Genomic DNA, 111,031 nt, shown 5'->3' on the forward strand with positions numbered 1-111,031 from the left:
CGCCCGTGGCCAGCATCGGCACGAACGCAGCGGTCAGCACCCCGACTTGTACGCGGGTCAGCTTCGCGCCGGTCATCGGGCACCCCCGGCGGTGAGCAGGGCGCCGCCGGTCATGGTCAGGTCGGTGGCGCTCACGCGGCACCTCCGGACAGGCTCGCGCCGGCGGTGCGGTTGACCAGCGCGACCCGCGCGGCGAGCGCCCGGCGGCGGGCCCGGCGGATACGCCGCTCGTCCAGCTCGGACGGGACGCGGTCCAGGGTCATGATGTGTGCGTCGAGCAGGTCGACGTCCGCCAGGATGACGGGCATCTCCCGCTCGATCGCGTCCAGCTCCGCAGCCGTCGGCTCCATGAAGTCGGCGAACGCGGTAACAGCGTCCTGAACAGTGACAATGTGCTCCATTGGGTCGTGTTCCTCTCGAAGGGTGAACGGCCCGAACGCGGCTCCCGGGGTGCCACCCCGGAGCCGCTCGCCGTCGGAGTCGATTCCGGCTCCCCTCGGCGCTGCTCGTGCGAGACGAGCAGCGGAGGCAACCGGCCGCAGCAGGTGAGCTGCGGAGAGGTTGAAGAGCGCACGGGCGCCGTAGCCCCGTGCCGACCGCCTTATCGGAGGAGGCGGCGACCTCATCACGCTGTTGAGTTATCAACCAACCGGCGCTTCCTTCGTAGTCACCCCTGCGGGCTTTCCTCCGGGCGCTTTCGCGCAGCTCAAAGAACCGCGATCCGCTCGCTGTCCTAGGACTGCGGAGCACTTGAGAAGACAATGGCGCACAGTCCCAGGACTGTCAACAGTCCTGGGACTGTGTTTCACTGGTCGATGTCGACGGGAGGTCTTGCATGGCGCCGAAGTGGCGGGAGCTTGCGGATCGGATCGCTGAGAAGATCCGGTCCGGCGAATACGCCCCGGGCGAGCAATTGCCGCAGATCAGGGACTTGGTTGAAGCCGGTGAGGGGTCCAAGTCCACTGTTCACGCGGCCTACAAGGCGCTGGAGGCCGAAGGGCTGGTGACGTCTTCGCGTGGCCACGGCACAGTCGTCCGTGACCGGCCGCCGCTCAAGCGACTCGGTATCGAGCGATACGACAAGGCGAAGTGGAGGGACGGCGACGAAGTCGCGTTCATCGCCGACCGCGTGGCGTCCGGTCGCTCCTACCGGCGTAATGAGCAGACGCAGACGGTCAGCAAGGTCCCGGCACCAGCCGTAGTGGCGGCCGCGCACGGCCTACCCGAAGGTGCTGAGGTCTACGCCCGTGCGCGGCTGGTCAAAGAGGGCACGCAGCCTACGCACACGCTGACCAGCTACTACCGTCCGGAACACGTGGAAGGAACGCGGATTGTCGATCCGTCTCCGGGACCGGCCGGCAGGGGCGGAGGGTTCCGTGTGCTCTACGACGCCGGATACGAGATCGACCACATGCGCGAGACGCTGTTCGCGCGAGTGCCCACCGCAGAAGAGGCACAGCTCCTACAGCTCGCGCCTGGTGAGTGGGTGGTCGAGCTGCACCGTACGACGTTCACGGCTGACGGCACGGTCGTCGAATTCGCCCTCGGTGTGCACGCGGCCACTCGCTTCTCGTGGACGTACGACTTCAAGGTGCCCGACTCGGCAGCGGAAGGCGGAGCGAAGAAGTGATCTCGCAGCAGTCATGGGAGGACGCGCGCCGTCTCTGGGACTTCCAGCAGATGGGGCATCGGGTGCGCCCGTGTTCGGTGGCCATCGGTCTGGGCAGTCACGATCTCGGAGTCGCCGACACTACGGCTTCCCTGTACCACCGGGGCATGGCCCCACTGGTTGTCTTCACCGGGGCCACCAGCAGGACGACCCGTGAGCGGATGCCGCGCGGCGAGGCGGAGCACTACCGAGAGCGGGCCATCGACCTCGGCGTGCCGGCGAACGCCATCCTCGTGGAGCCCAACGCCCGGAACACCGGGGAGAACATCACGTTCTCGCGTGCGCTGCTCGCCGACCGCGGTACCCACGTCACGTCAGCTCTGCTCGTCTGCAAGCCGTATGAGGAGCGGCGGGCGTACGGGACGGCGCGGAAGCTCTGGCCCGACGTGGAATGGGTCTGCGCTTCCGCGCCGATGGCCTTCATGGAGTACATCGATTCCATCGGCGATGCGCGCCTGGTCATTGACATGCTCGTCGGGGCGCAGCAACGGCTGATGGTCTATCCGGAGCAAGGGTTCATGATCCGGCAGGACATCCCGGCTGATGTCGAGGCGGCGTATCACCGGCTCGTCTCCGCTGGCTTCACGAGCCGTCTCGTCCCGGTGCCCGCAGCGCGCGACTGACGGCAGAGTTTGACGGCAACACCGGCGCACGCTGCCGCACCGGGAGAGCCTGCCGCGCACTCCTCCCGGCAGGCTGAGGAATCGAACGGCTGGCCCCTCAGTCGGTGGCCGGAACTTGTAAAGCGAAGGTCGTCGGTTCGAATCCGACAGGGGGCTCTCCCACTGAACAGCGCGAACGCCCCGGCCGGTGATCGGTCCGGGGCGTTCGGCGTCCACGGGTGACATCGGCCCGGGCGGTCGGTCACGGCCGAGGCGGCGCCTGAGCGGGCGGTCCGTGCGGCGGATGGCCGCGCGCCGGGGGTCCGACGCCACGTGCGGGTGGACGTCCGTCGTGATGCTGATCCGGCTGTGCCCCAGGACCTCCAGCACGACGCGGGGGCGCGGCACCGGCCGCGGTCAGGAGCGTGGCGCAGCCGTGCCGGGCGTCGTGCGGACGGATGCGCCGAGGACCGGCGGCGTCGGTGACGCGGAGGAACGACCGGTTGGCGTTCCGCGGGTCGATCGGGCGGCCGGTGCGGGTGGTGAGGACGTACGAGGACGGGGGGAGCGCGACTCCCCTGCGCCGCGCCGCCTCGGCCTGCCGCATCCGGTGCCGGCGGAGCGCCGCGCGGCAGATCAGGGGGAGGGCGCGGGGCGCGCCCGGTGAAGGCCGGCCGGCCGCATGGGGTCGGAACATGTCGTGGCCGGGGTGGTCGGCTCCGCGGCTCGGGGCAGCCGCTTCGGGACGGGCCTCTGAGATCACGGCCCCGACGCCGTGTTCTACCGGGCAGGTCCACGGACTGCCCGACGCGTTGGAGACTTACGGGCCATGATTACTCGCCCCGGAGCGCTTCAGCCCGAAGCCGCTCCGCCGGCCTCGACCTCAGGAGAACGTGTGAGACGCCTGCCCGTGACCGCCGTGACTCTCTTGTCGGCTGCCCTGCTCGCAGCGTGCGCCCAGGGAGAGCCCAAGCCGACACACCCCACGAGGTCGGCGGCGGAGGCAGCTTGGCACACGAGCACCCCGGAGCAACGCCGGGCGTACTGCGATGCCTACAGCAAGCACGACCCGCAGCACCCCATTGAAGTTCCCACGCACCAGTCAGCGGAAACGAACGAGGAGTTCGCCGACGACTTCTACGAAGTGCTGAAGAAGCAGTGCTGAACCCGCGGGAACGGCGCACAGGCGCTGTCTTCGGAAGCGGCGGCGGGCGAGTGCCGGAGCTTTTGCCCGTCCTGGGCGGTCTCCGGGTCGTCCGAGGCGGACCGGCGTTGACGGACGAGGACCACTGGTCACGGCGTTCACGCGGGTCACACGGTCGGCTACGGTGACTGGCCGCACATGAGCGAATCGGGTCACCGTTTCGGAAGAACTGGCAGCAGGCCCGTCGAGAGGGAGCCGGCCGGCTGACACCAACAGGTGCGGGCAGCGCCGGCCACCGCCGAACGGCGACGGGCGATCAGCCGAGAAGGGCTTTCCACCCTCGGTCCGAGCCGGCCAGATCAGGCAGAGGACGGCTTGGGCGAGGCTCGTGACGCGGGTGGTCGAGCACCGCGGTTTGCGGAGCCGCCGGGACTCGAGGGTGGCGACGGCCTGCTCGACGGGGGGCGCGGATCCTCGCGGTGGGGCCGGTTGGCCGCCTGCCGGCCGACGCTCGGGCGCCGCCGGCGGGTACCGAGCTCCCGGCGGTGTCGGCGGAACTCGGCGGACAGGAAACGCAGGGCGGAGCCGGACACGCCGACGCCCGGCGGGTGGACAAGCACACGAAGCTCCGGCGGAGCCGGATTTCCTGGTCGAAAACCCACCCACCAGGGGCCTCACCCGTCTGTCAGCCAACCGTCCGACCCGGCCGGCAGGTCGGGGACCGCTCACTGCGACCGAGTCGGCGGGCCTTTCGCTCGGCCGGCCGGCCGGGCGCCGGCGCCGGTTGAGACGGCCGGGGCTGTTAGTGGCCGGTGGCAGGATCGCCGGCATGAACTCTGTTCGCGCCACTCCGCCGCGGCCGGTCGATGTCGCCGCGGTTTTCCCTGAGTTGGCTCCGTTGGCGCGGGCGGCGATTCGGCTGCATCCCCGTGCCGGGTCGCCTTCGGTGTTCGAGAGTTCGGTTGGGGGGCCGTTGCTGTGGCCCGCTGACGAGCCGTGGCCGCACTGCGACGGCTCGCACCTGGACAGTGGTACATCCACGTCCCTTGCGGCAGTAAGGCTGGAGCGGCGCAGGCGGGCCCGACTGCATCGTGACCCCCATGGTCCTCGGTACACGCCCGAGGAGGAGGCGGTCAGGGAGCGAAACGACGCGGTGTTCATGGAGCGCCTTGACGCCGGCCCCCCGTGGCCCGCGGAGTGCCCCGTCCCCATGCTGCCGGTGGCCCAGCTGTATCTGCGCGACATACCCCTGCTGCGTCCGCCCGGCCGGAGCGATCTGCTCCAGGTTCTCTGGTGCCCCTACGACCACGAACCGGATTGCAAGCCCGCGACCGCGCTGTTCGGGCGGTCCGCCGCCGCGGTCGTCGACGTCCTCGCCGCACCACCGGAACCGTATGAGACGGCCTGCGACGGAGATCGAAGGCGCCGGACCGCCCCTCCGTGCCCCCGTCACCGGGGCCGCGCGCCGTCGCCCGCCCGCGCCCGTGAGGAGGCGAGGGCCAGGCCGGGGCTGGGCCAAGGCGATACGGCCGGGGTCGGAACGGTGCCTCCGGCGGGGGACCGGCCGGCACCGGGATGTGGAGAGCGCCGTTCCCGGCCGCGGGTCCGCTGTGGTGCGCGCGGGGGAGTGCCGGAAGGTCCGCCACCCGGGGCCTGCCCGGGTGGACCGTGATGAGATGGTGCCGTGAGCCGCGCCGTGGAAGAGACCAATCGCCGTATGCTCCGAGCGCGTGACGTGATGGACCGTGACTACGCGCAGCCGCTGGACGTCCCCGCCCTGGCCCGCATCGCACATGTGTCGCCGGCGCATTTCACGCGGACCTTCCGGGCCACGTTCGGCGAGACACCGCACCGCTACCTGCAGCGCCGCCGCGTGGAACGGGCGATGTTCCTGCTGCGGGAGACCGACCACAGCGTGACGGACATCAGCTTCGAGGTCGGTTTCACCAGCCCGGGCACCTTCAGCCGCACGTTCCGCGACATCGTCGGCCGGTCGCCGCGGGCGTACCGCAAGGAAGCGGTCGCCGCGGGCGTACCGACGTGCTTCACGATGGCGTGGGCCCGTCCGCATACCTGACCGGCCGACAGAACGCCCTGGCAACCGAGCAGTTTTGGATAAGTTTCCAACCCGGCCGGTCGTTAGGGTCGGTGTCATGTTCAACGCCATCACGCAGTCACAGATATACGTCCTCGACCAGGACGAGGCCATCGACTTCTACGTCGGCAAGCTCGGCCTGGAGATCACCGCGGACGTCGACATGGGGTTCATGCGCTGGCTGACCGTCAGCGTCCCCGGCCACCCCGAGCGACAGATCCTTCTGGAGAAGCCGGGCGCGCCGGCGATGTCGGAGGAGACAGCGGAGCAGGTGCGCGAACTGGTGACCAAGGGGGCCATGGGCGGCTGGCTCATCTTCACCACGGACGACTGCCGCAAGACCTACGAGACGCTGCTCGGGAAGGGGGTGGAGTTCACCGAGGAACCCACCGAGCGTCCGTACGGGATCGATTGCGGTCTGCGCGACCCCTTCGGCAACCGCATCCGCTTCACCCAGCCGAAGGTCTGAGAACACTCCGGCACTTGACTGCACCCGTTCGAGAACGGACGACAAAGGCGCACGACCTCATGGGCCCACAGCGGCGCACGCCTGCCTGGTCGGCCGTGGTGCCCGCCGTCGCGGCGGCGCAGGGGCCGGCTCCGTCCCCGGGACGAGCCGGCCCGGACAGGCCGAACGCGTAAGGCGAAGGCCGGCGGTTCGCATCCGGCCGGGGGCTCGGCCACGGCCCAGGACGGACCCGCTTGCGGCCTCGGCTCATCTCTGCCGCCGCGGCCACCCTCGGACGTCCGAGGTTCCCGCCCCGGCTCCCGCGCCCTTCACTGGGGGGTGGCAGGTGCGCAGCCCTTCACCGGGAGGGCGGGCGCACACGGAGACGAGCTCACGGGGGCAGAGATGAACCGCGGGAAGAACCTCCTCATGGCCGGGCTGGCGACCGCCGTCTCGGCGCTGTTCCTCACCGTCGGCGGCCCGGCCGGTCCGGCGCAGGCCGCGCCGGCCGGGACGCGGGCGGTCGACTGCGACGGCTGGGTGCACCACAACAACCCGGACCACGGCATCGCGGGCTGCCGGAACAACACCGGCCGCACCATCACCTTCCGCGCCGAGGTGGTCTGCGGCCGGGCCCCGGACGTCTCGGGCCAGTGGGTGACGCTGGCGCCGGGGCGGTACGGGGAGTCCTCCGGGGTCTGCGCGTTCTACAGCTCCGGGGTCGGCCGCGTGGGCTGGACCATCCAGTGAGGTGATCCGGCACGGGGCCGGCGCTCCCGGGGCGCCGGCCCCCGCGCGCGACCTGGCGCGGCTCGACCCGGGCGGGGCGGGGCGCGGGGTGTGCGGCCGCGCGGGGCGCCGGGGCCTCGCGGCCGCCCGGCCTGCGGTCCGGGTGGCCGGGCGGCGCCGAGCGTGCCGGGTCAGGGCTCCAGGACGACCTTGCCGGTGGTGCCCCGGGTCTCCAGCGCGCGGTGGGCGGCGGCGGCCTCGGCGAGCGGGAAGCGCTGCACGGCCGGGGTGAGGCGGCCCTCGGCGGCCTCGGTGAGGGCGCGCAGCTCCAGGGTGCGCATCGGGTCGGGTCCGCCGGCCCTCTCCAGCATCACGGGGCCGAGGACCTGCTGGGAGACGCCCTCGACGAGGTGGGGCCGCCCCTCGTCGCGGATGCCCTGGCTGGACCAGCCGAAGACGAGGTGCCTGCCGGCGGGCCCGAGCAGGGCGACGGCCTCGCGGGCGCTCCGGCCGCCGACGCCGTCGAAGACCACGGTGGCGGCCCGGCCGCCGAGGTGGGCGCGGACCTTGTCCGGCCAGTCCGGGTCCCGGTAGTCGACGGCGAGGTCGGCGCCGTTGGCCCGCACGCGGGCGGTCTTCTCCGGGCCGCCGGCGAGACCGACGACGGTGGCGCCGGCGTTCTTGGCGTACTGCACCAGGAGGGTGCCGAGGCCGCCCGCCGCGGCCAGGACGACGGCGACCGCGTCCGGGCCCAGCTCGGCGAACTGCACGATCCCCATCGCCGTACGGCCCGTGCCGATCATGGCGACGGCGGCGGCGAAGTCCAGGCCGGCCGGGATCTCGTGCAGGCGGCCGGCGTCGGTGACGGCGAGTTCGGCGTAGCCGCCGGGGGCGAGGCCGAGGTGGGCGACGACACGCCGGCCGAGCCAGTGGTCGGCCACGCCCGCGCCGAGGGACTCGACGACGCCCGCCACCTCCCGGCCGGGAACGGTGGGCAGGGCGGGCAGTTCGGGCAGAGGGCCCCGGAAGCCCTGGCGCAGGGCGGTGTCGAGGAGGTGGACGCCGGCCGCGCGGACGGCGACGCGGACCTGGCCGGGGCCCGGCCGCGGGTCCGGCACCTCCTCGTAGGCGAGGTTCTCGGCCGGGCCGAAGGCGTGCAGGCGGATGGCGTGCATGGAGTCCCCCCGGAAGTGCGCCGTGTGCGGTCTGCGTGGTGTGCCTGCGCCATTCTTCTTCCTCAAGTCCGCTTGAGGTCAAGGGCGGTCCGGCCCAGCGCGAGGGACACCGCGGTCAGGGCGCTGTTGAAGGAGACCTCCGACAGCACACCGGGGGCCGCGACCTGGTCGCCGGCGAGGTAGACGCCGTCGCCGCGGTCGACGGCGGGCCGGTCGCGCCAGGTGGCGCCGGGCGGGTCGACGGCGCCGGTGCGGCCGTTCGCGACGGCCTCGCGCCGCCAGGTCACGCGCTCGTGCCAGCCCGGGAAGCCCAGGTCCAGCAGTTGCTCGGCGCGGGCGGTCCCGTCGGCCCCCGACTCGTGCGGGGCGAGCGGGATCTGCCCCTGGACCAGCTGCTCGCCGGCCGGGGCGAGGGTGCGGTCCTGCGCGGTGGACCGCTCCAGCCAGCCCGGCGCGTCCAGGTCGGAGACGACGAAGGCGTCCCCGCGCCGGGTCCGCACGGCGAGGTCGACCAGGGCGGCCCGGCCGCTCGGCCAGGTCAGGGAGGCGTCCTGGAGCAGGCGGCGGGCTGCGTCCAGGGAGGTGGCGACGACGACCGGGGCGCCGGCGGGGAGGGCGTCGACCCGGGACCGGGTCTCGATGCGGACACCCAGGTTCCGGGCGTGGGTGGCCATCCGGTCGACGAGGGCGCCCCAGCCGCCGCGCGGGTAGTGCGCCTCGGGCGGCAGCCTGGTCGCGCGCCGCAGCCGCTCCTGCACGAACGCGGCGGACAGCGACCCGGGGTCGTGGTGGAAGAGGGCGACGGCCGCGTAGTGCGCGGCCGCCCGGGCGCCCTCCTCGCCGGCGACGCCGGCGGCCCAGGTGAGGAAGTCGGCGTCGACGGGGGCGGGTCCGGTCCCGCGGCGCAGCAGCCGGAGCATCGCCAGGGGCGGGGTGCGGCGCAGGACGCCGCGGTGCCGGAGCCGGAACCGGGCCGCCGCCCACGGGGGCAGGGGCGCGAGCGGCCCGATCAGGCCGCGCCGCCTGAGCCAGGTCCAGTGCGGGCCGCCGCTGTAGAGGGCGTGCGGGCCCTCGTTCGTCCGGTATGGGCCCTGGGCGGTGCGCGCCCGTCCGCCCAGGGTGTGGTGGGCCTCGTGGACGGTGACCGCGGCGCCCGCCTCCGCGGCGGCGATGGCGGCGGTGAGCCCGGCGAAACCGCCGCCGACGACGGTGAGGTGAGGCATGGCGGGAATCCCCCTGTCGTGCTGGTCGCCTCGGATTTCCTGCTTCGCCGGGACGACGGTCCGGCCGCGCGGAATGTGACACGGCCGGTGTTCGCGCAGACCGGCGGCGACTGTCGGAGGCGGGGTGCAGCATGGGGCCATGACGAGGAGAGCGACGGCGGGCGGCAGGGGTGCGCGGGCGGCGCGGCGGCCGGAGCTGCGGCTGCCCCCGCTCCGGCCGTACGACGGGGGACTGGAGCCGGACGGGGACTACGACGGGCTGGACTTCCGCCGGGCGGACCTCACCGGGCAGGACGGCGCGGGCGCCCGCTTCCTGGACTGCGCGCTGACGGGGTGCGCGCTGGACGGGACGCGGCTGCCGCACGCCCGCCTGCTGGACTCGGTCCTCACCGGCGTGCGCGGGGTCGGCACCGACCTCGCCGAGGCGACGCTGCGGGACGTCGAACTGGCCGACGCCCGCCTCGGCGGCACCCGGCTGCACGGGGCCGCGCTGGAGCGCGTGCTGATCCGCGGCGGCAGGATCGACTACGTGAACCTGCGCGCGGCCCGTCTGACGGACGTCGTCTTCGAGGACTGCGTCCTGGTGGAGCCGGACTTCGGCGACGCCCGCCTGGAGCGGGTCGGGTTCGCCGGCTGCACGCTCAGGGGCGCCGACTTCCACGCGGCGACCCTGACCGACGTCGACCTGCGCGGCGCCGCCGCGCTGGACCTCGCGCGGGGCGTGGACCGGCTGGCGGGAGCGGTGATCAGCCCGGCCCAGCTGGTGGATCTGGCACCGGTGTTCGCGGCGGCGCTGGGGGTGCGGGTGGAGGGGTGAGGGCGCCGGCGGGCGGGGCGCTCACGGCACGCGCGGGAAGCGGGCCTGGAGGGTCCAGACCGCGGGGTTCTCGCCCAGGTCCTCGTGCAGGTCGATCAGGTCGGCGAGCAGGTCGTGCAGGAAGTCGCGGGCCTCGCGGCGCAGCTCCCCGTGGGAGAACGTCAGGGGCGGTTCGGCCGGCGGCAGCCACTCCGCCTCGATGTCCACCCAGCCGAAGCGGCGCTCGAACAGCAGGCGGTCGGTGGACTCGGTGAAGTCCAGCTCCGCGTGGCGCGGCCGGGCGGCGCGGGAGCCGGCCGGGTCGCGGTCGAGGTGCTCCACGATGTCGCACAGGGCCCAGGCGAAGTCCAGCACCGGCACCCACCCCCAGGCGGTGGAGATCTCCCGGTCCGTCTCGGTGTCGGCGAGGTACACGTCGCCGCAGAACAGGTCGTGGCGCAGGGCGTGGACGTCCGCGCGGCGGTAGTCCGTCTGCGGGGGGTCCGGGAAGCGGGTGGAGAGGGCGTAGCCGATGTCGAGCACGTAGTGATGGTGTCACGCCCGCCTAGGATCGCGACCGTGTCCCGATCCGCGCCCCTCGCCCCGGCCGAGTCCGCCCCCTTCCGGCTCCCGCGCCTGGCCGCCGTCCGCGTCCTGCTGGTGTGCGCGCTGACGGCGTGCGGCGGCGGCGCTGTCGACGGCACCCCCGGCGGCACCGGCGTGCGCGACCCGTACTTCCCGAAGGCGGGCAACGGCGGCTACGACGTCGCCCACTACGCCCTGGACCTCTCCTACACCCCCGGCAGCCGCCGCCTCACCGGCACGGCGACCCTCACCGCCCGCGCCACGCGGGACCTGTCCGCCCTCAGCCTCGACCTGAAGGGCCTGGACGTCGGGCGGGTCACCGTCGACGGCCGGGAGGCCCGGTGGAACCGCGCCGGCCAGGAGCTGACCGTCCGCCCCGCCGACGACCTCGGCGAGGGCCGCACCTTCCGGGTGACCGTCCGCTACTCCGGGGTCCCGGAGACGATCACCGACCCGGACGGCTCCGCGGAGGGCTGGCTGCCCACCGCGGACGGGGCGCTGGCGCTGGGCGAGCCGACGGGCTCGATGGCGTGGTTCCCCGGCAACCACCACCCGTCCGACAAGGCGTCGTACGACATCTCCGTCACCGTGCCGCGGGGCCTGCGGGCCGTGTCCAACGGGGAGCCGCGGGGCGAGACGAGCGCCCGGGGCCGCACCACCTTCCGCTGGCGGGCGGCCGAGCCGATGGCGAGCTACGCCGCCACGGTCGCGATCGGCGACTTCGCCGTCCGCCGCACCACGACCGGCAGGGGGCTGCCCGTGTACGTCGCCGTCGATCCGCGGCAGGCCGCCGCCGCCCGGGCCGTGCTCGCGCGGATCCCGGACGTCGTGGAATGGGCGGAGGACCTCTTCGGCCCCTATCCCTTCTCCGCCACGGGCGCGATCGTCGACCGCGCGGGCGACGCCGGATACGCCCTGGAGACCCGGGACCGGCCCTTCTTCCCCGGCGCGCCCGGCCCGCGGCTCCTGGTCCACGAACTCGCCCATCAGTGGTACGGCAACTCCGTCACCCCCCGGACGTGGCGGGACACCTGGCTCAACGAGGGCTTCGCCACGTACGCGGAGTGGCTGTGGGAGGAGGACCACGGCGGCGACACCGCGCAGGAGACCTTCGACGCGCTGTACGCGGCGCCCGGCGACCGGATCTGGGCGTTCCCGCCCGCGCGCCCGGCCGGCGCCGCGCACCTCTTCGACCCGCCCGTCTACCAGCGCGGCGCGATGGTCCTGCACAAGATCCGCCAGGCGGTCGGCGACGACGCCTTCCGCGCCCTGCTGCGCGGCTGGGCCGCCGAGCACCGCCACGGCAACGCGGACACCGGCGACTTCACGGCCTACGTCGAGAAGAGCGCGCCGGGCGAGGACTTCAGCGCGATCTGGGAGGAGTGGCTGTACGGGGAGGGCAGGCCGAAGCGGCCGTGACGGGCCCGGGCGACCGCGTCCGGCCGGGCCCGCCCGCCGCTGCCGGGACGGCGGACCCGCACCGCCCCGTGCGCGGCCCCGCACGCAGGACGACGAGCCCCCGGCCCGGCCGGCCGGGGGCTCGTCGAGGTGCCGGGGTCCGTCAGACGTTCACGCCGAAGTCCTGGGCGATGCCCGCCAGGCCCGAGGCGTAGCCCTGGCCGACCGCGCGGAACTTCCACTCGGCGCCGTTGCGGTACAGCTCGCCGAAGACCATCGCCGTCTCCGTCGCCGCGTCCTCGGACAGGTCGTAGCGGGCGATCTCGGTGCCGCCCGCCTGGTTGACGATGCGGATGTAGGCGTTGCGGACCTGGCCGAAGTTCTGGCCGCGGTTCTCGGCGTCGTAGATGGAGACCGGGAAGACGACCTTGTCGATGTCGGCGGGCAGCGCGGCGAGGTCGACGTTGATCGCCTCGTCGTCGCCGGAGCCCTCGCCCGTGCGGTTGTCGCCGGTGTGGACGATCGTGTTGTCCGGGCTCTGCTTGTTGTTGAAGAAGACGAAGTGGGCGTCCGAGTAGACCCTGCCCTGGGCGTTGACCGCGATCGCGGAGGCGTCGAGGTCGAAGTCGGTTCCGGTGGTGGTGCGGACGTCCCAGCCGAGGCCCACGGTGACGGCGGTCAGGCCCGGAGCCTCCTTGGTGAGCGAGACGTTGCCACCCTTGGACAGGCTTACAGCCATTGTCGGGAGTCCCTTCCCTCGTGTGCGTATGGCAAGAAGCTACAGCTACCCCTAGGAACGCGCCGGGGGGCGCACGGGGTTCCGGGTCCCTTTACTTTCTTTACCCGGCTTCCCCGGCCCGGGGATAATCGGGGTGACGCGCAGCGGCCGGAGCCGGGAACATGGACCCCATGTCCGGTCCCTACCCCATCCGCGGTTCCGTCGTCCTGCCCGAGGCCGAGCTCAGGTGGCGTTTCTCGCGGTCGTCGGGGCCCGGCGGCCAGCACGTCAACACCAGCGACACCCAGGTGGAGCTGGGCTTCGACCTGGCGCGCACCGAGGCGCTGCCCGAGGCGTGGAAGCGGCGGGCGCTGGAGCGGCTGGCCGGCCGCCTGGTGGACGGGGTCGTCACCGTCCGCGCCTCCGAGCACCGCTCGCAGTGGCGCAACCGCGAGGCCGCCGCCGTCCGGCTCGCCGCGCTCCTCGCCGAGGCCACCGCGCCCCCGCCGAAGCCGCGCAGGCCGACCCGCGTCCCGCGCGGCATCAACGAGCGCCGGCTGCGGGAGAAGAAGCAGCGCGCGGAGACCAAGCGGGGCCGCTCCGGCCGCGACTGGACCCGCCGCGACCCCGGTTAGGGCCGCTCCCCGGCCGGCTCACCCCAGGTGCCGGTACCGCCCCCGGAAGTACGTCAGCGGCCCCGCGTCCGCGCTCGGTGTCCGGGCCGCCAGGACGCGGCCGATCACCAGCGTGTGGTCCCCGGCCGGCACCCGCTGCTCGGTGCGGCACTCCAGGGTCGCCAGGGCGCCGTCCACCAGGGGGGCGCCGGTGTGCCCGCCGCGGACGTACCCGAGGTCCTGGAACAGCAGGCGGTCGCTGACGCGGCCCTTCATGGCGAAGCGGCCGGCGATGTGCCGCTGGCTCTCGGAGAGCACGGAGACCGCCCACAGCGGCTGCTCGGCGAGCAGGTCGTCCATGCGGGAGCCCTCGCGCAGGCTGATCAGCACCAGCGGCGGATCGAGGGACACCGAGACGAACGCCGTCGCCGTCATGCCGACGTCCTCGCCGGCCGGCGCCCGGGGATCGTCCGGGTCGAGCGGCGGCTCCTGCGCGGTCACCAGGACCACGCCCGAGGCCAGCCGGGACATGGCGGCGCGGAACTCGTCGTTGCTCACCCCCTCAGCATGCCCGGGGGCGGACGGGGTGATCACCGGGGACGTGACAGGCGGGATGTTCGACACGCCCGGAACGCTAGTCGCCGCCGCCCGCGTGCCGCATCGGGCCCCGGCCCGATCCCGGACCTAGGTCCTCCGCCCGAGAGCGGGGAGCCGGGGCGCCGGGGCGCCGGGGCGGGGAGGCGGGAGGCGCGTACAGACGGCCTCCACACATGACAAAGCCTGTGTTCGGTAAACGCACGGGGAAAACGCAGAAACACCACGCAATTGTTCACGTTTCCATGTGACTTGAGTCACAAGGGGCGAGAATTGTTGACCCTGTGTACCGAGTGGGCAGCGCGCTGTGATTCAGTGGCGGGGAAGCTGCGACGGCATGAGCCGGAACGAGCGCCGAAGAGAACCCTTGATTCGCTGCGAGGTCTCGGGGGGAGGGCGAGCATGGAGACCGAGTCGGAACCTTACGTCCGCCTTGCGGCCCTGCGGCAACTGCACCAGGTCATGGCCGACATGAACACGGCCCGCAGCCTGGCGGACACCCTGCAGACCGTCGCCAACGGCGTCGTCGCCGCCCTCGGGTACGAACTGGCCTGCGTCAACCTCGTGCGCCCCGACGGCGATCTGGTGGTCGCCGCCTTCGCCGGCAACCCCGCCGCCGAGTCCCTGATCACCGGCCGCGTCGGCTCCCGCGAGTCCTGGGAGCGCCGCCTCCGCATGGGCGAGCGGTGGGGCGACCTGGTGTTCATACCCCACACCGAGGGCTGGGTCCTCGACGACGACGACGTCCCGCAGTGGTACACCGACGGGCCCGCGCCCCGCTTCGAGGACGAGTGGCACCCCGCCGACCGGCTCTTCGCGCCCATGTACGCGCCCGGCCCGCAGGGCGGCGGCTCCTCCGGCGAGCTGATCGGCGTGCTGTCCGTGGACCGGCCCCGCAACGGCCGCCGGCCCGGCGCCTGGGGCCGCGAGGCGCTGCAGATGTACGCCTTCCAGGCCGCCATCGCGATCAGCAACGCCCGGCTGCGCGCCAACATGCAGCGCGCCCTGGTCCGTCTGGAGCGCGAGCAGCAGGCCCTGCGGGCCAGCGAGGAGAGCTTCCGGCAGGCCTTCGAGTACGCCCCCTCCGGCATGGCCATCGCCGAGATGGGCGGCGACCAGCACGGCCGGATCCTGCGCACCAACGACGCCCTGTGCCGGCTGCTCGGCCGCCCCGCCTCCGCGATGCGCCGCTACTCCTTCTCCGACCTCGTCCACCCCGAGGACATCGGCACCCTGCTGCGCACCTCCCCCGAGGGCGGCCGCGCCGAGCTGCGCCTGGGCCGCCGCGACGGCACGTACATCTGGGTGTCCCTGCGCAACTCCGTCGTCGCCGACGCCGCGGACGGGCCCCGCTTCCTGCTCACCCACGTCGAGGACATCGAGGAGCGCAAGCGCCGCGAGCTCCAGCTCGCCCACCGCGCCTCCCACGACTCGCTCACCGGCCTGCCGAACTCCGCCGAACTGCGCGCCCGGCTCTCCGCCCGCCTGTGCCAGCGCCCCCACTCCCCGCACCCGGTCGCGATCGACTCGGTGGACGCGGCCTACGGCCACCCCGCCTTCGACGTGGCCGGCCACGGCTTCGACTTCCCGCCGGGCGCGGAGGCGTACGACGGCTACGACCACCATGTGCACACCGTCGCCCCCGCCGACGACCGCGACGACGGCGCCAAGGGACTCGCGGTGCTCTTCTGCGACCTCGACGGCTTCAAGTCGATCAACGACCGGTTCGGGCACAACGCGGGCGACGCCGTGCTCATCGAGGTCGCCCGGCGCCTGAGCAACGGCGTGCGGGAGGGCGACACGGTGGCCCGGCTCGGCGGCGACGAGTTCGTGATCCTCGCCGACGGGCTCGGCCGGGCCGACGCCCAGGACCTCGCCGCCCGGCTGCGCAACGAGATCATCCAGCCGATCCGCGCCGAGGGGCGGGCCGTCCGGGTCGGGGCCAGCTTCGGCATCGGCTGGGCGCACTGCGGCATGACGGCGGACGAAGTGCTGAAGTCCGCTGACGAGCGGATGTACATCGAGAAACGATCTCGTCCCAAACAGCACCGGCGAGCGGGATGAGCCGCAGGTCAGCGCGTTGATGCGGGATGAGTCACCTTTTCCGGCCGACCGGAGCGGGTAGGCTCGCTTGTCTCACACCCGTATCGCATCCGCACCGCACCGACTGAGGAGACCAAGGGATGACGCCCGGCAACAACGGCGCGAGCACGCCCGAGGACGACGACCCGTTCGGCTACCTGTACGCCGACGGACAGGCCAACGGAGCCCAGCCGCCGTCCGGGGGCTACGGCTACCCGAACTCGGTCAACCGGGTGCGTACGGTCGGCACGCGCCAGTACGGCCAGCAGGCTCCCGCCGCGCCGCAGCAGCACGGCGCGTACGGCAGGCCGAACGCGCACTACGCCGCCCCGGAGACGCTCCCCGGCGGCGCCACCGCCGCCCAGCAGCGCCAGCCGTCGCACGGCGGCGGCCGGGGCCGGGGGCCCAACACCAAGGGGTTGCTGATCGGCGCGGTCGCGGTGGTCGCCGCGGTCGTGATCGGCATCGGCGTGGCGATGGTCAGCGGCGACGACGAGGACAAGGGCGGCGGCAACCAGGCGGACGCGACGCCGACCCAGTCCCAGAGCGGCGAGCCGAGCCCGTCGGCGAGCAGCGGTAAGGCGGAGGAAGAGGCCGAACTGCCGGCGATCGATGCAAAGGCGCTCCGCCTGGAAGGCGGAGCGAGCACGGCCTCGGACATCAAGGGAGCGAAGGCCGACGGCGGGATCTACGTGGCAGGTTTCAACCAGGTGGGTGCGAAGGTCACCTGGACCGTCAACGGCATCGAGGAAGCTGGCACATACCGGCTCTACGTGCGTTACAGCATCCCGGGCGTGGACGCCAACGCGACTCTGGTGGTCAACGGCAAGGCAGATGCCCGCCCGCTGAACATGAAGAACTTCGGCGGCTTGCCCAAGGGCGACTGGGAAAAGGGCTGGCAGACCACCTGGGCCAACGTGAACCTCAACAAGGGCACGAACAGCATCGCGGTCGCCTGCAACGAGGGCAACCAGTGTGACGTGATCCTTGATCAGCTGTCACTTGCTGAGGAAACAGGGAACTAGTTGATGTGCCGGCGGCCCCTACCGCAGGGTAGGGGCCGCCGGCACATGATGTTCAACGCGGCACTCGACGTATGGCCATTCCGGGCAGGAATTGAGAAGGGTGTCTCCCTCGAAATTCCCCGAGCCTTGCCCGGCCGGTCAGGGCGAGCATGGGCATCCGGGCCGGCAGGTCCGGCACGATCTCCAGCCCGATGCTGCTCTGCGCCGTGTCGTATGGGGGAAGGACACGCAGGCCGGTCGGACGCGTGGCCCGGATGCGGTCCTCTGCGCGGGCGATCAGCCGCATGCCTTCGGGCCAGCCTTGCGGACCGTTCAAGCCGTACACGGTGACGCCGCCGGAAGCCCCGGTGGTGTCGCAGGGGGCGTAGAGGTTGTACGCCTGCGCCGGGCCGTCGGTCACAGGCGTAGTGAGCAGAGTGGCAGGTCCCGCCTCAGTCGCAGCAAATCGTTTCTTTGCGGGGATTCCTCGCTCATCGGCCTGTGTGAATAGGTCATGCCCTTATCGCGTGGACGAGGCGGGGGCAGAGGGTCATGTATGTCTTGAAATCGCTGTCCCCGCGTGATCGCGCTGATGCAGCGAGTCAGGCCGCGTTCGCCTCCACCGTCACCGCGATCCGGTCCAGCAGATCCCCGTACGCCGCCCGGTCGAACTCGCCGGCCGCCGGGGACAGCACCGTCGCCGCCGACAGGGCGACCGCGCGGGCCAGCCGGTCCGGCCAGGGCAGGTGCTCGACCAGGCCCGCCAGCAGGCCCGCGACGACCGAGTCGCCGGTGTCCGCCGGGTCGCCGTGCGGCCGGGCCGGCGGGGCGGCGCGCCAGCGGCCCTCGGGGGTCGCCGCCAGCAGTCCCTGGGCGCCGAGCGAGGCGACCACGGCCCGGGCGCCGCGCCGCCGGGCGTCCTGCGTGGCCCGCAGCGGCTCGTGCGAGCCGGTCAGCTCGGCCAGCTCCGCCGCGTTCGGCTTGATCACGTCGGGCCGGGCGGCGACCCCGCGCCGCAGCGGCTCCCCGCCGGTGTCCAGCAGCACCGGCACGCCCGCCGCCCGCGCGGTGCGGACCAGCCCGGCGTACGCGCCCACCGGCACGCCCGGCGGCAAACTGCCGCACAGGGCCACCGCGGCGGCGGCCGGGACCAGATCCGCGTACGCCTCCTGGAAGGCGGACCACTCCGCGGGCGTGATCAGCGGGCCCGGTTCGTCGAACCGGGTGGTGTCGCCGGTGCGCCCGTCCACGACGGCTATGGTGCGGCGGGTCGCGCCGCCGACCGGCACGAACGCGTCGACCACCCCCGGCGTCCCGGTCAGCCGCTCCCGTACGACCCGGCCGGTGGCGCCGCCGGCGAAGCCGGTGACCGTCACCTCGTGTCCGAGGGCCGCGAGTGTCCGGGCCGCGGCCAGCCCCTTGCCGCCGGGGCGCTCCGTCACCTCGGAGACCCGGTGGGAGGCGTGCGGCCGCAGGGCCGGTGTGCGGTAGGTGATGTCGAGAGCGGTGTTCAGCGTGACCGTGAGGATCACCTGGGCCGACCTCCCCCGATGGAATGCTCTCGCTGTGGTTTCCGGAGGCTCGATCATGCCAAAGACACGGCGGTCCGCCCAGTCGTCCGGCCGGCCCGCGGCTCCCTCCCGCCTGACGGATCAGGGCAGTTGGGGATCAACCACCCATTCGCCCCGGCGCATGACGCCCTTGAGGTCGAAGGCGGAGTCCAGCACCACCAGGTCGGCGTCCTTGCCGGGCTCCAGGGAGCCCACCCGGTCGGCCAGGCCGAGCAGCCGGGCCGGATTGGCGGACAGGGCGGCGACCGCGTCCTCGACCGGCAGCCCGTCGACGGTCACCGCCCGTTTGAAGGCGCGGTCCAGGGTGAGGGTGGAGCCCGCGATGGAGCCGCCCTCCACCAGGCGGGCCACCCCGTCGACGACCTCGACCTCCAGCGGCCCGAGCATGTAGCGGCCGTCGCCGAAACCGGCGGCGTCCATGGCGTCCGTGACGAACGCGACGCGCCCGGCGCCCGCGTGGTGGAAGGCCAGCTGGAGGGAGGCGGGGTGCAGATGCGTGCCGTCGTTGATCAGCTCGACGGTGACCCGCTCGTCCTCCAGCAGGGCGGCGACGGGGCCCGGGGCCCGGTGGCCGAGCGCGGGCATCGCGTTGAACAGGTGCGTGGCGACCGTCGCGCCCGCCTCGATGGCCTGGACCGTCTCCTCGTACGTGGCGTCCGTGTGCCCGATCGCCGCGATCACGCCGTGCTCCGCCAGCAGCCGTACGGAGTCCAGGCCGCCCGGCAGCTCGGTGGCGAGGGTGACCATCTTCGCCCGGCCGCGGGCGGCGTCGATCAGCTTGCGGACCTCCGCCGGGTCCGGGTCGCGCAGCAGCCGAGCGGAGTGGGCGCCCTTGCGGCACGGCGAGATGAACGGCCCCTCGAAGTGGATGCCGGCGATCTCGCCCTGCTCGGCGAGCTCGGCCAGCAGCCCGGCGCGCCGGGCGAGGAAGTCCAGGTCGCCGGTGACGGTCGAGGCGACGAGGGTGGTGGTGCCGTGCAGACGGTGGGTGTGGACGCCCCGGAGGACCTCGTCCACCGTCCCGGAGGTGAAGGAGGCGCCGCCGCCGCCGTGGTTGTGCAGGTCGACGAAGCCGGGCACCAGCCAGTGGCCGGTGACGTCGACGACCTGGGCGTCGGCCGGGGCGGGAGCGGCGGCGATCCGCGTGCCCTCGACGATCACGCGGCCGCCGTCCACGATCCCGGTGGGCAGCACCACCCGGGCGCCGGCGAGAACCTTCGTGGGGGCCATCAGGCGGTTACCTCCGAGGGGTCGGTGGGGGCGGCGGGAGCGGCCGCCGAGGGGGCGGCGGGGGAGGACGGGCCGCAGGCCGGGGGACCGGCGGCCAGGAGGTCCCGGGCGAGCAGGCCCGCGCCCAGGCATCCGGCGGTGTCGCCGAGGGCCGCGGGGACCAGGGACGGGACCTTCTGGAAGGTGACGCGCCGCCGCACCGCCTCCCGCAGCGGTGAGAACAAGGTCTCCCCCGCCTCGGCGAGCCCGCCACCGACGATCAGGGTGCGCGGGTCCAGCAGGGTGAGCGCGGTCACCAGCCCGTCGGCGAGCGCGTCCACCGCCTCCCGCCAGACCCGCCGGGCCCGGACGTCCCCGGCCTCGACGGCCCCGGCGCAGTCCGCCGCGTCCGCGTCCGGGTCCCCGCAGGCCGCCGCCCACGCCTCGCCGACCGCCGTCGCGGACGCGTACCGCTCCAGGCAGCCGCGCTGCCCGCACGGGCAGGGCAGGCCCGAGGGGCGTACGACGATGTGGCCGATCTCCCCCGCGAAGCCGTGGGCGCCGGCCTCCACCCGGCCGTCGAGGCCGATCGCGCCCGCGATGCCGGTGCCCAGCGCCACGAACAGGAACCGGTCCGCGCCCCGCCCCGCCCCGACGCGGCCCTCGGCGAGCCCGCCGGTGCGCACGTCGTGGCCGACGGCGACCGGCGCGTCCAGCCGCTCCGTCAGCAGCGCGCGCAGCGGTACGTCCCGCCAGCCGAGGTTGGCCGAGTAGACGGCGACGCCGCGGCCCTCGTCGACGATGCCGGGGACGGCGACCCCGGCGGCGGCCGCGGGCTCGCCGAGACGGTCGGCGCCCCACGCGCGCAGTTCGGCGGCGAAGTCGACGATGCCCGCGACGACCGCCTCGGGCCCTCTGTCGCGCCCGGTGGGCCGGCGGGCCTGGTGGAGCAGCTCGCCGTCCGCTCCGATCAGGGCGGCCTTCATCCCGGTGCCGCCCACGTCGAGGGCGATGACATGTCTCACGGGGACAGTGTGGCCCGATGACCCGGAAGAGGTCTAGTCCACTTACGTGGTGTAGACCTTATGGAGACGTTATGTATGACGTTTCGAAAGCTTTCGCACGACATTTGGGGCAGGATTCGGTGCAGCGGCGTGGAAAAGGAACGATCGCGGTGGTGTCCGCACTGGGCATGGCGGCGGTCCTCGGCGGCTGCGGCCTCACCGGCGACTCCGGCGAGGTGACCCTGGAACTGGTCGCCGCCGACTACGGCGACAGCAAGGCCACCAGCTCCCAGCGCTACTGGGACGACCTGGTCAAGGAGTACGAGGCCGACCACCCGGACGTGCACATCGACGTCACCGTCCACTCCTGGAACGACATCGACCGCGAGGTCAAGGAGATGGTCGCGGCCGGGGACCCGCCGGACCTGGCCCAGATCGGCGCCTACGCCGACTACGCGGCGAAGGACCTGCTCTACAAGGCCGACGACGTGCTCTCCATCCCCGTCCAGGCCGACTTCGTCTCCCAGCTCGCCGCCGCGGGCCAGGTGAACGGGGTGCAGTACGGGATGCCGTTCGCGGCCTCCACGCGCGTGCTCTTCTACAACAAGACCCTCTTCGCCGAGGCCGGTCTCACCCCGCCCAAGACCTGGGACGACCTCGCCGCGGCCGCCGAGGCGCTGAAGGCGCGGGGCGTGAAGTACCCGTACGCGCTGCCCCTCGGCCCCGAGGAGGCGCAGGCCGAGACCATGCAGTGGCTGCTCAGCGGCGGAGGCGGCTACCTCGACACCATCGGCACCTACGACATCGACTCCCCGGAGAACGTCGCCACCTTCACCTGGCTCAAGGAGGAGCTGGTCGGCAAGGACCTCACCGGGCCGGTCGCACCGGGCAAGCTGAACCGGGCGGACGCCTTCGCCGCGTTCGCCGACGGCGACGTCGGCATGCTCAACGGGCACCCCACGCTGATGAAGACGGCCGCCGCGAAGGGCGTGGAGTTCGGCATGGTGCCGACGCCCGGCGTCAACGGCGAGAGCAAGGCCACGCTGGGCGTCACCGACTGGATGACGGCCTTCAAGAAGAACGGCCACCGCGACGAGATCGGCGACTTCCTCGACTTCGTCTACAGCGAGAAGAACGTGCTCGACTTCTCCCGCAGGTACGACCTGCTGCCGGTGACCGGCTCCGCGTCCGAGGCGATGAGCGCGGCCGAGCAGGACAAGGAGCTGAGGCCGTTCCTGGACGAGCTGGTCCTCTCGGAGCTGTACCCGGTCGGCAAGACGTCCTGGGCCGAGGTCAGCGCGGAGATCAAGAAGCGGATCGGCCAGGCGGTGGCCTCCGGGAGCAGCCCGGCGGCGGTGCTGGCGCTGATCCAGTCGGCGGCGACGCGGGCCGAGAGCGCGGAGTAGCCCCGCCGCCCGCCGGCGGTGTCGGTGGGCGGGGTTACCGTGCTGGGCATGGCGGAGGAACAGCAGCAGCTCGGACAGCGGGAGCGGGACATCCTCGCGCTCGAACGCCGGGGGTTCCCCGGGCCCGGCGCGAAGGAGCGGGCGATACGGGAGGAGCTGGGCCTGGCGCCGGTGCGGTACTTCCAGCTGCTCAACGCGTTGCTGGACGACCCCCGGGCGCTGGCGCTGGACCCGGTGACGGTGAACCGGCTGCGCCGGATCCGCCGGGCCCGGCGGGCCGAGCGGTGACGGGCGCCGCGGCCGGCGGGACCCGGGTTCCGCCGGCCCCCCGCTTCCCGCGCGTCGCCGTGCGGACCCCGGGGTCCCGCGGGACCGCCGTGCGGAACCCGGCCCTCCCGCGGATCGCCAGGCGTACGTTCCGCCCCCGTGGATAGGGTCGCCGTATGGGCAGTCACACGGACCCGACCGAACCCCTCGACCCCTCGGCCCCCCTGCCGGCGCCCGTCACCGAAGCCGGACGGGCCGGGCTGGAGGCGATCCTCGCGCGACCCGGGAAGGCGGTGATCGCGCTCGACTTCGACGGGACGCTCGCACCGATCGTGCCGGACCCCGAGCAGGCCCGCGCCCACCCGGACGCGGTGCCCGCGCTGGCGGCGCTGGCCCCGAAGGTGGCCGCCGTCACGGTGGTCACCGGCCGCCCGGCCGAGGTCGCCGTCCGGCACGGCGGCTTCGCGGGCGTCCCCGGGCTGGACCACCTGGTCGTCCTCGGCCACTACGGCGCCGAGCGCTGGGACGCCGGCAGCGGCGAGGTCGGCGCCCCCGCCCCGCACCCCGGCGTCGCCGCGGTCCGCGCCGAGCTGCCCGGACTGCTGGAGCGGGCCGGTGCCGCGCGGGGCGTCCGGGTGGAGGACAAGGGCCGCTCGGTGGCCGTGCACACCCGCCGGGCCGCCGATCCGCAGACCGCCTTCGAGGCGCTGCGCGCCCCCCTCACCGACCTCGCCGCCCGCCACGGCCTGATCGTCGAACCCGGCCGCATGGTCCTCGAACTGCGCCCGCCCGGCATGGACAAGGGCGTCGCCCTCCTCGACCACGTCCGCGCCACCGGCGCCACCGCCGTCCTGTACGCCGGCGACGACCTGGGCGACCTGCCCGCCTTCGCCGCCGTCGACACGCTCCGCGCCGACGGCGTCCCGGGCCTGCTGGTGTGCAGCGGCAGCGACGAGGTGACGGAGCTGAGGGAGCGGGCGGACCTGGTGGTGGACGGCCCGGCGGGGGTGGTGGGGCTGCTGCGGGCCCTGGCGGCACGGCTCGGCTGACGACGGCCGGGGCCGGCCCCCGCCAAGGGGGGACCGGCCCCGGCCGCGACCGGGCCTCAGCCCCGCAGCGCCTCCAGCTGCTCCAGGAACCACCGCCCCGGCGGCAGCGCGGTCGCCGCGGCGGCCAGCCGCTTGGTGCGGTCCGCCCGCTCCGCCGCCCCCATCGACAGCGCCTCGTGCAGCGCCCGCGCCGTCTCCGTCACGTCGTACGGGTTGACCGCGAGCGCGTCCTCGCCCAGCTCCTCGTACGCCCCGGCCTCCCGGGACAGCACCAGCGCGCAGCCCTCGTCCGAGACGACCGGGACCTCCTTCGCGACCAGGTTCATGCCGTCCCGTATCGGGTTCACCAGGGCCACGTCGGCCAGCCGGTATGCCGCCAGGGAGCGGGCGAAGTCGTCCTCGACGTGCAGGACGACCGGCCGCCAGCCCGGCGTGCCGTACTCCGCGTTGATCTCCTCCGCCACCCGCCGCACCGCGTCCGTGTACTCCCGGTACACCGCGAGGTCCTGCCGCGAGGGGTAGGCGAACGCCACGTGCACGACCCGCTCCCGCCACTCCGGGCGGTCGTGCAGCAGCTGCCGGTACGCCAGCAGGCCGCGCACGATGTTCTTGGACAGCTCGGTGCGGTCCACCCGCACGATCGTCCTGCGGCCCGCGCCGATCTCCTCCCGCAGCGCGGCCATCCGCTCGTCCACGTCGGCCTCGCGCGACCGCTTGCGCAGGAACTCCGCGTCGGCCCCCAGCCCGTGCACGCCCACCCGGGTGTTCCCCAGGCCCCCGGCGAACCGCTCGCAGCAGGCGGTGAACGCCTCCGCCCAGCGGTGGGTGAGGAAGCCCAGCCGGTCGGCGCCGAGCATGCCCCGCAGCACCTGCCCGGCCACGTCGTCCGGCAGCATCCGGAAGTACTCCGGCGGCGCCCAGGGCGTGTGCGAGAAGTGGCCGATGCGCACATCCGGGCGCAGCTCGCGCAGCATCCCCGGCACCAGCGTCAGGTGGTAGTCCTGCACCACGACCGCCGCGCCCTCGGCCGCCTCCTCGGCCAGCGCCTCGGCGAAGGCCCGGTTGTAGGTCTCGTACGACGCCCACTGGCGGCGGAACTCCGCGTCGAAGACCGGTTCCAGCGGTGTCTGGTACAGCATGTGGTGCACGAACCACAGCACCGAGTTGGCGATCCCGTTGTACGCGTCGGCGTGCACGCCGGCCGGGATGTCCAGCATCCGCACGCCGTCCTCGCCGACCCCGCGCCGCACCGCCTCCCGGTCGCCGTCGGACAGGGCCGAGCACACCCACAGCGCGCCCGCGTCCGGCCCGATGGCGGACAGTCCGGAGACCAGCCCGCCGCCGCCCCGCCGGGCGTGCAGCGAGCCGTCGTCCCGCACCTCGTAGGAGACCGGGCCACGGTTGGAGGCCACCAGTACCTGAGCAGCACCGTTCGTCGAAGCCATACGCCTCAACCTAGCCCGGCCCCCAACCGCTCAAACGTACGACCCGGCCTCGTATCCGGGCCGTATACGACCCCGGGCCGCCCTCAGGCCGCCCTGCGCGCCGCGTACTCCGCGATCTCCGCCATCGGCGGGCGCTCCTCGGTGTCCACGGAGTACGTGCGCGGCTCGAAGCCGTCCTCGCCCCGCACGAACTGGGTGAGCGACGGGCGGACCAGGTGACCGCGGGCCAGCCTGAGCTGCGCGGTGCGGTAGATCGCGGCGGCCATCCGGCCGAGGGCCTGCCCGTCCTGGTGCCGGTGCCGCCGCACGCCCACGTCCACCTGGGCCAGGGCGTCCAGGCCCACCAGGTGCAGGGCGTCGACCAGCATGCCCAGCTCCACCCCGTACCCGACCGGGAACGGCAGCCGCTCCAGCAGCGAGCGGCGGGCCGCGTACTCGCCGCCGAGCGGCTGCACGAAACCGGCCAGCCGCGGCCAGTGCATGTTCAGCAGCGGGCGGGCCATCAGCTCGGTGACCCGGCCGCCCTGCCCGGCCGCGCCGCCCAGCGGGCGGTCGTACATCGCCTTGACCAGGTCGACGCCCGGCTCGGTCAGCAGCGGGCCGACGATCCCGGTGACGAAGTCCGAGGAGAACTCCCTGAGGTCGGCGTCGACGAAGCAGACGATGTCGCCGCGGGTCACCAGCAGGGAGCGCCACAGCACCTCGCCCTTGCCGGGCACGGCCGGGATGCGCGGCAGGATCTCGTCCCGGTGCACCACGGTCGCGCCCGCGGCGGCGGCCACCTCGGCGGTACGGTCCGTCGACCCGGAGTCGACCACCACGATCTCGTCGACCAGCGGGGCCCGCCGCACCAGGTCGCGGCGGATCACGGCGACGATGTCGCCGACCGTCTCCTGCTCGTTGAGCGCGGGCAGCACGACGCTGACCGACTGGCCCGTGGCGCGTTTGGCGGCCAGGACCTGGTGGAGCGGGCGGTCGCCCACGGACCAGGAGCGGGTCCTCAGCCAGCGCTCGACTTCTTCCAGCACGGTGTCCGGCTCCTCACGGTTGTCTCGCGGTTCGGACGGCTTCTCTCAACTGTCCTGGCCTTCGGTTACAGTCTTGAACAACGCTCGTGACCATCCCATGTCGGGGGTCCGGTGCGTCGACAACCACATACCGCTCATCCAGAGGGGCAGAGGGACACGGCCCGATGAAGCCCCGGCAACCCCCCTGAGCCGAACTCGTCTTCGCGAGGCTCCCGGTCAGGGAAGGTGCCAATTCCGTCTCACGGCGAGGTACGCCGTGGGGAAGATGAGGAGAAAGGGCCTCGCCTCACATGGCTGCGCAGACAGTTGCAAGCACCACCGACTCCACCGTGGACCTCGGCCCCGCCGCGGCGCTCTCCTGCCGCGAATGCGGTCACCGCGTGCCCCTCGGCCCGGTCTTCGCCTGTGAGGAGTGTTTCGGCCCGCTGGAGATCGCCTACGACTTCTCGTCCTACGACGCCGGGGAGCTCCGCAAGCGCATCGAGGCGGGGCCCGCGAACATCTGGCGGTACGCGCCGCTGCTGCCGGTCCCGGCCGACGTGGCCGACAAGCCCAACCTGAACCCGGGCTGGACCAAGCTGGTCAAGGCCGACAACCTGGCGCGCGAACTCGGCGTGACCGGCGGCCTGTACGTGAAGGACGACTCCGGCAACCCGACGCACTCCTTCAAGGACCGCGTCGTCGCCCAGGCCCTGGAGGCCGCCCGCGCCTTCGGCTTCACCACCCTGTCCTGCTCCTCCACCGGCAACCTGGCCGGCGCCGTCGGCGCCGCCGCCGCCCGCGCCGGCCTGCGCTCCTGCGTGTTCATCCCGCACGACCTGGAGCAGGGCAAGGTCGTCATGGCCGCCGTCTACGGCGGCGAGCTCGTCGGCATCGAGGGCACCTACGACGACGTGAACCGCTTCTGCTCCGAGCTGATCGGCGACCCGGCCGGCGAGGGCTGGGGCTTCGTCAACGTCAACCTGCGGCCCTACTACGCGGAGGGCTCCAAGACCCTGGCGTACGAGATCTGCGAGCAGCTCGGCTGGCGGCTGCCCGACCAGATCGTGGTGCCGATCGCCTCCGGCTCGCAGCTCACCAAGATCGACAAGGGGCTGCGCGAGCTGATCGAGCTCGGGCTCGTCGAGGACCGGCCGTACAAGATCTTCGGTGCGCAGGCCGAGGGCTGCTCGCCGGTGTCCGCCGCCTTCAAGGCCGGCCACGACGTCGTCCGCCCGCAGAAGCCGAACACCATCGCCAAGTCCCTGGCGATCGGCAACCCGGCCGACGGCCCCTACGTCCTCGACGTCGCGCGCCGCACCGGCGGCGCGGTGGAGGACGTCACCGACGAGCAGGTCGTCGACGCGATCAAGCTGCTCGCCCGGACCGAGGGCGTCTTCGCCGAGACGGCGGGCGGCGTCACCGTGGGCGTGACGCGCAAGCTGATCGAGAACGGCGTCCTCGACCCGGCGAAGACCACCGTCGTGCTCAACACCGGCGACGGCCTGAAGACCCTCGACGCGGTGGCCGGCACCGGCCCGACCGCCACCATCCGCCCGACCCTGGACTCCTTCCGAGAGGCTGGCCTCGCATGAGCGTGACCGTCCGCATCCCCACCATCCTGCGCACCTACACCGGCGGCCGGGCCGAGGTGAGCGCCGAGGGCACGACCCTCGCCGAGGTCATCGAGGACCTGGAGAAGAACCACAGCGGCATCGCCGCCCGCGTCCTGGACGACCAGGGCAGGCTGCGCCGCTTCGTCAACGTCTACGTCAACGACGACGACGTGCGCTTCGAGCAGGGGCTCCAGACGCCGACCCCCGAGGGCGCGGGCGTGTCCATCATTCCGGCGGTCGCCGGAGGCTGACCGAGATTCGCCGTTACCTTTGGTAATGGCCATCACCGAGCGTTCTGCGCATTGCCCCCTCCGTGAGAGAAACGGAGGGGGCAATTCAGTGTGGTTGAACGCGGTAGAGTTGGGGAACGCGCTGCTGATCCCCGGATCGGTACCCCCGTGTTCCTGTCGCACGCCCGACGAGATGTAGCCAAAGTGTGGGCGTCTTTCACGGCTTATGTGCGCTTTGTGCAGCCCGACTTGCCCTGAATTACGGCGAATTCTCGCCACATTCCAGGCCGGGTGCGTCCAGAATTCTCGTCCGATTGACCTGTTGCGGACGGCAGTTGGGCAGATACATTCGGCCGCGGTCGACGCGTTCCGGCGCACACCCCCAACCGTTGGGGGGTGAGGTATGACCCGGATCCGCGAAGTGTGGATCTGTGCAAGGGCCAGTAATAGGGGAGTTAGGCATGGCTCAGGGCACCGTCAAGTGGTTCAACGCGGAGAAGGGGTACGGCTTCATCGCGGTCGACGGTGGTGCGGATGTTTTCGTCCACTACAGCGCGATCCAGATGGACGGTTACCGCACCCTTGAAGAGGGCCAGCGGGTCGAGTTCGAGATCTCGCAGGGCCAGAAGGGCCCGCAGGCCGACATGGTTCGCGTCACCGCCTGATACGCGCGACCGGCGAACCGTACAGGCGTCGTCTTCCGTCGAAGGGCCCGCACCTCCCGGGGTGCGGGCCCTTCGACGTGCCGCAGGTGTGCCGCAGGTGTGCCGCAGGCGTGCCGCAGACGTGCCGGCGGCGGGGCGCGCGGGCGGGGCGCGGTGCCCGGCGCGCCGTGTTCGCGCCCGGCTGAGCGCGCCCGCGGACCCCCGGGGGCGCTTGCACTCGGCAGGGGCGAGTGCTAATCATTGCGTTAGCACTCTGAAGGTGAGAGTGACAATGGAAGGACCGGGTCGGTGAGGCCACGGGCCGGGTGGGGCAAGGAACCACCGGCCGGGGCCGTCCGTCGCGGGCGCGGGCGCGGTCCGAAGTAATCACCCCCAGTCCTGGAGGGACCACTTCACATGGCCAAGATCATCGCGTTCGACGAAGAGGCGCGGCGCGGCCTTGAGCGCGGCATGAACCAGCTCGCGGACGCCGTCAAGGTGACCCTCGGCCCCAAGGGCCGCAACGTCGTCCTCGAGAAGAAGTGGGGCGCCCCCACGATCACCAACGATGGTGTCTCCATCGCCAAGGAGATCGAGCTCGAGGACCCGTACGAGAAGATCGGCGCCGAGCTGGTCAAGGAAGTAGCGAAGAAGACGGACGACGTCGCCGGTGACGGTACGACCACCGCCACGGTCCTGGCCCAGGCGCTGGTCAAGGAGGGCCTGCGCAACGTCGCCGCCGGCGCCAACCCGATGGCCCTGAAGCGCGGCATCGAGAAGGCCGTCGAGGCCGTCTCCGCCGCCCTGCTGGAGCAGGCGAAGGACATCGAGACCAAGGAGCAGATCGCCTCCACGGCCTCCATCTCCGCCGCCGACACCCAGATCGGCGAGCTGATCGCCGAGGCCATGGACAAGGTCGGCAAGGAAGGCGTCATCACCGTCGAGGAGTCCCAGACCTTCGGTCTGGAGCTGGAGCTCACCGAGGGTATGCGCTTCGACAAGGGCTACATCTCGGCGTACTTCGCGACCGACATGGAGCGCATGGAGGCCGTCCTCGACGACCCCTACATCCTGATCGCGAACCAGAAGATCTCCAGCGTCAAGGACCTGCTCCCGCTGCTGGAGAAGGTCATGCAGTCGGGCAAGCCGCTGCTGATCATCGCCGAGGACGTCGAGGGCGAGGCCCTGTCGACCCTGGTCGTCAACAAGATCCGCGGCACCTTCAAGTCCGTCGCCGTCAAGGCCCCGGGCTTCGGCGACCGCCGCAAGGCGATGCTGAACGACATCGCCATCCTCACCGGCGGCGAGGTGATCTCCGAGGAGGTCGGCCTCAAGCTGGAGAACACCACGCTGGACCTCCTGGGCAAGGCCCGCAAGGTCGTCATCACCAAGGACGAGACCACCATCGTCGACGGCGCCGGCTCCGCCGAGCAGGTCCAGGGCCGGGTGAACCAGATCCGCGCCGAGATCGAGCAGTCGGACTCCGACTACGACCGCGAGAAGCTCCAGGAGCGCCTGGCGAAGCTGGCCGGCGGCGTGGCCGTCATCAAGGCCGGCGCCGCCACCGAGGTCGAGCTCAAGGAGCGCAAGCACCGCATCGAGGACGCCGTCCGCAACGCCAAGGCGGCCGTCGAGGAGGGCATCGTCGCCGGTGGTGGCGTGGCCCTGCTGCAGGCCTCCCAGGTCTTCGAGAAGCTGGAGCTGGAGGGTGACGAGGCGACCGGCGCCCAGGCCGTGAAGCTCGCCCTGGAGGCCCCGCTGAAGCAGATCGCCGTCAACGCCGGCCTCGAGGGCGGTGTCGTGGTGGAGAAGGTGCGCAACCTGACCCCGGGCCACGGCCTGAACGCCGCGACCGGCGAGTACGTCGACCTGGTCGCCGAGGGCATCATCGACCCGGCGAAGGTGACCCGTTCCGCGCTGCAGAACGCCGCCTCCATCGCCGCGCTGTTCCTCACCACCGAGGCCGTCATCGCCGACAAGCCGGAGAAGGCCGCCGCGCCCGCCGGTGGCGGCATGCCGGGCGGTGACATGGACTTCTGATCGACCGGTACCGGTTGATCGACCGTCCTTCCGTGGATCCGAGGGCGGCACTCCTGTCGGACAGGGGTGCCGCCCTCGGGCGTTGCCGAGGCCCCGGCGGGGGCGTGGCCGGGATCACAGGGCGGTGCGCGCGGTGGGCGGAATGAGGCTTCCGCCGGAGCGGTTGACGTCGGGGCAGAGTCAATGCGTATGCACATACCGTCTGGTTTCCACTCGTTCCCCCACGAGGAGCCCCACGTGACCGTCACCGCCTCCACGGCCGCCTCCCGCGCGGCCGAGATCCTCTCCCGCCCCGCCTCGATCAACGGCCTGACCGTCCCGAACCGGATCGTGATGGCGCCGATGACCCGCATGTTCTCCCCGGGCGGCGTCCCGGGCGAGGACGTGGTGTCGTACTACTCCCGCCGCGCCGCCGCCGGCGTCGGTCTGATCGTCACCGAGGGCACCTACGTCGGCCACCCCTCGGCCGGGCTGAGCGACCGGGTGCCGCGCTTCCACGGCGAGGAGCAGCTCGCGGGCTGGGCGAAGGTCGCCGAGGCGGTGCACGCGGCGGGCGGCACGATCGTGCCGCAGCTGTGGCACGTCGGCATGGTCCGCAAGCAGGGCGAGCCGCCGTTCCCGGACGCCCCCGCCGTCGGCCCCTCCGGGCTGCGCATCGGCGAGACCGAGCCCACCGGCAAGGCCATGACCCGGGCCGACCTGGACGCCGTCATCGGCGCCTTCGCCGAGGCGGCCGCCGCCGCCGAGCGCATCGGCTTCGACGGCGTGGAGCTGCACGGCGCCCACGGCTACCTCATCGACCAGTTCCTGTGGGCGGGCACCAACCGCCGCACCGACGCCTACGGCGGCGACCCGGTGGCCCGCGCGAAGTTCGCGGTGGAGATCGTCGCCGCGGTCCGCGAGGCGGTCTCGCCCGACTTCCCGGTGATCTTCCGCTACTCGCAGTGGAAGCAGGAGGCGTACGACGCCCGCCTCGCCGACACCCCTCAGGAGCTGGAGGCGATCCTCGCCCCGCTCGCGGCGGCCGGCGTGGACGCCTTCCACGCCTCCACCCGCCGCTACTGGCTCCCGGAGTTCGACGGCTCCGACCTCAACCTGGCCGGCTGGACGAAGAAGCTCACCGGCAGGCCCGCCATCACCGTCGGCTCGGTCGGCCTCGACGGCGGCGACTTCCTCAAGTCGTTCCAGGGCGAGGGCGCCCGGGTGGGCGGTCTGGACGGCCTCCTGGACCGCCTGGAGCGCGAGGAGTTCGACCTGGTGGCCGTCGGCCGGGCCCTGCTGCAGGACCCGCGGTGGGCGGAGAAGGTCCTCGCGGGCCGCTTCGACGAACTGGCCCCGTACGACCCGGCGTCGCTCAGGACCCTCGACTGAGCCGCGTCCGCACCCCGGCGTAGGGTCCGTGGGATCACCACCGACCGCCGTACCCGCGACGGCACAGTGAGGAGTGATCGATGACGACCACCGACCCCGTGGTGCGGACCGGCGCCGGCGCGGTGCGCGGACGGCGCGAGGAGGGCCTGGCGGTGTTCCGCGGCATCCCGTTCGCCGCGCCGCCGGTGGGCGAGGCCCGGTTCGCCGCCCCGCGCCCGCCCCGGCCCTGGGACGGCATACGCGACGCGTACGCCTTCGGCCCGCCGCCCCCGCAGGAGGCGGCGGGCCTGTCGGGCCCCGAGGCGCTGCGGGCCCTGCCGGCCGGCGACGAGTGGCTGACCCTCAACGTCTGGACGCCCGACGCGGACCCGGCCGCCCGCCGCCCGGTGATGGTGTGGATCCACGGCGGCTCCTACAAGTTCGGCCACTCCGGCAGCCCCGGCTACGACGCCCGCCTGCTCGCCCGCGACGGCGACCTCGTCGTCGTCACGGTCAACTACCGCCTGGGCGTCGAGGGGTTCGCCCGCATCGAGGGCGCGCCCGCCAACCGGGGCCTGCTCGACCAGGTGGCCGCGCTGGAGTGGGTGCGGGACAACATCACCGGATTCGGCGGCGACCCGGACCGGGTCACCGTCTTCGGCGAGTCGGCCGGCGCCGGCTCGATCGCCGCCCTGCTGGTCATGGACCGCGCGGCCGGGCTGTTCCGCCGCGCCGTCGCCCAGAGCGTCCCCGGCACGTTCTTCTCCGACGAACTCGCCCGGGACGTGGCCGGGGCCCTCGCCGCCGAGGCGGGCCTGCGCCCCACGGTCGCCGACCTGTCCGCCGTCGACCCCCGCGCGCTGCCCGCCGTGGGGGAGGCGCTGGGCGCCAGGATGCCCCGGTACGCCGACCGCTGGGGCCAGGCCGCGCCCACCCGCACGCCGTTCGCGCCCGTCGTCGACGGCGAGGTGCTGCCGGCCGCCCCGTGGCAGGCGCTGGCCGCCGGCGCCGCCCGGGACGTGGAACTGGTGGTCGGTCACAACCGCGACGAGTTCCGCCTGTTCACCGCCATGGCCGGACGCCTGGGCCAGGCCACCGGGGAGCAGGCCGCGGCCACCTTGCGCCGGTACGCGCCGGGCGCGGACGGCGCGGCCGCCTACCGGGCCGCGTACCCCGGCGCCACGCCGGGCGAGCTGCACGAACGCGTCCAGACCGACTGGCTGTTCGCGATGCCCTCGCTCCGTCTCGCCGAGGCCCAGGCCGCGGGCGGCGGACGCGCCCACGTCTACGAACTGACCTGGCCGGCCCCGGCCCTGGGCGGCGCGCTGGGCGCCGCCCACGCCCTGGACCTGCCGCTGCTCTTCGGCACCTTCAGCGCCGACCTGGGCGTGCTGTACTTCGGCGGCGAGGAGCCCCCCGAGGAGGCGCGGGCGCTGTCGTCCTGGTTCCGCGCCGCGTGGGCGGCCTTCGCCCGTACCGGCGATCCCGGCTGGCCCGCGTACGACCCCGAGCGGCGGCTGGTCCAGGTCCTGGACGCCGAGCCGGTGGTCGCCCCCTACCCGGAGGAGACGACGCGGCGGCTGTGGGAGGGGTACGAGTTCGCCGCGCTGCCGCTGCTGGACCCCGGTTCCGGCGCCTGAGGCCGCCGGAGCGCGGCGCGGGGGCCCGCGCCGCGGCCGGGGAGGGGCGGACGCGGCCGGCCGCCCGGGGGGACGCGGGGGCGCGACCGGTCCGGGGCTATCCCGTCGGTTCGGCGTTCATCCGCACCGGCGTCCCCCACACGCGCAGCACCTCGTAGTCCGTGAACTCGTGCACCAGCCGGTACGCCGGGGCCGGGCGCGGGCCCCGGCGCTGGGCCGCGAGGTACAGCTCGGCCTCGCGGCGGTCGCGGCGCGGGGTGCCGCACAGCTGCCACGCCTGCCCGTTCCACGCCTCGGGGAGCCAGCGCTGCTGGGGCTGGGGACGGTCGCCGCGCATCCCGTACCGGGACGAGGCCGGGCCGGCGGGGCGGGGCAGCGCGGGGCCGCCCTGGTACTCGGCGCGGCGGGCGGCGCGGCGGCGGGTCTCGCACAGCAGGCACAGGTCCGGCGCGGCGGTGTCGACCGGGCCGTGCGGATGCTCGGGGCAGCGCGTGCTCGGCGCCGTGGTCGTGACGCTCTCCTCCAGCAGGTCCAGGGCGCGGCGCAGGTCCGCCCGGACCTCGTGCAGCCGGGCGTCGGGGGTGTCGGCGGTCAGGGCCTCGCCGTGCTCACCGAGCAGGCGCAGGGCGCGGCCGAGGGCGGTCAGCTGGGCGTGGTTCATGCCGCTCAGAATCGCACACGGCACGGACAGCGGGGCCGGGCCGGCCCCGCCTCACCCCGCGGCCGTGGCCAGCGCGGCGCGCAGCCGGCCGCCGGACTCCGCCAGGAGGCGGGCCGCCGTGGGGCCGTCGACGCCGGCCAGGATGGCGAGGATCGCGTGCTTCACCTCGCCGCCGGTGGCGGCGAGCGCCGCCTCGACCTCCTCGTCGGCGGCGCCGGTCGCGAGGGCGACGATGCGGCGGGAGCGGGCGCGCAGCTTGTCGTTGGAGGCGCGGACGTCGACCATCAGGTTCCCGTACGTCTTGCCCAGGCGGATCATCGTGATCGTCGAGAACATGTTGAGGACCAGCTTCTGGGCCGTGCCCGCCTTCAGCCGGGTGGAGCCGGCGATCAGCTCGGGGCCGGTGACGATCTCGATGCCGTGCTCGGCGGCGGCGGCCAGCGGACTGCCCGGGTTGCCGGCCAGGCCGACGGTGAGGGCGCCGAGCGCGCGGGCGTGCGCCACCGCGCCGAGGGCGTAGGGGGTGCGGCCGGAGGCCGAGACGCCGACCACGGTGTCGTCGGCGGTCAGGGCGAGGGCGTCCAGGTCGGCCCGCGCCAGCTCCGCGGAGTCCTCGGCGCCCTCGACCGGGGCGGCCATCGCCGGCGGGCCGCCCGCGATCAGGCCGACGACCTGCTCGGGGGCCGTGTTGAAGGTCGGCGGGCACTCCGAGGCGTCCAGCACGCCGAGGCGGCCCGCGGTGCCCGCGCCCGCGTAGACCAGCCGGCCCCCGCGCGCCATCCGCTCGGCCGCGGCGTCGATCGCGGCGGCGATCTGGGGCAGCCGCGCGGCGACCGCGGCGGGCACGGTCGCGTCCTCGGCGTTCATCAGGCGCGCGAGCTGAAGGGTGGGCAGGCGGTCGATCTCGGACAGCTCCGGGCGGAACGCCTCGGTGGGCAGGTGCTCCAACTGGGCCCTGAGCTCGCGGTCGTGGGGGATCGGGGTCATGGCGGGGGCGGCCCTCCCGGGTGCGGTGCGTCTGCTCGGTGGCGGGCGGGGGCTAGCGGCTCGTCCCGCCCCGCGGGCCGTGCCGGTGCGCCAGCGCCTCGTACGACGCCGACAGGGCCGGCGCCGCCTTGTCGTAGGTGCGTTGCGCGACCCCGACGAACAGGCAGTCCACGACGAGGAGCTGGCCGGTGCGGGAGGACATCGCCGCCGGGCGCAGCTCGCTCTCGCGGGCGGTGGAGGTGGTCAGGACGTGGTCGGCGTACTGGGTGACGGGGCTGTCGGGGCGCCCGGTGACCGCCACCGTCGTCGCCCCGCGCTCGAAGGCGACCCGCAGCGGCTCGATGACGTCACCGGTGGAGCCGGAGTGGGTGACGGCTATCGCCACGTCGCCCGCGCGCAGCTGCACCGCGTTCGTCACGGCGAGGTGCGGGTCGCTGTGGGCGTGGGCCACGAGCCCTATCCGCAGCAGCTTCTGGGTGAGGTCCTGGGCGACCAGGCCGGAGGCGCCGACGCCGTAGACGTCGGTGCGGCGGGCGGCGGCCAGGGCGGTGACGGCCGCGCCGAGCTGGACGGTGTCCAGGCCGGCGGCCGTGTCGGCGAGGGTCTGCTGCTCGTCGTACGCCAGCTTCGCCACCACGTCCGCGATCGGGTCGTCCACGGCGATGTCGGTGGTGAGGGCGGGCGCGCGGCCGGACTGCTGCTGGGCGGCCAGGCCGGCGAGCGCCAGGCGCAGGTCGCGGTAGCCCGGGTAGCCCAGCAGGCGCGCGGTGCGCACGACGGTCGCCTCGCTGGTGCCGGTGAGTTCGGCCAGGCCGGTGACGGTGAGGGCCGCGCAGCCGGCCGGGTCGCTCGCGACGGCCTCGGCGACCCGCTGCATCGACCGGGTCATCGACGGCGCCAGGGTGCGCACCTTGGCCGCCAGAGCGGCGGGCGCGGGCAGCCCGCCTCCCCCCTGTGCGAAAGTTTCCTTCAGTCCCTGGGTCACTTCTGAAAGATATTTTCGAGTCGGCGTCGTGGTCAAGAGTGCGCACAATGGGGACATGGATCCCATCAGTCCCCTGGAACAGGCCCTGCACGCCGCGCGCGCCCTCGTACTCGCCGACCTGGTCGCGGGCCGGGTGGCCGAGGCCGACGTCGTGTCCCTGGTCGAGGAGTCCGTCGCCCAGCGGCGCTGGTGGGTCGAGCAGTGGCCGGACGGCGCCCTGTACGTCGCCGGGCTGGTCGCGCAGGACGTGCAGGACGCCCTGCTGGAGCGGTACGGCCGCTGGCCCCTGTGCCCGGCCTGCGGCTCCGGCGACCCGCACGCGCTGGAGGTCGAGCCCGAACTGGGGCCCGACCCGCACTGGGTGTGCACCCGGGCGGGCGTGAAGGTCGCGGCGGTGGGGGCGCTGGGCGAGGCCATCGGCGGCACCCGCACCCCGTGAGGACCCGGTGACCGTCTACATCGACCCGCCCGCCTGGCCGGGCCACGGCCGCCTGTGGTCCCACCTCGTCAGCGACGTCTCCTACGAGGAACTCCACGCCTTCGCCGAGCGGCTGGGCCTGCCGCGGCGGGCCTTCGAGCGGGACCACTACGACGTCCCCGCCGAGCGGTACGCGGACGCGGTGACCGCGGGGGCGGTGGAGGTCCGCAGCCGCGAGGTGGTGCGGCTGCTGCGCGCGGCCGGACTGCGCCGGCCGAAGGGTCACTTCCGCAACGCGTAGGCGAACTGCTCCCCGTCCTCCGCGACCCGGGTGAAACCGGCGCGCGAGACGACGCCCTGGGAGGGGAGGTTGTCCCGGGCGACCCGCGCGAACACCGACGTGACCTCCTCCCGGGCCAGCGCCCACGCCGACAGGGCGCGCAGCGCCTCCGCCGCGTAGCCGTGGCCGCGGGCGGCCCCGACGAGGTCGTAGCCGACCTCCACCCGGCCGTCCTCGTCCGGCGGGCCGTGGAAGCCCATGGCGCCGACCGCGCGGCCGTCGGCGCGGCGGACGAGTACGTACATGCCCCACTGGGGCCGGTGCACCCCCGCCTCGTACTGCTTGACCACCATCCCGGCGCCCTCCCGGGTGCCGTCGGCCGGGCCTCCCCCGAGCCACGGGAACCCGCCGTCGCCGCCCGCGGACAGATCGATGGCGGCCGCCGGGGTGACGCCCTCCAGGGTGAGCCGTCCGGCGGGGAGCACCGGGTTGTTGTACCAGTGCCACTCGGTCACCGGGGCGCGGCCGGGCAGGTCCGCGCGCCCGGTGGCCCACAGCAGGGTCGGCCAGGGGCCGGGGCCGGGGCGGACGTGCGGGAAGATCCGGGTCAGGACGAACGCGCACAGGTCGGCGGGCGGTTCGTACGCCACGCCCAGGCCCTCGGCGATGTCGTGCGTGTGCAGCAGCGCCTCGGCGACCCCCATCGCGGCGAAGCCCTCGCGGTTCGCGCTGTGGAACGGGTACGGGTGGTAGCCGCGGGCCTCGCGCGGCGCGGTGCGGATCGCGGTGGCGAGCAGGGCGCCGGCCGCCTCGACGGCCCGCAGGACACCGGCGTTGTCGGCGCCCTCGTCGACGGAGATCCGCAGGGGCAGGCGCCTGTCGTGGACGCGCCCCGCCAGATGTCCCGCGTACATGAGGAAGGCGTGCGGCAGGTGTGCGGCCGTGTGCCGGCAGCTCCACTCCAGCCGGCCCGCCGTCACCCCGTCCCAGTCCCGGTCCGCGACCGTCCGCAGCAGCGCCACGCAGTGCGCCACGGCTGCTTCCACCTGTTCCCCGCCCACGGCATGCATGAGGGAAGGCTATGCGGGCGGGCCGCCCGGGATCGACAGCATTTCCAGTTCGCCGGTGAGGTTGTAGCGCGCGGTCGCCTCCCACGTGTCGTGCCCGTACGGGGTGCGGAACAGCCGGGGCAGGGCGAGGAGTTCGCGCAGGACCGCGGCGCGGCCCGCGCGGAAGGCGTCGTTCGGGACGAAGTGGTACTCCTCGCGGACGGCCGCGGTGTACGCGGCGTACGCCGACGGCGGCGCGGCGAGGATCGCCAGGTCGGCGTCGCACAGCACCTGGCCGTCGCGGTCGCCGTCGGCCGGGTCGTGGCCGGCGGTGAGCCGCACCAGCCGGGCCACCTCGGCCGTCCTCTCCTGCGGCACCCCGGCCTCGGGCAGGGCGCGTTCGGCGAGGCGGGCCGAGCGCTCCTCGTTCTCCGAGCGCTCGGGGAGGTAGACGGCGTCGTGGAACCAGGCGGCCAGCCGGACCGTGTCCGGGTCGGCCGCGTACTCCGCCAGCGTGTCGACGTGGTCCAGGACCGCCGTGAGGTGGGTGAGCGTGTGGTAGCGGCGCTGCGGCTCCCGCCAGCGGGCGAGCAGGTTGTCGGCGTAGGGGACCGGGTCCGGGCCGCCGCCGGGGCCCCGGGCTCCTTCCAGGGCGCGGACGAAGCGGGCGCGCAGGGCGTCGAGATCGGCCATGGGGTCATTGTCCCGGGAAGGGCACCGTTGCGCGGCGCACCGGCGCACGCGGCCCCGATGTCCGGGCCGGGAAAGCCCGTCGCGTCCGGGGCCGCCCCTCCCGCGCGGCGGACGGGCGGCGGGGACCCGCCGAGCGCCGTGCGGCGCGGTCCCGTCCGGGACGTGCGCCGGGGCCCCGCACTAGCGTGGCCCCCATGACGACTCCTGCGGATGTGCGGACCGAACGCGACCCCGAGCTGCCCGGGCGGCTGCTGGCCGTCGAACGCGACACGCTGATCCCGCTGCTGCGGGCCAGGCCCGAGGAGGACTTCGCGGTGCCGGTCGCGGCCTGTCCGGGCTGGACGGTGCGGGACGTGCTCGCGCACTGTTCGGCCGCGCTCACCCGGGTGGTGGAGAACCGGCTGGAGGAGGGGGTGTTCTCGCCCGCGTCCAACGAGCGGGACATCGCCGAGCGGGCCGGGTGGAGCAACCGGCGCGTCGTGGACGAGCTGGAGCGCGGGATGACCGGGGCCGGGCCGGTGATCGCGGAGGCGGACGGGGCGCTGGACGGCCTGGCGCTGGGGGAGTGGGTGCACGCCGGCGACGTGCGCGAGGCGTTCGGGGAGCCGGGGGCGTACGCGGGCGCCGGTCTGCCGTACGCGCTCGCCCTGCTCGCCCGGGTCACCCGGGAACGGGGGCACCTGCCGCTGCACGCCGACCTCGACGACGCCGACGAGCCGCTGCGGCTGGGCGGCGCCTCGGGGCGGCGGTCCCCGGCCCGGTACATCGGGGACGGGCCGACGCTGGTGCGGCTGTACGCGGGGCGGCCGGTGGACGGGGCCGCGTACGAGCTGGCGGGGGCCGGGGCGCGGGAGCTGAACATCTTCGGGTGAGCGGGGCGCTCGGGCGGCCCCGGCGGACGGGTGGGCGTAGTCTGTGATTGGACTAGACCTGTAGAGCTGTCAGAGAGCTGCCAGACCTGTGGCCGCCGACGAATGGGGTCCCATGAGCAAGCGTGCACTCCTGGAGGTGATCGCCCTCGACGCCCGGGACGCGGTCGCCGCCCAGGCCGGAGGCGCGGACCGCCTCGAACTGGTCACCGACATGGCGGCCGACGGGCTCACCCCGTCGGTCCGGACCGTGACCGCGGTCCGCGCCGCCGTCGACATCGACGCCCGGGTGATGCTGCGGCTCGCGGACGGCTTCGCCGCCGGGGACGTCGAGCGGCTGGCGCGGGTCGCCGGGGAGCTGCGGGAGGCCGGCGCGGAGCAGTTCGTGCTCGGGTTCCTCGACCCGCACGGCGGCGTGGACCTGGCCGCGGTGGAACGGATCGCCGGCGTGCTGGACGGCTGCCGGTGGACGTTCCACCGGGCGATCGACCGGGCCGCCGACCGCGACGCCCTGCGCAAGCACCTCGCCGACCTGCCCGGACTGGACACCTATCTGACGGCCGGGGCGGCCGGCGGGGTCGACGAGGGGCTCCCGGTCCTGCGCGCGGAGGCCCGGCGGCGCGGCGAGCCGGGGTACGGGCAGCGGCTCCTGGTGGGCGGCGGGCTGCGGCTGGAGCACGTCCCGGTGCTGCGGGAGGCCGGGATCGACGCCTTCCACATCGGCGGGGCGGCCCGGCCGGACGGCTGGGCCGGGCCGGTGTCGGCGGCGGCGGTCGCCCGGTGGCGGCGGGCGGTCGACGGCTGAGCGGCGGGCGGCCGGGCGGCGGCCCCCGGGGGCATTCCCCGGCGGCGGCCGCCGCCCGCGGCTACGCCAGCTGCGGCGGCAGCGGGGCCGCGTGGGTCACGATCAGCCCGGACACCGCCCGGGTCAGCGCCACGTACAGGCGGCGCAGGCCGGTGCGCTCGTCCGGTTCGCCGTCGACCACGGCCCGCGGCTCGTCCAGGACGACGTAGTCGTACTCCAGGCCCTTGGCCAGCGAGGCCGGGACCAGGGTCAGACGGGTCTCCCGCGTCGTCTCCTCGCCGGGGCCGAGGTGGCCGACGCCCGCCGCGTCGAGGGCCTCGGCCAGGCCGGGGACCCGGGCGTCGGCGGCGATCAGGCCGACCGAGCCCTCCCGGCGCAGCAGTTCCCGGCAGGCGCCGACCACGTCGGCGGTGCCGGCGGCGGCGCGGATCTCGAAGAAGCCGGGGTTCTCGCGGATCGACCGCACCGGCGTCAGGCCCGGCGCGATGTGCGGCAGCAGCCGGGAGGCGTAGGCGATGACGTCGGTCGGCACGCGGAAGCCGGCCGTCAGCTCCTCCACCACGGCGTCCGGCTTGCCCAGGTGGGCCAGCGCCTCCCGCCAGCTGCGGGTCGCCCAGGGCGTGGTGCCCTGCGCCAGGTCGCCCAGCACGGTCGCCGAACCGGTGGTGCAGCGGCGGCCCACCGCCCGGTACTGCATGGGGGACAGGTCCTGCGCCTCGTCCAGGACGACGTGCCCGAGGGAGGGGGTGCGCTCGATCAGGTCGGCGGCCTCGTCGATCAGCACGGCGTCCGCGGGCGACCACCGGGCCGACCGCACCGACCGCGCCGGCCTCGTCCACAGGATCGTCTTCTGCTCGTCCTCGGTGAGGACGCCGTCGGCGTGCGCGGCGAGGAAGTCCGCGTCCGTCAGCAGCCGCAGCACCAGCTTCGCCGGGTCCACGGCCGGCCAGACCGCCTTCACGGCCGCCTTCACCGCGCTGTTGCGGGCCACCGCGTCCTGCACCCGGTCGTCCGGGGCCTCGCCCGCGCGCTCCATCTGCACCAGCACGGCGTGCGCGATGCGCTGCGGCAGCGCGTCGCGGGCGGCGCCGTACCGGATGTCCCGGTCCAGCAGGCCCCGCACGATCTCCTCCAGCTCGTACGCCGGAACGCGCCAGCGGCGCGAGCCGCGCACCACGACGACCGGATCGGCGGGCGGGGTCACGTGGGAGTACAGGGCCCGCCTGAGCACCTCGGCCATCCGGGCGTCGCCCTTGACGGTGGCGGCCGCCGCGTCGTCCGCGCCGCGCACCTCCACGCGGGCGACCAGGTCGTCGACGGTGGCCTGGGCGACCGTCAGCTCGCCGAGCGCCGGCAGGACCTGCTCGATGTAGTGCAGGAAGGACCGGTTCGGCCCGATGACGAGGGTGCCGGCGCGGGCCAGCCGCTCCCGGTGCGCGTACAGCAGGTACGCGACCCGGTGCAGGCCGACGGCCGTCTTGCCGGTGCCGGGACCGCCCTGCACGCAGACGGTGCCGCCGAGCCCGCCGCGCACGATCTCGTCCTGCTCCGGCTGGATCGTCGCCACGATGTCCCGCATCGGGCCGACGCGGGGCCGCTCGATCTCCTGCTGGAGCAGCCTGCTGGTCCGCGCGGCCTCCGCGGGGTCGGACAGGTGCTCGTCCTCGTACGCGGTGAGGTCGCCGCCGGTGTAGCCGAAGCGGCGGCGCAGCGCGACGTCCATCGGGTCCTTCTTCGAGGCCCGGTAGAACGGCTGCGAGACCGGCGCGCGCCAGTCGATCACCATGGGGTCGCCGTCGGCGTCGTGCACGTGCCGCCGCCCGATGTAGAAGCTCTCCCCCCGCGCCCCCTCCGCCTGCTCGGCGCCGGGGGAGCGCAGGTAGTCGAGCCGGCCGAAGAACAGCGGGGTGTCGCCGAGGTCGGCCAGCGCCTTGACGCGCTCCTCGATCTGGCGCTCCAGCACCTGGGCGTTGACCCAGTTCGCGGTGACGTCGCGGATGTCGAGGGACTCGACGTCCTCCCGCATGGCGCGCAGGGCGGCGCGGGACGCGGCGAGGTGGGCCCGCTCGCGGGCCAGGGGGTCGTCTGCGGGCGGGGACGCGGACACGGGGGTGCCTCCGGGGGACCTGCTGGTGGTGGATGGGGGCCGACCGGTTTCCGTCCGGGCGGCGGCACTCCGTGAGGGAGGCGGGCAAGAGCGGAGATTGTAGGGCGGCGGGGCGGACGGGCCCAACCGCTTTTCCCGCCCGCGCCCTTCCCGTCCTGCGGGGAGGGCGGCCGTCCCCGCAGGACGGGGAGGAGCGGGTCGGCCCGCGGGTGTACGCGCGGAGCGCGCGGGTTCGGTCCCCGGGCCGATGCCGTCCCGGGGAGACGGCCCTGCGAGGCGGCCCCCCCACCGCCTCGGCGACGCCCTGCGCGCCGTCCGGGTGTTCCTGGGCGCCGCCGCCGACGTGGTCGTCCTCGGCGAGTACGGCACGGAGGCGGGCGTCCGCCGCAGACGACCCCCGCCCGCCCCCCGGCGCTCAGCTCCCCGCGAGGATCTCGTCCGCGTCCACGATCCGGTACGCGTAGCCCTGTTCCGCCAGGAAGCGCTGGCGGTGGGCGGCGAAGTCCTGGTCGATCGTGTCGCGGGCGACGACCGAGTAGAAGTGCGCCTGGTGGCCGTCCGCCTTGGGCCGCAGCACCCGGCCCAGGCGCTGCGCCTCCTCCTGCCGCGACCCGAAGGTGCCCGACACCTGGATGGCGACCGTCGCCTCCGGCAGGTCGATGGAGAAGTTCGCCACCTTCGACACCACCAGCACGCTGATCTCGCCCTGCCGGAACGCCTCGAACAGCTTCTCCCGCTGGGCGTTGGACGTGTCGCCCTTGATCACCGGCGCGTCCAGGTGCGCGCCCAGCTCGTCCAGCTGGTCGATGTACTGGCCGATGACCAGGATCTGCTGCCCGGCGAACCGGCGGACGATCGCCTCCGTCACCTTCCGCTTCGTCGCGGTCGTCGCGCAGAACCGGTACTTCTCCTCCGCCTCCGCGGTGGCGTACGCGAGCCGCTCGGAGTCGGTGAGGTTGACCCGGACCTCCACGCAGTCGGCGGGCGCGATGTAGCCCTGGGCCTCGATCTCCTTCCAGGGCGCGTCGAACCGCTTGGGGCCGATCAGGGAGAACACGTCCGACTCGCGGCCGTCCTCGCGGACCAGCGTGGCCGTGAGCCCGAGGCGGCGGCGCGCCTGGAGGTCGGCGGTGAACTTGAACACCGGCGCCGGCAGCAGGTGCACCTCGTCGTAGACGATCAGGCCCCAGTCCCGGGAGTCGAACAGCTCCAGGTGCGGGTAGACGCCCTTCCGCCGCGTCGTCAGCACCTGGTAGGTGGCGATGGTGACGGGCCGGATCTCCTTCTTCGTCCCGCTGTACTCGCCGATCTCGTCCTCGGTGAGGCTGGTGCGCCTGACCAGCTCGTGCTTCCACTGCCGGGCCGAGACGGTGTTGGTGACCAGGATCAGCGTGGTCGACTTGGCCTGCGCCATCGCCCCGGCGCCGACCAGCGTCTTGCCGGCCCCGCAGGGCAGCACCACGACGCCGCTGCCGCCGTGCCAGAAGTTCTCCACGGCCTGCTTCTGGTAGGGCCTGAGCGTCCAGCCGTCCTCGCGCAGCTCGATCGGGTGGGCCTCGCCGTCGACGTACCCGGCGAGGTCCTCGGCCGGCCAGCCCAGCTTCAGCAGCACCTGCTTGATCTGCCCGCGCTCCGAGGGGTGCACGGCGACGGTGTCGGGGTCGATGCGGGCGCCGACCAGCGGCGCGATCCGCTTCGACTTCAGCACCTCCTCCAGCACCGGCCGGTCGGTGGTGGTCAGGACCAGGCCGTGCGCGGGGTGCTTGTGCAGGGTCAGCCGCCCGTAGCGGTCCATCGTCTCGGCGATGTCGACGAGCAGCGCGTGCGGCACCGGGTAGCGGCTGTACTGCACCAGCGCGTCGACGACCTGCTCGGCGTCGTGCCCCGCCGCCCGCGCGTTCCACAGGCCGAGCGGCGTCAGGCGGTAGGTGTGGATGTGCTCCGGCGCCCGCTCCAGCTCGGCGAACGGGGCGATGGCGCGACGGCAGTCGTCGGCCTGCTCGTGGTCGACCTCCAGGAGCAGGGTCTTGTCGGACTGGACGATGAGCGGACCGTTCACACGCGGCACCCTTTCGTACGGCCGGACGGCGTGGCCAAACGTCCAGTGTGCCTGATCGTTCCCGGGGCCGGGGCCGGGGCCGGGGCCGGGGCCGGGGCCGGGGCCGGGGCCGGGGCCGGGGCCGGGGCGGCCGTCCGGTCCGGCCCCGCGCGGTCCGGCCGGTCCCGCCCGGCACGCCCAGTCCTACAGGATGTCTATTCAGTCCTGCGGGTGGAGCGCGTCAGTCCTGCGGGTGGAGCGGATAGGGCCGGATGGCCGTTTTCTGCGAAGAATGCGCATTGTGCAGGCTTCCACTGGTTCCCCCGCTTCCCCGTCCCCGCCGACCGCCACCCTCGGATACGCGCTGTTCGCGACCCGCTGGCTCCAGGCCCCGCTCTACTTCGGCCTGGTCGCCGTCCAGGGGGTGTACGTCTACAAGTTCTTCTACGAGCTGTGGAATTTAATCGTCCGGTGCATGACCGGACGCGCCACCGAGACGTACGTCATGCTCGCGGTGCTCAAGCTGGTGGACGTCGTCATGATCGCCAACCTGCTGATCATGGTGATCGTCGGCGGCTACGAGACCTTCGTCTCCCGCATCGGCCTCCAGGGCCACCGCGATCAGCCCGAGTGGCTCTCGCACGTCAACCCCAACGTGCTGAAGGTGAAGCTGGCCACCGCCATCGTGGGCATCTCCTCCGTCCACCTGCTGCAGATGTTCGTGGACGTGCAGCACACCTCCCGCCACAGCCTGCTGTGGGGCACGGTGATCCACATGGCCTTCATCGTCTCGGCGGCGATCCTGGCGTACATGTCGGGGCCGATGGTCGCGCGGGCCGAGCAGGCCGCCCACCGGGACGGCCACGGGCACCGCCCGGACCCCGAGCCCCCGGCGGCGCCGGCCCGGCAGCGCCTGCCGATCCCGGCCCAGGCCCCGCCGCCGGCCGAGGAGACGGGCGCCGAGGCGCGCATCCGCGCCGCCGGCTTCCCCGCCCGCAAGGAGCTGGAGGACTTCGACGCCGGGCATCCCCGGGACTTCGACCGGGAGACCGTGGCCCGGCTCGGCAAGCTGGACTTCGTCGCCGCCCGGCGGAACGCGGTCTTCGTCGGGCCGCCCGGCACCGGCAAGACGCACCTGGCCGTCGCCCTCGGCGTGCGCGCCTGCCAGGCCGGGCACCGGGTGCTGTTCGCGACGGCCGCCGAGTGGGCCGGGCGCCTCGGCCGGGCGCGGGCGGCGGGCCGGCTCGCCGAGGAACTGGCCGCCCTCGACGACTGCCCCCTGCTGATCGTCGACGAGGTCGGGTACGTGCCGTTCGACGCGGACGCCTCCCGGCTCTTCTTCCAGCTGGTCGCCCACCGCTACGAGCGGGGCTCGCTGATCGTCACCACCGACCGTCCGCTCGGCCGCTGGGACGAGGTCTTCGGCGGTCCGTCCGCGGCGGCGATGGTGGACCGGCTGGCCCACCACGCCGAGATCGTGCGGCTCGAAGGGGACAGCTACCGGACGCGGCGCGCTACCGCAGCGTGGGCAGACTGATGTTGTTGATCAGCGGGCCCTCGATGGTGAGCCCCTCCGTGACGAGGGACTCCGCGCCCGGGAGCGGGAGCGGCAGCACGACGGGGGCCTCGGCCGCCGCGGCGGCCCCCGGGGCGAGCGCGCCCACGAGGGCGGCGGTGAGGACCAGGGTGGCGGAGGCGGTGCGGCGGGTGCGGACGGGCAGCTTGGGACGCATGGACGCGGACGGGCCTTTCACGGGGTGACGGTGGCGGGACGGGCCGGCCCCGGGAGGGGCCGGGGCCGGCCGTCGCCCGGTGGATCAGAGCGCGGGCAGTTCGAGGACGACCCCCGCGGCCTCGATGGCGACCGCGGAGGCCTGGACGGCGCAGGCGCCGATCATGGCGGCGGTCGCGGTCAGCACGGTGGCGATACGACGAGCAGTGCGCATGGAGGAACTACCTTTCTGTGTCGCTCGGTCGAGCGCGGTCGGAACACCCGTGGGCTGCCCGGCGCCGCGCGCGGTGATGCGCGACACGCCCGCGGATCGCCCGTCGGTGGGAAGCGCCCGGTGCGGCGTGCATGAAACGCCGCGTACGCCCGGACGGGTGACGGCGACCGGTCGGCCGGGCCGTGTCACACCCCGTCGTCGGCGAGTTCCGCGACCCCGGTGACGCGGTGCAGGGGGAAGGTGCGGACCTCGTCCGCGGTGTGGTCGTAGGCCGTGACGAAGCCGCCCTCCACGCGGACCGGGGCGATGACGTGCTGGCTGGCGGCGCCCTCGGCGTTGACGTAGCCGATCCACAGGGACTCGCCGGTCAGGACCGCGGCCTGCACGGTGGCGAGGGTCTCGGCGGAACTGGTGCGGGGCGGCTCGCCGTCCGCGGCCGGGGTGCCGGGGCCGGGCTTGCGCGGTGCGGTGGAGGCCAGGTCACCGGCCCGGACGGCGCGCAGCGCGGCCGTCAGGAGGGTGTCGTCCGGCACCGGGGGACCGTCCGGGACGGGCTCCGGGGGCGTCCGCGGCGGCGTGCGGCGGGCGTGCGCGCGGGTGATCAGCACGTCGCCCTCCGCGGACTCCGCGGCCGGCGCGAAACCCATCGCGCGCAGCCCGTCGAGGAGCGCGGCCGGACCGGCCTGCGCGGCCAGCACGGTCGGCGCGAGACGGCGCAGCCCGAGTCCCGCGGCCCGCCGGTCGGCGAGGATCTCGCTGAGCATCGCGTCGTCGTCGCAGCGCACGTACGCCGAGGCCGCGCCCACCCGCAGCCGCCCGTGCCGGCGGGCCACGTCGTCGATCAGGTAGGCCAGCGGCTGCGGCACCGGCGTGCGGGAGTGCTCGGCGAGGAAGGCGTGCAGGTCGGCGGCGGTGCGCCCGGCGTCCAGGGCGCGCCGTACGGAGGCGGGGGTGAACCGGTAGACGGTGGCCCCGCCCTTGGACTCCACGTCCGCGAGCACCCCGAGCACGTCGGCGAGCGGCCGTCGCAGCGGGCCGGGGGCCACCGCCGTCAGGTCGGCCTGGAGCAGGACGTGGTCCAGCGGCTCGGGCAGCAGCGGGGCGAGCAGCCGGGCGGCGGCGGCCCGCGCGGCGGCCTGCTCGGCGGGGGCCGGCGGCACGAGGGGCGCGGGGGCGCGGTGGTGGACGGGGAGCTTGTCGCCGGGGCCCTCGGGCTCGGCGTCCGGCCTCCTCGGCGCGGGCGCGCCGATCAGCGCCCGGCCGTGCGCCGAGAGCGCTCCCCGCCCGGTGACGCCCAGCAGCTCGGCCTCGGACAGCGTCCACCGGGCGAGTCGGCCGCGCAGGTCGTCCTCGGGCCGGCGGCCGCGCGGCGGGCGCTCCCAGCGCAGCCGGGCCAGCACCGACTCCGCGGACGGCGCCGTGCCCTCCGGAAGTCCCGCCAGCAGGGCCAGCACCCGGTGCCGCACCTCCGGCGCCGCCGAACGGTCCAGGTTCGGCCCCAGCGCCGACAGCACACGGTCCTTGGCGTCCCGCCCGCCGACCAGCCCCGCCGTCCGGGTCGCCGTCAGCCACGCCCCGGCGAGCCGCGCCCACCGCTCGGCCGGCGGCAGCTCCAGCCACTCGTCGTACGCGGGGGTCGCCGCGTACCGCTCGTCGGCCTCGCCGTCGGAGGCCAGCAGGCCCGCCGCGTAGGCCAGTTCCACCCAGAACGCGGCGACCGGCTCGGACACGTCCAGCGCGACGGCGGTCCGCTTCAGGTCCCGCAGGCTCAGCCCGCCGGCCCGCAGCACCGCCGGGCCGCCCTCGTCCCACTCCTTCAGCAGTTCCTCGACGGTGCCCAGCGCCGCCTGCGCCTGCCCGGCCGCCGTCGCGTCCACCACCTGCGGACGGTGGGCGGCCGCGGCCTCCAGCGGCGGCGGCACCGGCTCCGGCGCGCGGTGCGCCCGGCCCCCGCGCAGGTGCAGGGCGACCTCGCGGGGCAGGACGACCGTGCCGGGGACGGCCGGCAGCAGCAGCCCGCGGTCCAGCAGCCAGCGCAGGTGCGGCGCGGGGTCGGCGGTGACCTGCCCGTAGGGCGGCCCCCAGACGAGGCGGGCGAGGACCTCCCGCGACTCCTGCGGGGCCCGGTCGAGGAGCGCCGCGAGCCGCGCGCGGTCCGTGAACAGGGCGGTGAGCGCGTCCGCCGCGGACACCGGGTCGTGCGTCGAGGGCAGCCCGGCCGCGGTGACGATCTCCTGGATGCGGCCCGGGGACATGCCCGACGTGGCCTCCCGCACGGTCGGGCCGAGGCCGGTCGGGGAGGGGCGCTGCGGGGAGGGCGCCAGCAGCTCACGGGCCGTGCGCACCAGCCGCAGCCGGTCGTCGCCGCCCCACACCAGGGCCTGCTCGCGCAGGGTGGCCAGCGCCCGGGGCAGGGCGCCGGCCACGGCCGGGTCGCCCGGGTCGCCGGCCATCAGGGAGAGCAGTTCGCCGTACGTCGCCGGGTCCGGCGCCACGGCCAGCGCCTCGGCCGTCTGCAGCGCGAAGCGGTCCAGCCGCTCCAGGGCGCGCACGACCGAGGCCCGGGTGCCGGCGCGGGTGGCGAGCTGCGTCAGGTCGGTGGGGACGGGGGTGATGAGGTCGGGGCGGCTGCGCAGAAGGGCGGCCAGGGACGCGTCGTCGCGGGCGCGCAGCGCCTCGGCGAGGGATCTGGGCGCGGCCGGCTTCGCATCACTGCTCATCCGCCCCACGGTAGCGGGTGGCGGCGCACGGCACGGCCCGCGCGGCCCGGGCGCCGGGGCGCGGCGGGCGGAAGCCCGGTGGAAGCCCGGGCGCCGGGAGCCGTTCCCGCCACCGCGCGGGCCGGGTGACGTGCAGCGGGGCGCGCGCCGGTGCCCGCCCCGCTGCGCTACCGTCGTGCCACGGGATATCCAAGGCACCCGCCCCGGAGGGGACTTCGTGGGGATCGAGAGCGACCAGGTCGTCTACGAGTATCTGAGCCGCGTCGGCGACGTGGCGCAGCAACGGCAGTTGCCGTCCGCCGCCCGCATGCGCCTGGTGTCCCAGTTGCGCGACGAGATCGACCGGCGCCGGGCCAAGGCCCCCGTCGACTCACCCGCCGCCGTCCGCCGCATCCTGTCCCGGATCGGCAGCCCCGACGAGGTGGTGGACGCGGCGGGCGACGGCGCCGGCGGCGGGGGCGCGCCGCAGGAACCGTCCGCCGCCGTGCCCGTGCAGCGGGACGGGGAGCCGCGGGCGGGGCAGCGGCGCAGGGGCCTGCGGCGGGTCGTGCCGCGCCCGCGCCCCGCCGCGCCCGGTCCCGCGCCCGCGGACGCGCCGTCCCCGCCGCACCTGGCGGGCGCGCACGAACTGGGGGACGCCGGGCTGCGGGCGGACTGGTGGCGGGTGGACGGCGGCCCGCTCGGGGACGGCGACGGCGTGCCGGGATTCGTCGGCGGGGTGGAGATCCCCGAGCTGCTGAAGCCTCCGCCGCCGAAGGAACAGGCCGCGCGGGAGCCGGCCGCGGACGGGGACGACGGGGACGAGGGGACCGGCCGGGCCGGGAGCGACGCGGCCGCCGCGGCCGGGAAGGCCGCCGCTTCGGCCGCCGCGCGCCGCCGGCTGCCCCGGCTGTGGCCCGAGGGCGGCTGGAACAACCCCCTGCTGCTGGTCGCCGCCGTGCTGCTGGTGGCCGGCGCGGTGCTCGGCAACCTCCTGCCGCTGGCCCTGGGCTGGCTCATCGCCTACCTCTCCCGCCGGCTGACGCCCGCCGAGGCGAAGTGGGCGGTGCTGGGCCTGCCCGGCCTGGTCGCCGCGGCGGGTCTGGTCTGGCTCTGGGGCCGCACGGACGGCCGCTGGGGCGATCCCGTCCCCGAGGGCCACATGAACGACGCCGTCGCCGACACCTGGCCCTGGGTCCTGCGCGGCGCGGCCCTCGCCTCGGCCCTCTTCCTCGCCTGGCGGGCCCGCCGCCCCCGCCGCTGAACCCGCCCGGCCGCCGCCACCGGCCCGTCGCCCCGGTACCGGCGGCCGGCCCGGCACAATGTCCCCCATGGCCTTCACCACCTCCTCCGCGCCGACCGTCGGGTTCGACCTGGACATGACGCTGATCGACTCCCGGCCCGGCATCCACGCCTGTTACACGGCGCTCGCCGAGCGGACCGGCGTGCACATCGACGCCGATCTGGCGGTCACCCGGCTCGGGCCGCCGCTGGAGGAGGAGCTGGCGCACTGGTTCCCGGCGGAGCGCATCGCGGAGATCGCCGACCTGTACCGCGCGATGTACCCGGCCATCGCCGTCGCCGCCACCCCGGCGCTGCCCGGGGCCCGCGAGGCCGTCGCCGCCGTGCGGGCGTCCGGCGGCCGGGCGATCGTCGTCACCGCCAAGTACGAGCCGAACGCCAAGCTGCACCTGGCCCACCTCGGCATCGAGCCGGACGCGGTGATCGGCGACCTGTGGGCGGAGCAGAAGGCGCAGGCGCTGCGCGAGCACGGGGCGCGCGTGTACGTCGGCGACCACCTCGGCGACATACGCGGCGCCCGCGCGGCCGACGCGTACTCCCTCGCCGTGGCCACGGGCCCGTACGCCGCCGGGGAGCTGCGCGCGGCGGGGGCCGACGCGGTCCTCGCCGATCTGACGGAGTTCCCGCGGTGGCTCGCGGCCTACCGGGCGGAGCCGGCCGCGCCCGCGGCGCCGGACGCCCGCGACGCCTGACGCGCCCGGCGCCGCCCGGCCGCGACCGACCGGAGCACCCCCGCGCCCGCCATCAGGAATCCGACGGCCATGAACATGCTCAATCCGAACATGTATGTGGGAAAGGGCGTCGTTCCCAGAAACAGCGGAGCGACCGTGACCAGGGTGGCCACGGCGCCGATGAAGAACACGAGCGCACCGGCGCGGACCAGCCGGTCACCGGGCGCGGCGGAATTCGTTTGGGTTTTGTCACGCACCGGACCAGGGTAGTTCCCAGCGCGAAGGAACAACCGGGTGACGTCTTGTCACGGGACTGAAGCCCATTAGCCTTGGTGCCGGCGGGTCGGAGCGGCCCGCCCCAGTGCTATCAAGAGCCGTTTCAGAAGCAGTTTTCCGACGAGTAACGAGGACGAGGACAGACGTGCCTACCGGCAAGGTCAAGTGGTTCAACAGCGAGAAGGGCTTCGGCTTTCTCTCCCGGGACGACGGCGGTGACGTCTTCGTCCATTCCTCGGTCCTCCCCGCCGGAGTCGAGACACTCAAGCCGGGCCAGCGCGTGGAGTTCGGGGTGGTGGCCGGCCAGCGGGGCGACCAGGCGCTGTCCCTGACCCTGCTGGACCCGACCCCGTCGGTGGCGGCCGCGCAGCGCAGGAAGCCCGACGAACTGGCGTCCATCGTCCAGGACCTGACGACGCTCCTGGAGAACATCACCCCGATGCTGGAGCGGGGCCGCTACCCCGACAAGGCCTCCGGCAAGAAGATCGCCGGCCTGCTCCGCGCGGTCGCCGACCAGCTGGACGTGTGAGCCCCGCGGCCTGTACGGGGGCGTACAGGCCGCGCGAGCCGGGGCTACGGGAAGGCCAGCGCGTCCGGGCCGAGGGGCGGCAGCAGGCCCTCGGCCGCCGCACGGTCCAGCAGGCCCCGCACCGCCGCGTAGCCGTCCGCGCCGAGGTCGGCGGTGAACTCGTTGACGTACAGCCCGATGTGCTGGTCGGCGACGGCCGGGTCCATCTCCTGGGCGTGTTCCATGACGTACGGGCGGGACGCCTCGGGGTCGTCCCAGGCGGCCCGCACGGAGGCGCGGACGGAGTCGGCGAGCAGCCGCAGCGTGTCCGCGCCCAGCGACCGCTTCGCGATGATCGCGCCCAGCGGGATCGGCAGCCCGGTGGTGCGCTCCCAGTGCTCGCCCATGTCGGCGAGCTGGTGCAGCCCGTAGTTCCGGTACGTGAACCGCGCCTCGTGGATGACGAGCCCCGCGTCGACCTTCCCGTCCCGCACGGCCGGCATGATCTCGTGGAACGGCATGACGACGATCTCCCCGACCCGGCCGGGGACCGTGTCCGCCGCCCACAGCCGGAACAGCAGGTACGCCGTCGACTTCTCGCTCGGCACCGCGACCGTGCGGCCGGTCAGGTCGACGCCCGGCTCCCGGGTGAGCACCAGCGGCCCGCAGCCCCGCCCCAGCGCGCCCCCGCAGGGCAGCAGGGCGTAGTCGCCCAGGACGTACGGCAGCACCGCGTAGGACACCTTCAGCACGTCGTACTCGCCGCGCTCGGCCATGCCGTTGGTGAGGTCGATGTCGGCGAAGGTGACGTCCAGGGCGGGCGCGCCGGGGACGCGGCCGTGGGCCAGGGCGTCGAAGACGAAGGTGTCGTTCGGGCAGGGGGAGTAGGCGATCTTCAGCTGCTCACTGGTCATGCGGGTTCCAACCTTCCAGTACGGGCGCGAGCTTCCCGAAGGCCTCGGTCAGGGCGGTGAGCGCGGCGCCGATCCGCCAGGCGGCGCGGTCGCGCGGGCCCACGGGGTTGGACACGGCGCGCAGCTCCAGCACGGGCACGCCGTGCGCGGCGGCGGCCTCGGCGACGCCGAAGCCCTCCATGGCCTCGGCGAGGGCGCCGGGGTGGCGGGCGCGCAGCTCCGCGGCGCGTCCGGCGGTGCCGGTCACGGTCGAGACGGTGAGGACGGTGCCGGGGCGCGCCCCGGCCGCGGCGGCGACCCGGCGCACCAGGCCCTCGGGCGGGCGGTGGGTGACGGTTCCGAAGCCGAGGTCGGTGACCGGCAGGAACCCGTCGGCGGTCTCGGCGCCCAGGTCGGCCGCGGTGATCTCGTCGGCGACGACGAGGGAGCCCAGGTGGGCGCCGGGCGGGAAGCCGCCGGCGATCCCGGCGCAGACGACGAGCCCGTAGGGGGCGCCGCCGAGGGCGGCGGCGGTGAGCGCGGCGGCCGTGGAGGCGGCGGCCAGGGCGGGGCCGACGCCGGCGGCGAGCAGGTCGGGGCCGTCGGCGACCCGGTGGACGGCCGCACCGGGCAGGGGCACCTCGCGCACCGGCCCCGGGAACGCCCGGGCCACCGCGTCCCGTTCGGCGGGGACCGCGGTGGCCACGAGGACGCGTACGGCGGACGTGGTCAGGAGTCCTTCTTCTCCAGCTTGAAGGACCACAGGCCGGTGACCGTGTTGCTGTTCTTCTTGCCGTCGCCCGCCTTGACGGAGACGAGGGTGGAGTTGCCCTGGGCCCCGTACTGCTGGCTGAAGAACACGCTGCCGGGGATCGTGGTGTACGTCTTGCCGAGGTCCTCGGGCAGCAGCGGCTGGCCGTTCATCAGGATCGTCCACCGCTCGTCGGCGATCTCCGGGTCGACGCCGAAGCGCACGGTCTCGTCCGGGTCGACCGAGAGGGTCTCGATGTCCTTGTCCTTCAGGCACTTCGTGAGGGCGGCGGACTTCAGGGACCCGCCCTCGCCGCCGCAGGTGGCCTCGGAGCTCACCGAGGACTGGCCCACGGTGATCGTGGCCATCGGGGTCGGCTTGTCACAGGCCGACAGGACGAGCAGTCCGGCGGATACGGCGCCGGCGGCGGCGACGGCGCGGCGGCGTCGCACAACGGATTGCAACGTGGTCATGGGCGAAGGCTATCGGGCAGGCCCCACCGCCCTCCCACGCGGGGTACGGCGTGCCCGGGCCGTCACCCCGCCCGCGGCCGGCCCGCGCCCCCGCGCCGCGCCGAGTCCAGCAGGCCCCGCACGGTCGTCAGCCAGCCCGCGGCGACGACCGCGGCGCCCACCGCGAGGCCGAAGGTGCCGTTCAGGGGCAGCGCGATGCCGATCGCCCCGCCCAGCACCCACGACATCTGCAGCAGCGTCTCCGACCGCGCGAACGCCGAGGTGCGCACCAGCTCCGGCACGTCCCGCTGGATCAGCGCGTCCAGCGACAGCTTGGCCAGCGCCTGCGCGAACCCGGCGACCGCGGCCAGGCAGGCCACCAGCACCGCGCCGAAGAACACGGCGGCCGTGAGCGCCGTGCCCAGCACGCACGCCACCACGGTCACGACGATGATCTCCGGCGCCCGGGACCGCAGCCACGCCCCGACCGCCGTCCCCAGCGCGTTGCCCGCGCCGGCGGCGACACCGGCGACGCCCAGCGACACCGCGGCGCTCTGCCCCGTCAGCGGGTGCTCGCGCAGCAGGAACGCCAGGAAGAAGATCAGGAGCCCGGACAGGCAGCGGACGGCGGCGTTCGCGGCGAGGGCGTGGGTGACGGCCGGACCGACCGTGCGCAGGCCCGGACGCTTGACCGGTTTGCGGTGCGGACCGTGCAGGTGCCGCTCGTCCGCGGCGAGCAGCGCCGTGTCCTCGCCCTTGGCCGAGTCGACCTTCGGCGGCAGGGAGAACGACAGGAACGTCCCCGCCATGAAGATCACGAACGCTCCGTACAGCGGCCAGCGCGGCCCGATCTGCTGGAGCCCCGCGCCGATCGGCGCCGCGACGCCGGTCGCCAGCAGCCCGCCCAGCGTGACCCGTGAATTGGCCTTGACCAGGGAGAACCCCGGCGGCAGCAGCCGCGGCACGACCGCGCTGCGGACCACGCCGTACGCCTTCGACGCGACCAGCACGCACAGGGCCGCCGGGTACATCTCGATGCTGCCGGTGACGACCGCGCCGGACAGCACCAGGGCGAGCAGCGCGCGGGCCATCATCGCGCTCGCCATCGCCACCCGGCGGCCGTGCGGGACCCGGTCGAGCAGCGGGCCGATCACGGGGGCGAGCAGGGTGAACGGCGCCATGGTGATGGCGAGGTAGAGCGCGACGCGGCCCCGGGCCTCGTCGGTGGGCACGGAGAAGAAGACGGTGGAGGCGAGCGCCACGGTGATCATGACGTCGCCGGCGCCGTTCACGCCGTGCAGCTCGATCAGCCTGCCGAGGCCGGACTCGCCGGCGCCGTGCGCGTGGGTGACCCGGCGGATGCCGCGGGCGGGACCGGTCAGCGGCAGGTGCAGGGCACGGCCGATCGCGCGGAGGGGACCGCCCCGGCCCGCTCCGCTCCTCCGGCTGCTCCCCTTGCCCTCTTTCGTCCCGCCGGCCCCGGCGGCACCTCGGGGCGTCCTCGCGGCTGCCACGACGTTCATAGTGCCCCGGTAACGCCGTGCGTAGTGCCCCCGCCGCGCGTATGGCGGTGCGTCTGGTGGCGGACCGGCACAGGTGAGAGCCGGTGGACCGGGCCGGGCCGGCGGGGCGGGGGGCGGTGGGTCCGGCCGTGCCGGCGGGGGCGCGGACCGGCGGGGCCGGCCGTCCCGGCCCGGCCGGGAGCCGGCGAACCCCGCCACGGGGCACCGGCGGTGTATGCCGAGCGCACGCGAGCAGGTAGCGTGCGTAGGGCGCCGTGGCGAACGTTCCCGGCCGCGCGCCGTACGGCCATCCCGCAGAATGGATGACGTAGGTGCGCCCGGGTGCGATCGGGCGCGGACGTCGACGCGGTCCCCCGGTCCGCTCCGTCCGCCGTCCCCGCTGACAGTGGCGCACTCGTGAGACGGCGTATGGAGAGAAGCGATACCTGTGAGCGCAGCGACAACGCGAAGCCGCACCCCCGACCGTCTGTGCGCCGAGGCCGTCGACCTCGCCCGCGCCGCCGCCGAGGAGGCCGCCGCGCCCGGTGTGGTGGGCGAGCACATCGGCCTGGTCTCCGAGGGCGATCGCGTTGTCACGCACTTCTTCGAGTGCAAGGAGCTCGGGTACCGCGGCTGGCGCTGGGCCGTGACGGTGGCCCGCGCCTCGCGCGCCAGGGTCGTCACCGTGGACGAGGCGGTGCTGCTGCCCGGCCCGGACGCGCTGCTCGCGCCCGAGTGGGTGCCGTGGAGCGAGCGGCTGCGCCCCGGCGACCTGGGCCCCGGGGACCTGCTGCCCACCGACGCCGACGACCTGCGGCTGGAGCCGGGCTACACCGGTGTGGACGAGCCGCCGTCGGACTCCGCCGTCTCCGGGGAGATGGCCGAGCTGGTGGAGGCGGAGGACGCCGAGGTCACGGCCGGGACGCCGGCCCACCTCCCGGCCGTCCCGCTGCGCGGCTCGATCGCCGCGGTGGCGGAGGAACTGGGCCTGCGGCGGGCCCGGGTGCTGTCCCGGTACGGGCTGCACACGGCCGCGGACCGCTGGGAGGAGGCGTTCGGACCCAAGACGCCGATGGCGCAGGCGGCGCCGGCCTCCTGCGTCAGCTGCGGGTTCCTCATGCCCATCGGCGGCTCCCTGGGGCAGGCGTTCGGGGTCTGCGCCAACGAGTTCTCCCCGGCCGACGGCCGCGTGGTGTCGCTGGCGTACGGCTGCGGCGGGCACTCCGAGGCCGCGGTCATGCCGAAGCCGCCGCAGCCGGCCCCGCCGGTGGTCGACGAGACGCGGGTGGACCCGTTCCCGCTGCGGCCGGCCGCCGACTCCGGGTCGGTCCCGGAGGCGGAGGACGAGTCGGCGGCGGAGCTGGGGCACTCGTAGCCGGCTGGCCGGGCGGCCGGTCACCGCCCGGCCTCCCGCCTACTCGTCCGTGAAGATCTCGTCGGCGGTGGTGGCGGTGGCGGCGCGGCGGAGCCAGTGGTGCAGGGTCTCGGGGTCGGCGCAGCCGGTGATGCGGGCGCGGGCTTCCTCGGGGACGTGGATGCCGCGTGCGTCGAGGACGGCCAGAACGTCCTCGGCGGCGCGCCGCGTCTCGCCCTCGGCCCGGCCCTCGGCCCGGCCTTCGGCTCGGATCTCCTGCGAGATGTACGACTTGTAGAAGGAGAGGTCCACGGCCACCAGGTTCCTCCACAGTTCCGCGGCTGGGTGTTTGCCCATGCCTTGTGCGATGAGTTCGACGATCGGGTCGGCGATGGCGTGCGGCATGTCCCGCAGCACGGTGGTCATTGCTTTGAGTATGCGCCCGATGTCCGGGTGTGTGGCATGGGTGATGGCGGACAGCGTGGCGAGCGCGGGGTCCTTGCGGACTTCGGCCGGGTCGGTGATCACCGGCATGTTGTGCGGTCCCGCGACGAGCGGGCGCAGGACCAGCAGGGGCCACTGGGGAGGGCCGAAGCGGACCGGGCGCGCCGCCCACTCCGCGGTGGCGCGGTCCTGGCAGACCACCAGCAGCATGGGTTGCAGACGGTACTTCGTGAGCAGGTACGAGGCGTAGTACGCCCAGCTCGCGGGCTTGTCCGGATCCTTACCGCTCTGGGCCTCGACCGCCAGGATCAACGGCTCGTCGTCCTCCGTCTCCAGCCGGAGCAGGGTGTCGACGCGGCGCTCCAGCGGGCGGGCCTCGGTGAGGTCGGTGGGCAGGACGGTGACCGAAGTGGGTGGGGCGAAGTCGATGCCCAGCACCTCGGACACCCGGGAGAACAGGCCCGGGTGGTCCTGGAAGATGCGGTGCATCGCCTCGTGGGATGAGCCGACCATCGGATGGATGTGCTTCTTTCGTCGGGGTGCGGGAACTGCCGTTCGGGCAGCCCGCACGGGTACGGCACGGTGGCGGTCGTGGCGGTGACCGGGTTCGGGAGCGCGGAAGGCGCGGTCGCGGCCGTCGCGGTTCCGGAGGGGAGCCGGACCGGTGGCGGCGTGGTGGATCGCACGGGAGGGCGCCGGTTCACCCGGGAGTGGGGACGGATGCCGCCGACGGCTGACCGGGCGGGCGGGGGCACGCTAGGGTTCTGGGCACCCATCGGGAAGCTACCTCTTCCTCGGTGGTCAGGCCCTCGCACTGGGATTGCCGTCCCGGCGGGGGCCGATGTCTTTCCGCGGTGGTGTGCGCCGAGCGTAGGGGGGTCGAGGGCCGGGAGATCCGGCCGAGCCGGTGATGTTCACCCGCCCGAGTGAGGATCGGCCCCGGGCGGGAGGGGCGGGATTCGGTGGGGGTCCTTCTCCTCCGCACGTTCCTCGGGGAAGGCGCCGGCGGCACCGGAGCCCGGGGAACCGGGCGCCGGCGGTGTGAGGCGCAGTTCGGCCCAGACGGTCTTGCGGGGGAAGCGGTCCCCGGTCACGCCCCAGCGGTCGGCGAGGGCCTCGACCAGCAGCAGGCCGCGTCCGGACTCGGCGTCGGGGGCGGGCCGCCGCGACCGGGGCAGTTCCTCGCCGCGTGTGTCGGTGACCTCGATGCGGAGGACCCCGGCGACGACGTGGAGCGCGAGCCGGAAGTCGCGGCCCGGCACGCGGCCGTGCGTGGCCGCGTTGACCGCCAGCTCCGCGATGACCTGGCGGGCGGGGTCCAACGGCAGCCCCCAGGAACGCAGTTGTTCCGCTCCGAGCAGGCGGGCGAGGCGGGCGCCGCGCGGCGTGGCGGAGAGCTGCACGCTGAAGTCGAGGACGGGGATCGTGGCTTCGCCGGTTTTCTGATTCACGTCACTCAGCGTGGCCGTGCCTGCGTACCGTGGCGGGTGACTCAGCGCGTACGTACGGTCACTGTCCGGAGGTTGTCCGGTGTTGTCGAGGCTGTGCCGACGGGCCGTACGGGTAGAGCGCGGGTGCATCAGGGACGGTTCCGACGGAGAGGTGCGGCATGACGGCGATCGAGGCGGACGCGGGACGGCTCAGGAGCGAAGCGGACGAGCCGGGCTGGGAGGTGGACCCGGACGACGAGTGGGGCGTCGCGGTCATCACGACCGTCGGACGGCAGCTGAAGCTGCGCAGGGAGGCCGCGGGCATGCGGGCCGCCGAGTTCGGCAGGGCGATCGGCTACGGCGAGGACATGGTCTACAAGATCGAGGGCGGCAAGCGGATTCCCCGCCAGGAGTACCTGGACAGGGCGGACGAGGTGCTGGACGCGGGCGGACTGATCTCGGCGGCCTGGGAGGACGTGAAGAAGGTCCGCTACCCGAAAACGGTTCGGGACATTGCGAAATTGGAGGCCCAAGCGGTCGAGATCGGGTTGTACGTGTGCAACAGCATCAGCGGGTTGTTGCAGACACCTGAGCACGCGCGAGCGCTGTTCCAGGCAGCGCAACCTCCATATGCCCCGGACGATGTGGAACGGATGGTGGCCGCTCGCATGGCGCGACGATCGGTGTTCGAGCGCGACCCGGCTCCCTCCATCAGCTTCGTCCTGGAAGAAGCGACGCTGCAGAGGGAGGTCGGAGGCACAATGGTGTGGCGGCAGCAGCTCGAACATCTGCTTGAGGTGGGGCGGCTGCACAACGTCACGCTTCAAGTGATGCCGACGAAGACGGAAGCCCACCCCGGGGTGGACGGCAGGATCGAGGTACTGAAGTTCGCGGACGGCACGGCGGTGGGACGCTCCGACGGCGCGTTCAACGGCCGACCCACCTCCGAACCGAAGCAACTGCGCATTCTCGAATTGCGGTATGGCACCATCCGGGCGCAGGCACTCTCGCCTCGGGAGTCGCTGGCCTTCATCGAGCAACTACTGCTGGGAGAGAAATGATCCGCGAGGTCTCCGCCGGTGACGCTTCCGAGCTGGCATGGTTCAAGAGCAGCTACAGCGACGGCACCGACGGCAACTCCTGCGTCGAGCTAGCCCTCACCCCCGGCACCGTCCACGTCCGCGACTCCAAGGACGTCGCGGGTCCCCGGCTCGCCTTCGCCCCGGACGCCTGGGCGCGCTTCGTGCCGTACGCGGCCGAGGGCTGAGCGCGCCCCGGTCCCGGGCTCCGCTTCAAGGGCCACGCGGCCCGATCCGCCTCGGCCCCTGACGTCTCCGGGTCCGGCGCCCGACCTGCGGCCGTGCGCGTCGTCCCCCACGGCCCGTCCCGCGGGACGCGGCCGGCCGGTGGGGCGGTGACGGCGCGGGAACGCGGAGCCTCGCGCTCGCGGTACCTTCGTCGTCAGCCGATGAGGAGAGTCAACGTGAGCAAGTTCGTGCGGTCCGCCGCCGAGGGGACCGACCCGTTCGGTACGGCACGTCTGCGGCGCGGTGTCCTGGACGCCTGGGCCACCAGCCCCGCCCGTTTCCGCGAGGACGCCAACGCCGAGGAGGACCTCGTCCTCGGCGGCTACCGGGACCGCCTCGTCGTCGAGCTCGCCCAGAACGCCGCCGACGCCGCCGCCCGGGCCGGTGTGCCGGGCCGGCTGCGCCTCACCCTCAGGGACGGCGTCCTCGTCGCCGCCAACACCGGCGCCCCCCTGGACGCGGCCGGAGTGGAGTCGCTGTCCACCCTGCGCGCCTCGGCCAAGCGGGACACGCCGTCCGTCGGCCGCTTCGGCGTCGGTTTCGCCGCCGTCCTCGCCGTCACCGACGAGCCCGCCGTCGTCGGCCGGCACGGCGGGGTGCGCTGGTCGCTGGCCGAGGCCCGCGACCTGGCCGCCGAGACCGCCCGGCACAGCCCCGGGCTGGGCGACGAGATCCGCCGGCGCGACGGGCACGTGCCGCTGCTGCGGCTGCCGTTCGCCGCCGAGGGCAGCGCGCCCGAACCGTACGACACGGTCGTCATCCTGCCGCTGCGCGACACGGCCGCCGCCGGCCTCGCCGAGCGGCTGCTGCACGCCGTCGACGACGCCCTGCTGCTCACCCTGCCCGGCCTGGAGGAGGTCGTCGTCGAGACCGGCGACGACGCGCCGCGCACGCTGTGGCGCCGCACCGAGGACGGCCTCACCGTCGTGGAGGACTCCCGCGACGGCACGACCCGGTGGCGCACCGCGTCCGCGCACGGGCCGCTCACGCCCGAACTGCTGGCCGACCGGCCCGTGGAGGAGCGGCTGCGGCCCCACTGGTCGGTCACCTGGGCCGTCCCGGTCGACGCCGACGGCGGCCCGGCCCGGCCCCGCACCAGCCCCGTCGTGCACGCGCCCACGCCCAGCGACGAACCCCTCGGCGTGCCCGCCCTGCTCATCGCGTCCTTCCCGCTGGACTCCACCCGCCGGCACGCCGCGCCCGGCCCGCTGACCGACTTCCTGGTGCAGCGCGCCGCGGACGCCTACGCCGGGCTGCTCGCCGACTGGCGGCCGGTCACCGAAGGCGTCATCGGCCTCGTGCCCGGCCCGCTCGGCAAGGGCGAACTGGACGGGGCGCTGCGGCAGGCGATCCTCCAGCGGCTGCCGCGGACCTCCTTCCTGCCGCCCGCCGCCGTCCCCGCCGAATCCGACCCCGAGCTGCCCGAGTCGCTCCGGCCGCGCGACGCCGAGGTGGTGGAGGGCGCCGGCGCGGACACCGTGCGGGTGCTCGCCGAGGTGCTGCCGACGCTGCTGCCCGCCGGGCTGGAGCGGCGCGCGGAGCTGCGCACGCTGGGCGTGGCCCGGGTGCCGCTGACCGACGCGATCGACCGGCTGGCCGGGCTGGAGAAGGAGCCCGGCTGGTGGGGGCGGCTGTACGACAGCCTGGCCGGGGTCGACCCGGACCGGCTGTCCGGGCTGCCGGTGCCGCTGGCCGACGGGCGCACGGTGGTCGGACCCCGGCAGGTGCTGCTGCCCACCGCGGAGGCGGCCCTGGACCCGGAGGTCCTCGCCCGGCTCGGCCTGAAGGTCGCCCACCCGGACGCCGCGCACCCGCTGCTGGAGAAGCTCGGCGCCCTCCCGGCGACCCCCCGGGCCGTGCTCACCACCCCGCAGGTGCGGGCCGCGGTCGCCGCCTCCCTCGACGAGGAGGGCGGCCCGTCCTGGGAGGAGGACGCCCTCGACGCCGAGGAGCTGGCCGACGCCGTGCTGGCGCTGGTGCGCGACGCCGGGCTCGAACCCGGCGAGGAGCCCTGGCTCGGCGCCCTCGCCCTGCCCGACGAGGACGGCGAACTCGCCCCCGCGGGCGAACTCGTCTTCCCCGGCGGCCCCTTCGCCCGCGTCATGCGCGAGGGCGAACTGGCCGCCGTGGACGCCGAGCTGGCCGAGCGGTGGGGCGAGCAGCCGCTGGCCGCCTGCGGGGTGCTGGTGGACTTCGCCCTCGTCCGCGCCACCGACGTCGTCCTCGACCCCGACGAGCTGGAGCCCCGCGACGGGGACTTCGCCGAGCCCGACGACGCCGGGCTGCTGGACGCCGTGGACGTGTGGTGCGAGGACGTCCTCGACCGCTTCCCCGACACGCCCGTGCCCCCGGTCGCCACCGAGATCGTCGCCGTGCGCGACCTGGACCTCGTCGACGACGACAAGTGGCCCGAGGCCCTCGCCCTGCTGTCCCGGCCGCCGCTGCGGGACGCGCTCACCCAGCCCGTGCGGATCCTGCTGCCGGACGGCACCCACGAGGTGGTGCGGCCCTACACGGCCTGGTGGCTGCGCGGGCACCCGGTGCTCGGCGGCCGCCGCCCGGCCGGACTGCTGGCGGCGGGCGGGGACCCGCTGCTGCGCGGGCTGTACGACGAGGCCGACGCGACCGGCTTCGACGACGAGCAGGTGCTGCGGGCGCTGGGCGTACGGACCTCGGTGGCCGCGCTGCTCGACGAGCCGGGCGGCGCCGCCGAGCTGCTGGACCGGCTCGCCGACCCCGGGCGCGAGGTCACGCCCGCCCAACTGCACGGCCTGTACAGCGCGCTGGCCGAGCTGGACCCCGAGCAGGTGACCCTGCCGGAGGAGCTGCGCGCGGTCGTGGACGGCCGGGTCGAGGTGGTGGACGCGGCCGAGGCGGTGGTCGTCGACTCGCCCGACCTGCTGCCGTTCACCGAGGGCGTGCCGCTGCTGCCGGTGCGTCCGGCCCGCGCCGCCGAACTGGCCGAGCTGTTCCAGGTGCGGCGGCTGAGCGAGTCCGTCACCGGCGAGGTGGACTCCGCGGGCACCGAGCACGACGTGCCGGAGCCGGTGCGGGTGCTGCTCGGGCCGCGGACCCCGGCGACCTACGTCGAGCACGAGGAACTCGTCGTCGACGGCGTGGAGATCGACTGGCGGCTCACCGCCGGCGGCGTGCTGCACGCCGCCACCCTGGAGGGGGTCGCCGCCGGGCTCGCCTGGGCGGCCGGCCAGTGGCCGCGCCGCTTCGAGGTCGCGGCCCTGCTGGAGGACCCGTCGCGGACGGAGGAGCTGGCCCGGGACCGGTGGTTCGACTGATCCCCGGAGGTCTCCCACCGGTCTTCGAATATCTTTCACCGGCCGTACAACCATTCGATCTTGTCGCGCATCTGATCACCTGAGTCAAGAGACTCCACGATCACTTGGGCCCCGCCCACACCGCGAGCCGTTGGGGGCGAGGACGGGCGGGGCCCCTCTCCTTACCTGGAGAACACATGCGCATTCGAGCCACCGTGGCCGCCGTCACCGGCGCCGTGGCCCTGTCCGCCCTCGCCGTGCCGGCCGCGCAGGCCGCCGAGCCGAAGGTGCCCGCGGACGTCGTCGGCGCCCGGGAGGCCGTCCAGTCGGCCACCTCCGGCAAGTCGGCGTTCGCCGCCGCCGCAGCCGCCGAGGGCACGCCGTACGCCCTGGACGTCTCCTTCTCGAACGTCAAGGTGAACAACGGCAAGAACATCGCCGTCGGCACCACCAACGTGGTGAAGGTCCCGGTCTCCTTCACGCTGACCCACGACAAGAGCGTCAACATCAAGGCCTCGGACTTCGTCGCCGCGGTCGACCTGTACCGGGGCCCGTCCTTCGAGGAGTCCTACTGGGACTTCACCAGCGACGACGCCACCTGCACCGCCTCCTCCGCCACCGTCGCCTCCTGCAAGGCCACCGTCGAGGTCGACCCGCTGTGGCTGCTGAACGAGGACGCCGGCTCGTGGAAGGCCGCCGCCTTCGCGGTCGCGTTCAACGGCGAGGACCAGGACGACCCGAACCTGGACAACGTCGGCGTGGCCGTCAAGGACGGCGTCGCCTCCTTCAAGCTGCAGCGCTACTCCAAGCTGACGGTCAACGCCTCCCCGGAGCCGGTGAAGAAGGGCAAGACCATCACCGTCACCGGCAAGCTGACCCGCGCCAACTGGGACACCGGCAAGTACGCCGGCTACGCCACCCAGTCGGTGAAGCTGCAGTACCGCAAGAAGAGCGCCAGCACCTACACCACGCTGAAGACGATCAAGGGCGACTCGACGGGCTACCTCAAGACCACGACGACCGCCTCCGCCGACGGCTACTACCGCTTCTCCTTCGCGGGCACCACGACCACCCCGGCGGTCAACGCCGCGGGCGACTACGTCGACGTGCAGTAACAGCGGCTCCGCCCGCCGCTAGGCGGGAAAGCGGCGGCCGGCCCACTTCCACAGGAACTCCAGGGCGGCCGCCGCCACCGCCGCGACACCGACCGCCAGCCACGGCATCACCGTGCCCACCAGCCGCAGCGCGAAGAACTCCTGCAGCCAGGGCACCACCAGCACCAGCAGGAACCCCGCGCCCATCGCCGCCACCAGCACGACCCGCCACCAGGTGTAGGGGCGGGCGACGATCACCAGCACCCACATCGACACCAGGAACAGCGTCAGCGTCGCGGCGCTCGTCTCCGCGTCCAGCGCCCCCGGTCCGACGTAGTGGTGCCGGGCCAGCAGGTACGTCGCGAAGGTCGCCGCGGCCGCCACCGCCCCGCCCGGGATCGCGTACCGCATAACCCGCCGCACGAAGTGCGGCCGCGCGCGTTCCCGGTTGGGCGCGAGGGCGAGGAAGAACGCCGGGACGCCGATGGTCAGGGTGGACAGCAGGGTCAGGTGGCGGGGCAGGAAGGGGTACTCCACCTGCCAGCACACCACCAGCAGCGCCAGCAGCACCGAGTAGACCGTCTTCACCAGGAACAGGGTCGCCACGCGCGTGATGTTGCCGATCACCCGCCGGCCCTCCGCCACCACCGAGGGCAGCGTGGCGAAGCTGTTGTCCAGCAGCACGATCTGCGCCACCGCCCGGGTGGCCTCCGCCCCGGAGCCCATGGCCACCCCGATGTCGGCGTCCTTCAGGGCGAGCACGTCGTTGACGCCGTCGCCGGTCATCGCGACCGTGTGCCCGCGCGCCTGCAGGGCGCCCACCATGTCCCGCTTCCGCTGCGGGGTGACCCGCCCGAACACCGTGCCCCTCTCCAGCGCCCGCGCCATGCCCTCCCGGTCGGCGGGCAGCCGCCGCGCGTCGACCGCGGCGCCGCCGAGCCCCAGCCTGGCGGCGACCGCGCCGACGGACACCGCGTTGTCGCCGGAGACGACCTTGGCGGCCACGCCCTGCTCGGCGAAGTAGCGCAAGGTGTCGGCGGCGTCCGGCCGCAGCCGCTGCTCCAGGACGACCAGGGCGGCCGGCTCGGCGTCCCGGGCCACCTCCGGGTCGTCGAGGTCGCGGACGGCGCGGGCGAGCAGCAGCACCCTGAGCCCCTGCCGGTTCAGCAGCTCGGTCTCGGCCAGCGCGGGATCGTCCTCGTCCAGCAGCACGTCGGGCGCTCCGAGCAGCCAGGTGCTGGTCGCCCCGTCGCCCTCGCCGAAGGCGGCGCCGCTGTACCCGCGGGCGGAGGAGAAGGGCAGGGACTCGGTGCAGCGCCAGTCCTCGGCGTCCGGGTAGGCGTCGATGACGGCCCTCAGGGAGGCGTTCGGCCGCGGATCGGACTCGCCGAGCGCGCCGAGCACCCGCCGCACGTACGTCTCGTCGTGGCCGTCGAGGACGCGCAGCCCGGTGACGTCCATGCCGCCCTCGGTGAGGGTGCCCGTCTTGTCGAGGCAGACGGTGTCCACGCGGGCCAGGCCCTCGATGGCGGGCAGCTCCTGCACGAGGCACTGCTGCCGGCCGAGCCGGATGACGCCGATGGCGAAGGCGACCGAGGTGAGCAGCACCAGCCCCTCGGGGACCATCGGCACGATGCCGCCGACGGTGCGCGCGACGGAGTCCTCGAGGTCGTCGCCCTCCACGACCAGCTGGCTGACGACCAGGCCGATCGCGGTCGGGACCACCATCCACGTCACGTACTTGAGGATCGTGGAGATGCCGGAGCGCAGCTCGGAGTGGACCAGGGTGAAGCGGGAGGCCTCCTCGGCGAGCTGCGCGGCGTACGCCTCGCGTCCCACCTTGGTCGCCTGGAACGCGCCGCCGCCCGCGACCACGAAACTGCCGGACAGGACCGGATCCCCCGGCCGTTTCACCACGGGGTCGGCCTCACCGGTGAGCAGCGACTCGTCGATCTCCAGTCCGTCCGCCTCGACGCACACCCCGTCGACGGCGACCTTGTCCCCGGGCCCGATCTCCAGCAGGTCGTCCAGCACGATCTCGGACGTGCCGACCTCGGCGGCCGCCCCGTCCCGGCGCACGGTCGGCCGCACCTCGCCGATCAGCGCCAGCGAGTCGAGGGTCTTCTTCGCCCGCCACTCCTGGAGGATGCCGATGCCGGTGTTGGCGAGGATCACGAAGCCGAACAGGCTGTCCTGGATCGGCGCGACGACCAGCATGACCAGCCACAGCACGCCGATGAGCGCGTTGAACCGGGTGAAGACGTTGGCGCGGACGATGTCGACGGTGGAGCGGCTGCTGCGCGCCGGAACGTCGTTGACCTGCCCTCGCGCGACCCGTTCGGCGACCTCCGCCGCGGTCAGCCCGGTCGTCGGCGTCGGGGAGACGGCGGGGTGCGCGGGGACGAGTCCGGTGTCCGCGTCGAGGTGCGTCATGCCCTCGACGGTACGTGCGGATGTGCGGCTTCACCCCTGGAACGGGCGCAGGTCCCGGCCCGGGGCCGCCGGTCACTCGGCGGCGGGGGTCCCGGCGGCGTCCTCCGGCGCCGCGGCGGCCGCCGCGGCCCGCTTGAGCGCGGCGTCGCGCCGGCGGACGTACCAGATGCCGATGAGACCGAGCCCGCCGCCCGCCAGGCAGGTCCACAGCCACCAGGTGTGCCCGTGGTCGTCGAACCAGCCGTAGAACGGCAGCTGTGCCAGGAAGAGGACGAACCAGACGACGGTGCCGCCGGTGACGGTGGCGACCACGGGGCCCTCCAGGGGCTCCGGCGCCTCGTGCTTGAAGGAACCCGAAAAAAACCCGGCCATGCGCACAGCTTACGAGGTGATCAGATCTACGCGCGGAGATGGCGAATCCGGGTTTATATGTTCATACTGAAACCGTTTGTCTCTGACCGCTTCTGTTCGTAGGAAACGCCAACGGCTCCTGGGGGAAGCCACTGGTGATGAGGTTCCGCATGTCCTCCTCGGCCCCCGCCAAGGTCCCCGCCCCGGAGCAGCCGGGCGGGCCGTCCGGCCACGGCGCCCTCGACCGCTTCTTCCGGATCTCCGAGCGCGGCAGCACGCTGCCTCGTGAGGTACGGGGCGGTTTCGCCACCTTCTTCGCGATGGCGTACATCATCGTGCTGAACCCGATCATCCTCGGCAGCGCGAAGGACATGTACGGGAACCAGCTCGACAACGGGCAGCTGGTCACCGCGACGGCCCTGACCGCGGCGTTCACCACGCTGCTCATGGGCGTCGTCGGCAACGTGCCGATCGCGCTCGCCGCCGGCCTCGGCGTGAACTCGGTCGTCGCGCTCCAGCTCGCCCCGCGGATGTCCTGGCCGGACGCCATGGGCATGGTGGTCCTGGCCGGCTTCGTGGTGATGCTGCTGGTCGCCACCGGTCTGCGCGAGCGCGTGATGAACGCCGTCCCCCACGGGCTGCGCAAGGCCATCTCCATCGGCATCGGCCTGTTCATCATGCTGATCGGCCTGGTCGACTCCGGCTTCGTCACCCGGATGCCGGACGCCGCCCAGACCACCGTCCCGCTCCAGCTCGGCGTCGGCGGCCGGCTCGACGGCTGGCCGGTGCTGATCTTCGTCCTGGGCGCGCTGCTCACGCTGGCGCTGATCGTGCGCAAGGTGTCCGGCGCGATCCTGATCTCGATCGTCGTGATGACCGTCCTCGCGGTGATCGTCAACGCCGTCGCGAAGGTGCCGTCCTGGGGCCTGACCACCCCGAAGTGGCCCGGCAACCCCCTCGCCGCCCCCGACTTCGGACTGATCGGCCAGGTCAGCCTGTTCGGCGGCTTCGAGAAGGTCGGCGTGCTGACCGGCGTCCTGTTCGTCTTCACCGTCCTGCTGTCCTGCTTCTTCGACGCGATGGGCACGATCATGGGCGTCAGCGACGAGGCGAAGCTGACCGACGCGCAGGGCCAGATGCCCGGCATCAACAAGGTGCTCCTCGTCGACGGCCTCGCGGTCGCCGCGGGCGGCGCCAGCTCCTCCTCGGCCACCACCTGCTTCGTGGAGTCCACGGCCGGCGTCGGCGAGGGCGCCCGCACCGGCCTCGCGAACGTGGTCACCGGCGCGCTGTTCGCCGTCGCCCTCTTCCTGACGCCCGTCGCCACGATGGTCCCGTCCCAGGCGGCCACCCCGGCGCTGCTCGCGGTCGGCTTCCTGATCCTGGCCGGCGCGATCAGGGAGATCGACTGGGCCGACCACACCATCGCCATCCCGGCCTTCGTGACGATGCTGATGATGCCGTTCACGTACTCGATCACCAACGGCATCGGCATGGGCTTCATCACCTTCACGGTGCTGCGCCTGGCGGCCGGGCGGGGCCGGGAGGTGCCGGCGGCGATGTACGCGGTGTCGGCGGTGTTCGCCTTCTACTACCTGATGCCGGCGCTGGGGCTCACGTGACCCCGCTCCTCGGCTGACCCCCGGACGGGCGCCCGGACCACGCGGTCCGGGCGCCCGTTCCCGTTCGGCCGGACCGCGTGGCCCGGACGGCCGGACCGCGTGGCCCGGACGGCCGGATGCGCCGCGCCTCGCGCGTGTCACTCGTACGGGTGAAAAAGTGTCGCGGCGAGCATGGAGTGGGCAGCGTCACTCCGGGGAACACGTCCTCCCAGTGGTCGTTCGCTAGACTAATGAGTTACGCTAAAGAACATGCCGGACCTTAGCCATGGCGACGATGCTGCCGCCGTGAACTCCCTGCGCTCCGCCGTGATGCGGCTGTCCCGTCGGCTCAAGCACCAGCGGGTCGACGAGTCGCTCAGCCCCACCGAGATGTCGGTGCTCGGCACCCTGTCCCTGTGCGGCAGGGCCACACCAGGCGAACTCGCCCGCAAGGAACACGTCCAGCCGCCCTCGATGACCCGCATCGTGGCGCTGCTGGAGGCCAAGGGGCTGGTCCGTCTGGAGCCGCACCCCGAGGACCGGCGCCAGAAGGTGGTGACGCGGACCGAACAGGCCGAAGCGATGCTCGAGGAGAGCCGCCGCAAGCGGAACGCGTTCCTGGCCTCCCTGGTGGAGGGACTCGACGAGGACGAGTGGGCGAAACTCCGCGCCGCCGCCCCCGTGCTGGAGAAGCTCGCACATCTGTAAGCAGCACTGAGCAAGGAGGCGAACCTTTTGAGTACGGGACCCGGAGCAGCTTCCGCCCCCGCACCGGACACCCACGACGACAAGACCACCTCCGACACCCCCGCCGGGACCGCCCCGGACACCCCCCGCAAGACCTCGATGTTCGCCTCGCTGAGGATCAGGAACTACCGCCTGTTCTTCCTCGGCCAGGTCGTCTCCAACATCGGCACCTGGATGCAGCGCATCGCCCAGGACTGGCTGGTGCTCTCCCTCACCGGCTCCTCGGCCGCCGTCGGCATCACCACGGCCCTGCAGTTCCTGCCGATGCTGCTGTTCGGCCTCTACGGCGGCGTCCTCGTCGACCGCCTGCGCAAGCGCCCCACGCTGCTGGTCACGCAGACGGCGATGGCGCTGACCGCGCTCGCCCTGGCCGCCCTGACCCTGACCGGCCGCGTCCAGGTCTGGCACGTCTACGTCGCCGCCTTCGCCGTGGGCCTCGCCACGGTCGTCGACAACCCGGCCCGCCAGTCCTTCGTCTCCGAACTGGTCGGCCCGCACCAGCTGCAGAACGCGGTCAGCCTGAACTCGGCCAACTTCCAGTCGGCCCGCCTGGTCGGCCCCGCCGTCGCGGGCCTGCTGATCACCGGCGTCGGCACCGGCTGGGCGTTCCTGCTCAACGGCCTGTCCTTCGTCGCGCCGCTCACCGGCCTGCTGCTGATGCGCGCCCGCGAGCTGCACGTCGTCGAACGCGCCCCGCGCGGCAAGGGCCAGCTCCGCGAGGGCCTGCGCTACGTCGCCCGGCGCCCGGAGCTGATCTGGCCGATCGTCCTGGTCGGCTTCGTCGGCACCTTCGCCTTCAACTTCCCCGTCTACCTGTCGGCCTTCGCCGACGACGTGTTCCACGCGGGCGCGGGCGCCTACAGCATGTTCAACACGCTGATGGCGGTCGGCTCGGTGGCCGGCGCGCTGCTGGCCGCGCGGCGCGGCACCGCCCGGCTGCGGCTGCTGATCGGGGCCGCGGCGGCCTTCGGCGCGCTGGAGATCCTGGCGTCCGTCACACCGACGCTGTGGATGTTCGCCCTGCTCATGGTCCCGCTGGGCCTGTTCGGCATGACGGTGAACGTCACCACGAACACGAGCATCCAGATGGCCACCGACCCGGCGATGCGGGGCCGCGTCATGGCCCTGTACATGATGGTCTTCCTCGGCGGTTCGCCGGTCGGCGCCCCGATCGTCGGCTGGATCACGGACACCTACGGCGCCCGTGCCGGCTTCGCCGTCGGCGGCGCCGTCGCGGCCCTCGCCGCCGCGGTGATCGGCCTGATCCTGGCCCGCGTCGGCAACCTGCGGCTGTCCGTCGGCTGGCACCGCGGCCACCCGCACGTCCGCTTCGTGCCGCGCGAGCGGCGGGAGGAGCTGACGGCGGCGGCGTGAGCCGGCCGCCCTCCGCCGGCGCCGGCCCGGCCCGGCCGGCGTCAGTCGCGGGGGAACTCGTCGGTCTTCAGGACGAGGTCGACGACCGTCCCGGTCAGATCGATCTCATGGCCGAAGTCGAGGCCGAGGACGCCCCGGTACTCGCCGTCCCGGGGGAGCGTGTGCAGGTGCCAGCGGCCGGTGTACGGGTCCACGACCAGGTACACCGGCACCCCGGCGGCGGCGTAGGCGTCCTTCTTGGGGCCGTAGTCGTTGGCGGCGGTCTGCCGGGAGATCACCTCGGCGACGAACCGGACGTCCGCGCAGCGCCACAGTCCCCTGGAGTCCTTGACGGCGCCCTCGCCCAGCAGCGTCACGTCGGAGGCGAAGCCGTTGAGGTGGCCCGGGTAGTCGATGCGGACGGCGGACTTCACGCGCTGACGCGGGTACTTGGCGCGCAGTTGGTCGTAGATGTCCGCGATGATCTCCCAGTGGGTGTCCCGCTGAGGCGCCATGAAGATGTTCCCCCCGACGATCTCGATCCTGTAATCCTCGGGGACGGGCATCCTCTCCACCCACTCGAACATCATGTCGAGGGTGAGTCCGCCGCCGCTCTCGGCCATCTCGATCCTGTCTGCAAGGACGGTCATCGGGGCGCTCCTCCCCGGCTGCCCCGGCACTCGTGCAGCCGCGCGGTACAACGATACGCACGGTGACCGGGACACGCCCGGATCCCGGCGCGGCGGGCAGACTGGCCCCATGAGACTGTTCGCCGCCGTCCTGCCGCCCGACGACGTCACCGGACAGCTCGCCGCCGAGGTGGCCGCGCTGAGGAAGCTGCCCGGAGCGGACGGGCTGCGCTGGACCGGCCGCCCCGGCTGGCACTTCACGCTCGCCTTCTACGGCGAGGTCGACGACGCCCTCGTGCCCGGCCTGGCGGAGCGCCTGGAGCGGGCGGCGCGGCGCACCGAGCCGTTCCCGCTGGCCCTGCGCGGCGGCGGGCAGTTCGGGCGCGGGCGGGCGCTGTGGACGGGCGCGGACGGCGACCTGCGGGCCCTCGGCCTGCTGGCCGGCCGCGCCGAGGCGGCGGGGCGCAAGGCGGGCGTCGAGCTCGGGGAGCACCGCCGCTACAAGGCCCACCTGACGGTGGCGCGCGGCCGGGAGCGGGAGACGGTGGACGTCCGGCCGCACCTGGCGGCCCTGGCCGGGTTCACCAGCCGCACCTGGACCGTGCGGGAGCTGGTCCTGGTGCGCAGCAACCTGCCGAGGTCGGGGGCGCCGGGCGAGCAGCCCCGCTACGAGACGGTCGGCCGCTGGCCGCTCGGCGCGGCCGGTTAACCTCGATGCCGTGGACCCGAAGACCCGGAACCGGATCATGGCCGGTGCGCTCGTGCTGATGTTCGTGGTGGTGGCGATGGCGGCGGCCCTCGGAAAGTAGCCGGCCGCCGCCCCGCCCGTGCCCGGCGGACCGCCGGACGGAGGGCTCCGTCGGCGGACCGCCGGACGAGGGATCGCGTCGGCGGACCGCCGCACGGAGGACGCCGTCAGCGGACTACCAGGCGAAGGCCTCCGGCGACGGCCCCGGCCCGGGGAAGATCTCGTCCAGCCCGGTCAGCAGCTCCTGCGACAGCTCCAGCTCGACGGCGCGCACGGCCGAGGCGAGCTGCTCGGCGGTGCGCGGGCCGACGATCGGGCCGGTCACGCCGGGCCGGGTGAGCAGCCAGGCCAGGGCGGCCTCACCGGGCTCGACGCCGTGCTTGTCGAGCAGGTCCTCGTACGCCTGGACCTGCGCGCGGACCGCGGGGTCGGCCAGGGAGTCGGCGGCCCGGCCGCTCGCCCGGCGCCCGCCCTCGACCTCCTTCTTGATCACGCCGCCCAGCAGGCCGCCGTGCAGCGGCGACCAGGGGATGACGCCGAGCCCGTAGTCCCGCGCGGCCGGGATGACCTCCATCTCGGCGCGGCGCTCGGCGAGGTTGTACAGGCACTGCTCGCTGACCAGGCCGATGGTCCCGCCGCGCCGGGCGGCGATCTCGTTGGCCTGGGCGATCTTGTAGCCGGGGAAGTTGGAGGACCCGACGTACAGGATCTTGCCCTGCTGCACCAGGACGTCGATCGCCTGCCAGATCTCCTCGAACGGGGTGTCCCGGTCGATGTGGTGGAACTGGTACAGGTCGATGTAGTCGGTCTGCAGCCGCTTGAGGCTGGCGTCCACGGCCCGCCGGATGTTGAGGGCGGACAGCTTGTCGTGGTTGGGCCAGACGGAGGCGTCGTCCGGGCTCATGTTCCCGTACACCTTGGTGGCGAGGACGACCTTGTCGCGCCGTCCGCCGCCCTGCGCGAACCAGTTCCCGATGATGCTCTCGGTACGGCCCTTGTTCTCGCCCCAGCCGTACACGTTGGCGGTGTCGAAGAAGTTGATGCCCGCGTCCAGCGCCGCGTCCATGATGGCGTGGCTGTCGGCCTCGTCGGTCTGCGGACCGAAGTTCATCGTCCCGAGGACCAGCCGGCTGACCTTGAGTCCCGTGCGTCCGAGCTGCGTGTACTTCATGGCTCACAAGCCAACGTCCTGGAGTGGGCTCTAGGCAAGCGCGCTCGCCCCCGTGTTCTCCGTCCGGCCGAGCCCCGCCGGGCGGCCGCCGGTCCCGGTCGCGGCCCGCGGCACGGGGGACACCGCGTGCGCCGCGGCGCGCGGGAGGGCGCGGGGCGGGCCGGAGACGACCGCGCGTCCGGGTGAACCGGGTGAGGGCCGGGGCGGGGCCGCGCCTTCCGCGAGCACGGCCGCGCAGGACAACGACGCACACGGTGGATCGGGGCACGGAGGGATCCGCGCGAGCCGGTTTCCCCGGCTCCCCGGCGGGTGCCCGCGGACCGTCACAGGGCGTAGGGCTCGCCCAGGTCCCACGCCTGGTGCATCGCGTCCGCGAAGGCCGCCGCGATCTTGTGCTCGCCGCTCGCGCCGGGGTGCGTGCCGTCGTAGGTGTCGGTGCGGAGGTCGTACGACGGGGGCGGCGAGGCCAGGAGCAGGGGGGAGCGCGGCTCGTCCAGGTCGGCGACCGTCTTCGCCAGCAGTTCGTTGAAGCGGGCCACCTCCGCCGCGAACGCCGGCTCCGACGCGGCCCGTATGTTGGGTATCACCGGCAGCACGACCATCCGGATCCGGGCGTTGCCCGCCCGCGCCCCGGCCACGAAGCTCCGCACGTTCCGCGCGGTCTGCTCGGCGTCGGTGTAGAAGCCCAGGTCGATCAGGCCGAGCGAGACGAGCAGGACGTCCGCCCGGCCGGCCCGTACCGCCTCGCCGATCAGCGGGGCCATGTGCAGCCAGCCCTCGCCCCAGCCGGCCAGGTGGGCGCGCGGGAAGTCCGGATCGGCGTAGGCGTACGACGTCGGCGCGTCCGCCGCCTTGTCGTAGAGCGCCTCGCGCGGGCCGACGAGGGTGAACGGGCCGCCGTACGACCGGCACAGGTGCTGCCACAGCCGGTAGCGCCACGTGTGGTCGCCCGCGCTCCCGATCGTCATGGAGTCACCGACGGGCATGAACCTGAGCATCCGCTCATGATGGTCGATCGCGGCGCCGTGCGGGGTGTGAGACCGGCCACGCGCCCCTCGATCACCTCGCGCGCCCGTGAACCGGCCGCGGTGATGGCAGGCTTGGGTCATGCGCCGACCGTTCGCCTGCCTCGCCGCGGCCCTCCTCGTGGGCGGATCCGCCGTGCCCGCCTCCGCCGCCGACGGGAACGAGAGCTTCACGATCAGGGACCCGCGCATCACCGAGTCCAGCGGCCTGGCCGCCTCGCACCGGCACCCCGGCGTCTACTGGACGCACAACGACCAGGACGAGGGGGCCTACCTCTACGCCGTCGACAGCCGCACCGGCGAGACCGTCGCCACGATCACCATGACCGGCGTGGGCGCCCCCCGCGACGTCGAGGCCATCGCCATCGGCCCGGACGACCAGATCTACGTCGGCGACATCGGCGACAACGACGGCGTGGTGTGGGACCACGTGTGGGTCTACCGGCTCCCGGAGCCCCAGCGGCTTCAGGACCAGGCGGTCCGCGCCACGCAGTACGTCGTGCGCTACTCCGACGGGCCCCGCGACGCCGAGTCGCTCGTGGTGCACCCGAAGACCGGGCGCGTCTACCTCATCGACAAACAGGAGGAGGGCGGCCACCTGTACGAGGGGCCCGCCCGGCTCTCCCCCTCCGGGACCAACGTCTTCCGGCCCACCGCCCCCGTCGACCTGTGGGCCACCGACGCCGCCTTCTCGCCGGACGGCGAACAGCTCGCCGTGCGCGGCTACTTCGGCGGCCTCTGGTACGCCTGGAACGGCGGGAGGATCGAGCGCAAGGGCCGGCTCAGCGTGCCCTTCCAGGCGCAGGGCGAGTCCATGACCTACTCCGCCGACGGCACGAAGCTGATGTACGGCAGCGAGGGCACGGAAAGCGCCGTGGAGGCGAAGGACGCGCCCGGCGCCCCCGAGCCGCCCGCGGCGAACGGGAGTGCGCAAGGCGGCGGCGCGGACGGCGGAGAAGGATCCGGCGACGGCCTCAGGACCGGCGCCCTCGCCGTGGCCGTGGCCTGCGCCGCCGTGTTCGGGCTGCGGCGGCTGATGCGGCGGGGGTGAACCGGACCGGCGGCCGCCGGACCCGGCCCACGCCGGCCGTCATCCCCTCCTCCGCCGGGCGACCAGGACCTCCAGCCCGTCCAGGAGGCGCTGCAGGCCGAAGTCGAAGTGGTCGAAGTCGTCCGAGAAGGCGTCCTCGGAGAGCGCGGCCGCCGTGGGGAACCGCCCGCTCTCCATGGCCCGTTCGAGGAAGGGCCGCTGCTGCGCCCAGAACTCCTCGTGACTCAGGCCGGTCTCCTTCGCCGCCTCGGCGGCGTCGATCTCCATGCGCGCGATGCCGCCCGTGAAGCTCTGCACCGCGATGATCACCGAGATCAGCTCGGGGTCGCTGAGCCCCATGTCCTTGAGCGGGACCAACGCGACCTCCAGGGAACGCAGGGAGCCCGGGCCGAGGACCGTGCGCGCCTGGTTGACGCGCAGCAGCCAGGGGTGACGCCGGTAGTGCTCCAGGTAGCCGCGGGCCAGCGCCTCGACGGCCTCCCGCCAGCCGGCCGCCTCCGCCGTCGCCGCCCCGTCCCGCTCCCGCTTCTCGCGCGCGGAGTCCAGGGCCCGGTTCTCCACCCGGTCGAGCATGAGGTCGAGCAGTTCGGCCTTGCCCGGCACGTACCGGTACAGCGACATCGTGCCGACGTCGAGCGCGGTGGACAGGCGGCGCATCGACACCGCCTCCAGGCCCTCCGCGTCCGCGATCTCGACGGCCGCGTCGACGATCCGGTCGAGGCTCAGGGCGGGCTTGGGGCCCCGGCTGGGGCGCTCACCGGTGCCCCACAACAGCTCCAGGCTGAGCTTGAGATTGCCGCTGCCGCCGGTCTCCATCCGCGTCATGGGCATCAGCGTAGCCCCGCTGACGTGGCGTTCCCCTGGTCCGGGAAAGCACTGGACAGAAACTGAGTACGGCGTACTCTATTGTGGGTACACCGTACTCAGTTGCATGGGGAGGGGTCGGCGTGAACGGACTCGACGGATACGCCGTACGGGCCGAGGGCCTGGAGAAGCGGTACGGCGACAAGCGCGCCCTCGACGGCTTCGACCTGGCCGTCCGCGAGGGCACCGTGCACGGCCTGCTCGGACCGAACGGCGCGGGCAAGACCACCGCCGTGCGCATCCTGTCCACCCTGGCCCGGCTGGACGGCGGCCGGGCGACGGTGGCCGGCCTGGACGTGGCCCGGCAGCCGCGGGAGGTGCGCGCCCGGATCGGGCTCACCGGGCAGTACGCGGCGGTGGACGAGGTGCTCACCGGCCGGCAGAACCTGGAGATGTTCGGACGCCTGTTCCACCTGGGCGGCAGGCGGGCCCGGCTCCGGGCCGCCGAGCTGCTGGAGCGGTTCGGCCTGACCGACGCCGCCGACCAGGGCGTCGGCGGCTACAGCGGCGGCATGCGGCGCCGTCTGGACCTCGCCGCCTCGATGATCCTGGCCCCGGCCGTCCTGTTCCTCGACGAGCCGACGACCGGGCTGGACCCCCGTGGCCGGGGCGAAGTCTGGGAATCCGTGGGCGAACTGGTGGCGGGCGGCACCACCGTCCTGCTCACCACCCAGTACCTGGACGAGGCCGACAAGCTGGCCTCGCGCATCACCGTCGTCGACCGGGGCCGGGCGATCGCCGACGACACCCCGGACGGGCTGAAGAACCGGATCGGCGGCGACCGGATCGAGATCGTGGTCGCCGAGCGGGCCGAGCTGCCCCGGGCCGTGAAGGCGGTCGCCCGCGTCGCGGACGGCGAACCCGAGGCGGACGAGGACGGGTTGCGGGTGCACGCCCCGGTGACCGACCGGGTGACCGCCCTCACCGAAGTGGCCCGGACGCTGCGGGACGAGGACGTCCGGATCGAGGACATCGGGCTGCGCAGGCCGAGCCTCGACGACGTGTTCCTGCGCCTGACCGGACACCGCACACAGGAGAAGGAGACCGCCGCATGACCACCGTGGACCTGACCGCCCCGGTCCCGCACGGCCGCGCGTACTGGCTGCTCGCCGACTGCTGGAACGTCGTCCGCCGCGGCCTGCTCCACTACCGGCGCCAGCCGGTCAACATCGTCTGGCAACTGGGCTTCCCGATCCTGTCCGTGCTGCTGTACGGCTATGTCTTCGGCAACGCGGTGAAGGTGCCCGGCGGCGGGGACTACCAGGACTTCCTGATGCCGGGGATGTTCGTGATGACCATGGCGTTCGGCTTCGTCAACACGGCGACGCTCGTCGTCCACGACTCCACCAAGGGCGTCGTCGACCGGTTCCGCTCCATGCCGATGGCGCCTTCCGCCGTGGTGACCGGCCGCGGGGTGAACGATCTGATCACCGCCTGCGCGGAATTGGGAATCATGATGCTGACCGCGCTGGCCATGGGCTGGCGGCCGGACGGCGGCTGGGGCTTCGCCGCCGCGTTCGGGCTGCTGCTGTGGCTGCGGTTCGCGTTGATCTGGGCGGGCGTGTGGCTCGGCCTGCTCGTGCCCGACCCCGAGGCCGCGGGCGGGCTGTTCGCGGTCGCGTTCCCGCTGACGATGATCTCCAGCGTCTACGTCGCCCCGCAGCTCATGCCCGACTGGCTGGGCCGGGTGGCGGCCTGGAACCCGGTCTCCTCCACGGCGGCGGCCACCCGCGACCTGTTCGGCGCTCCGGCCGGTGGCGGCGACTCCTGGGTCGAGCGGCACGCCCTGCTGATGTCAGGGCTGTGGCCGCTGGCGCTGACGCTGGTCTTCCTGCCGCTGGCGGTGCGCCGCTTCCGGAAGCTGAGCCGGTGAGCGGCCGATCCGCCGCTCGCCCCGCACGGCGGCGGACCCGGCACCCTCACCCCTGAGCGGACTGCTCGGCCGGTGGAGGTGAGGACGCGGCGGCAAAAGAGGATCGCGGGAGGCGAGGCCGGGTACGCCGCTGTCGTCCGGGAGGCGGTCATCGAGTATCCCCTGGCGAGCACGGAGATCCACCGGGAGCGGCTGTCGGCGATCCTCGAGGTCGGGAAGCGGGAGAACGCAACCGTGCGGGTTCCACCCTTCGGCGCGGGACCGCTCGTGGCCGCGCGACCGGGCGGATGCGCGGAAGCGGACGGCAGGTCCGGCACGGCCGCGCCGTCCGCGACAGCAGGACGGATTCCTCCTCGCCGTCTCCCGCCTGAGCCGGCAGGCGTCCCTCCGGCGGTCCTGAGCGGCACGCCCACGCGAGGGGCGCCCGGCGGACCGTCCGCCGGGCGCCCCTCGCGCATGTCGTACGGGCGACGACTACAGCCGCTCGATCACGTAGTCGACGCACTTGGTCAGCGCCTCGACGTCCGCCGGGTCGATCGCCGGGAACATCGCGACGCGGAGCTGGTTGCGGCCGAGCTTGCGGTACGGCTCGGTGTCGACGATGCCGTTGGCGCGCAGCACCTTGGCGACGGCGGCGGCGTCGACCTCGTCGGTGAAGTCGATCGTGCCGATGACCTGGGAGCGCTTGGCCGGGTCGGCGACGAACGGGTTGGCGAACTTCACGTCCTCGGCCCAGCCGTACAGCGTGCGCGCCGAGGTGGCGGTGCGGTGGACCGCCCAGTCCAGGCCGCCCTGGCCGTTGAGCCACTCCAGCTGCTCGTTGAGGAGGAAGAGGGTGGCCAGCGCCGGGGTGTTGTACGTCTGGTTCTTGCGGGAGTTGTCGATCGCCGTCGGCAGCGAGAAGAACTCCGGGATGTGGCGGCCGGAGGCGTGGATCCGCTCGGCGCGCTCGATCGCGGCCGGGGAGAAGACGCCGATCCACAGGCCGCCGTCGGAGGCGAAGGACTTCTGCGGGGCGAAGTAGTAGACGTCGGTCTCGGCGATGTCGACGGGCAGGCCGCCGGCCCCGGAGGTGGCGTCGACCAGGACCAGGGCGCCCTCGTCGGCGCCGGCCACCCGCCTGATCGGCATGGCGACGCCGGTCGAGGTCTCGTTGTGGGTGAAGGCGTAGACGTCCACGCCCGCCTCGGCGACCGGCTCGGGGTGCGTGCCGGGGTCGGCGGAGATGACGTCCGGCTCGGCCAGCCACGGGGCGAGCTTGGCGGCCTTGGCGAACTTGGAGGAGAACTCGCCGAAGCTGAGGTGCTGCGACCTGTTCTCGATCAGGCCGTGGGTCGCGATGTCCCAGAACGCGGTGGAGCCGCCGTTGCCGAGGACCACCTCGTAGCCGTCGGGCAGCTGGAACAGCTCGCGGATGCCCTCGCGCACCTTGCCGACCAGGTTCTTGACGGGGGCCTGGCGGTGGGAGGTGCCCAGGAGGGAGGTGCCGGTGGCGGCGAGGGCGTCCAGCGCCTCCGTCCGCACCTTGGAGGGACCCGCGCCGAAACGTCCGTCCGCGGGCTTGATGTCAGAGGGAATCTGGATCTCAGCCACGGACGGGAGCGTAGTCGCTCCGGTAAACCGGGCGAAACGTGTTCCGTCGGGTGAGACGCCATCGGGGTGAGCGGCGGGATCCGGGCGCCGCGGCCCGGCCCCGTCCGCCGGACGCCTGACGGGACGCGCGCGGGCTGCTTTGCTGGACGTATGGCCGATCTTGAGAGTGAGCTGCGCGAGGCCGTCCGGGGGGACGTCGGGTTCGACGTCGCCTCCCGGGCGCTGGTCACCATGGACGCGTCCAACTACCGGCGGGTCCCGCTGGGGGTCGTGGCGCCGCGGGACGCCGACGACGTGGCGGCCGTGCTGGCGGTGTGCCGGGAGCACGGCGTGCCGGTCGTGGCGCGCGGGGGCGGGACCTCGATCGCGGGGCAGGCGACCGGCACGGGCGTGGTGCTGGACCTCACCCGGCACATGAACCGGCTGGTCGCCCTGGACCCGCGGGAGCGCACGGCCGTCGTCCAGCCGGGCCTGGTCCTCGACCGGCTCCAGGAGGCCGCCGCCCCGCACGGCCTGCGCTTCGGCCCGGACCCCTCCACGCACAGCAGGTGCACGCTCGGCGGCATGATCGGCAACAACTCCTGCGGCGCGCACTCGGTGGCCTGGGGCACGACCGCGGACAGCGTGCGGGAGCTGGACGTGATCACCGCGCGCGGGCAGCGGCTGCGGCTCGGGCGGGGCTGGGCCGGGGCGCCGGACGGGCTGCGGGCGCTGGCCGAGGGAGAGCTGGCGCGGCTGCGGACCGGCTTCCCCGAGCTGCCCCGCCGCATCTCCGGGTACGCGCTGGACGCGCTGCTGCCGGAGAACGGCGCCGACGTGGCCCGCTCCTTCTGCGGCTCGGAGGGCACGCTGGGCATCCTCACCGAGGCGGTCGTCCGGCTGGTCGAGGCGCCCCGCGCGCGGGCGCTGGCCGTGCTGGCGTACGCCGACGAGAGCGCCGCCGCCGAGGCCGCGGCCGGACTGCTGCCGCACCGGCCGCTCACCGTGGAGGGCATGGCGGCCGACCTGGTGCCGTCCGCGGCGGGGCTGCCGCGGGGCGGGGCCTGGCTGTTCGTGGAGACCGGCGGCCAGTCCGAGCAGGAGGCACGCGCGCGGGCCGAGGCGATCGCGCGGGCGGCCGACGTCGTGGACTTCCTGGTGGTGGCCGATCCGGGCGCCCAGCGCGCGCTGTGGCGGATCCGGGAGGACGCCGCCGGCACGGCGACCCGGATGCCGGACGGCTCGGAGGCCTGGCCCGGCTGGGAGGACTGCGCGGTGCCGCCCGCCCGGCTCGGCGCCTACCTGCGGGACTTCCGGGCGCTGCTGGCCGCGCACGGACTGCGCGGCACGCCGTACGGGCACTTCGGGGACGGCTGCATCCACGCCCGGATCGACTTCGACCTGCTGACCGAACCGGGCGTCGCCCGCTTCCGCCGCTTCTCCGAGGAACTGGCCGATCTGGTCGTGGCGCACGGCGGCTCGCTGTCCGGCGAGCACGGCGACGGGCAGGCGCGCGCCGAGCTGCTGCCCAGGATGTACGGCACGGAGCTGGTGGCCCTCTTCGAGCGGGCCAAGGGCGTCTGGGACCCCGACGACCTGCTCAACCCCGGGATGCTGGTGCGCCCCGCGCCCCTGGACTCCGGCCTGCGCTTCTCCGTCCTGCCGCGCGAGCCCGTCGACGTGACCTTCGGCTACTCCGCCGACGGCGGCGACTTCGCGGCCGCCGTACGCCGCTGCGTGGGCGTCGCCAAGTGCCGCACGACGTCGGTGTCCGGGGCGGCCGTGATGTGCCCGTCCTTCCGGGCGACGGGGCAGGAGGCGCACTCCACGCGCGGACGGGCCCGGCTGCTGCACGAGATGCTGGCGGGCGAGCTGGTCACCGACGGCTGGCGCTCGACGGAGGTGCGGGACGCGCTGGACCTGTGCCTGTCCTGCAAGGGGTGCCGCTCGGACTGCCCGGTCGGGGTCGACATGGCCACCTACAAGGCGGAGTTCCTGCACCACCACTACGCCGGCCGGCGGCGCCCGGCCGCGCACTACAGCATGGGCCGGCTGCCGCAGTGGCTGCGCTGGGCTTCCCGCGCCCGCGCGGCGGCGGCCCTCAACGCGCTGGCGGGCGTACGGCCCCTCGCACGGGCCGCCAAGCGGCTGGCCGGGATCGCGCCGGAGCGGGAGATCCCGGAGCTGGCGCGGGAGACCTTCAGCCGGTGGTGGCGCGCCCGGCGGCCGGCGGAACGGCCGGACGGCGACCTGGTGGTGCTGTGGCCCGACACCTTCACCGAGCACCTGACGCCGTCCGTCGGCCGGGCCGCCGTGCGCGTGCTGGAGGCGGCCGGGCTGCGGGTGGCGCTGCCGCCGACGCTGCGGACGCGCGGGCGGCCGGTCGGCGACGGCCGGACCCGCTCGGCCGCGGCCCTGCTCACGGCCCGCCGCGGACGCGTGTGCTGCGGTCTGACGTACGTCTCCACCGGCCAGCTCGACCGCGCCCGCGCGGTGCTGCGGCGCACGCTCGACCTGATGGAGCCGGTGCTGGCCACGGCCGCGCCGGTCGTCGTCCTGGAGCCGAGCTGCGCGGCGGCCCTCCGCGCCGACCTGCCCGAGCTGCTGCCGGACGACCCGCGCGCCGCCCGGCTCGCCGGCCGCGTCCTGACCTTCGCCGAGGCGCTGGAGCGGCACGCCCCCGGCTGGACCCCGCCCCGCCTGGACCGCACGGCCGTCGGCCAGACCCACTGCCACCAGCACGCCGTCCTCGGCGACGCCCCCGACCGCCGCCTGCGCGAGGCCGCCGGCCTCGCCGGCGGGCTCAGCGGCGGCTGCTGCGGCCTGGCCGGCGACTTCGGCTTCACCCGGGGCCACTTCGAGGTGTCGCGGGCCTGCGCGGAGGAGCAGCTCCTGCCGTCGGTCCGCCAGGCCCCGCCGGACGCGGTGGTCCTCGCGGACGGCTTCTCCTGCCGCACCCAGCTGGAGCAGCTGGCGGGGGTGCGGGGGCGGCACCTGGCGGAGGTGCTGGCGGAGGCGCTGGAGGACACGGGCCGCCGGGACAGCTCCATATCCGGTTCACACACCTGACGGGGTCCACTACCCTGGACCGGTAAGTGCATCACGATGAACGAAGCCCGTCGATCCCCGGATGTGCCCGTGACCACCCCCAGCGCCGCCCCTCCCAGCACCGCCGCCACCCCCGCCCCGGGGAGCGCCCCGCACCGCCGGGGCGCCCTCGGGCCGGTCGGCCTCGTCCTCGCCGGAGGCGTGTCGGTGCAGTTCGGCGGCGCGCTGGCGGTGACGCTGATGCCGCGGGCCGGCGCGCTGGGCGTGGTGACGCTGCGCCTGCTGGTCTCCGCGATCGTGCTGCTGCTGGTCTGCCGGCCCCGGCTGCGCGGGCACTCGCGCACCGACTGGGGCACGGTCGTCGTCTTCGGCCTCGCCATGGGCGCGATGAACGGCCTCTTCTACCAGGCCGTCGCCCGCATCCCCCTCGGCCCCGCCGTCACCCTGGAAGTGCTCGGCCCGCTCGCCCTGTCCGTCCTCGCCTCCCGCCGCTTGATCAACGTCGTGTGGGCCGGGCTCGCCCTCGCCGGCGTCTTCCTCCTCGGCGGCGGGGGCTTCGGCGGACTCGACCCGGCCGGCGTCGCCTTCGCGCTCGGCGCCGGCGCGATGTGGGCGGCGTACATCGTCTTCAGCGCCCGCACGGGGCGGCGCTTCCCGCAGGCCGACGGGCTGGCGCTCGCCATGGCCGTCGCGGCCGTGCTCTTCCTGCCCCTCGGGATCGCCGAGTCGGGCGCGAGGCTCGTCGACCCGGTGACGATCGCGCTCGGCGCCGCCGTCGCGATCCTCTCCTCCGTCCTGCCCTACACCCTCGAACTCCTCGCCCTGCGCCGCCTGCCCGCCTCCACCTTCGCCGTCCTGATGAGCCTGGAACCGGCCCTCGCCGCGACCGCCGGCTTCCTCGTCCTCGACCAGGCCCTCGCCACCACCGAGGCCCTCGCGATCGCCCTGGTCATCGCGGCGAGCATGGGGGCGGTGCGGACGCAGACGGGACGGGGCGGGGCGAAGGAGCCGCGGAAGGGGTAACCCCCGCCCGCGCGGACCCCCCGGGGCCCGGGACCCGCCGCACCGTCCAGGGCCTGCCGGACACGGCCCGCGGCCCGGTTCCGGCCGGCCTGCGCGCCGACGGCACCGCCCGCGCTACGGACGGGCGGTGGTCCAGCGGGCGCGGGCGCCGCGGAAGCCACCGGGCCCAGGCGCTCCGGGGACGGCCCTCCCCGGCCGCCCGCTCGGGGCGCGGGTCGCCTGCTCGGGGACGGGCCGCCCGCTCAGGGGCCGGCCGCCCGTTCAGGGGCTGAGCCGCTCCACCCGCCAGCTCCCGTCCGGCCGCGCCACGTACCGCAGCCGGTCGTGCAGCCGGTTCTCCCGGCCCTGCCAGAACTCCACCGCGTGCGGCACCACCCGGAAGCCGCCCCAGTGCGGCGGCACCGGCACCTGCTCGCCCTCGGGATACCGGGCGGCCAGCTCGGCGTACGCCGCGTCCAGCTCCGCACGCCCGGCGATCACCGCGGACTGGGCGCTCGCCCACGCGCCGAGCCGGGAGCCGTGCGGGCGGGTGCGGAAATAGGCGGCCGTCTCGTCCCGCGCGGTGCGCCGCGCCACCCCGGAGACGATGACCTGGCGGGCCATCGGGTGCCAGGGGAAGAGCAGCGAGACGTGCGGGTTCTCGGCCAGGTCGCGCCCCTTGCGGGAGCCGTAGTTGGTGTAGAAGACGAAACCCTGCTCGTCGAAGTGCTTCAGCAGCACCGTGCGGGAACTGGGCCGGCCCTCGGCGTCCGCCGTGGAGACGACCATGGCGTTCGGCTCGAACATCCCGCCCTCCGTCGCGGCCTGCGCGAACCAGCGGGCGAACTGCTCGACGGGAGAGGCGGCCAGATCGGTCTCGGAGAGCCCCTCCGCCCGGTACTGCTTGCGCATCGAGGCGAGATCGAAGGGAACGGCGTCTCGGTCGGTCACGCGGTCATCTTGCCGTATCGCGGCCCCGGCCCGTCCCGCGGGAGAGTGTCCTTCGTCACCGAGTGGCACTGAGTGCCGCGACTACTCCCCAAAGGTGGCACTCAGGGATATCGTGCTGCTTCCGATCCGGTGGGATGACCGCCGGCCGCACCGGGCATCACCGGGGTACGCGCGGGGACCGCGAGTCGGCGACGGACGACCGCGGATCCACCGGGCGGACACCGCGTCCGACGTCCGGCCCACGGCCGTCCCGCCCCACAACACCGTCCGTCGTCCCACCTCACGAGGAGCCGCCTGATGTCCGACTTCGTACCCGGACTCGAAGGGGTCGTCGCGTTCGAAACGGAGATCGCCGAACCGGACAAGGAAGGTGGGGCGCTCCGCTACCGGGGCGTCGACATCGAGGACCTGGTCGGCCACGTCTCCTTCGGCAACGTATGGGGACTGCTCGTCGACGGGGCCTTCAACCCCGGCCTGCCGCCCGCGGAGCCCTTCCCCATCCCCGTGCACTCCGGCGACATACGCGTCGACGTGCAGTCCGCGCTCGCCATGCTCGCCCCCGTCTGGGGCCTGAAACCCCTCCTCGACATCGACGCCGAGCAGGCCCGCGACGACCTCGCCCGCGCCGCCGTCATGGCCCTGTCCTACGTCGCCCAGTCCGCCCGCGGCCAGGGCCTGCCCATGGTCCCCCAGCGCGAGATCGACAAGGCGCGCTCCGTCGTCGAACGCTTCATGATCCGCTGGCGCGGCGAGCCCGACCCCAAGCACGTGGCGGCGGTGGACGCCTACTGGACCTCGGCCGCCGAGCACGGCATGAACGCCTCCACCTTCACCGCCCGCGTGATCGCCTCCACCGGCGCGGACGTGGCCGCCGCCCTCTCCGGCGCCGTCGGCGCCATGTCCGGCCCGCTGCACGGCGGCGCCCCCTCCCGCGTCCTCGGCATGATCGAGGAGATCGAACGCACCGGCGACGCGGAGGGATACGTCAAGCAGGCCCTCGACCGCGGCGAACGCCTCATGGGCTTCGGCCACCGCGTCTACCGCGCCGAGGACCCGCGGGCCCGCGTCCTGCGCCGCACCGCCCGGGAACTGGGCGCTCCCCGCTTCGAGGTCGCCGAGGCACTGGAGAAGGCGGCCCTGGAGGAGCTGCACAACCGGCGCCCCGACCGGATCCTCGCCACCAACGTCGAGTTCTGGGCGGCCATCGTCCTGGACTTCGCCGAGGTCCCGGCCCACATGTTCACGTCGATGTTCACCTGCGCCCGCACGGCCGGCTGGTCGGCCCACATCCTGGAACAGAAGCGCACCGGCCGCCTGGTCCGCCCCTCCGCCCGCTACGTCGGCCCGGGCCCGCGCGACCCGCGGGAGATCGAGGGCTACGCGGACATCGCCCACTGAGCCGGGCCCACCGGCCCGGAAGGCCCCCGTACACGCAGACGACCCGCGAGTCGGGTTCCTCCGGGGAGGAGCCGGCCGGACGTACCGGCGACTCGCGGGTCGGGTGACTGCTTGGGATTGGGCCGGCTGTACGCGTCTCTCACGTACTGGTCCGGCACCGCACTGGGTGTGGTGGCGGACCGCTAGCCCGCAGCCACCTCACGCGTCCGGTTTTCATACATCTGCCGAACCACCTCCCTTCTCGTGTAATCCCCACCCTAAGAAGCGCCCGGCCCGCGATCAACCGTTTTTTCGAAGCGCCGGCGTTCCGCGCACGAGGCGGCGGGGACGGCCCCGGCCGGAGCGGCGGGCGGCACCCGGCGGTCCGGTGCCCGGGGAGCGGGGCGGTCACGCGCGGGCCGTGGCCGACGGCGACCGGGGGCAGGTGTGCGGGACCTCCTCCGCCCGGTCCGGCGGGCGGGCGCGAGCCGGCCGACGCGTGCCGGGAGGGCGCCGCCGGTCCCGCCGGCCGGCCCGCGTCCCGCGGCGGGACGGGTTTCCGCTCAGTCGTCGAGCAGCCGCCACGCGGTGAGGGCGAGCCGGGCCCTCGTCAGTCCGGCGGGTTCGGTGAGGTCGATCCCCAGGGTCCTCGCGATCTGTTCGAGCCGCCGGGCGACGCTGCTGTGGTGCAGGTGGAGGAGGTCTGCGGCCCGGCGCAGGGAGCCGGTGGCGCAGTAGGTGCCCAGGGTCTCCAGGTCGTCCGGGTGGCCGGCGAGGCGGGCGATGGCGGCCACGTCGGCGTTGCCGCGGGAGACCTCCCGGGGGATCTCGGCCAGGAGCGCCAGCGCGCCCAGGCCGGTGTAGTGGACGACGGGTTCGCGCGGGGTGGTGAAGCGCAGGGCGGTACGGGCGGCCGTACGAGCCCGTCGGCCGGCCCCGATCCCGGGCGGCTGGAGGCGGCCTTGGACGGCGTCCGCCGGGCGGGGGTGCCGGGGGTGTACGCCGAGGTGCGCGCGGACGGCCGGACCTGGCGCGGCGCCGCCGGGGTCACCGATGTCGCGACCGGCCGTCCGGTCCGCGCCCTGGACGGAACGACGATCGACTACGGCCTCGGTCTGCACCGGGTCGACGTCCCGGGCTGCGGGACCTTCTGGGGGCACGACGGCACGGTCTGGGGAGCCGGGACGATGCCCCTGACCCGGGCCGACGGCGGGCGCCGGATGTCCGTCGCGGTCGACCTCACGAGGTGGAACGAGCTGGACTCCTCGGGGAAGCCGCGGCGCCACCCCGTCGACGACGCGCTGTCGGCGCTGCACCGGCAGGCGATGTGCGGCGACGCGGACGCCCGGGACGGGACCCCGTAGCCCTCCGCGTCCGTCCCGCGGCCGGGGCGCCGCACGCCCGCCGGCCGGGGGCGCCGGACCGCGGCGGCGGGGACGCCGCCGTCGCGGCCCGGGCGGGGGTGTCGCCGGGGGCGTGTTCTGGTCGTGCAACGATTCCCGCAATCTTGCGGGAACCCGGTGTGTGCTGCGTCACGTTCGAGTTGAATGAAGGTGAGTGAGCGAACCGACGCGCCGTAGGTGCGGACGCGGCCTGCAGGGGGTCCAGGTGAGTGCTTCCCGGCGTAGTGGGACCACCGACGAGCTGGGACCGGACGAGCCGGAGCAGCCCGAGCGGGACGGCGCCGATCTGCTGGCGGCGCTGCTCGACGGGATGGACGCCGCCCTGTGCGCCTTCGACGCCGACGGGGTCGTCACCCACTGGAACCGCGAGGCGGAGCGGATCCTGGGGTGGACCGCGGCCGAGGCGGTGGGGCGGCGGGGGTTCGCCGGGTGGGCCGTGCGCAGCGCGGACGCCGCGGAGGTCGAGGCGCGGCTGATGTCCGCCCGGCACGCCCCGGGGCGGCAGGTGCACGAGTTCGCGCTGCTGACCAAGGACGGCGGCCGGGTGCTGGTGCGGACGCAGTCGGCGGCCGTGCGCGGGCCGGACGGCCGGCCCGCGGGTGTCTACTGCGCCTTCAGCGAGGTGCACGCGCAGATCGACCTGGAGCGGTCCATCGCGCTGAGCGAGGCCCTGTTCGAGGACGCGAGCTGGGGGGTCGTGCTCGTCGACGCCGATCTGCGGCCCGCCGTCGTCAACGCGCACGCGGCCCGGGCGCTGGGCACGGGGCGCACGACGGTCCTCGGGCGGCCGCTCGGGGAGCTGCTCGCGCAGGGCGTGGAGGAGCTGGAGAGCGCGCTCACGCACGTGCTGGCGGAGGGCGCGCCGCCCGCGCCCGCCGAGATCTGGGTGAGCGTGCGCACCCCGGAGGGCGAGCGGCGGCGCTGCTGGCGCAGCGGGTTCCTGCGGCTGGCCTCGCCGCTCGCGGAGGAGCCGGTGCCGCTGGGCGTCGGCTGGCTGTTCCAGGACGTGACCGAGGCCAAGCAGGGTGAGCAGGAGGCGGCGCTGCTGCGGTTCCGGGCGCAGCAGCTGCACCGCGCGGCGCGGGCCGCCGCCGAGTGCGAGGACCCGGCGGAGGCGGCCGTCGTCCACCTGGACTTCGCGCTCGCCGGGTTCGCCGACCACGCGCTGATCGACCGGGTGGCGGGCGGGGCGCGGGCGGACACGGAGGCGGGCCCGGTGCGGCTGGTGCGGATCGCGGCCACGCCCGCGGGGGCGCCCGGGCCGAGCCTGCCGACCGGTGCGGCCGGGCTGCCGGTGCGGTACGACGAGGGGCACCCGGCGGTGCAGTGCGTGGAGCGGGCCGGTGCGGTGCGGGTCGGCGCCGGCGTCGGGCCGGCCGAGCGGGCGCGCGCGTGGGCGCTGGCCCGGCAGTGGCCGGCGGACGCGGTGCACGCCCTGTGCGCGGTGCTGCGCAGCAGGGGGCGGACGCTCGGCGTCGTGACGTTTCTGCGCACGGCCGGGCGCGGCGCGTTCGAACGCTCCGACGTGACGTACGCGGAGGACGTGGCGGTGCGGATCGCGACGGCGCTGGATCTGGCGGGGGTGGCGGCGGAGCGGGAGCGGTAGGGGGCGCGGCCCGGGACGGCGGGCGGCGCCGCGCGGTGCCGGCCGGGGAGCGGCGCTCAGTGCCGGTAGAAGATGCGGTCCCGGTACTGCTCCAGGACGCGGCCGTTCCAGTCGTGGCCGCCGTCCACGTTGCCGGAGCGCAGGAGCGGGGGCTCGACGCCGCGGCCGGCGAGGGCGGCGGTGGCGGTGGCCAGGACGGCCTGGAGGAGGGCCGTGGTGACGACCGTGGAGGCGGGGGCGAAGGGCGCCGGCACGGTGTCCAGGGTGAGCTCCGCGTCGCCGACCGCGATCTTCGAGTCGAGGACGACGTCGCAGTGGTCCTTCAGGAAGGTGCCCGAGGTGTGCCGGGACTCCGTCTGCGTGGCGTACGCCAGCGAGGTCACGCCGATGACCTTCACCCCGAGCGCGCGGGCGTTCAGGGCCATCTCCACGGGGAGCGCGTTGCGGCCCGACAGCGAGATGATCACCAGGGCGTCGCCCGCGCGGAGGGGGGAGTTGTCCAGGACGGCGCTCGCGAGGCCGTCCACCCGTTCCAGCGCGGAGCCCAGCGTGGCCGGCATCACGTCGACGCCGACGACGCCGGGTACGGCCAGCAGGTTCATCAGGGCGAGGCCCCCGGCGCGGTAGACGACGTCCTGCGCGGCGAGCGAGGAGTGACCGGCGCCGAAGGCGAAGAGCCGGCCGCCGGCGACGACGGTGTCGGCCAGCAGCGTGCCGGCGGCCTCGACGGCGTCGGCCTCCTCGTCGCGGACGCGGTGCAGCAGGCCGATCGCCGCGTCCAGGAACCGGCCGGCCGGCTTGCGGTCGCTCATGCGTGGCCCCTTCGGTGTGCCTGTGTCGCGGTGCCTGTGTCGCGGATCACGGTGCGGTCTGGACCAGTGCCGTGTCAATACGGGTGCGGGGGCGGGCGTCGCGCGGCCGTCCGGGGGCGCGGCGGGGGCGGCGGGCCCCGTTCCGGCACCGGGGCGGCCGTCCCCGCGCCCGCGGGAGGTGCCCGCGGGCCGGGGGCGGCCGCGCCGCGGAGGCGCCCGTGGTGCGCGAGGGGCGCCGGGGGCGCCGCGTTCCCGCCGCCCGGGGTCCGGCGACGCCGTCGCTCCGACGGCGCGGCACGGTTGTCGGTGGTATGCGTCAGAATTGAAGCCAGGGCCAGCGCACGAGCCGGGAGAGCCGTCGAGCCTCCGGCCGATCTCATCGAGGGGCACGTATGTCCGGACTGATCGACACCACGGAGATGTATCTCCGCACCATCCTCGAGCTGGAGGAGGAAGGTGTGGTCCCCATGCGTGCCCGGATCGCCGAGCGGCTCGACCAGAGCGGGCCGACGGTCAGCCAGACGGTGGCGCGGATGGAGCGCGACGGCCTGGTGTCCGTCGCCAGCGACCGGCACCTGGAGCTCACCGAGGAGGGCCGCCGGCTCGCCACGCGGGTGATGCGCAAGCACCGGCTCGCGGAGTGCCTGCTCGTCGACGTGATCGGGCTGGAGTGGGAGCAGGTGCACGCCGAGGCCTGCCGCTGGGAGCACGTGATGAGCGAGGCCGTCGAGCGGCGCGTGCTGGAGCTGCTGCGGCACCCGACCGAGTCGCCGTACGGCAACCCGATCCCGGGCCTGGAGGAGCTGGGCGAGAAGGACGGCGCGGACCCGTTCCTGGACGAGGGCATGGTGTCGCTGGCCAGTCTCGACCCGGGGCCCGAGGGCAAGACGGTCGTCGTGCGCCGGATCGGTGAGCCGATCCAGACCGACGCGCAGCTGATGTACACGCTGCGCCGGGCCGGCGTGCAGCCCGGCTCGGTGGTGAGCGTGACGGAGTCGGCGGGCGGCGTGCTGGTCGGCAGCGGCGGCGAGGCGGCCGAACTGGAGTCGGACGTCGCCTCCCACGTGTTCGTCGCCAAGGCCTGAGCGCGTCCGGGGCGGCCGCCCGCGGCGATGCCCGGAGCGGCCGGACGGCCCGTCGCCGCATACGCGTCACGTCCCGTGGCGGGCACGGACGTTGCGGCGGTGTTTCGGTTCCGGGGAATCCGGGATCCGATGCGCCGAACCGGGGCGTTCGGCCGCCGTGCGTGCGACGCTGGGCGCGAGGCATATGACCTGAGGGCTCTTGGCCGTGGTCCGGCGGGTGACGCCGCCCGGCGGGGGAGGGGGCGGGAGGATGTGCCGCGGAGACGTTCTGGGCCCCGGCGCCGCAGGGCGCCGGGGCCCGTCCTCCCCTGTGCTGACCCGGAGCCCCGAGCTCTCAGGGTCATTCCCCTCGGACCGGTTTCCCCGAGCGGTCCGCCTCCCGTTGAAGATCTCCCCGCCGTGGCGGCGCTCAATCCCCGACAGGTGTCACTCGAAGGAGGGGTGTTGTCCAGCGGGACAGTATTTTCGAACTTACATTCGATAGCCTGCGGGTGACGGACGGCGACGGGCGCGCGCTGACAGGAATGTGCACCGGCGTACTCCCCGGACGCGCGCCCTGACGGCCGGCGTCGGAGAACGGCAGGACAGCGGTACGACGACACGTACGGCAGGCACGGCAGGCAGGGCAGGCAGGACACGGTCCACAGGACCGGCCGGCTCCGGCGGGAGCGGGCGGAGCGGAGCTTGGGGGTGCCGGGAACCATGGCGCGGCGCATCGACGTGACCGGGGCGGACGGCGTACGTCTCGCGGCCTGGGAGTTCGGGGACCCGCCCAAGAACGGGCCGGGGGAGGGCGACGGCTCCCCCGGGGTGCTGTTGCTGCACGGCCTGATGGGCCGGGCCTCGCACTGGGCGGCCACGGCCCGCCGGCTCTCCGGCCGGTACCGCGCCGTCGCGCTCGACCAGCGCGGCCACGGCCGGAGCGACAAGCCCCCCGAGGGGGCGTACACCCGCGAGGCGTACGTCGACGACGCCGAGGCCGCCCTCGAACAGCTCGGCCTCGCCCCGGCCGTCCTCGTCGGGCACGCCATGGGCGCGCTGACCGCCTGGCAGCTCGCCGCCAGGCGGCCCGACCTGGTCCGCGGGCTGGTCGTCTGCGACATGCGGGCCTCCGCGCTCGGCGCCGCCTCGCAGCGCGAGTGGGCGGAGTGGTTCAAGGCCTGGCCGGTGCCCTTCGCCACCCTGGCCGACGTGCGCAAGTGGTTCGGCGAGGACGACCCGTGGGTGGAGCGGCCGAATCCGGCCCGGGGCGAGTTCTACGCCGAGGTGATGGCCGAGACCTCCGACGGCTGGCGGCCCGTCTTCGAGCCGGAGCAGATGCTCCGCTCCCGCGAGACGTGGGTGTACGACGCGCACTGGGAGGAGCTGGCCCAGGTGCGGTGCCCGACGCTGGTGGTGCGCGGCCTGGACGGCGAACTGGGCCGGGCCGAGGCGCAGGAGATGGTCCGCGTCCTGCCCCGCGGCCGGTACGCGGAGGTGCCCGACGCCGGCCACCTGGTCCACTACGACCAGCCGGAGGCGTGGCGGGCGGCGGTCGAACCGTTCCTGGACGGCCTCCGGGACACGGGGACGTGACGCGCGCCCGTCACCCCTTGCTGACCGCAGCCAGGATCTCCGGCAGCCGCCCGGCCGCCCGCGGGGCGGCCAGGCGCAGGCCGAGCGCCGTCAGCGCCGCCCCGTACGCGGCGCCGGCCGGCAGCAGCAGCCAGGTCCACCCGTCGCCGTCCGCGCCGGCGTGCAGCCAGACCGTCAGCGCGATGACGGGGGCGCACAGCAGCGCGGCGGCGACCATCCCGCCGAAGATCGAGATCCAGGCGAGCCCGGTCTGGCCGGGGGCGACGTTCTTGTAGCCCTCCTGCGGGACGGAGTACGGGAAGCGGGCGGAGGTCCACGCGCCGGTCGCCAGCATCGCGCCGAGCAGCGCGAAGGACAGGCCGAGCGCCTCGGGCAGCCGCGGCCAGTCGCCGAGCATCGCCGTCGTCACCACGGTCACGAGGGTGGCGTACGGCAGGGTGATCAGCAGCAGGGCCAGGGCGCGGGCGCGCAGTTCCAGGTAGGCGTCCCGGGTGGTGGAGATGGTCAGCGCGACCATCCAGAACGCGGACGTGTCCTGGCCGAACTGGTTGTACATCTGGATGCCGAGCATTCCGGCGGCGAAGCAGGCGAAGTACACCGACCCGGTGCCCTGCCAGGCGTTGAACACCGGCACGATCAGGCCGATGGCCAGCGACGTCACCCACGCCGCCTTGGTCTTGGGGTCGCGCCACACGTACCGCAGGCTGCGTTCCATGACCGTGCCGGTGCGGCCCGCGGGCAGCAGCCGCGCGAGTCCGGCCGAGGAGCGGTCGCGGGCCGCCGGCCCGGCGGCGGGCAGCGTGGACCCGTCGGGCTCGGTCATCAGCCGTGTCAGGTGCCGCGCCCACACCCACAGCAGCGCCGCCAGCGCGCCCGCGCTCAGCGCCAGTTGCGCCAGCGCCACCCCGTACGCCCCCTCGCTCGCCGAGTGCGCCGCGTCGACCGCCGACGCGGGCGGCACCCACCGCAGCACCCCGGCCACCGGGTCGAGCTGCGCCAGCCCGCCCGAACCCAGGCGTTGCGCGCCGAAGTTGACGGCCTGCGCCCCGACCGCGACGAGCAGCCCGCTGAGCACCGCGAGGTCCCGCCCCCGGCGGCTGGTCAGCAGCCGTACGTTGGCGGCGGCGACGGCCCGCGCGAGGGCCACGCACACCAGCAGCGCGAGCACGGCCCCGGCGACGCCGACGGCGTACGCCGCCCCGCCGTGCGCGACCGCGATCACGGAACCGGCGAGCAGGCACAGGGTGAACAGCGGCCCGACGCCGACCAGCGAGGCCGCGAGCAGCGCCCGCACCAGCGGCCGGGGCCGCAGCGGCAGCACCACCAGCCGGGTCGGGTCGAGCGTCTCGTCGCCGCCGGGGAAGAACAGCGGCATCACCGCCCATCCCAGCCCCACCACCGCCACCAGCGGCGCGATCAGCGACGCGGCGTGCGGGTGCCCGCGCAGCGCGACCAGCCCGGCCAGCTGCAGCGCGGCGAAGAGCAGGGCGACGACGGCGGAGGCGACGTAGGCGGCCCGCCGCCCGCCGGACTGCCTCAGCCCGTTGCGCAGCAGCGACAGCTTCAGCCGTACGACGACGGGGGTGAGTCCGGTGGCGCTCACCGGGCGCCACCGCCGCCCAGCCAGTCGAGGTCGGCGCCGGCGTCCCGGCCGTCGGCGCCGACGAGTTCGAGGAACGCCCGCTGCAGCGAGGGCGCGTCCCCGCGGACCTCGGCGAGCGGCCCGTGGGCGCGGATGCGGCCCGCGGCCATCACGGCCACCCAGTCGCACAGCGACTCCACGAGCTCCATGACGTGGGAGGAGAAGACGACGGTCGCGCCCGACGCGGTGTACCGCTCCAGCACGCCCCGGATGGTCTGCGCGGAGACCGGGTCGACGCCCTCGAACGGCTCGTCCAGGAAGAGCACCTCGGGGTTGTGCAGCAGCGCGGCGGCGAGCCCGATCTTCTTGCGCATGCCGGTCGAGTAGTCGACGACCAGTTTGTGCTGGGCGCCGGCCAGGTCGAGGACGTCGAGGAGCTGCGTGGCCCGCTTGTCGACCTCGGCGCCCGGCAGCCCGCGCAACCGCCCCGAGTAGGCGAGCAGTTCGCGCCCGGAGAGCCGCTCGAACAGCCGCAGCCCCTCCGGCAGCACCCCGATCCGCGCCTTCACCTGAACCGGGTCGCGCCACACGTCGTGCCCGACCACCTCGACCGTGCCCCGGTCGGGGCGCAGCAGCCCGGTCACCATCGACAACGTGGTGGTCTTCCCGGCCCCGTTCGGCCCGACGAGCCCGATGAACTTCCCCGCGGGCAGCTCCAGGTCGATCCCGGCGACGGCGGCATGCTGCCCGAACCGCTTCCAGAGATCTCGTACGCGTACGGCGCTGGCACCCACCGCATCTCCCTCCGTCGGGCAGAACCCTACGGCGGGACGGCCGCCCGCGAGGAGTGCGGGGAGCGTGCGAACGGCCCCGTGCGCGCCGGAACCGGACGGGCGGGCGTCAGCGGTCCCGCCCGCAGGCGTACGCGAGCGACGGGACCAGCTCCTCCGCGTCCGGCAGCCACCGGTTGGCCGGCGTGGGCCGGCAGACCCACTGCACGGCCCCCCGCGACCCGTACCGCGTGGGCGGCGCGGCCACGTACGCGCCCTCGCCCAGCACCGCCAGGTCGAGGGAGGCCGGCGACCAGCCCAGCCTGCGCACCAGGTCGGGAAGCTTGGCACCGGCACCCGGCAGCACGAAGAACTGCATCCGCCGGTCCGGCGTCAGCGTCACCGGCCCGAGCGTCAGCTCCAGCCGCTCCATCCGGGCCAGCGCCAGGAACCCGGACGTCTCGGGGACGGAGACCGCGTCGAAGGTACGGCCCGTGGGCAGCAGGACCGACGCCGCCGGCTGCTTCTGCCACAGCCGGCGGACGGCGGTCGCACTGCCCGTCGCCTGCGTCGCCCAGTCGGCGCGCGCCGGGTGCGCGCCGGGGAGGGCGCACGCGACGTCGCCGCAGGAGCAGCGCTGCACCCCGTCGACGGCTTCCAGCCAGGTCCCGGGGAACACGTCCCAGTGCCGCTCCTCGGCGTAGCGGACGGCTGCCTCCAGCAGCACTGTCCCGCGCTGCTGCGGAATCTGACCGGCAATCTGTGCGGCTCCGGGGCCCGGGATCGTCTCTTCCACGCTGATCTCAACTCCCGCGTCCACCTGGAGTTACGGCCGGAACGCGCGCGGGGGAGGAGCACCGGTTCCCGGTCCGGGGCGCATGGATGCATCCGCGGGGGCGCGCGAGAGGATCCGCGTCGGGAGCTGGGTAGCCAGGGGTGGGGCGGCGAACGCCACCCCGGCAAATCCTCGCAAGCCTCGCATTTTCGGTAGGGGGGCGGGGCATTGATCTTCACGGCCGGATCCTTCCGCCGGGACGTGAGGAGCCCCGGCCGCGGAAGACACGTCAACTCGGTGCGTGGGCAGGCACCGCAGCCTCAGGCGGGTGAGCCGCAGGGCGCGCCGGTGCGGGAGGGCGGACGCGCACGGGCCCGAAGGGCCGGGCGCGACCGCCCCGCCGCGCCGGTGGCAGCGCCCGCGGGCGAGCCGCCAGGAAGCAGGGGGTACGCCATGGCCGCAAGGCCTCTCGTGGCGCGGCAGCCGAACGAACGGCTGCAGGCGCTCATCCAGGAAGCGGGTTGCTCCAACGCGGGGCTGGCCCGCAGAGTCAACATGTGCGGCGCCGAGCACGGCCTCGACCTGCGGTACGACAAGACGTCGGTGGCCCGCTGGCTGCGCGGGCAGCAGCCGCGGGGACGGGCGCCCGCGATCATCGCGGAGGCGCTGGGGCGCAAACTGGGCCGTACGGTCACGATCGACGAGATCGGCATGGCCAACGGCAAGAACCTCGCGTCGGGCGTCGGCCTCCAGTTCTCGCCGACCGTGCTGGGGGCCATCGAGCAGGTGTGCGAGCTGTGGCGCAGCGACGTCGGCCGCAGGGACTTCCTGTCCGGCTCGTCGGTGGCCGCGTCCGCGCTCGTCGAGCCCAGCCGGGACTGGCTGATCTCGGCGCCCGACCCGCAGGTGGCGCGCACGACCGGGCCCCGGGTGGGCCGGTCCGACGTGGCGGCCGTACGCGCGATGACGCAGGCCCTGGTCGAGCTGGACCACCAGTACGGCAGCGGACACGTGCGCCCGGTCGTCGTGCACTACCTCAACAGCGTCGTCTCCGGGCTGCTCGCCGGCTCGTACCGGGAGTCGGTGGGACGCGAACTGTTCGCCACCGTGGCCCGGCTGACGGAACTCGCCGGGTACATGGCGGTCGACACCGGGCAGCCGGGCCTCGCCCAGCGCTACTACATCCAGGCGCTGCGGCTGGCGCAGGCCGCGGGCGACCGCGGATACGGCGGGTACGTGCTGGCCGCGTCCATGAGCCACCTGGCCGCGCAGCTCGGCAACCCGCGGGAGATCGCGCAGTTGGCGCGTGCGGCGCAGGAGGGGACGCGCGGGCGGGTGACGCCGCGCGCGGAGTCGATGTTCCACGCGGCGGAGGCGCGCGGGCACGCCCTGCTGGGCGACGCGCGCGCGGCGCACGCGGCGGCCGGGCGCGCGGTGAGCGCGCTGGAGGCGGCCGGCGGGGCCTCGGGGGACGACCCGGAGTGGATCCGGCACTTCGACGAGGCGTACCTCGCCGACGAACTGGCGCACTGCCACCGGGACCTGGGGCAGGCCGACGCGGCGGCGCGCTGCGCGCGGGAGTCCCTGGCGGGGCACCCCGACACCCGGGTCCGCAGGCGGGCCATCGGCCATGTGCTGCTGGCCACCGCGCAGGTGCAGCAGCGCGAGATCGAGCAGGCCTGCGCCACGGGGCTGAAGGCCGTGGAACTCCTGGAGACCCTGCGCTCCAACCGCGGCGCCGAGTACCTGGAGGACTTCCAGCAGCGACTGGAGCCGTACCGGGAGGAGGCCGTGGTACGGGAGTTCGGGGCGCGCCTCGAACTGCAGACGGCCGCGTGAGCCGGCCGGCGGCCGGCGGCCGGCGGGCCGCCGGTGCGTGAACGGGCGGGAGGCGGCCGCCCGGCGGGCGGGAGGTGACACGAACAGCGCGCGGCCCGGGGTTGTTACCACGGTCACAGGGAAGGAGGTCACGCCCCGTGCGGCGTGGCACCGGGCTTCGGGGACCCGGTAGCGTGAGCCGACGATTCCGAAGGTCCCCCATTCGTAGGAGTCCCGGTGACGCAGAGTGGACAGGGCGAGGAGCCCTCGGCGCGCCCCGCGCGCGAAGGCATCGTGCTGCCCTCCGACGGCGGCGAGCCGCTGCTGCCGGGCACGGCGGACGGGCCGGGCGCCCCGGCGCCCGCCGGCGGCCAGGCCTGGGACCAGCCGTGGGGTCCCGGCCGGCACCAGGACCCGGCCCAGGGCGGCCAAGGCTGGCCGGAACCGCCGGCCCAGTCCTGGGGGGCGCCCGAGGCGGCCCGGCCGGGCCCGGGTCCGCTGCCCCCCGAGGGCGCGCAGCCCCCGGCGTACGGCGCGCAGCCGTCGTACGGGGCCCACGCCTCCGCGTCCCTGCCGCCCGACGGGTACGGCGGCGCGTCCACGGCGTACGGGCAGGGCGGCGCTGCCGGGCCCCTGCCGCCCGCCGACGAGGGCGCCACCCAGTACCTGCCGCCGGTGGCCGCCGGGACGCCCGACGGCGCCACGCAGTACCTGCCGCCCGTCGGCGCGGCCGTGGACGAGGGGGCGACGCAGTACCTGCCGCCCGTCGGGCCGGGGGCGCTGCCGCCGGAGCGGCCCGACGGGACGCCGTCCGAGGCGGCGCGCCACCCGGGCGGGGACCCGCGGGGCGGAGCCGGGCCGCTGGCGCCTGCCGCCCCTTCCGACGCCGAGCCCACGCAGTACCTCCCGCCCGTGGCCGGGCAGCCCGCCGGCGCCGCCTACGGCGCCGGCCAGGACGCGGGCCGGCAGCCGCCCGCCGAGTTCGACAACCTCTTCCGCAGCGAGGGCGGCGGCGACGGCCCGGCCGCGACCCGGAACCTGCCCCGCGTCGACCGGCCGCGCGCCGCGGCCCGGCCGCCGCACGGCCCGGGCGGCGGCCGGCGCGCGGCCCGCGGCGGCGACGGCGGGCGGGGCGGCCGGGGCGCGGCCCGCGGCGGCGACGGCGGCAGAGGCGGATCGCGCGTGCCGCTCATCGCGGCCGTCGGGGTCGGCATCGTCGTCCTCGGCGTCGGGGCCGGTGCCCTGCTGGCGGGCGGGGGCGGCGACGACCAGGGCGCGCGGAACCAGCCCGTCTCCGCCACGGCTCCCGCGACCGGCGGCTCGGCCTCGCCGTCCGTCGACCCGGTGCGCCAGCAGGCCGTCGAGCTGGACAAGCTGCTGGCCGACAGCGGCGACAGCCGGGCCGCGGTGATCAACGCGGTGGCCGACGTGAAGTCCTGCGACAACCTGGCCCAGGCGGCGCAGGACCTGCGCGACGCGGCCGAGCAGCGCGCCGAGCTGGTGACCCGCCTGGAGGGCCTCGCGGTGGACCGGCTGCCCGACCACGAGGCGCTGACCACCCACCTCACCAAGGCGTGGCAGGCGTCGGCCTCGGCCGACAACCACTACGCGGCCTGGGCCGACCAGGTCGCCGGCAAGAAGGGCTGCCACAAGGGGCAGGCCCGCGTCACCGGCCAGACGCAGGCCGGCAACCGGGCGAGCGGCACCGCCACCGCCGAGAAGGCCAAGGCCGCCGCCCTGTGGAACGCGATCGCGAAGACGTACGGCCTGACCGAACGCCAGCCGACCCAGCTGTGACGGACACGGGGCGGCACCGCCGCGGCGCGCCCGCCCCGCCCTCCGCTCGGCCCGCGTCCCGTTCCCGGCTCAGCTCACGTCGGCGCTCTCCAGCGTCTTCGTCGTGTCGACGAACCCCTTGCGGGCCGAGACCAGGCGGCCCTCCCGGACGACCTGCAGGGTGACGTTGGCGTTGACCAGGCGGGGGAAGCCGATCGAGGCCAGCTTGTCCTGGAACTTCCACTGGAGCGTCGGCGTGAGCCCGCCCGTGCCGACCTTCAGCCCGCCGTCCAGGGCCCGCGTGATGGCGTCGGCGGTCACCTCGCGGTCCCCGAGCGACTCCACGATCCGCTTGAACACCGTGTAGGCGATCCAGGTGGTCTGCACTCCGGCGTCCGCGGGGTCGATGTGGTTGTCGCCGAAGGCCTCCTCCCGGATCACCTTCCGCATCGGGTCCCAGCGCGCGTCGCCCGCCACCGGGTACCAGCCGGTGACGTACGACCCCTCGTAGGGGCCGGACGCCCCGCCGGTGGCGTTGATCGCCGTCTGGTCGACGCTGCCCAGCACGGTCGCGGTCCGCACCTCGGGGTAGTCCTCGCGGGCGCGCCGGAAGGAGTCCATGAAGGTGTCGGTGCGGTCCCCCAGCGCGGGCACCACGCACCCCGTGCTCGACGGGTCGGCGGTCGCCCGCTGCAGCGCCCGCTCCGCCTGCCCGCCGTACTCGGTGGCGTCCTCCCGCGCGAGCTGGTCGTGCGCGGCGGCGTGCCCGCCCGCCTCCAGACCCGAATCGAGCAGCACGGGCAGCTGGTCGCCGGCGATGGTGTCGGGCCGGACCAGCGTGACCGGCCCGCAGGACGGGGCGAGCGCGCTGCCGAGACCGGCCAGCAGCGCGGGCTGCCCGCCGTTGACCGGGTAGGAGAGGGGGCTGGTGAACTCGGCGTTCGTGATGCCGTAGCCGCCGATGTACGGGATGCCCGCGCCCTCCAGCGGAGGGAAGAAGGAGTCGGCGTGCTGACTGTAGGATCCGACGACCGCGACGGCGTTCTCCTTGACCGCGCGCCGGGCGCACTTGGCGGCGGACACGCTGTCGTTGTGTTCGTTGCAGGTCAGGACGTTGAGCTTGCGTCCGTTGATGCCGCCCTGGCCGTTGATCCAGCGGGCGTAGGCGCGGGCGAAGGCGGGCATGCCGGGCTTGTTGGTGGCGGCCGTGTCCTGCGGCGCCCACGTCATGACGGTGATCGCGTCGTCCCCGGAGCCCCCCGTGGCACCGGGGACGACGCCGCACCCGGCGGCGAGCGACGCGCAGGCCGCCAGCGCGCCGGTGATCAGGACGCGGGCCCTGCGGGGGCGGGTGAGGAGGCCGGGGAGGAAGGTGCTGGGGGTGCGTCGCCTGCCGGTCATGAATCCACACGATTCCCTTACACGGAGAACCCGGGAGCGACCTCCGGTCAATGAGGGGTGACACGGAGGTGAATTGCGGGGGCAGGCGAAGCCCTCGAGAAAGGGAACGTACGATCGATGACCGTGCAAGGTTCGGAGAACTCTTCCCGCCGTGGCCGTCGCTCCTCCACCATGGGCGGCATGCCACTCAACGACATGCCGTGGTGGCGCTGGCGCAGCAATGTGCGTTCCGCGCTGCACATGCTCTCCGACCCCGTGTTCCAGCGGGACGTCTGGCTGGCCGGCGTGGACGGCTACGGCGACGTCACGGACGCGGTGTACCGGCTGGTCGAGGACACCTGGCTGGACCACTGGTCCGCGGAGAAGTACGTCGGCACGATCTTCCGCGACTCGCAGGAGGCGGCCCTCGTCGACACCGCCGTGCTGCGCGTGCTGCGGATCATGCACCAGGTCGGGCCGGACGCGCCGGTCGCCGCCTACCTGGAGCACCACGCCTGGCCCGAGGCGGTGCGGGCCGCGCGGGACGCCCACGTGCGGATGGCCGTGAGCGACGGCGAGGACCCCGACGCGCCGCCGCGCAGCCTGGAGGTGCTGCGCATCCTGACGCGGTCCGCCTAGCGGGACGTCCCTCCCGGGGTTTCCCGGCGCCGCGCCGCGTATGGGACCCTGTGCTGCATGAACGAGCAGTCCACCCGAGCCGAGGCCCCGGCCGACCAGTACGTCCTCACGCTCTCCTGCCCCGACAAGCAGGGCATCGTGCACGCCGTGTCGAGCTACCTGTTCATGACCGGCTGCAACATCGAGGACAGCCAGCAGTTCGGCGACCACGACACGGGTCTGTTCTTCATGCGCGTCCACTTCTCGGCCGAGGCCCCGGTGACGGTGGACAAGCTGCGCGCCAGCTTCGCGGCGATCGGCGACTCCTTCCAGATGGACTGGCAGATCCACCGGGCCGACGAGAAGATGCGCGTCCTGCTGATGGTCAGCAGGTTCGGGCACTGCCTGAACGACCTGCTCTTCCGCGCCCGGATCGGCGCGCTGCCGGTGGAGATCGCGGCCGTGGTGTCCAACCACACCGACTTCGCCGAACTGGCGGCCTCCTACGACGTCCCCTTCCACCACATCCCGGTGACGAAGGACACCAAGGCGCAGGCCGAGGCGCGGCTGCTGGAGATCGTGCGCGAGGAGCACGTCGAACTGGTCGTGCTGGCCCGCTACATGCAGGTGCTCTCGGACGACCTGTGCAAGCAGCTCGCCGGGCGGATCATCAACATCCACCACTCCTTCCTGCCGAGCTTCAAGGGCGCGAAGCCGTACCACCAGGCGCACGCGCGCGGGGTGAAGCTGATCGGCGCCACCGCGCACTACGTGACGGCCGACCTCGACGAGGGGCCGATCATCGAGCAGGAGGTCGAGCGGGTCGGCCACGACGTCACCCCCGAGGGCCTGGTCGCGATCGGGCGGGACGTGGAGTGCCAGGCGCTGGCGCGGGCCGTGAAGTGGCACGCCGAGCGGCGGATCCTGCTCAACGGGCGGCGGACGGTCGTGTTCGCCTGACGCGCCCCGGCACGCGACGCGCGGCTCCGCGTGAGGCGCGGCCGCGGCGGACGGCGCGCGTCCCCGCCCGCGCGGTCGCCGCCGCGGGCGGCCGCTACATGCGGCTCAGCGACGCGGTGGCGAACAGCACGTCCCTGATCGCCTCCCGGTCCCCGACCTGCCCGGCCGCGGCCTCCTCCGGCGGCAGATGGCCCGCGGCCAGCCGGCAGAAGTCCGCGCTGTCCAGGGCGACGTGGGCCACCTGGTGGCCGGCGGAGCCCACCGCGCCGGGGGAGTCCAGCGGGATGAGCCAGTCGCCTCCGCCGGAGCCCTCGATCTCCAGCCGCAGACTGCGTCCCGCCGTGCCCGCCGGGACCAGGTGCCGGTGCCGGCCGGGCGCGGCGAGCCCGCTGCGGCGGCGCTCCGCCAGCACGAGCGGCAGCATGCGGACGGCCAGGTCGAACATGGCGTGCCGGTGGCGCGGAGCGGGCGGGTCGTACGGGTAGTCCACCGCCTCGGCGATGTCCTCCGCGTGCACCCAGCACTCGAAGGCGCGGTCCAGCATCGCGTCGCGCAGCGGCAGCTCGAAGTCGCCGTACGGGACCGGCGTCCTGCCCGCGGCTCCGGTGCGGGACACCGTCCGCACCAGGCTGTGGCTCTGCTCCCGCCACGGTGCCCGCACCGTGCGGGTGGGCGGGAGGCGCGAGGCGCGCCAGTAGGCCTCGGTGCGGGCGCCCGGGGTCGGGGCCGGGGCGGTGATGTCGCCGAGCGGGTCGTCCAGCCCGAGGGCGACCGCGACCAGGCCGTCCACGCTCAGCAGATGCGCGATGACCCCGGCGACGGTGGTACGGCGGCTCGTCGCCCCCCTGCCCTCGAACCAGCGCAGCCGCACGGGCGCGTGCCACTCGGCGTCGCCGATGTCCTGCAGCAGCGCGTCCAGGCGCGCGGTCTCGGCGTCGTACGGCGCGGCCCACTCGGGCACCGGGACGCGCGGCGGGCGCCGCTGCAGGCAGGCATCCAGCACGCGGGTGCGCAGGGCCGGGTCCAGGTCGAGGCTGTCCGGCCACTGCAGCAGCCCGACGGCGTCCCGCAGCCGCAGCGCCTCGTCGGCGCAGGCCCCGCACTCCCCGAGGTGCGCCTCGACGGCCGCCGACTCCTCCCCGGAACAGGCGGCCAGCGCCCAGGCGCCGAGCAGCGACTTCAGCACGGGGTGTTCCAGGGGGAGGGGCGGGGGCGGCGGGGGCCGGTCCGGGCGCTCCCCCGGCGCCGGCGGGAGCGGGCCGCCGTCCTCGACGGGGACGCGGGGCAGCGGGACGCGCGGGGGCCGCTCCCGGCGCCACCCGCCGCCGGGTCCGGGGCCGCCCGGCTGCCCCGGCCCGTCCGGGCCGCCGGCGCGCTCCGGGGCGCCCGCGTCCCCGGCCCCGCCGCGGCCGCCCGGCCCGTCCGGCCGCCCCGGTCCGCCGGACCCGTTCCGGCCCCCGGCCCCGCCGTGCGCCTCGCACCCGCCGGCCTGCTCCGGCTCCCCGCCCGTCCCGTACGTCCGGCACTCCTCGAACTGCCCCGTGCCCTTCACGCCGCGCCCCCGTGGCCGGGCCGCGGCGCGGACGGGCCGGTGTGGTGGGCCGTGGACAGGAGCTGCAGGCCCAGGCGGAGGCGGCGGCGGGCCTCGTCCTCGGTGACGCCGAGGTCGGCGGCGGTCTGGCGGTAGTCGCGGCGCTGGAAGTAGGCCAGTTCCAGTGCGGCCCGCAGCGGAGCCGGCATGGCCTGGACGATGTAGTCGGCGCGGGCGGCGACCGCGGCGTGCCGCACCTTGCGCTCGAGTTCCTCGGCGCTGCCGGGGCCGCCGCGGGCGAGGGCGGCGGTCCCGGTGGTGCGCAGCCGTTCCACGGCCAGGCGGTGGGCCAGCGCGGCGACCCAGGTGCGCAGGGGGCCCTGCCCGGGGTCGTAGGCGTCCGGATGCCGCCAGACGTGCGCGAAGACCTCGCGGGTGATCCCGTCGGCGGCCGGCTCGTCACCGAGCACCCGGTACGCGAGGCCGTGCACCAGCGAGGCGAACCGGTCGTAGAGTTCGCCGAGGGCCGCCGCCTCCCCGTGCGCGAGCCGCTGCTGCATCCCGAGGTCCCAGCGCGGCGGTACGTCCTGCTTCGCCATGCGGCCTCCTCACCCCTCGCCCGTGCCGGCGGCCGGCCCGGTGCCGCCGTCCTCTCGAATGTAATCGGCACGTCCGGGGCCGCACGCCCCTTTGCGGCAATGCGCGCCCCTGATGGACCACAGGTGGTAAAGGGCCGTCCGGCACCCGATCGAACAGGATCGAATCGAGCAGGAACAAGCCTGTTTTGCATGATTGCCGTTTGTCCAACGGCGTTTCAGGGAACGGCCGGTGGGCAGCCGCGCTCACAAGAAGCGCAAGGACTGCTTCCACTTGGGGGTTCCAGCGAGCGAAGGGCATGGTGGTGGCGCTCAACGTGACCGATGGCGAGCAGGGCGGATGGGCCGTGCTCCGGGTGTCCGGCGAGCTGGACCTGGTGACGTCGCCGGTGCTGCGTCAACGGGTGCACGACGTGGTGGCCGCCGGCCGCCACAGTCTCGTCCTCGACCTCTCCGAGGTCCTGTTCTGCGACTCCAGCGGCGTCGGCGTCCTGATCGCCACCCGCCGCCTCATACGCTCCTGCCAGGGCCGGCTGTGCCTGATCCTGCCGGCCCGGGGCGCGGTCGACGGCTCGCACGTCAACCGGGTCCTGGGGGCGCTGGGGGTCCGCCGCCTGTTCGACGTCCATCCCGACCTCGCCTCGGCGGTCGGCGAGGAGCCGCTGTCGGCCTAGTCGCCCGAGCCGGGCGGTACCCCGGTCCGCCGGGAGCTCACATCACGGTTCCGCCACGCCGTTGTCCCGGAATTCGCCCGGTCCTGGCCCGGGCGTCACTTTGCCGTGCCCGGACGTCCCCCGGCGTCGTACGCTCCGTGCGAGAAGCACCCACCCGACGTAAGGCGGCCGGAAAAGAGATGGTCAGCAGCGAGTACGAGCGCAGGATCGCGGCCAGGTTCGCCACCTTCGACCAGGACGGCAACGGCTACATCGACCGTGAGGACTTCAGCGGGGCGGCCAAGGCGCTGCTCGCGGAGTTCGGCACCGCGGCCCGCTCCGACAAGGGGCAGGCCCTGTACGGCGGTGCCGAGGCGTTCTGGCAGGGCATGGCGGGGATGGCGGACCGGGACGGGGACCAGCGCGTCACCCGGGAGGAGTTCGTCACCGGAGCGGTCAAGCGCCTGCGGGACAACCCGGACCGGTTCGCCGAGATCGCCCGTCCCTTCCTGCACGCGGCCCTGGCCGTCGCCGACGCCGACGGCGACGGCGCGGCCACTCCCGAGGACGCCGCGCGGGCGCTGAAGGCGCTGGGCGTGCCCGAGGACGCCGCCCGCGCCGCGGCCGCCGCGCTCGACGCGGACGGCGACGGCAAGGTGGGCGAGGCGGACGCCGTGTCGGCCTTCGCCCGCTACTTCGCCGTGTCCGAGTAGCCTCGCGCCCCGGCGGAAGGCCGCGGGCGTCGCTCCCCGGGGCGCCGGCGCCCGCGTCCGCGGCGGCCGTCGGGCGAGGGCCGCGACGGTCCGCCGGGTCCGGGTCCGGGTCCGGCAGGGGGGCCGCGCTCCGTCGGCGGACCGCCCGGTGCCGGGCCCGCGGGACGGTGGCGGCCCCCCCGCCGCCGGGCGGGCGGACCGGTGCCCGTCACGGAGGCGATGTGACGGTCGGTGACGAACCCTCCGGGCCGGCCTCCTGGCCGTGGCGGTCCGGTGGGTCTCTGTCCTGCGGCGTCGCCGCCGCCCCCGGACCGGTGTCACGGAGCGTGGCGGAGGATGGTTACAGAGCGTTGATATCGGGTTGTGTCCCGCGCACGGCTCGTCACGGCCCGGAGTCGGCGTTCCGCTCGGGTACCGTGAGGCAGATGCGAGTGGTTCCGAGCGCGAGCCGAGCCGGCGCCGCCTCCGGGGCGGCCCCGGATCCGGCGGTGCACGCCGATGATCGCAGGTCGGCGGGGTGGTTGACCGCCGCCTGTTCGGATCGCCGCGACGAGCGTCGCACAGTATGCCGTACGGGTACTCCTTCGCGCTGGAATATGCCCGAAGCGCTTGTTGGGGTGACTGTACGTCAACCATGCTGTCGCACAAGGGGGTCACGTTCCGTGATCCCTGCCTCGGTCGTCGTCCCGGCCGTGCAGAAGACGGCCACGACCGTGGCTCCCGTGAGGCGCGAGCCTCTGTGTCCACCGGTTCGGATGGTGTGAGCGGTGCAGGTGCTTCAAGTGCAGCTGGAGATCCGGCCCGACCCCGCGGAGGTCGGACGAGCCCGGAGATGGGCCCGCTCGCGGCTCGCCGGGACCGGGATAGGAGCCGACGAACCGCTCGCCGAGACGCTGGTCCTGCTCGTCTCCGAGCTGGTCACCAACGCGGTGGTGCACACCGGGTGTCCCGCCGTGCTGCGGCTGTCCCTGCCGGGAACGGCCGCCGAGGGGGCCACCGTCCGCCTCGAGGTCGCCGACGCCAGCGACCGGGCGCCGGAGCCCCGGTGCGCGGACGGCGACGCGACCGGCGGCCGGGGCCTCGCCCTCGTCGACGGGCTCGCCGACCGCTGGGGCTGGGTCCCCGAGGGCGCCGGCAAGCGCATCTGGTGCGAACTGGACCGCTGCGCGCAGCGCCGGGCGGCCGCGGCGGCCTGCGGCGGCGATGCCGCGGTGCGCGGGGACGGGGCGCCGGCGTACGACGGGCTGGCCTACGAGGCGGTCTGAGCCCCGTCGCCGGATCCCGTGGCCCGTGCCACGGGCGGGAGTCCGGCGCCGGGCGCGGGGCGCGGGCGCACGGAGTCCGGGTGCGCCGGGAAAGGGGCGGTGCGGTGCGCCGGTCGTGCTTCCGTGCGCGGCCGCATGAACGGGATGTAACGGACGAATCGCCAAGCCGCTGTTGACGCCTCGTGATGGGTTGATCACCCTTGAGGGCAGCGATTCGCCGTGAGGGGACGGCGAGGACTCCGGTGACAGGAGCCCTCGTCGAGCGCGGGTCGTGATTCGGCGTCGGTTCCGTCGGGGCCGTGGGGGTGGGAGCGCCGGAGTCGGATGGCGGCGCGCGGTGCCGTGCTCGGGGCGGGCACCGAGGCGCCGCCACCCGGCCTCTTCCGGGGGTGCCCGGCGGGAGCCCGCTCAAGGGCGCGGCCGCGTCGACGGCGGTCCCGGCCGGCGCGGCCCCGACCCCGGTGCCGGCCGCGACCGGCCGACGGGGCGTCAGCGCACGGCGGTCCCGGCGCCGCCGCGGTTTCCGCCGCCTCCGACCCCGCCGCCTCCCGTCCGGAAGGTCCGGCGGTACGCGGTCGGCGTGACGCCGAGCGCCGCCTGGAGGTGCTGGCGCATCGACTGGGCCGTGCCGAAACCCGCCTCCCGGGCCACCTGGTCGACGGACAGGTCGGTGGACTCCAGCAGGTGCCGGGCCCGTTCGACGCGCTGCCGGGTGAGCCACTGCCCGGGGCTGACGCCGACCTCCTCGCGGAAGCGGCGCGTGAAGGTGCGTACCGACATGGCCTCCTGCTCGGCCAGGTCGCGCAGCTGGATCGGCTCGTGGAGGCGGCCGAGCGCCCAGGCGCGGGCGGCGGCCGTGGACGCCTGCTGCGGATCGGGCACCGGCCGCTCGACGTACTGCGCCTGCCCGCCGTCGCGGTGGGGCGGTACGACCGTCCGGCGGGCCACCTCGTTGGCGACGGCCGTCCCGTGGTCGCGGCGCACGATGTGCAGGCACAGGTCGATCCCGGCGGCGACCCCCGCGGAGGTCAGGACGTCGCCGTCGTCGATGAACAGCACGTCCGGGTCGACCCTGATCCGCGGGAACAGGCGCTGGAGGCGTTCGGCCTCCGCCCAGTGGGTGGTGGCGGGGCGGCCGTCGAGGTAACCGGCGGCGGCGAGGACGTAGACGCCGGTGCAGATGGACGCGAGGCGCGTGCCCGGCCGGATGCGGGCGAGCGCGGCGGCCAGTTCGCCGGTCAGCACGCCCTCGGTGAACACCGGGCCGAGTTCGTAGGAGGCCGGGACGACCACGGTGTCGGCGGTGGCGAGGGCCTCCGGGCCGTGGTCGACGTGGATGGTGAAGTCGGCGTCGGTCCCGACCGGGCCCGGCGGCCGGACGGAGCAGGTGACGACCTCGTACAGCGGCCGCCCCCGGTCGTCCCGGGGGCGGCCGAAGATCCGGTGCGGGATGCCCAGTTCGAAGGGGAGCAGCCCGTCGAGGGCGAGGACGACGACGCGGTGCGGACGGTGGGCGGGGCCGTCGGCCGCGGGGGCCGTGCCCGATCCTTCGGTCATGGCCCGATCCTAGCGAGTACTGTCCTTCGGGCCACTCGATGGAGCCGGGCCCGTACCGGAAGCTCTACGACGTGACCCAGACGACCGAAACAGAGAACACCGCACCGACGTCCGGACCGGACCGGACCCGCGCGCGGCGGGGCCGCCTGACGACACCGCACCGCGCCTGGTTCGTCGCCGCCGTCACCTTCGTGACGATCATCGGCGCCGCCGCCTTCCGCTCCCTGCCCGGGCTGCTCATCGACCCGCTGCACCAGGAGTACGGCTGGTCCCGCGGCACGATCGGCGCCGCGGTCTCCGTCAACCTCGCGCTGTACGGGCTGACCGCGCCGTTCGCGGCGGCGCTGATGGACCGCTTCGGCATCCGGCGGGTCGTCGCGGTCGCCCTGACCGTGATCGCGGCCGGCGCGGGGGCCACGGTGTGGATGACCTCGGCCTGGCAGCTGATGCTCTGCTGGGGCCTGCTGGTCGGCCTCGGTTCCGGCTCGATGGCGCTGGCGTTCGCGGCGACGGTCACCAACCGCTGGTTCACCGAGCGGCGCGGCCTGGTCAGCGGCATCCTCACCGCCGCCTCGGCCTCCGGGCAGCTGATCTTCCTCCCCCTGCTGTCCTGGATCGTCGAGAACCACCACTGGCGTCCGGCGGCCGTCACGGTCGCGCTCGCCGCCCTCGCGGTCGTGCCGTTCGTCTGGCTCCTGCTGCACGACCACCCGGCGGACGTGGGGCTGAAGCCGTACGGCGCGAAGGAGTTCGCCGCCAAGCCCGCGCCCGTGCCCGGCGCGGCGCGGCGCGCGGTCGCCGTGCTGTTCTCGGCGCTGCGCACCGGCCCGTTCTGGCTGCTGGCCGGCACCTTCGCGATCTGCGGCGCCTCGACGAACGGCCTGATCCAGACCCACTTCGTGCCCGCCGCGCACGACCACGGCATGCCGCTGACGGCCGCCGCCTCCCTGCTCGCGGTCATCGGCGTGTTCGACGTGATCGGCACGATCGCCTCCGGCTGGTTCACCGACCGCTTCGAGCCGCGCCGCCTGCTCGCGGTCTACTACGCCCTGCGCGGCGTCTCGCTGCTCTTCCTGCCGATCCTGCTGGCGCCCTCCGTGCACCCGCCGATGATCTTCTTCATCGTCTTCTACGGCCTCGACTGGGTCGCCACCGTCCCGCCCACCCTGGCCCTGTGCCGGGAGCAGTACGGCGACGACAGCGCGATCGTCTTCGGCTGGGTCCTCGCCTCCCACCAGGTCGGCGCCGCCCTGGTCGCCTTCCTCGGCGGCGTGGCCCGGGACGCGTTCGGCTCCTACGACGTGGTCTGGTACGCCTCCGGCGCCCTGTGCGCGGCGGCGGCCCTGATGGCGCTGGTGATCCGGCGCCGCCCGGCCGCACCGGCGCCGGGGCTCGCGGCGGCGGCCTAGGCCCGCCCGGCGGGGCCCCTCGCCCGGCGGTGCCGCCGCGCGGGTCGGCGGGGGATCCGGGACGCCGTTCCCCCGTGCTCCCGGGCGACGGCCTTCGCGATCCGCCGCGCGTCGCGGGCCAGCTCGCGGAGCGTCCCGCTGATCGGGTTGGTGAAGCCGGTGAAGTACAGGCCGGGGGCGTTCCTCGGGGAGCGGGGGCCGTGGACGACCGGGCGGCCGCGTGCGTCGAGCACGCCGAGGTGGCCGACGAGTCCCTCCAGCGCGCGGACGTAGCCGGTGGCCGCGATCACGGCGTCCGGTTCGGCGCGGGTGCCGTCGGCGAGGACCACCGCGCCGTCCTCGAAGCCGTTCACGGCGGCCACGATCTCCACCCGCCCCCGGCGCACGGCGTCGACCAGGCCGACGTCCTGCACCGGGATGGCACCCTCGGTCACCCGGCTGTAGAGGCCGGTGGCGGGCCGGGGCAGGCCGTGGGCCGACAGGTCGGGCACGCCGAGCCGGGCCACCGGGCGGGCGAGCCGGTCGACGAGGCGGACCGGCAGCCGCCGCACCAGGACGGCCGTGTACTGGGCGGCCCACCCGGCGGTGGAGCGGCGGACGATGTGCGGGGCGGTGCGGACCGACAGCCGCACCCGGGAGGCGCCGCCCTCCGCGAGGTCGACGGCGATCTCGGCGCCGGTGTTGCCGGCCCCGACGACCAGGACGTCCCGCCCGGCGTAGGGGGCGGGGCCGCGGTACTCCGAGGCGTGCAGGAACGCGCCGGTGTAGGCGGCGCGGCCGGGCCAGTCGGGTATGCGCGGGGTGTGGTTGTGGCCGGTGGCGACGACCACCGCGGCGGCGGCCAGCTCGCGGCCGCCGGTGGCGCGCAGCAGCCAGCCGGTGCCGTCGGGGGCGCGCTGGACGCGGGTGACCTCGACGCCGGTGACGATCTCCAGGCCGTGGTGCTCGGCGTACTTCTCCAGGTAGCGCACCATGTCGTCGCGGGACACCCACCGCCCGAACCGGCGCGGCATCGGCAGCCCGGGCAGGGCCGACAGCCGCCGGGTGGTGTGCAGGCGCAGACGGTCGTAGTGGCGCCGCCAGGACGCGCCGACGCGGTCGGACCGCTCCAGGACGACGGTGCGGACGCCCCGGGCGCGCAGCGCGTGGGCGGCGGCGAGACCGCCCGGACCGCCGCCGATGACGTACACCGGGCGGTCCGCGG

The 111,031-nt window shown here is 74.5% G+C and carries 101 protein-coding genes, 3 pseudogenes and 1 riboswitch (1 of these 105 cut by a window edge); of the genes and pseudogenes, 56 read left to right on the top strand and 48 right to left on the bottom strand.

Annotation, left to right across the window (positions count from 1 at the left end; genetic code table 11):
- Positions 1-131 precede the first annotated feature (131 nt).
- The gene (locus ACIBAI_RS10670) at positions 132-401 is read right to left on the bottom strand and encodes a DUF6284 family protein (RefSeq protein ID WP_399032909.1); all 270 of its coding nucleotides are present in this window, start codon (positions 399-401) and stop codon (positions 132-134) included.
- Between the two features lie 434 nt (positions 402-835).
- Between ACIBAI_RS10670 and ACIBAI_RS10675 the strand changes: the two genes are divergently transcribed.
- The 3 genes from ACIBAI_RS10675 to ACIBAI_RS10685 all read left to right on the top strand — a co-directional run bounded on the left by ACIBAI_RS10675 (position 836) and on the right by ACIBAI_RS10685 (position 3,436).
- The gene (locus tag ACIBAI_RS10675) at positions 836-1,630 is read left to right on the top strand and encodes a GntR family transcriptional regulator (RefSeq protein WP_344601664.1); all 795 of its coding nucleotides are present in this window, start codon (positions 836-838) and stop codon (positions 1,628-1,630) included.
- Positions 1,627-2,292 carry a YdcF family protein gene (locus ACIBAI_RS10680; RefSeq protein WP_399032912.1) on the top strand — a complete coding sequence of 222 codons (666 nt, stop codon included), beginning with the start codon at positions 1,627-1,629 and terminating at the stop codon, positions 2,290-2,292. The genes ACIBAI_RS10675 and ACIBAI_RS10680 overlap by 4 nt, the downstream gene beginning before the upstream one ends.
- Positions 2,293-3,190: 898 nt before the next feature.
- The gene (locus ACIBAI_RS10685; RefSeq protein WP_399033470.1) at positions 3,191-3,436 is read left to right on the top strand and encodes a hypothetical protein; all 246 of its coding nucleotides are present in this window, start codon (positions 3,191-3,193) and stop codon (positions 3,434-3,436) included.
- 339 nt (positions 3,437-3,775) lie between these two features.
- Here ACIBAI_RS10685 and ACIBAI_RS10690 read toward each other — a convergent pair.
- Positions 3,776-3,927 (bottom strand): annotated as a pseudogene (locus ACIBAI_RS10690) (IS5/IS1182 family transposase); the annotation flags it as partial.
- A 1,205-nt stretch (positions 3,928-5,132) separates the two neighbouring features.
- On the opposite strand from ACIBAI_RS10690, the gene ACIBAI_RS10695 reads away from it, so the two are divergent.
- The 3 genes from ACIBAI_RS10695 to ACIBAI_RS10705 all read left to right on the top strand — a co-directional run bounded on the left by ACIBAI_RS10695 (position 5,133) and on the right by ACIBAI_RS10705 (position 6,708).
- Positions 5,133-5,492 (top strand): AraC family transcriptional regulator, encoded by a 360-nt coding sequence (locus tag ACIBAI_RS10695; protein ID WP_344601669.1) that lies wholly within the window; start codon positions 5,133-5,135, stop codon positions 5,490-5,492.
- Between the two features lie 76 nt (positions 5,493-5,568).
- Positions 5,569-5,979, top strand: coding sequence for a VOC family protein (locus ACIBAI_RS10700; RefSeq protein ID WP_399032914.1), 411 nt, complete (start codon positions 5,569-5,571; stop codon positions 5,977-5,979).
- Positions 5,980-6,363: 384 nt separating this feature from the next.
- Positions 6,364-6,708, top strand: a complete 345-nt coding sequence (locus tag ACIBAI_RS10705; protein ID WP_399032916.1) for a hypothetical protein — start codon at positions 6,364-6,366, stop codon at positions 6,706-6,708.
- A 170-nt stretch (positions 6,709-6,878) separates the two neighbouring features.
- On the opposite strand, the gene ACIBAI_RS10710 is transcribed toward ACIBAI_RS10705, so the two are convergent.
- On the bottom strand, positions 6,879-7,862 hold the full coding sequence (locus tag ACIBAI_RS10710; RefSeq protein ID WP_399032918.1) for a zinc-binding dehydrogenase: 984 nt from the start codon (positions 7,860-7,862) through the stop codon (positions 6,879-6,881).
- A 62-nt stretch (positions 7,863-7,924) separates the two neighbouring features.
- Positions 7,925-9,085, bottom strand: coding sequence for an FAD-dependent oxidoreductase (locus ACIBAI_RS10715; RefSeq protein WP_399032919.1), 1,161 nt, complete (start codon positions 9,083-9,085; stop codon positions 7,925-7,927).
- A gap of 139 nt (positions 9,086-9,224) precedes the next feature.
- On the opposite strand from ACIBAI_RS10715, the gene ACIBAI_RS10720 reads away from it, so the two are divergent.
- The gene (locus ACIBAI_RS10720) at positions 9,225-9,902 is read left to right on the top strand and encodes a pentapeptide repeat-containing protein (RefSeq protein WP_399032921.1); all 678 of its coding nucleotides are present in this window, start codon (positions 9,225-9,227) and stop codon (positions 9,900-9,902) included.
- Between the two features lie 21 nt (positions 9,903-9,923).
- On the opposite strand, the gene ACIBAI_RS10725 is transcribed toward ACIBAI_RS10720, so the two are convergent.
- Positions 9,924-10,424, bottom strand: a complete 501-nt coding sequence (locus ACIBAI_RS10725) for a hypothetical protein (RefSeq protein WP_344601679.1) — start codon at positions 10,422-10,424, stop codon at positions 9,924-9,926.
- A gap of 6 nt (positions 10,425-10,430) precedes the next feature.
- On the opposite strand from ACIBAI_RS10725, the gene ACIBAI_RS10730 reads away from it, so the two are divergent.
- Entirely contained in the window at positions 10,431-11,885 is a 1,455-nt protein-coding gene (locus tag ACIBAI_RS10730) for a M1 family metallopeptidase (protein ID WP_399032923.1), read from the top strand.
- Positions 11,886-12,027: 142 nt separating this feature from the next.
- Here ACIBAI_RS10730 and ACIBAI_RS10735 read toward each other — a convergent pair whose 3' ends face one another.
- Positions 12,028-12,603: a TerD family protein gene (locus tag ACIBAI_RS10735; RefSeq protein WP_344601683.1), complete on the bottom strand. Its 576-nt coding sequence runs from the start codon at positions 12,601-12,603 to the stop codon at positions 12,028-12,030.
- A 161-nt stretch (positions 12,604-12,764) separates the two neighbouring features.
- On the opposite strand from ACIBAI_RS10735, the gene arfB reads away from it, so the two are divergent.
- Positions 12,765-13,217, top strand: coding sequence for an alternative ribosome rescue aminoacyl-tRNA hydrolase ArfB (gene arfB, locus ACIBAI_RS10740; RefSeq protein WP_399032926.1), 453 nt, complete (start codon positions 12,765-12,767; stop codon positions 13,215-13,217).
- 18 nt (positions 13,218-13,235) lie between these two features.
- Here arfB and ACIBAI_RS10745 read toward each other — a convergent pair whose 3' ends face one another.
- A complete protein-coding gene (locus ACIBAI_RS10745) occupies positions 13,236-13,820 on the bottom strand; it encodes a flavin reductase family protein (protein ID WP_399032928.1) in 585 nt (194 codons plus the stop codon).
- Between the two features lie 372 nt (positions 13,821-14,192).
- Between ACIBAI_RS10745 and cdgB the strand changes: the two genes are divergently transcribed.
- Positions 14,193-15,854 carry a diguanylate cyclase CdgB gene (gene cdgB, locus ACIBAI_RS10750; RefSeq protein WP_399032930.1) on the top strand — a complete coding sequence of 554 codons (1,662 nt, stop codon included), beginning with the start codon at positions 14,193-14,195 and terminating at the stop codon, positions 15,852-15,854.
- A gap of 119 nt (positions 15,855-15,973) precedes the next feature.
- A complete protein-coding gene (locus ACIBAI_RS10755) occupies positions 15,974-16,897 on the top strand; it encodes a CBM35 domain-containing protein (protein WP_399032931.1) in 924 nt (307 codons plus the stop codon).
- 109 nt (positions 16,898-17,006) lie between these two features.
- Here ACIBAI_RS10755 and ACIBAI_RS10760 read toward each other — a convergent pair.
- The 4 genes and pseudogenes from ACIBAI_RS10760 to ACIBAI_RS10775 form a co-directional block, all read right to left on the bottom strand.
- A pseudogene (locus ACIBAI_RS10760) lies at positions 17,007-17,180 on the bottom strand (IS1380 family transposase); the annotation flags it as partial.
- 298 nt (positions 17,181-17,478) lie between these two features.
- Positions 17,479-18,408: a 1-phosphofructokinase family hexose kinase gene (locus ACIBAI_RS10765; protein WP_399032933.1), complete on the bottom strand. Its 930-nt coding sequence runs from the start codon at positions 18,406-18,408 to the stop codon at positions 17,479-17,481.
- Between the two features lie 120 nt (positions 18,409-18,528).
- Positions 18,529-19,677, bottom strand: a complete 1,149-nt coding sequence (gene nagA / locus ACIBAI_RS10770) for an N-acetylglucosamine-6-phosphate deacetylase (protein WP_399032935.1) — start codon at positions 19,675-19,677, stop codon at positions 18,529-18,531.
- Positions 19,677-20,642, bottom strand: coding sequence for an ROK family protein (locus ACIBAI_RS10775; RefSeq protein ID WP_399033441.1), 966 nt, complete (start codon positions 20,640-20,642; stop codon positions 19,677-19,679). The genes nagA and ACIBAI_RS10775 overlap by 1 nt, the downstream gene beginning before the upstream one ends.
- Positions 20,643-20,848: 206 nt before the next feature.
- Here ACIBAI_RS10775 and ACIBAI_RS10780 point away from each other — a divergent pair, with 206 nt between their 5' ends.
- From ACIBAI_RS10780 to otsB, 3 genes are all read left to right on the top strand, one after another.
- Complete coding sequence (locus ACIBAI_RS10780; protein WP_399033443.1) at positions 20,849-22,066, top strand: ABC transporter substrate-binding protein; 1,218 nt, start codon at positions 20,849-20,851, stop codon at positions 22,064-22,066.
- 48 nt (positions 22,067-22,114) lie between these two features.
- Complete coding sequence (locus ACIBAI_RS10785) at positions 22,115-22,354, top strand: DUF3263 domain-containing protein (protein WP_399032937.1); 240 nt, start codon at positions 22,115-22,117, stop codon at positions 22,352-22,354.
- A 155-nt stretch (positions 22,355-22,509) separates the two neighbouring features.
- The gene (otsB, locus tag ACIBAI_RS10790) at positions 22,510-23,382 is read left to right on the top strand and encodes a trehalose-phosphatase (protein ID WP_399032939.1); all 873 of its coding nucleotides are present in this window, start codon (positions 22,510-22,512) and stop codon (positions 23,380-23,382) included.
- A 56-nt stretch (positions 23,383-23,438) separates the two neighbouring features.
- On the opposite strand, the gene ACIBAI_RS10795 is transcribed toward otsB, so the two are convergent.
- Positions 23,439-24,827 (bottom strand): trehalose-6-phosphate synthase, encoded by a 1,389-nt coding sequence (locus ACIBAI_RS10795; protein WP_399032941.1) that lies wholly within the window; start codon positions 24,825-24,827, stop codon positions 23,439-23,441.
- An 83-nt stretch (positions 24,828-24,910) separates the two neighbouring features.
- Positions 24,911-25,855, bottom strand: a complete 945-nt coding sequence (locus ACIBAI_RS10800) for a glucosyl-3-phosphoglycerate synthase (RefSeq protein ID WP_399032942.1) — start codon at positions 25,853-25,855, stop codon at positions 24,911-24,913.
- A 131-nt stretch (positions 25,856-25,986) separates the two neighbouring features.
- Positions 25,987-26,127, top strand: a riboswitch (SAM riboswitch).
- An 18-nt stretch (positions 26,128-26,145) separates the two neighbouring features.
- On the opposite strand from ACIBAI_RS10800, the gene thrC reads away from it, so the two are divergent.
- The 6 genes from thrC (at position 26,146) to ACIBAI_RS10830 (ending at position 33,354) form a co-directional block, all read left to right on the top strand.
- Positions 26,146-27,429, top strand: a complete 1,284-nt coding sequence (gene thrC, locus ACIBAI_RS10805) for a threonine synthase (protein ID WP_399032944.1) — start codon at positions 26,146-26,148, stop codon at positions 27,427-27,429.
- Complete coding sequence (locus ACIBAI_RS10810; protein WP_399032946.1) at positions 27,426-27,701, top strand: MoaD/ThiS family protein; 276 nt, start codon at positions 27,426-27,428, stop codon at positions 27,699-27,701. Before thrC ends, ACIBAI_RS10810 begins: the two co-directional genes overlap by 4 nt.
- A 440-nt stretch (positions 27,702-28,141) precedes the next feature.
- Entirely contained in the window at positions 28,142-28,345 is a 204-nt protein-coding gene (locus tag ACIBAI_RS10815) for a cold-shock protein (protein WP_004986573.1), read from the top strand.
- 396 nt (positions 28,346-28,741) lie between these two features.
- Entirely contained in the window at positions 28,742-30,364 is a 1,623-nt protein-coding gene (gene groL / locus ACIBAI_RS10820; protein ID WP_344601710.1) for a chaperonin GroEL, read from the top strand.
- A 237-nt stretch (positions 30,365-30,601) separates the two neighbouring features.
- Positions 30,602-31,735, top strand: coding sequence for an NADH:flavin oxidoreductase (locus ACIBAI_RS10825; protein WP_399032949.1), 1,134 nt, complete (start codon positions 30,602-30,604; stop codon positions 31,733-31,735).
- An 80-nt stretch (positions 31,736-31,815) separates the two neighbouring features.
- A complete protein-coding gene (locus ACIBAI_RS10830) occupies positions 31,816-33,354 on the top strand; it encodes a carboxylesterase/lipase family protein (RefSeq protein WP_399032951.1) in 1,539 nt (512 codons plus the stop codon).
- A gap of 97 nt (positions 33,355-33,451) precedes the next feature.
- Here ACIBAI_RS10830 and ACIBAI_RS10835 read toward each other — a convergent pair whose 3' ends face one another.
- From ACIBAI_RS10835 to ACIBAI_RS10845, 3 genes are read right to left on the bottom strand one after another with little or no spacing between them, the layout of a single operon-like run.
- Complete coding sequence (locus tag ACIBAI_RS10835; protein WP_399032953.1) at positions 33,452-34,015, bottom strand: hypothetical protein; 564 nt, start codon at positions 34,013-34,015, stop codon at positions 33,452-33,454.
- A 51-nt stretch (positions 34,016-34,066) separates the two neighbouring features.
- Positions 34,067-35,002 carry an N-acetylmuramic acid 6-phosphate etherase gene (gene murQ / locus ACIBAI_RS10840; RefSeq protein WP_399032955.1) on the bottom strand — a complete coding sequence of 312 codons (936 nt, stop codon included), beginning with the start codon at positions 35,000-35,002 and terminating at the stop codon, positions 34,067-34,069.
- Between the two features lie 52 nt (positions 35,003-35,054).
- Positions 35,055-35,987 carry a MurR/RpiR family transcriptional regulator gene (locus ACIBAI_RS10845; RefSeq protein ID WP_399032957.1) on the bottom strand — a complete coding sequence of 311 codons (933 nt, stop codon included), beginning with the start codon at positions 35,985-35,987 and terminating at the stop codon, positions 35,055-35,057.
- 55 nt (positions 35,988-36,042) lie between these two features.
- Here ACIBAI_RS10845 and ACIBAI_RS10850 point away from each other — a divergent pair, with 55 nt between their 5' ends.
- Together ACIBAI_RS10850 and ACIBAI_RS10855 are read left to right on the top strand one after the other, a co-directional pair.
- Positions 36,043-36,426, top strand: coding sequence for a hypothetical protein (locus tag ACIBAI_RS10850; protein ID WP_344601719.1), 384 nt, complete (start codon positions 36,043-36,045; stop codon positions 36,424-36,426).
- A gap of 7 nt (positions 36,427-36,433) precedes the next feature.
- Positions 36,434-36,706: a DUF4031 domain-containing protein gene (locus ACIBAI_RS10855; RefSeq protein WP_399032959.1), complete on the top strand. Its 273-nt coding sequence runs from the start codon at positions 36,434-36,436 to the stop codon at positions 36,704-36,706.
- Here the strand turns inward: ACIBAI_RS10855 and ACIBAI_RS10860 are convergent.
- A complete protein-coding gene (locus tag ACIBAI_RS10860) occupies positions 36,688-37,755 on the bottom strand; it encodes a GNAT family N-acetyltransferase (protein ID WP_399032961.1) in 1,068 nt (355 codons plus the stop codon). The genes ACIBAI_RS10855 and ACIBAI_RS10860 overlap by 19 nt on opposite strands.
- A 9-nt stretch (positions 37,756-37,764) precedes the next feature.
- Positions 37,765-38,427, bottom strand: coding sequence for a hypothetical protein (locus tag ACIBAI_RS10865; RefSeq protein ID WP_399032963.1), 663 nt, complete (start codon positions 38,425-38,427; stop codon positions 37,765-37,767).
- 194 nt (positions 38,428-38,621) lie between these two features.
- On the opposite strand from ACIBAI_RS10865, the gene ACIBAI_RS10870 reads away from it, so the two are divergent.
- Both ACIBAI_RS10870 and ACIBAI_RS10875 read left to right on the top strand, forming a co-directional pair.
- Positions 38,622-39,299 (top strand): maleylpyruvate isomerase family mycothiol-dependent enzyme, encoded by a 678-nt coding sequence (locus tag ACIBAI_RS10870; RefSeq protein WP_399032965.1) that lies wholly within the window; start codon positions 38,622-38,624, stop codon positions 39,297-39,299.
- A gap of 112 nt (positions 39,300-39,411) precedes the next feature.
- Positions 39,412-40,101 carry a copper homeostasis protein CutC gene (locus ACIBAI_RS10875; protein WP_399032967.1) on the top strand — a complete coding sequence of 230 codons (690 nt, stop codon included), beginning with the start codon at positions 39,412-39,414 and terminating at the stop codon, positions 40,099-40,101.
- A gap of 61 nt (positions 40,102-40,162) precedes the next feature.
- Here the strand turns inward: ACIBAI_RS10875 and ACIBAI_RS10880 are convergent, their stop codons facing one another.
- Both ACIBAI_RS10880 and ACIBAI_RS10885 read right to left on the bottom strand, forming a co-directional pair.
- On the bottom strand, positions 40,163-42,127 hold the full coding sequence (locus ACIBAI_RS10880; protein WP_399033445.1) for a HelD family protein: 1,965 nt from the start codon (positions 42,125-42,127) through the stop codon (positions 40,163-40,165).
- Between the two features lie 496 nt (positions 42,128-42,623).
- Positions 42,624-44,267, bottom strand: a complete 1,644-nt coding sequence (locus ACIBAI_RS10885) for a DNA repair helicase XPB (protein ID WP_399032969.1) — start codon at positions 44,265-44,267, stop codon at positions 42,624-42,626.
- A gap of 280 nt (positions 44,268-44,547) precedes the next feature.
- Between ACIBAI_RS10885 and istB the strand changes: the two genes are divergently transcribed.
- Positions 44,548-45,783 (top strand): IS21-like element helper ATPase IstB, encoded by a 1,236-nt coding sequence (gene istB, locus ACIBAI_RS10890; protein WP_399032971.1) that lies wholly within the window; start codon positions 44,548-44,550, stop codon positions 45,781-45,783.
- Here the strand turns inward: istB and ACIBAI_RS10895 are convergent.
- From ACIBAI_RS10895 to ACIBAI_RS10905, 3 genes are all read right to left on the bottom strand, one after another.
- Complete coding sequence (locus tag ACIBAI_RS10895; RefSeq protein ID WP_399032973.1) at positions 45,761-46,000, bottom strand: hypothetical protein; 240 nt, start codon at positions 45,998-46,000, stop codon at positions 45,761-45,763. The genes istB and ACIBAI_RS10895 overlap by 23 nt on opposite strands.
- 63 nt (positions 46,001-46,063) lie before the next feature.
- Positions 46,064-46,192 (bottom strand): hypothetical protein, encoded by a 129-nt coding sequence (locus ACIBAI_RS10900; RefSeq protein WP_344601741.1) that lies wholly within the window; start codon positions 46,190-46,192, stop codon positions 46,064-46,066.
- A gap of 185 nt (positions 46,193-46,377) precedes the next feature.
- On the bottom strand, positions 46,378-48,912 hold the full coding sequence (locus ACIBAI_RS10905) for a helicase-associated domain-containing protein (RefSeq protein WP_399032975.1): 2,535 nt from the start codon (positions 48,910-48,912) through the stop codon (positions 46,378-46,380).
- Positions 48,913-49,129: 217 nt separating this feature from the next.
- Between ACIBAI_RS10905 and ACIBAI_RS10910 the strand changes: the two genes are divergently transcribed.
- Entirely contained in the window at positions 49,130-50,155 is a 1,026-nt protein-coding gene (locus tag ACIBAI_RS10910) for a hypothetical protein (protein WP_399032977.1), read from the top strand.
- Between the two features lie 67 nt (positions 50,156-50,222).
- The gene (locus tag ACIBAI_RS10915; RefSeq protein WP_399032979.1) at positions 50,223-50,885 is read left to right on the top strand and encodes an HAD family hydrolase; all 663 of its coding nucleotides are present in this window, start codon (positions 50,223-50,225) and stop codon (positions 50,883-50,885) included.
- Here the strand turns inward: ACIBAI_RS10915 and ACIBAI_RS10920 are convergent.
- Positions 50,834-51,121 (bottom strand): hypothetical protein, encoded by a 288-nt coding sequence (locus ACIBAI_RS10920; RefSeq protein ID WP_344601748.1) that lies wholly within the window; start codon positions 51,119-51,121, stop codon positions 50,834-50,836. The two genes, ACIBAI_RS10915 and ACIBAI_RS10920, sit on opposite strands and share 52 nt — an antisense overlap.
- Positions 51,122-51,285: 164 nt before the next feature.
- Between ACIBAI_RS10920 and ACIBAI_RS10925 the strand changes: the two genes are divergently transcribed.
- A complete protein-coding gene (locus ACIBAI_RS10925; protein WP_344601750.1) occupies positions 51,286-51,669 on the top strand; it encodes a cold-shock protein in 384 nt (127 codons plus the stop codon).
- Between the two features lie 44 nt (positions 51,670-51,713).
- On the opposite strand, the gene ACIBAI_RS10930 is transcribed toward ACIBAI_RS10925, so the two are convergent.
- The 4 genes from ACIBAI_RS10930 to ACIBAI_RS10945 form a co-directional block, all read right to left on the bottom strand.
- The gene (locus ACIBAI_RS10930; protein WP_399032982.1) at positions 51,714-52,562 is read right to left on the bottom strand and encodes a 1,4-dihydroxy-6-naphthoate synthase; all 849 of its coding nucleotides are present in this window, start codon (positions 52,560-52,562) and stop codon (positions 51,714-51,716) included.
- Positions 52,552-53,304 (bottom strand): futalosine hydrolase, encoded by a 753-nt coding sequence (locus tag ACIBAI_RS10935; protein ID WP_399032984.1) that lies wholly within the window; start codon positions 53,302-53,304, stop codon positions 52,552-52,554. The genes ACIBAI_RS10930 and ACIBAI_RS10935 overlap by 11 nt, the downstream gene beginning before the upstream one ends.
- On the bottom strand, positions 53,271-53,765 hold the full coding sequence (locus tag ACIBAI_RS10940) for a DUF2771 domain-containing protein (protein ID WP_399032986.1): 495 nt from the start codon (positions 53,763-53,765) through the stop codon (positions 53,271-53,273). The genes ACIBAI_RS10935 and ACIBAI_RS10940 overlap by 34 nt, the downstream gene beginning before the upstream one ends.
- A 62-nt stretch (positions 53,766-53,827) precedes the next feature.
- Positions 53,828-55,258, bottom strand: a complete 1,431-nt coding sequence (locus ACIBAI_RS10945; RefSeq protein ID WP_399033447.1) for an MFS transporter — start codon at positions 55,256-55,258, stop codon at positions 53,828-53,830.
- A gap of 436 nt (positions 55,259-55,694) precedes the next feature.
- On the opposite strand from ACIBAI_RS10945, the gene ACIBAI_RS10950 reads away from it, so the two are divergent.
- The gene (locus ACIBAI_RS10950; protein WP_399032988.1) at positions 55,695-56,621 is read left to right on the top strand and encodes a DUF3027 domain-containing protein; all 927 of its coding nucleotides are present in this window, start codon (positions 55,695-55,697) and stop codon (positions 56,619-56,621) included.
- A 39-nt stretch (positions 56,622-56,660) separates the two neighbouring features.
- On the opposite strand, the gene ACIBAI_RS10955 is transcribed toward ACIBAI_RS10950, so the two are convergent.
- The gene (locus ACIBAI_RS10955; RefSeq protein WP_399032990.1) at positions 56,661-57,557 is read right to left on the bottom strand and encodes a hypothetical protein; all 897 of its coding nucleotides are present in this window, start codon (positions 57,555-57,557) and stop codon (positions 56,661-56,663) included.
- A gap of 401 nt (positions 57,558-57,958) precedes the next feature.
- The gene (locus ACIBAI_RS10960; RefSeq protein WP_399032992.1) at positions 57,959-58,495 is read right to left on the bottom strand and encodes an ATP-binding protein; all 537 of its coding nucleotides are present in this window, start codon (positions 58,493-58,495) and stop codon (positions 57,959-57,961) included.
- A gap of 158 nt (positions 58,496-58,653) precedes the next feature.
- On the opposite strand from ACIBAI_RS10960, the gene ACIBAI_RS10965 reads away from it, so the two are divergent.
- From ACIBAI_RS10965 to ACIBAI_RS10980, 4 genes are all read left to right on the top strand, one after another.
- Positions 58,654-59,535, top strand: coding sequence for a helix-turn-helix transcriptional regulator (locus tag ACIBAI_RS10965; RefSeq protein WP_399032994.1), 882 nt, complete (start codon positions 58,654-58,656; stop codon positions 59,533-59,535).
- Positions 59,532-59,741, top strand: a complete 210-nt coding sequence (locus ACIBAI_RS10970; RefSeq protein WP_399032996.1) for a DUF397 domain-containing protein — start codon at positions 59,532-59,534, stop codon at positions 59,739-59,741. Before ACIBAI_RS10965 ends, ACIBAI_RS10970 begins: the two co-directional genes overlap by 4 nt.
- A gap of 216 nt (positions 59,742-59,957) precedes the next feature.
- Positions 59,958-63,074 carry a sacsin N-terminal ATP-binding-like domain-containing protein gene (locus ACIBAI_RS10975; RefSeq protein WP_399032998.1) on the top strand — a complete coding sequence of 1,039 codons (3,117 nt, stop codon included), beginning with the start codon at positions 59,958-59,960 and terminating at the stop codon, positions 63,072-63,074.
- 176 nt (positions 63,075-63,250) lie between these two features.
- Positions 63,251-64,168, top strand: a complete 918-nt coding sequence (locus ACIBAI_RS10980; protein WP_399033000.1) for a hypothetical protein — start codon at positions 63,251-63,253, stop codon at positions 64,166-64,168.
- 18 nt (positions 64,169-64,186) lie between these two features.
- On the opposite strand, the gene ACIBAI_RS10985 is transcribed toward ACIBAI_RS10980, so the two are convergent.
- Both ACIBAI_RS10985 and ACIBAI_RS10990 read right to left on the bottom strand, forming a co-directional pair.
- Entirely contained in the window at positions 64,187-66,580 is a 2,394-nt protein-coding gene (locus ACIBAI_RS10985) for an HAD-IC family P-type ATPase (RefSeq protein WP_399033002.1), read from the bottom strand.
- 72 nt (positions 66,581-66,652) lie between these two features.
- The gene (locus ACIBAI_RS10990; RefSeq protein ID WP_399033004.1) at positions 66,653-66,952 is read right to left on the bottom strand and encodes a DUF2530 domain-containing protein; all 300 of its coding nucleotides are present in this window, start codon (positions 66,950-66,952) and stop codon (positions 66,653-66,655) included.
- Between the two features lie 149 nt (positions 66,953-67,101).
- Here ACIBAI_RS10990 and ACIBAI_RS10995 point away from each other — a divergent pair, with 149 nt between their 5' ends.
- The 3 genes from ACIBAI_RS10995 (at position 67,102) to ACIBAI_RS11005 (ending at position 70,653) form a co-directional block, all read left to right on the top strand.
- Complete coding sequence (locus ACIBAI_RS10995) at positions 67,102-68,553, top strand: NCS2 family permease (protein WP_399033006.1); 1,452 nt, start codon at positions 67,102-67,104, stop codon at positions 68,551-68,553.
- Between the two features lie 249 nt (positions 68,554-68,802).
- Positions 68,803-69,240 (top strand): MarR family transcriptional regulator, encoded by a 438-nt coding sequence (locus ACIBAI_RS11000; RefSeq protein WP_344601780.1) that lies wholly within the window; start codon positions 68,803-68,805, stop codon positions 69,238-69,240.
- Positions 69,241-69,267: 27 nt separating this feature from the next.
- The gene (locus ACIBAI_RS11005) at positions 69,268-70,653 is read left to right on the top strand and encodes an MFS transporter (RefSeq protein WP_399033008.1); all 1,386 of its coding nucleotides are present in this window, start codon (positions 69,268-69,270) and stop codon (positions 70,651-70,653) included.
- Positions 70,654-70,694: 41 nt separating this feature from the next.
- On the opposite strand, the gene ACIBAI_RS11010 is transcribed toward ACIBAI_RS11005, so the two are convergent.
- Positions 70,695-71,282, bottom strand: coding sequence for a Uma2 family endonuclease (locus ACIBAI_RS11010; protein WP_399033010.1), 588 nt, complete (start codon positions 71,280-71,282; stop codon positions 70,695-70,697).
- 109 nt (positions 71,283-71,391) lie between these two features.
- Between ACIBAI_RS11010 and thpR the strand changes: the two genes are divergently transcribed.
- Positions 71,392-71,970, top strand: a complete 579-nt coding sequence (thpR, locus tag ACIBAI_RS11015) for an RNA 2',3'-cyclic phosphodiesterase (protein WP_399033012.1) — start codon at positions 71,392-71,394, stop codon at positions 71,968-71,970.
- A gap of 214 nt (positions 71,971-72,184) precedes the next feature.
- Here thpR and ACIBAI_RS11020 read toward each other — a convergent pair whose 3' ends face one another.
- Together ACIBAI_RS11020 and ACIBAI_RS11025 are read right to left on the bottom strand one after the other, a co-directional pair.
- Positions 72,185-73,180: an aldo/keto reductase gene (locus tag ACIBAI_RS11020; RefSeq protein ID WP_399033014.1), complete on the bottom strand. Its 996-nt coding sequence runs from the start codon at positions 73,178-73,180 to the stop codon at positions 72,185-72,187.
- Between the two features lie 323 nt (positions 73,181-73,503).
- Positions 73,504-74,178, bottom strand: a complete 675-nt coding sequence (locus tag ACIBAI_RS11025; RefSeq protein ID WP_399033015.1) for a GDSL-type esterase/lipase family protein — start codon at positions 74,176-74,178, stop codon at positions 73,504-73,506.
- A gap of 109 nt (positions 74,179-74,287) precedes the next feature.
- Between ACIBAI_RS11025 and ACIBAI_RS11030 the strand changes: the two genes are divergently transcribed.
- Positions 74,288-75,256: a WD40 repeat domain-containing protein gene (locus tag ACIBAI_RS11030; RefSeq protein WP_399033017.1), complete on the top strand. Its 969-nt coding sequence runs from the start codon at positions 74,288-74,290 to the stop codon at positions 75,254-75,256.
- A 39-nt stretch (positions 75,257-75,295) separates the two neighbouring features.
- Here ACIBAI_RS11030 and ACIBAI_RS11035 read toward each other — a convergent pair whose 3' ends face one another.
- Complete coding sequence (locus ACIBAI_RS11035) at positions 75,296-76,072, bottom strand: TetR/AcrR family transcriptional regulator (protein WP_399033449.1); 777 nt, start codon at positions 76,070-76,072, stop codon at positions 75,296-75,298.
- Positions 76,073-76,203: 131 nt separating this feature from the next.
- Here ACIBAI_RS11035 and ACIBAI_RS11040 point away from each other — a divergent pair, with 131 nt between their 5' ends.
- The 3 genes and pseudogenes from ACIBAI_RS11040 to ACIBAI_RS11050 form a co-directional block, all read left to right on the top strand.
- Positions 76,204-77,175, top strand: a complete 972-nt coding sequence (locus tag ACIBAI_RS11040) for an ATP-binding cassette domain-containing protein (RefSeq protein WP_399033019.1) — start codon at positions 76,204-76,206, stop codon at positions 77,173-77,175.
- Complete coding sequence (locus ACIBAI_RS11045) at positions 77,172-77,993, top strand: ABC transporter permease (protein WP_399033022.1); 822 nt, start codon at positions 77,172-77,174, stop codon at positions 77,991-77,993. Before ACIBAI_RS11040 ends, ACIBAI_RS11045 begins: the two co-directional genes overlap by 4 nt.
- A 54-nt stretch (positions 77,994-78,047) precedes the next feature.
- Positions 78,048-78,248 (top strand): annotated as a pseudogene (locus ACIBAI_RS11050) (Scr1 family TA system antitoxin-like transcriptional regulator); the annotation flags it as partial.
- 219 nt (positions 78,249-78,467) lie between these two features.
- Here the strand turns inward: ACIBAI_RS11050 and serC are convergent.
- Positions 78,468-79,586 (bottom strand): phosphoserine transaminase, encoded by a 1,119-nt coding sequence (gene serC / locus ACIBAI_RS11055; protein ID WP_399033024.1) that lies wholly within the window; start codon positions 79,584-79,586, stop codon positions 78,468-78,470.
- 150 nt (positions 79,587-79,736) lie between these two features.
- Here serC and ACIBAI_RS11060 point away from each other — a divergent pair, with 150 nt between their 5' ends.
- Together ACIBAI_RS11060 and ACIBAI_RS11065 are read left to right on the top strand one after the other, a co-directional pair.
- Complete coding sequence (locus ACIBAI_RS11060; RefSeq protein WP_399033026.1) at positions 79,737-82,634, top strand: FAD-binding and (Fe-S)-binding domain-containing protein; 2,898 nt, start codon at positions 79,737-79,739, stop codon at positions 82,632-82,634.
- Positions 82,635-82,703: 69 nt separating this feature from the next.
- On the top strand, positions 82,704-83,636 hold the full coding sequence (locus ACIBAI_RS11065; RefSeq protein WP_399033028.1) for an EamA family transporter: 933 nt from the start codon (positions 82,704-82,706) through the stop codon (positions 83,634-83,636).
- A gap of 261 nt (positions 83,637-83,897) precedes the next feature.
- On the opposite strand, the gene pdxH is transcribed toward ACIBAI_RS11065, so the two are convergent.
- Complete coding sequence (gene pdxH, locus ACIBAI_RS11070) at positions 83,898-84,566, bottom strand: pyridoxamine 5'-phosphate oxidase (RefSeq protein ID WP_399033029.1); 669 nt, start codon at positions 84,564-84,566, stop codon at positions 83,898-83,900.
- A 297-nt stretch (positions 84,567-84,863) separates the two neighbouring features.
- Between pdxH and ACIBAI_RS11075 the strand changes: the two genes are divergently transcribed.
- Positions 84,864-85,964 carry a citrate synthase 2 gene (locus tag ACIBAI_RS11075; RefSeq protein WP_399033031.1) on the top strand — a complete coding sequence of 367 codons (1,101 nt, stop codon included), beginning with the start codon at positions 84,864-84,866 and terminating at the stop codon, positions 85,962-85,964.
- A gap of 542 nt (positions 85,965-86,506) precedes the next feature.
- On the opposite strand, the gene ACIBAI_RS11080 is transcribed toward ACIBAI_RS11075, so the two are convergent.
- Entirely contained in the window at positions 86,507-87,103 is a 597-nt protein-coding gene (locus tag ACIBAI_RS11080; RefSeq protein ID WP_399033033.1) for a helix-turn-helix domain-containing protein, read from the bottom strand.
- Between the two features lie 27 nt (positions 87,104-87,130).
- Here ACIBAI_RS11080 and ACIBAI_RS11085 point away from each other — a divergent pair, with 27 nt between their 5' ends.
- Together ACIBAI_RS11085 and ACIBAI_RS11090 are read left to right on the top strand one after the other, a co-directional pair.
- Complete coding sequence (locus ACIBAI_RS11085; RefSeq protein WP_399033035.1) at positions 87,131-87,307, top strand: hypothetical protein; 177 nt, start codon at positions 87,131-87,133, stop codon at positions 87,305-87,307.
- Between the two features lie 244 nt (positions 87,308-87,551).
- Complete coding sequence (locus tag ACIBAI_RS11090) at positions 87,552-88,952, top strand: PAS domain-containing protein (RefSeq protein ID WP_399033037.1); 1,401 nt, start codon at positions 87,552-87,554, stop codon at positions 88,950-88,952.
- Positions 88,953-89,008: 56 nt separating this feature from the next.
- Here the strand turns inward: ACIBAI_RS11090 and ACIBAI_RS11095 are convergent, their stop codons facing one another.
- On the bottom strand, positions 89,009-89,764 hold the full coding sequence (locus ACIBAI_RS11095; protein ID WP_399033039.1) for an SIS domain-containing protein: 756 nt from the start codon (positions 89,762-89,764) through the stop codon (positions 89,009-89,011).
- A gap of 392 nt (positions 89,765-90,156) precedes the next feature.
- Between ACIBAI_RS11095 and ACIBAI_RS11100 the strand changes: the two genes are divergently transcribed.
- Entirely contained in the window at positions 90,157-90,849 is a 693-nt protein-coding gene (locus tag ACIBAI_RS11100) for a metal-dependent transcriptional regulator (RefSeq protein WP_399033041.1), read from the top strand.
- A gap of 702 nt (positions 90,850-91,551) precedes the next feature.
- The gene (locus tag ACIBAI_RS11105) at positions 91,552-92,424 is read left to right on the top strand and encodes an alpha/beta fold hydrolase (protein WP_399033451.1); all 873 of its coding nucleotides are present in this window, start codon (positions 91,552-91,554) and stop codon (positions 92,422-92,424) included.
- Between the two features lie 10 nt (positions 92,425-92,434).
- On the opposite strand, the gene ACIBAI_RS11110 is transcribed toward ACIBAI_RS11105, so the two are convergent.
- The 3 genes from ACIBAI_RS11110 to ACIBAI_RS11120 form a co-directional block, all read right to left on the bottom strand.
- Entirely contained in the window at positions 92,435-94,027 is a 1,593-nt protein-coding gene (locus tag ACIBAI_RS11110; RefSeq protein WP_399033043.1) for a transporter, read from the bottom strand.
- Positions 94,024-94,800: an ABC transporter ATP-binding protein gene (locus ACIBAI_RS11115; protein ID WP_399033045.1), complete on the bottom strand. Its 777-nt coding sequence runs from the start codon at positions 94,798-94,800 to the stop codon at positions 94,024-94,026. The genes ACIBAI_RS11110 and ACIBAI_RS11115 overlap by 4 nt, the downstream gene beginning before the upstream one ends.
- A gap of 106 nt (positions 94,801-94,906) precedes the next feature.
- Entirely contained in the window at positions 94,907-95,572 is a 666-nt protein-coding gene (locus tag ACIBAI_RS11120; RefSeq protein WP_399033047.1) for a bifunctional DNA primase/polymerase, read from the bottom strand.
- A gap of 432 nt (positions 95,573-96,004) precedes the next feature.
- Between ACIBAI_RS11120 and ACIBAI_RS11125 the strand changes: the two genes are divergently transcribed.
- A complete protein-coding gene (locus tag ACIBAI_RS11125; RefSeq protein ID WP_399033049.1) occupies positions 96,005-97,390 on the top strand; it encodes a transcriptional regulator in 1,386 nt (461 codons plus the stop codon).
- A gap of 216 nt (positions 97,391-97,606) precedes the next feature.
- Positions 97,607-99,166 (top strand): hypothetical protein, encoded by a 1,560-nt coding sequence (locus ACIBAI_RS11130; protein WP_399033050.1) that lies wholly within the window; start codon positions 97,607-97,609, stop codon positions 99,164-99,166.
- Between the two features lie 69 nt (positions 99,167-99,235).
- On the opposite strand, the gene ACIBAI_RS11135 is transcribed toward ACIBAI_RS11130, so the two are convergent.
- Complete coding sequence (locus ACIBAI_RS11135) at positions 99,236-100,546, bottom strand: ABC transporter substrate-binding protein (RefSeq protein ID WP_399033052.1); 1,311 nt, start codon at positions 100,544-100,546, stop codon at positions 99,236-99,238.
- A 117-nt stretch (positions 100,547-100,663) separates the two neighbouring features.
- On the opposite strand from ACIBAI_RS11135, the gene ACIBAI_RS11140 reads away from it, so the two are divergent.
- Together ACIBAI_RS11140 and purU are read left to right on the top strand one after the other, a co-directional pair.
- Complete coding sequence (locus ACIBAI_RS11140; RefSeq protein ID WP_399033054.1) at positions 100,664-101,164, top strand: hypothetical protein; 501 nt, start codon at positions 100,664-100,666, stop codon at positions 101,162-101,164.
- Positions 101,165-101,221: 57 nt separating this feature from the next.
- Complete coding sequence (gene purU, locus ACIBAI_RS11145) at positions 101,222-102,103, top strand: formyltetrahydrofolate deformylase (RefSeq protein WP_344603014.1); 882 nt, start codon at positions 101,222-101,224, stop codon at positions 102,101-102,103.
- Positions 102,104-102,197: 94 nt separating this feature from the next.
- On the opposite strand, the gene ACIBAI_RS11150 is transcribed toward purU, so the two are convergent.
- Together ACIBAI_RS11150 and ACIBAI_RS11155 are read right to left on the bottom strand one after the other, a co-directional pair.
- Positions 102,198-103,655, bottom strand: a complete 1,458-nt coding sequence (locus tag ACIBAI_RS11150; protein ID WP_399033056.1) for a maleylpyruvate isomerase N-terminal domain-containing protein — start codon at positions 103,653-103,655, stop codon at positions 102,198-102,200.
- Positions 103,652-104,233: an RNA polymerase sigma factor gene (locus ACIBAI_RS11155; RefSeq protein ID WP_399033057.1), complete on the bottom strand. Its 582-nt coding sequence runs from the start codon at positions 104,231-104,233 to the stop codon at positions 103,652-103,654. The genes ACIBAI_RS11150 and ACIBAI_RS11155 overlap by 4 nt, the downstream gene beginning before the upstream one ends.
- Before the next feature lie 296 nt (positions 104,234-104,529).
- Here ACIBAI_RS11155 and ACIBAI_RS11160 point away from each other — a divergent pair, with 296 nt between their 5' ends.
- The 3 genes from ACIBAI_RS11160 to ACIBAI_RS11170 all read left to right on the top strand — a co-directional run bounded on the left by ACIBAI_RS11160 (position 104,530) and on the right by ACIBAI_RS11170 (position 106,861).
- Positions 104,530-104,904, top strand: a complete 375-nt coding sequence (locus ACIBAI_RS11160; protein ID WP_399033058.1) for an STAS domain-containing protein — start codon at positions 104,530-104,532, stop codon at positions 104,902-104,904.
- A 179-nt stretch (positions 104,905-105,083) separates the two neighbouring features.
- Positions 105,084-105,596 carry an EF-hand domain-containing protein gene (locus tag ACIBAI_RS11165; RefSeq protein WP_399033059.1) on the top strand — a complete coding sequence of 171 codons (513 nt, stop codon included), beginning with the start codon at positions 105,084-105,086 and terminating at the stop codon, positions 105,594-105,596.
- Positions 105,597-106,378: 782 nt separating this feature from the next.
- Positions 106,379-106,861, top strand: a complete 483-nt coding sequence (locus ACIBAI_RS11170; RefSeq protein ID WP_399033453.1) for an ATP-binding protein — start codon at positions 106,379-106,381, stop codon at positions 106,859-106,861.
- A gap of 489 nt (positions 106,862-107,350) precedes the next feature.
- On the opposite strand, the gene ACIBAI_RS11175 is transcribed toward ACIBAI_RS11170, so the two are convergent.
- The gene (locus ACIBAI_RS11175) at positions 107,351-108,418 is read right to left on the bottom strand and encodes a GlxA family transcriptional regulator (protein WP_399033061.1); all 1,068 of its coding nucleotides are present in this window, start codon (positions 108,416-108,418) and stop codon (positions 107,351-107,353) included.
- Between the two features lie 71 nt (positions 108,419-108,489).
- Here ACIBAI_RS11175 and ACIBAI_RS11180 point away from each other — a divergent pair, with 71 nt between their 5' ends.
- Positions 108,490-109,827, top strand: coding sequence for an MFS transporter (locus ACIBAI_RS11180; RefSeq protein ID WP_399033062.1), 1,338 nt, complete (start codon positions 108,490-108,492; stop codon positions 109,825-109,827).
- Here the strand turns inward: ACIBAI_RS11180 and ACIBAI_RS11185 are convergent.
- Positions 109,824-111,031, bottom strand: partial view of a flavin-containing monooxygenase gene (locus ACIBAI_RS11185; RefSeq protein WP_399033064.1) — the 3' portion only. 52 nt of this gene lie beyond the right edge of the window; 1,208 of the gene's 1,260 nt are visible here — the last part of the coding sequence; the start codon falls outside the window, past its right edge; it ends in the stop codon at positions 109,824-109,826. The genes ACIBAI_RS11180 and ACIBAI_RS11185 overlap by 4 nt on opposite strands.

This window comes from Streptomyces sp. NPDC051041 (genome assembly GCF_044456065.1).
In the GTDB taxonomy this organism is placed as follows: Bacteria; Actinomycetota; Actinomycetes; order Streptomycetales; family Streptomycetaceae; genus Streptomyces; species Streptomyces glaucus.

What these genes read in the sequence shown, in the direction of transcription:
- ACIBAI_RS10810 (WP_399032946.1), top strand. Translation starts at nt 27,426, where the DNA reads ATGAGCGTGACCGTCCGCATCCCCACCATCCTGCGCACCTACACCGGC.
- ACIBAI_RS11165 (WP_399033059.1), top strand. Translation starts at nt 105,084, where the DNA reads ATGGTCAGCAGCGAGTACGAGCGCAGGATCGCGGCCAGGTTCGCCACC.
- ACIBAI_RS10940 (WP_399032986.1), bottom strand. Translation starts at nt 53,765, where the DNA reads ATGACCACGTTGCAATCCGTTGTGCGACGCCGCCGCGCCGTCGCCGCC.
- ACIBAI_RS11140 (WP_399033054.1), top strand. Translation starts at nt 100,664, where the DNA reads ATGACCGTGCAAGGTTCGGAGAACTCTTCCCGCCGTGGCCGTCGCTCC.
- ACIBAI_RS11175 (WP_399033061.1), bottom strand. Translation starts at nt 108,418, where the DNA reads ATGACCGAAGGATCGGGCACGGCCCCCGCGGCCGACGGCCCCGCCCAC.
- ACIBAI_RS10905 (WP_399032975.1), bottom strand. Translation starts at nt 48,912, where the DNA reads ATGAGCAGTGATGCGAAGCCGGCCGCGCCCAGATCCCTCGCCGAGGCG.
- ACIBAI_RS10835 (WP_399032953.1), bottom strand. Translation starts at nt 34,015, where the DNA reads ATGAACCACGCCCAGCTGACCGCCCTCGGCCGCGCCCTGCGCCTGCTC.
- ACIBAI_RS10965 (WP_399032994.1), top strand. Translation starts at nt 58,654, where the DNA reads ATGACGGCGATCGAGGCGGACGCGGGACGGCTCAGGAGCGAAGCGGAC.
- arfB (WP_399032926.1), top strand. Translation starts at nt 12,765, where the DNA reads ATGGACCCCATGTCCGGTCCCTACCCCATCCGCGGTTCCGTCGTCCTG.
- ACIBAI_RS10720 (WP_399032921.1), top strand. Translation starts at nt 9,225, where the DNA reads ATGACGAGGAGAGCGACGGCGGGCGGCAGGGGTGCGCGGGCGGCGCGG.
- ACIBAI_RS10675 (WP_344601664.1), top strand. Translation starts at nt 836, where the DNA reads ATGGCGCCGAAGTGGCGGGAGCTTGCGGATCGGATCGCTGAGAAGATC.
- ACIBAI_RS10670 (WP_399032909.1), bottom strand. Translation starts at nt 401, where the DNA reads ATGGAGCACATTGTCACTGTTCAGGACGCTGTTACCGCGTTCGCCGAC.
- ACIBAI_RS10850 (WP_344601719.1), top strand. Translation starts at nt 36,043, where the DNA reads ATGGATCCCATCAGTCCCCTGGAACAGGCCCTGCACGCCGCGCGCGCC.
- ACIBAI_RS10990 (WP_399033004.1), bottom strand. Translation starts at nt 66,952, where the DNA reads ATGGCCGGGTTTTTTTCGGGTTCCTTCAAGCACGAGGCGCCGGAGCCC.
- ACIBAI_RS10900 (WP_344601741.1), bottom strand. Translation starts at nt 46,192, where the DNA reads ATGCGCACTGCTCGTCGTATCGCCACCGTGCTGACCGCGACCGCCGCC.
- ACIBAI_RS11025 (WP_399033015.1), bottom strand. Translation starts at nt 74,178, where the DNA reads ATGCTCAGGTTCATGCCCGTCGGTGACTCCATGACGATCGGGAGCGCG.
- ACIBAI_RS10870 (WP_399032965.1), top strand. Translation starts at nt 38,622, where the DNA reads ATGACGACTCCTGCGGATGTGCGGACCGAACGCGACCCCGAGCTGCCC.
- ACIBAI_RS10955 (WP_399032990.1), bottom strand. Translation starts at nt 57,557, where the DNA reads ATGGTCGGCTCATCCCACGAGGCGATGCACCGCATCTTCCAGGACCAC.
- ACIBAI_RS10980 (WP_399033000.1), top strand. Translation starts at nt 63,251, where the DNA reads ATGCGCATTCGAGCCACCGTGGCCGCCGTCACCGGCGCCGTGGCCCTG.
- ACIBAI_RS10780 (WP_399033443.1), top strand. Translation starts at nt 20,849, where the DNA reads ATGGCGGCGGTCCTCGGCGGCTGCGGCCTCACCGGCGACTCCGGCGAG.
- ACIBAI_RS10700 (WP_399032914.1), top strand. Translation starts at nt 5,569, where the DNA reads ATGTTCAACGCCATCACGCAGTCACAGATATACGTCCTCGACCAGGAC.
- ACIBAI_RS10865 (WP_399032963.1), bottom strand. Translation starts at nt 38,427, where the DNA reads ATGGCCGATCTCGACGCCCTGCGCGCCCGCTTCGTCCGCGCCCTGGAA.
- purU (WP_344603014.1), top strand. Translation starts at nt 101,222, where the DNA reads ATGAACGAGCAGTCCACCCGAGCCGAGGCCCCGGCCGACCAGTACGTC.
- ACIBAI_RS11125 (WP_399033049.1), top strand. Translation starts at nt 96,005, where the DNA reads ATGGCCGCAAGGCCTCTCGTGGCGCGGCAGCCGAACGAACGGCTGCAG.
- ACIBAI_RS10915 (WP_399032979.1), top strand. Translation starts at nt 50,223, where the DNA reads ATGGCCTTCACCACCTCCTCCGCGCCGACCGTCGGGTTCGACCTGGAC.
- ACIBAI_RS10795 (WP_399032941.1), bottom strand. Translation starts at nt 24,827, where the DNA reads ATGGCTTCGACGAACGGTGCTGCTCAGGTACTGGTGGCCTCCAACCGT.
- groL (WP_344601710.1), top strand. Translation starts at nt 28,742, where the DNA reads ATGGCCAAGATCATCGCGTTCGACGAAGAGGCGCGGCGCGGCCTTGAG.
- ACIBAI_RS11160 (WP_399033058.1), top strand. Translation starts at nt 104,530, where the DNA reads ATGGTGGTGGCGCTCAACGTGACCGATGGCGAGCAGGGCGGATGGGCC.
- ACIBAI_RS10830 (WP_399032951.1), top strand. Translation starts at nt 31,816, where the DNA reads ATGACGACCACCGACCCCGTGGTGCGGACCGGCGCCGGCGCGGTGCGC.
- nagA (WP_399032935.1), bottom strand. Translation starts at nt 19,677, where the DNA reads ATGGCCCCCACGAAGGTTCTCGCCGGCGCCCGGGTGGTGCTGCCCACC.
- ACIBAI_RS10730 (WP_399032923.1), top strand. Translation starts at nt 10,431, where the DNA reads ATGGTGTCACGCCCGCCTAGGATCGCGACCGTGTCCCGATCCGCGCCC.
- ACIBAI_RS10775 (WP_399033441.1), bottom strand. Translation starts at nt 20,642, where the DNA reads ATGAAGGCCGCCCTGATCGGAGCGGACGGCGAGCTGCTCCACCAGGCC.
- ACIBAI_RS10985 (WP_399033002.1), bottom strand. Translation starts at nt 66,580, where the DNA reads ATGACGCACCTCGACGCGGACACCGGACTCGTCCCCGCGCACCCCGCC.
- otsB (WP_399032939.1), top strand. Translation starts at nt 22,510, where the DNA reads ATGGGCAGTCACACGGACCCGACCGAACCCCTCGACCCCTCGGCCCCC.
- ACIBAI_RS10715 (WP_399032919.1), bottom strand. Translation starts at nt 9,085, where the DNA reads ATGCCTCACCTCACCGTCGTCGGCGGCGGTTTCGCCGGGCTCACCGCC.
- ACIBAI_RS10710 (WP_399032918.1), bottom strand. Translation starts at nt 7,862, where the DNA reads ATGCACGCCATCCGCCTGCACGCCTTCGGCCCGGCCGAGAACCTCGCC.
- ACIBAI_RS10705 (WP_399032916.1), top strand. Translation starts at nt 6,364, where the DNA reads ATGAACCGCGGGAAGAACCTCCTCATGGCCGGGCTGGCGACCGCCGTC.
- murQ (WP_399032955.1), bottom strand. Translation starts at nt 35,002, where the DNA reads ATGACCCCGATCCCCCACGACCGCGAGCTCAGGGCCCAGTTGGAGCAC.
- ACIBAI_RS11060 (WP_399033026.1), top strand. Translation starts at nt 79,737, where the DNA reads ATGGCCGATCTTGAGAGTGAGCTGCGCGAGGCCGTCCGGGGGGACGTC.
- ACIBAI_RS11155 (WP_399033057.1), bottom strand. Translation starts at nt 104,233, where the DNA reads ATGGCGAAGCAGGACGTACCGCCGCGCTGGGACCTCGGGATGCAGCAG.
- ACIBAI_RS10815 (WP_004986573.1), top strand. Translation starts at nt 28,142, where the DNA reads ATGGCTCAGGGCACCGTCAAGTGGTTCAACGCGGAGAAGGGGTACGGC.
- ACIBAI_RS11045 (WP_399033022.1), top strand. Translation starts at nt 77,172, where the DNA reads ATGACCACCGTGGACCTGACCGCCCCGGTCCCGCACGGCCGCGCGTAC.
- ACIBAI_RS11095 (WP_399033039.1), bottom strand. Translation starts at nt 89,764, where the DNA reads ATGAGCGACCGCAAGCCGGCCGGCCGGTTCCTGGACGCGGCGATCGGC.
- ACIBAI_RS10860 (WP_399032961.1), bottom strand. Translation starts at nt 37,755, where the DNA reads ATGCATGCCGTGGGCGGGGAACAGGTGGAAGCAGCCGTGGCGCACTGC.
- ACIBAI_RS11085 (WP_399033035.1), top strand. Translation starts at nt 87,131, where the DNA reads ATGCCCCTGACCCGGGCCGACGGCGGGCGCCGGATGTCCGTCGCGGTC.
- ACIBAI_RS10695 (WP_344601669.1), top strand. Translation starts at nt 5,133, where the DNA reads ATGCTCCGAGCGCGTGACGTGATGGACCGTGACTACGCGCAGCCGCTG.
- thrC (WP_399032944.1), top strand. Translation starts at nt 26,146, where the DNA reads ATGGCTGCGCAGACAGTTGCAAGCACCACCGACTCCACCGTGGACCTC.
- ACIBAI_RS10875 (WP_399032967.1), top strand. Translation starts at nt 39,412, where the DNA reads ATGAGCAAGCGTGCACTCCTGGAGGTGATCGCCCTCGACGCCCGGGAC.
- ACIBAI_RS10995 (WP_399033006.1), top strand. Translation starts at nt 67,102, where the DNA reads ATGTCCTCCTCGGCCCCCGCCAAGGTCCCCGCCCCGGAGCAGCCGGGC.
- ACIBAI_RS10735 (WP_344601683.1), bottom strand. Translation starts at nt 12,603, where the DNA reads ATGGCTGTAAGCCTGTCCAAGGGTGGCAACGTCTCGCTCACCAAGGAG.
- ACIBAI_RS10880 (WP_399033445.1), bottom strand. Translation starts at nt 42,127, where the DNA reads ATGCGGGAGGACGTCGAGTCCCTCGACATCCGCGACGTCACCGCGAAC.
- ACIBAI_RS11100 (WP_399033041.1), top strand. Translation starts at nt 90,157, where the DNA reads ATGTCCGGACTGATCGACACCACGGAGATGTATCTCCGCACCATCCTC.
- ACIBAI_RS11020 (WP_399033014.1), bottom strand. Translation starts at nt 73,180, where the DNA reads ATGAAGTACACGCAGCTCGGACGCACGGGACTCAAGGTCAGCCGGCTG.
- ACIBAI_RS10755 (WP_399032931.1), top strand. Translation starts at nt 15,974, where the DNA reads ATGACGCCCGGCAACAACGGCGCGAGCACGCCCGAGGACGACGACCCG.
- ACIBAI_RS10930 (WP_399032982.1), bottom strand. Translation starts at nt 52,562, where the DNA reads ATGACCAGTGAGCAGCTGAAGATCGCCTACTCCCCCTGCCCGAACGAC.
- thpR (WP_399033012.1), top strand. Translation starts at nt 71,392, where the DNA reads ATGAGACTGTTCGCCGCCGTCCTGCCGCCCGACGACGTCACCGGACAG.
- ACIBAI_RS11075 (WP_399033031.1), top strand. Translation starts at nt 84,864, where the DNA reads ATGTCCGACTTCGTACCCGGACTCGAAGGGGTCGTCGCGTTCGAAACG.
- ACIBAI_RS11035 (WP_399033449.1), bottom strand. Translation starts at nt 76,072, where the DNA reads ATGGAGACCGGCGGCAGCGGCAATCTCAAGCTCAGCCTGGAGCTGTTG.
- cdgB (WP_399032930.1), top strand. Translation starts at nt 14,193, where the DNA reads ATGGAGACCGAGTCGGAACCTTACGTCCGCCTTGCGGCCCTGCGGCAA.
- ACIBAI_RS11010 (WP_399033010.1), bottom strand. Translation starts at nt 71,282, where the DNA reads ATGACCGTCCTTGCAGACAGGATCGAGATGGCCGAGAGCGGCGGCGGA.
- ACIBAI_RS11105 (WP_399033451.1), top strand. Translation starts at nt 91,552, where the DNA reads ATGGCGCGGCGCATCGACGTGACCGGGGCGGACGGCGTACGTCTCGCG.
- ACIBAI_RS11135 (WP_399033052.1), bottom strand. Translation starts at nt 100,546, where the DNA reads ATGACCGGCAGGCGACGCACCCCCAGCACCTTCCTCCCCGGCCTCCTC.
- ACIBAI_RS10785 (WP_399032937.1), top strand. Translation starts at nt 22,115, where the DNA reads ATGGCGGAGGAACAGCAGCAGCTCGGACAGCGGGAGCGGGACATCCTC.
- ACIBAI_RS11030 (WP_399033017.1), top strand. Translation starts at nt 74,288, where the DNA reads ATGCGCCGACCGTTCGCCTGCCTCGCCGCGGCCCTCCTCGTGGGCGGA.
- ACIBAI_RS11000 (WP_344601780.1), top strand. Translation starts at nt 68,803, where the DNA reads ATGCCGGACCTTAGCCATGGCGACGATGCTGCCGCCGTGAACTCCCTG.
- ACIBAI_RS10970 (WP_399032996.1), top strand. Translation starts at nt 59,532, where the DNA reads ATGATCCGCGAGGTCTCCGCCGGTGACGCTTCCGAGCTGGCATGGTTC.